The organism is Hamadaea tsunoensis DSM 44101, from assembly GCF_000428945.1.
In the GTDB taxonomy this organism is placed as follows: domain Bacteria; phylum Actinomycetota; class Actinomycetes; order Mycobacteriales; family Micromonosporaceae; genus Hamadaea; species Hamadaea tsunoensis.
The window spans coordinates 114,189-229,531 of record NZ_AUAX01000002.1; the positions used below are offsets into that span (position 1 = coordinate 114,189).

The following is a 115,343-nucleotide window of genomic DNA, read 5'->3' on the forward strand; positions in this document are numbered from 1 at the left end:
GGGAACGCTTCGACGCCCAGGACGTCCCCCTGCGCGGCTTCCTGGCCGAGCCGACGCCCCGCCGGCTGCTCGGCCTGCTGTCCGAGGCCCGCGCCGACGCGCACGCTCCCGACCTCGCCGGCGAGGCGACGTCGAGCGCGCTGTCGTCCGGCCAGGAACGCCTGTGGTTCCTCGAACAGCTGCACCCGTCCCGCTACGTCCAGCTCATCCGGTTGCGCCTGGATCTGCGCGGCGACCTCGACCAGGGCGCCCTGGAGCACGCCCTCGGCGCCGTCGTCGAACGCCACGAACCGCTGCGCACGACGATCGCCAACGACCGCGGCAAGCCGTCCGCCGTCATCGCGCCGCACGCCAAGGTGCACATCGAGGTCGTCGACGGCAGCGACCGGGACCTGTCCGGCCCCGTCGACGCGCAGGGGCTGTCGTCGCGTACGCAGACGCCGCCGCTCATGCGGGTCGAACTCGTCCGGCTGGCCCCCGACCACCACGTTCTCAGCCTGGTCATGCACCATCTCGTCGCGGACGGCTTCTCCATCGGCGTGCTCGCCGCCGAGATCGGGGCGTTCTACCGCGCGTACCGCGAGGGTGGTCCGGACCTGCCCGCGCCCGCCTCGACCTACTCCCGCTACGTCGCCGCCGAACGCCGGTGGCTCGACGGCCCGGAGGCCGCCGCCACCGAGCAGTTCTGGCGCGACACCCTGGCCGGCGCCCCCGAGCTGGCCCTGCCGTTCACTCACCCCCACCCGGCCAGCCCCACCTTCCAGGCAGACCATGTCGTACGCGTCCTGACGCCGACCGAGACCGCGAACGTCCGCGAGGCCGCGCGGGCCGGCCGGGCGACTCCGATCATGGCGGTGACCGCCGCGCTCGCGGCCGTGCTGCGGCAGTTGAGCGGCCGCGACGACCTCGTCCTCGGCCTCGACTCCGCCAACCGGTCCTGGCCCGGCACCGAGGACCTGATCGGCACCTTCGTCAACCAGTTGCCGCTGCGCCTGCGGTGCGAGCCCGGCGAGCAGTCGTTCGCCGGCCTGCTGGACCTCGTACGCCGGCAGAGCTTCGCCGCGTACGCCCAGGACCGGCTGCCCTTCCACAAGATCGTAGCGGCGGTGAACCCGCAGCGGCGCGCGGGCCGGTTCCCGCTGTTCCAGGTGAAGATCACCCACCAGGGCGGGTGGCGGGACACGCTGACGCTGCCGGGGCTGACGGTGACCGCGGACATGCACTCCGAACCGGTCACCGACCTCGACCTGATGCTGGACGTGTCGGGCGAGGCCGACCGGCTGCGGCTGGAGCTGGTCTACCGGCCGGAGGTGCTCGACCGTGCGGTCGCGGACACCTGGCTGGACGCCGTCGTCGACGTACTGCGGACGGGCTGCGCCGATCCGGCCGCCCCGATCGCACCGCAGCCGGCCGGGCCCGGCCACGAGGAAGGGAGACCGCAGTGACGACTCCTGTCACGCCCACCGAGGCGCTCGTCGCGGAGGTGCTGTGCAAGATGCTGGAGGTCGACTCGGTCGATGTCTCCCAGGACTTCTTCGAGCTGGGCGGCCATTCGCTGCTCGCCGTCCAGGTCGTGCACGAGCTGTCCGAGCGGACCCGGCTCGACCTGGACCTGGAGTCGTTCTTCGACCTGGCCACGGTGGACCGCATCGCCGCCGAGATCGACCGGCGGCGCGAGCTCGCCGACGCTGCGCCCGCGTACGCCGACGAGGGGGAGCTGTGACCGGCAGCGAGCTGCTGGCCCGGCTGGACGAGTTGGGTGTCGAGCTGACGCTGGCCGGCGACCGGATCCGGTACCGCAGCCGCGCCGGCACCGTGCCGCCGGAGCTGCTCGCGCAGATCCGGGAGCACCGCGACGAACTCGGCGCGGTGCTGGCGCGCCGCGAGCGTCTCCTGTGGCCGCCGGCCGGAGACCCGGCCAGGAGCGGCGACCGGTCCGGTCCGCTGACCGAGTCCCAGCGCACCCTGTGGGCCACCAACCATCTCGTCGACGACGGCACGTTCAACCTGTGCGGCGCGCTGCGGCTGCGCGGGCCGCTGGACCGGGCCGCGTTCACGGCGGCGCTGGCCGACCTGGTCGAGCGGCACGCGTCCCTGCGGACGGTGTTCCCGGTCGAGCACGGTGAACCACGGCAACGCATCCTCGCCACGGCGGCCACCGCGCCGGTCGATCACGACCTGAGCGACCTGCCGGCCGACGCCGCGTACGCCGAATGCCTGCGGCAGTGCGCCGACCTGGCCGACCGGCTGCTGCCGCTGGACCCCGACCCGCCGGTACGCCTGCACCTGTTCCGCCTCGCCGACGACGATCACGTGTTCTTCGTCGTCCTGCACCACGTCGTCGCCGACGGCGTCTCCTTCGGGATCCTCATCGACGACCTGGCGCGCTGCTACAACGCCCGGCTCGACGGTGCGGCCGCGCCGGCCCGCCCGCACGACACCGACATGATCGACTACGCGGTGTGGGAAGAGGAGTTCCAGCGCTACGGCAACCTCGCGGCACCCCGGCACTACTGGAGCGAAGCGCTGGCCGGCGCCCCGCCGCCGCCCGTGCCGATCCCCGCCCCCGGCGCCGGATCGGCCCGCGCCCGCGGTGCCGCCCGCCAGATCGTCGTCGACCCCGACACCACCGCCGCGGTACGCGCGCTGGCCGCCACCGGACGGGCGAGCGCGTTCCTGGTCGTCGCCGCGGCCGTGGCGACCGTGCTCAGCTCGGTCACCGGACGTGACGACCTCGTCGTCGGCATGCCGGTCGCCCGGCGGGACCAGGACGGCCTGGCCGACCTGGTCGGCCTGCTCCTCGACACCGTCCCCGTACGCCTGGACCTGACGTCGGCGCCGGCCTTCCTCGAACTGGTGCACCAGGCGCGCAGATCGGTCCTCGGCGCCCTGACCCACCGCTTCGCCCCACAGGCCACCGGACCGGGTACGCGCGGCGGCCCGAAACCGGCGGAACGCGGGCTGTTCAACATTCTCGTGACCGACGCCGGGAAGCCCCTGGAGGCCGCCAGCTTCACCGGCCTGGCCGTGTCCGAAGTGGAGGTCCAGCAGATCGGGGCGAAGTTCGACCTGAACTTCCTCGTCCGCGACCTCGGCGGCACGCTGCGCGTCGACGTCGAGTTCGACCGCGAGACGGTCGGCGACCAGGTCATCGCGGCGCTGGCGGCCGGGATCGCGACCGTCCTCGCCCGGGCCTGCGCCGACCCGTCGCTGAGCGTGGCCGCCCTCGCCGCGGAGGTGCGCCCCGAGCAGCCGGCCGCCGCGGCCACGGCGACCGCCGACGCGGCCGGCGCCCAGGAGCCGCCGGCGGATTCCCGTGCCGTCGCGGCACTCCACGACCTCTATCGGGAAGTCCTGCGCGACGGGGCCACGCCGACCGGGCCGGACCCGCTCGACCGCGCCGACGACTCGGTGGACTTCTTCGACCTCGGCGGCGACTCGATGCGGGCCATCAAGCTCGTCAGCCTCGCCCGGGAGCGCGGCCTCGACTTCTCGCTGCGCGACGTCTACGAGCGGCCGGTGCTGCGCGATCTCGCGACACGGGCCGTCCTGCAGGAGGACGCCCCGGACCCCGGTCCTTCGGCGGCGGACCGCTTCGGTCTGCTGCCGCCCGGCAGCGCCGCCTCGTTCGGGCCGCAGGTGCAGGACGCGTACCCGATGACCGCGCTCCAGGTGGGCATGGTGTACCACCAGGAGATCGCTCCGCAGTCGCGCGTCTACCACAACCTGCTCAGCGTCCGGGTCGGCGGCATCATGCGGCCGGCCGCCTTCCGGGCCGCCGTGCAGGCCGTCGTCGCCCGCCACCCGGTGCTGCGGACCAGTTTCGAACTCGGGCACGTCGCCGGCCCGGTGCAGCGCGTCCACACCGCCGTCGAGGTGCCGGTACGGTTCGAGGACCTCACCGGCCTCGACGCCGCGCGGCAGAGCCGCCGGATCGACGAGGTGCTCGCGGCCGAGCGGGCCACCGACTTCGACCTGGAAACCGCTCCCCTGCTGCGTTTCGTCGTGCTGTCCCTGACCGCGGACGAGTACCAGCTCGTCTTCAGCCACCACCACATCCTGCTGGACGGGTGGTCGGTCAACATCCTGTTCGACGACCTGCACCGCGCGTACCGGCAGCAGCTCGACGGCGCGGCCGACACCGGGGAACCGCTGCGCGGGCGGCTGGCCGACTACGTCGCCCGCGAGCAGGCCGCACTGTCCGATCCGGACGAAGAGGCGTACTGGCGGCAGCGGGCCACCACCACCGCTCCCCTGCTGACCCCGCCGACCGCCACGCCACCGGCGATGCGCCGCCTCAGCATCGACTTCGCGCCCGGCACGATCGCCGACCTGCGGCCCGCGGCCACGGCGGCCGGCGTACCGCTGAAGGCCCTGCTGCTCGCCGCGCACGTACGCGTCCTGGCCTGGCTGCTCGGCGCCGACGACATCGTCACCGGCCTCGTGCTCACCTGCCGCCCGGAGGGCCCGGACGCCGACCGGCTGCTCGGCCTGTTCCTCAACGAACTGCCGATGTGCACCCGGCTCGGCGACCCGACCTGGGCGCAGCTGGCCCGCCAGGTGCACGCCGAGGAACTGTCCATGCTGGAGCATCGCTGGTACCCGCACGCCGCCGTGCTCAAGCAGCGGGACCAGGGACCGCTGTTCGACTCGTACTTCAACTTCACCGACTTCCACACCACCAAGCGGATGCTGGAAGAGGACCTGCGGCTGCTCGACGCGCTGGAACTGGAGTTCACGCACTACGCGCTCGGCGTCAACTTCACCGTCGACCTGCGCAGCCACGAACTGCGCCTCATCCTCGAATACGACACGGTCCGCCTGGACTCCTCGACGGCACGGCTGGCCGCCGAGGCGTACCGGCGGGTGGTGGCCGCGATCGTCGCCGACCTGACCGCCCCGGTACGCCGGGCGGCGCTGCCGGGGGTACTGGACCAGGCACGCCTGCTGCACGCCTTCGACGAGGAGGACGACCAGCGCAACGTCGGCGAGGTTCCCGTGGTGGCCGAACCGGCTCCGGTGCCCGCCGTCGACGATTCCGCGGCACCGTCGCCGCTGGAGGACAGCGTCCGGCGGACCTGGATCGAGGTGCTCGGGCCCGGGGAGTACCCGGCCGACCGTGACTTCTTCAGCGCCGGCGGCGACTCGCTGACCGCGATGCGCGTCGTCAGCCGCCTGCGCGCCCAGCACGGCGCCTTCTCGATGCGCACGTTCACCGAGGCGCCGACGATCGCCGCGACCGCCCGGGCGCTCCTCGCCAACGACACCGCCGACGACACCGCCGGCGAGGCCATCACCGCTACCGTCTCCGGTGAAGGCGAAGGCGGCGATACCCGCTGGCCCGTGACGACCGGACAGCACCAGCTGTGGCAGCTCGCCACGCGGCTACCGCAGGTGCCGCTGTTCGGCGTACCGGCGACGTTCCGCATGGACGGTCCGGTCGACCTCGACGTGCTCCGGAAGGCTTTCGCCGCGCTGGTCGCCCGCCACGACGCCCTGCGGACCCGGTTCGTGCCGACACCGACCGGCGTCGAGCAGATCGTCGAGGCCCACGCCGAGCTGCCGATCACCGTCACCGACCTCACCGGCCACGCCGAGCCGCTCGTGGAGAGCGAGCGGCTGATGGTCGAGGCGGCCCGCGTGCCGTTCGCCCTCGACCGCGCGCCGCTCATGCGGGTGGCGGTCTACCGGGTCGCCGACGAGTCGTTCGTCGTCTACCTCAGCCTGCACCACATCATCTGCGACGGCTGGTCGATGGCCCTCATGCAGCGCGAGCTGACCGGCTTCTACCAGCAACTGTCGACCGGCGGACCGGCTGCCCGGCCCACCGTACCGGGCGCCGGCGCCGTCGCGGCCGGCCGGATCGCGTGGTCGCGCAGCCCGGCCGCCGACGAGCAGCGCCGCTACTGGTCCCGGCAGCTGGCCGCGCCGCGACCGGCGCTGTCCGACCCCGCGGTGAGCCGCGTCCGGCCCACCGGGCCGGTGTCCCTCATGGACAGTTTCGCCTTCCGGTACGCCCGCCGCCTCGTCGACGCCGGGCCGGCCGAGGCGCTGCGCAAGGCCGGCACCGCCCGCGGCCACACCGAGTTCATGCTCCTCGTCGCCGCGTACGCCGCCGGCCTGGCGTCGATCAGCGGCCAGCCCGACATACGGATCGCGACGATGGTCGCCAACCGCGGCGAGCCCGGCACCGAGGACGTGCTGGGCCTGCTCGCCAACACCGTCGTCCTGCGGCTGCGGGTGGACCCCGGTGCCGATCCGGTAGCACTGACCCGCCAGGCGCACCAGGTCTGCGCGGAGGCGTACGGCCGCCAGGAACTGCCCTTCGAGGACGTGCTGGAGTCGCTGGCCGCCCCGGACGCCGGACCGCTCTACGAGGTCATGCTGCTGCAACAGGACGAGCTGACCGGCGTGACCGTGGACGGCGTCGAGCTGTCGCCGTTCCGGCCGCGGCACACGATCCTCGCCACCACCCTCGCCCCCTCGACGAACACCATGACGCTGGTCGCGCGTACGGGCCACAGTGGAATCGAGCTCGGCCTGCAGTACAAGCCGGCCGCGGTCGCGCCCGAGGTCGCCGAGGACCTGCTCGACGCCGTCGCGGCCTGGCTGACCGACGTCGCGCGGGCCCTATGAGCACTGGCGGGAGCGTGACGACGGGCCGGCCGCGGTACGAACGGCTGGGCCGTCTGCCGACCCCGCGCACGGTCTCGATCGCCGGCGCCGCCACCGTCGCCGCGGCTGCCGGGCTGGCGCTCGCCGGGCCGGCCTGGTCGGCACCGGTCGCGGTGGTGGCCGGCGGCGCCGCGATCGCCGCCTACCTGCGCCGCCACCGCCACCGGTTCGCCGTCGAACGGCACCTGATCCGGTCCCTCGTCCAGTCCGCGCGGGCCACATCGGCCGCGGGGCCGCGGGCCGGCACGACGGGGACGGCAGACGACGGCGTGACCCGGATCCGCGCGGACTCCTGGCTCGACGCCGTCCGCGCGACCGGATTCGCTATGGCCCGCGATCGCGGCTTCCAGCTGGACCTGCTGCGCCGCCTGGCCGCCGGCCGGCTCGCGGAGGTGCTCGGCAAGGCCGCCGTGCCCAGCGACGAGCACTACCGCACGGCCGGGCTGGCGACGGCGGCGAAGTCGGCCGCGGCCGCGCTGGAGGCACCGGAACGCGACCTGCTGACCGCCTTCGCCGCCGGGGTCAACGCGGCGCTGGCCGAGTTCGGGCCGCCGTTCGAGTGCCGCTTCCTGTCCTACCGGCCGCAGCCGTGGACGGTCGAGGACAGCGTCCTGCTGAGCCTGTTCATGTTCCACACCCTGTCCTTCGACGTACGCCAGAAGCGCGCCGACGCGGTGATCCGCCACGCGTTCCCCGAAGCGGTCGCCCGCTTCCTCCTCACCGCCGACGCGAACGGCGACCCGCCGCAGATTCCCGACGACCTCGCGAAATTCCACACCGCGACCGACGTCGTGGAGGACGTCATCGGGGTCGACCGCCCCATCGCCGGCTCGAACTGCTGGGTGGCGGACGGCCCGGACGGTCCCCTGCTCGCCTGCGACCCGCACCTGGCGCTGACCCTGCCGAACGTCCTGTACGAAGTGGACTTGAGCTGGCCCGGCGGCAGCCTGCGCGGCCTGGCGCCGGCCGGCGTACCGGTCGTGCTCACCGGCACCAACGGCCGCATCGCCTGGGGGGTCACCGATCTGTCGGCGGACGTCGTCGACCTCGTACCCGTGGACGACGACGGTCCGGCGCTCCGTGAGCGTACCGAGCACATCCGCGTACGCGGCGGCGCGGAGCACCAGGTCACCGTCGTCAGCGAGGGCACGGTGCCGGTCGCCCGGCAGACCCTGCTCGGCAAGCGGACCGCCCTGCGGTGGACCGGCTACGACCCCCGGTGCGCCGACCTGAAGTTCCAGCGGCTCGCCCACGCCGCCGACGTCGCCGACGCGATGCGGGTGCTGGACGAGGCGCAGGGAGCGGCCCTCAACGTGCTGGTCACGGACACCGCAGGCCGGATGGCGCACCTGGCGACAGGACTGCTTCCCCGCCGACCGGCCGCCGACGCGGGCCCGCCCGACGGCTTTCTCGACGGCCCGCAACGGCCCCGCATCGTCGACCCGCCGTCGCGCATCCTGGTCTCCGCCAACGACGCGGCGCTGCCGGAGGACGAGTACCGGATCAGCTACGACGCCGACCCCGGCCACCGGGCCCGCCGGATCAGCGAGGTCCTGGCCGCCCTGCCTCCGGGCGAGCGGACGGCCGACGCGATGCGGGCACTCCAGCACGACACGGTGGCCGCGTTGTACGCCCGCTACCGCGATCTCGCCGTAGCGGCGCTCGGCACCCGCGACGACGGCCCGAGCCGGGCTGTCGCTTCGCTGCTGGCGGAGTGGGACGGCACCGCCGCCGTGGACTCCCGCGCTTTCGCCGTCCTGGTGCAGCTGCGCGTACTGCTGGCGCGGCGGGTGCTCGCGCCGCTGCTGACCGTGGGACGCGAGCATGACCCGGAATTCGTCTACGCGCCCAACGCCGTCGACCGGCCGCTGCTGGCGATCGTCGACTCCGGCGACCCGGACCTGCTGCCGCCGGATGCCCGTGACCGCGGTTGGCCGCATTTCGTGGCGGGCTGCGTCGACGACGCCGTCCAGGAGCTCAAGCACCCTCACCTGCCGCGCTGGGGCGACCTCAACGCCGTCGGGCTGACGCATCCGCTGACCCTGCTGGCGCCGTGGGCGGGCCCCCTCCTCGACATCGCGGCTGTGGCCCAGCCGGGCGCGCTGCACAGCGTCCGGGTGTGCGTACCCGGGTTCGGGGCGGCCGGGCGGGCGGTGCTGTCCCCCGACGGCCGCACGGCCGCGTTCGACGTGCCGGGCGGGCAGTCCGGCCACCCGCTCAGCCGCCACTACCGCGACCGGCACACACCATGGACGAGTACGCCGGCCGCGTACCGCACGACCATCCGACGCGACGACAGCCACCAGGACGAACGATGACACCGTGGGACCACACCATTCCGGAGCTGTTCACGCGGCAGGCTCGGCAGGCACCCGACGCGGTGGCCGTCTCCTGCGCCGGTTCGCAGCTCACCTACGCCGAACTCGACGAGCAGTCCGGCCGGATCGCGAGCTGGCTGTGCGCGCACGGCGTCGGCGTCGAGGACGTGGTGGCCGTCCGGCTGCCCCGCGGGATCGACCTGGTGGCGACGGTGCTCGGCATCGTCAAGGCCGGCGCGGTCTACCTCGCGGTCGAGGCGGAGGCGCCCCCGGCCCGCGCGGCCGAACTGATCGCCGCCGCGGGTGCGCGGGCGCTCGTGACCGACACCGAGGCCGACGACTCCCCCCTGCCCGAACTGGTCCTCCCCGGCGGCCTGGCCGAAGCCGCAGCGGTCCCGCTGCCGGACGTCCACCCGGAGAACCTGGCCTACATCGCCTTCACCTCCGGCTCGACCGGCGCGCCCAAAGGGGTCGGCGTACCGCACCGGGCCGTGGCCCGCCTCGTGCTCGGCGACGCGGCGGACTTCGGCCCCGGGCACGTCTTCCTCCTCCTGGCGCCGGTGTCGTTCGACGCGTCCACTCTGGAGATCTGGGGCCCCCTGCTCACCGGCGGCCGGCTCGCCGTCCACCCGCCCGGCCCGGTCGACCTCGACGGCCTCGCCCGGGTCCTCGACCAGGAGGGCGTCACCAGCCTGTGGCTGACGGCCGGCCTCTTCCACCGCATGGTCGACCACCGCCCCGACGCCCTCGGGCGCCTCCATCAACTGCTCGCCGGCGGCGACGTCCTCGACCCCGCCCGCGCCGCCGCCCTCCTCGCGCGCCACCCCCACGTCAGGCTCGTCAACGGCTACGGCCCCACCGAGAACACCACCTTCGCCACCTGCAACACCATCACCTCTCCTGTACGCGACCACGTGCCGATCGGCCGCCCCATCGCCGGTACGCGCCTCTACGTGCTCGACCCCGCCCTGCGCCCGGTCGAACCCGGCGACCGCGGCGAACTGTGGATCGCCGGAGCCGGACTCAGCCGGGGCTACGTGACGGACGCGGCGGCCACCGCCGACCGGTTCCGGCCCGATCCCTTCGCCGCCGAACCGGGCGCCCGGATGTACCGCACCGGCGATCTCGTCCGCGCGGTCGGTGACGGCGAGCTCGAATTCCTCGGCCGGGCCGACCGGCAGGTGAAGATCCGCGGCTTCCGGGTCGAGCCGGGCGAGATCGAACGGACGATGACGTCGCTGCCCGGCGTACGCGAAGCCGTCGTCCTCAGCGCCGGCACCGGCAGCCACGACACGCACCTGGTCGCGTACGTGTGCACACAGGACGGAGCCCCGGCCGAGCACCTGTCGACCTGGATGCGGCGGGAACTGCGCCGGCTCGTGCCGCCCTACCTGATCCCGTCGGCGTTCATCGCGGTGGACGAGCTGCCCCTGACCGCCAACGGAAAGGTCGACCGGGCCCGGCTGGCACCGCCCGAGCGCGCCGAACGCGACAGCGACGCCGATTTCGTCGCCGCGTCCTCGCCCACGGAGCAGCTGGTCTGCGACATGTGGGCCGAAGCGCTGGGGATCGACCGGGTCGGCGTACTGGACGAGTTCTTCGAGCTCGGCGGCAACTCGCTGCTGGCGATGGACCTGGTCAGCCGCACCGAGGCGGTCGCCGGGCTGCCGCTGCCCTACCGCGTGCTGCTGGAGAACCCCACCGTGCACGAGTTCGCCACCGCCGTCGACGCCCTCCTCGGGCAGGGAAGCGAGAAGCAGTGAGGATCACCGCACCGGCGCCGTCGGACCGCGTGGACCCGGCCGGCATCGACCTCTACGACCCGCGCTTGTACGCGTACGGCGATGCTCATCTGGCCTGGCAGACCCTGCGCCGCGAGGAGCCGGTGTTCTGGCAGGACCTGCCGGACGGCCGGGGCTTCTGGTCGGTGACCAAGTACGACGACGTCCGCCGGGTGCTGTCCGACCACGAGGCGTTCACCTCGCAGCGCGGCGCGATCCTGAAGATGCTCGGCACGGAGGACCCGGCCGGCGGCCACCAGATGGCGGTGACGGACCCGCCCCGCCACACGCACGTCCGCCGCCCGCTGGAGGCGATGATGACCCCGGCCGCCCTGCGGCCGTTCGTCCCGCGGATCCGGGCAGGAATCCAGGGGCTGCTGGCCGGGATGTGCGACGGTGAGCCGTGGGACCTCGGCGTCGCGATGACCGCGCTGCCGATGATCGTGTCGGGCGCGCTGATGGGCCTGCCCGAGGAGGACTTCCCCGAACTGGTCCGCCTCGGCCTGATGACCGTCGCCCCCGACGACGAGGAGTTCCAGGTCGGCACCGGCTCCACCACGACGCTGCGGGCGGCCCACACCGGCCTGTTCTCGTACTTCGCCGAGCAGGTCCGCGCCCGCCGCCGCGCCGCGCCGCCCGACCTCGGCGATCGCGACCTCATCGGCCGCCTGATGACGATGGAGGTCGAGGGCTCGCCGATGACCGACGGCGAGATCGTGTCGAACTGCTACTCGATGCTGCTCGGCGCGAACGTCAACACCGGTCACGTGATCTCCGCGGCCGTCCTCGAACTGTTCGACGACTTCGAGCAGTACGACCGCTGGTCCCGCGACGAGGCCGGGCTCAAGACCGGGCTGACCGAGGCGCTGCGCTGGTCGTCGCCGGTCCTGCACTTCCTGCGGTACGCCGTCGACGACGTGGAGATCGGCGGCCGCAAAATCCAGGCCCGGCAGGGCGTCGTGGCGTGGATCGCCTCGGCCAACCGGGACGAGGACGTCTTCGACGACCCGTTCCGCTTCGACACGCGGCGGCGGCCCAACCGGGAGATCTCCTTCGGCTACGGGCCGCACCGGTGCATCGGGACGGCAGCCGCCCGGATCACGCTCGACCTGACCTTGAAGGAGATCTTCGCCCGGGTCGAGCGCTTCGAACCTGCGGGCGAGGTGGAGCACCTGTGCTCGAACTTCACCGGCGGGATCAAGCATCTTCCGGTCCTGGCCCATCCCCGGATCCAGCGCTGACCCGGGCCGGTAAGCAGGCCTGCCGGAGGCGTCAGAGCGTGACGGGCAGCGCCGCGAGCCGGTGCGCCTCCGGATCGTCCACATAGGTCAGATCGGCGGGGTCGGCAGCCAGGGCGAGCTCCGGGAACCTTTGCAGGACGCGCGTCAGAGCCACGTCGATGATCACCCGGCCGAGCGCGTTGCCGGCGCAGCCGTGCGGCCCGTGCGCGAAACCCAGGTGCGGCGGCGAACCCGCCCGCAACGGCCGCGCCAGCCAGAGCCGGTCCGGCTCGGCGAAGACCCGCGGATCCCGGTTGGCGGCCGCGATGCAACCCACCACCGCACTGCCGCGCGGGATGACCACGCCGTGCACTTCGACGTCGGCGACCGCGTACCGCGGGGTGCTCAGCACGTGCAGACCGCACCAGCGGACGAGTTCGTCGATCGCGGTCGCCGCGCCGGCCTCACCTGAGCGCAGGGCCGCGCACTGGTCCGGGTGGGTCAGCAGGGCGAGGAACGCACTGGCCAGCAGCCCGGACACAGTGGACGACGCCATGATGTTGATCCAGACGAAGCCCTCCAGGTCCGCGGCGGCCGGCTTCGGGTCGCCGGCCAGCAGGAGCGAGAGGACGTCCTCGCCCGGATGCGCCTGCCGGTACGCGATCGCCGCCCGCGACCGGTCGAGGATGGCCGGCATGACCTCGGCGAAGCGGCCCGGGACACCGGAGCCGACCGGCTCGGGGAACCCGCGCCACTGAACGTGGTCCGCCTCCGGGATGCCGAGGAAGGCGGCGGTGGCGTCGATCGGCAGCGGGTCCGCGAAATGCCGCAGCAGGTCGACCGCACCACCCTCGGCGCGGTCCGGCAGCTCGTCGAGCAGCGCGTCGACGATCGACTCGATCCGGGGCCGGAACTCCGCGGCCCGCTGCGGGGTGAACGTCCGCGCCATCCCCGACCGCAGCCGTTTGTGACCCTCGTGGTCGACCAGGGTTGCTTGGATCTGCGCGCCGCCCTCCGGCGGGACGTCCGGGGTCACCGCGCTGTCGGCGGTGAACGCGAACCGGGGGTCGGCGAACATCGAGCGGACGTCGGCGAACCTGGTCAGCGCCCACTTGGCGGGCAGACCCAGCGCCAGTACGCGTACCAGCGGGGACTCCTCGCGCAGGCGGCCGTAGACGCCGATCGGGTCGCGGTGGACCTCCGGGTCGTGGACGACGATCCTCGGCACCGAGGCGATCGCGGGCTGCGTCACGGTCAGCTCACATACGTCAGATAGGACTTGTACAAGGGGAAGATGACCTGCGGCGGTACGCGCAGCCCGACGCCGAGCAGCGACAGCAGGTTGTAGTAGCTGTTCTTCCAGGGAGCGCCGCGCGCGACGCTGACCAGCCCGTCCCGGGCGCTGTCGGCCGTGTGCCAGTCGATGTTGAACGCGACCGTCATGCTCAGGTTGGTGACGTGGTGCAGCGTGCCCGACGGCATGTACAGGGTGTCGCCGGGTTCCAGGTCGACCGTCACCGGCGTCACGCCGGAGGCGAGCGGGAACGCCTCAGGGTCCGGCTCGATCGGGTCGTAGCGCATCCACCGCCAGCTCTTGGGGTAGCACAGGGCGCGCTGCTCGGCCGGGATGAGCACGAACCGCTTGTGCCCGGCCAGGTGGAAGAACAGGTTGTGGGTCAGCAGCGTGTCGAAGTGCAGCGGCGTCGAGCTGCCGGTCGGGCCCATGAAGAACTGCGCGTACTCCTGCCACGACTGCCAGTACCACTTCGGGAACAGCGGCAGCGGGAACGGGGACGCTTCCTCGGCCAGTTCGGGGAAGAAGCGGAAGATCGGCACGTCGTGGAGGTAGCCGGGCCCCACCGAGGGTTCGCCCGCCCGCGTACGCGCCTCGTGCTGCTCCAGCGCGTCGGCATAGTCGCCGATCGACATCGAGACGCGGCGCCCGTCGGCGACCGAACCCGTCTTCACCCCGAGCTTGGCCGAGTCGGGCAGCCGGCGGAAGCGTTCCAGGCCCCAGTCGAGGGCCTTCCACTCGGCGGTCAGGCCGCGCAGGACCACCGGTCGGCGGGGCTTGACGAAGTCGCCGTAGAAGCCGGGGCGGTCGATGCCTTCGACGACCGGCACCGAATCCCAGCTACGCATATGACTGTCCTATCGGGGAATGAAGCTGAACCGCCGATTTCGCGATCATGTTAACATGCCTCGATGGCTGACGGAACCGCTATGAACCTGGCCCGGCGCCGCGAGCTCGCGCGACAGCTGCTCGACGGATACGTGCACGGGCCGGCGGCGTCGACCGAGGCCACGGCCCAGGCACTGACCAAAGTAGAGGACGCCGCGACGATCGTGTTCGTCGAGGGCATCAGCGATCAGATCGCGCTGGAGACCGTCGCGCTGCGATTCGAGCGGGACCTGCTCGCGGAAGGCATCGTCGTGCTGCCCATCGGCGGTGCCCACGCGCTCGCCCGCTACGCCCGCCAGTTCGGCCCGCTCGGTGCCGGCGTACGCCTCGCCGGGCTGTGCGACGCCGCCGAGGAAGAGGTCTACCGGCGCGGGCTGACCGAGGCGGAGGTCGGCGCGGCCCGCACGACGGTCGAACTGGAGCAGCTGGGCTTCTTCGTCTGCGTCGAGGACCTCGAAGACGAGTTCGTCCGCGCCATCGGACCGCAGCGCGTCGAGGAGCTGTTCGACTCCCAGGGCGACCTGGGTTCCTTCCGTACGCTGCAGACCCAGCCGGCGTGGCGCGGCCGCGAGGTGGGCGACCAGATGCGGCGCTTCTTCGGCAGCGGGTCGCGCCGCAAGCTGCGGTACGCCCGCCTGCTCGCGGAGTCGGTCGAGATGGACAAGATGCCCTACCCGCTGGAAGGCCTGCTCGACACCCTGGAGCGACCTCCTCGATAGACGGAGGTCGCTCGGCACCCGTCAGGTCGTCACCAGGGGATGGTGCCGTCGTCGTCGAAGAACGAGCCGGTCGGGCCGCCGTCCGGCAGCAGGGCGAGCCGGATCGCGGTGGCCGCGCCCTGCTCGGGGGTACGCGGTCCGTGGAAGCCGGTGAAGTCGGTCGCGACCAGGCCCGGGCACGCGGCGTTGATCAGGATGCCCGTACCGGCGAACTGCCGGGCGTACTGCACGGTGACGGCGTTGAGGTACGTCTTGGTCGGCGCGTACGCCGCCATGACGGGTCCCATCTCGATGTCCGGATCCGCCTGCAGGGTCAGGGAGCCCACGGAGCTGGAGACGTTGACGATGCGCGGTGACGGGGAGCGCCGCAGCAGCGGCAGCATCGCGTTGGTCACCTGGATCACGCCCAGCACGTTCGTCTCCACCACGGCCCGGACCACGTCCAGGTCGAGATCGGTCGGGCCCTGGAGCCATCCCGGCCCCATCGCACCGGAGATCCCGGCGTTGTTGACCAGGATGTCCAGCCCTCCGGCCTGCGACTCGATCAGCTCGGCCGCCTCGGTGACGCTGCGCCGGCTGGTCACGTCCAGCGGTACGCCGAACGCGTCCACCCCGTCCGCGCGCAGCTTCTCGACGGCGGTTTCGAGCCGCGCCTCGTCGCGCGCTCCCACGCCCACGCGGTGTCCCCGTGCGCCGAGACCGGCCGCGATCGCATATCCGATGCCTTTGTTCGCGCCGGTCACCAGCGCGATCTTCACGTTGCTCATGCCGATGATGCTCGCGGCCAGGCGCGCCGAGCGTCCAACACCGAAGCGGTATTCTGCGATACCCGGCAGGTATCACCCCAGGTACGCTACGGCCATGGACACCTTGGAGACCCGCGAGCTGAGGTATTTCGTCGCCGTCGCCGAGGAGCTGCACTTCGGTCGCGCCGCCGACCGGCTGGGCATGGCCCAGCCGCCGCTGTCGCGGGCCATCCAGCAACTCGAGCGGCGCCTCGGCGTCTGCCTGCTGGAGCGCGACCGCCGCGGCGTCCAGCTGACCGGCGCCGGCCAGGTGCTGCTGCGCGAGGGCCGCGTGGCACTGGACGCGACCGCGGCCGCGGCCCGCCGCACCCGTCGAGCCAGCCTCGCGGACAGCGCGGGCAGCCCCCGCGAACGGCTGGTCATCGGGGTGAAGGCCGCCGCGTCCCACGATCTGCTGCAGAGGCTGCTGGCCGCGTACGCCGCCGAGCCCGACGCCGCGGAGATCGAAGTGCTGGCGGGCGGTTTCGCCGAGCAGGAGGAGATGCTCCGCGACGGCCGCGCCGACGTCGCGCTCCTGCTGGTGCCGTTCAATTCCCTGGCCGGGTTCGACAGCGAGGAACTGCAGACCGAGGGACGCATCGCGGTCCTGCCCGCGGCGCATCCCCTCGCGACACGCACAGCGCTCTCGATGGCCGACATCAGCGACATCCCCGATCTTCCGCTGGCCCGCTGGCCACGGCACGGCACGTACGCGCCGGGCCCCGGCCCGGAAGTCCACGACCACACGCAACTGGCCCAGCTGATCGCCCTCGGGCGCACCGTGGCGGTCGTCCCCGCCTCCGCCCGCACCTGGCTATGGCACGACCACGCCGCCGTGCCCCTGACGGACGCGGCGCCGGTCGTCACCCACATCGCCTGGCCGCCGCACAGCCGCTCCCTGGCCCTCGCCGCGCTGATCCGCACGGCCACGCGGCTGACTTCGGCCACCGCGTCGAACCGCTGATTCGTGCTGGTGCTGGTAGCGTCCCGGTCGCACACCCGCGACCGCCGCGACGCCTCACATTACGGACGCGGTTCTCCGATGAGGTCTCGTTCGAACTCGGCGAGCAGGGTCGCCGGACCTTCGAGGAACGTGTGGTGGCCTCCGTCGAGCGTCACCTGACGGCAGTCGGCGGTCGTGTCACGCCAGCCGCTCATCGACGCGACCGGGATCTCGTGGTCGTCGGCCCAGCCGAGGGCGGTGACCCCGCAGGCGAGTGACGGTGTCTGCGCCACCTTGTACTGCCGGTTGGCCTCCAGGTCGGCGATGAGCAGGTCGAGGCCCATCTCGATCAGCTGCGGCGACGGCTGGCCGCCGAGGCTGACCGTCAGCCGCCGCAGTTCTTCGGCGAGGCCCTCGCGGTCGAGGTCCAGGAACCGCCCGGCCGGGCCGTCCTGGGGAGCGACCTGCGAGGAGATGAACAGGCGCCGGGGCATCGGGCGGCCGGCGGCGTGCAGCTGTCGGGCGAGCTCGACCCCGTAGAGCGCGCCGCCGCAGTGGCCGAACAGCCCGAACGGTACGTCGAACACGTCCGTCTCGGTCTCGATGATCGACTGCGCGAACGCCTCGTAGGTCTGAAAGTGCGGATCGCGGATGCGGCTCTCCCGGCCGGGCGGCTGGACGAAGCACACGTCGATCGGCCCGATGCGGCGCGGCCAGCGGTGGTACATGGACGCACCGCAACCGCTGTAGGGGAAGCAGAAGAGCCGGAACTCGGCCGTCGGATCGGGGCGGCGCAACAGCCACCGAGGTTTGGCCGGAGCAGGGCTGGTCGAAGCAGAAGTGGAGGCGGTCACTGTTTCGCAGGCCTCCCACCGTCAACGGGTGAAGGTCGCGCGAATGGTTGGTTCCCCGGCTCTAGCAGGTCGAGAAACCAACCAGACGTCACGCGATGGTGGACTCGGCGTACGGGTCGACGACCTCGCTGGTGCTGAACATGATCTGCTCGTCCAGCTTGAGCACCAGCTCCCGAAGCTCATCGGGGGTCAGGGCGGCGAACTCGTCAGCGTCGATGAGCTGGGACAGGACAGTCCGGTACATGTTGTGTCCCTCCTTTCCACAGTGACAATTGAAGTTGATCCTCACATGGTGAACGACGAACGTCAACCCTTCGATGGCCCGCCTTGGTTTTCCTGTGTTTCCAGTCCATTGCGGAGGATCCACAAAGGACTTTCCGGCCGTCGGAGAGTGATGGGCAGCGACTCCAGCCGCCACGTCCCCGGGTCCTTGATCCGGCGAAGTTCCTGCTGGTCGACACCCAGAGCCAGGTCCGGGAAGCGGCCCAGCAGCCGGGTGAGGGCGACGTCCACCAGCACCCGGGCCAGCGCCGCGCCGATGCAGATGTGCGGCCCGTGCGCGAACGTCAGCGAGCCGGGCGTCCCCGGCGGGCGGTCGAAGTCGAGCCGGTCGGGGTCGGCGAAGACACGCGGGTCGCGGTTGGCGGCGACCAGCACGGAGACCACCGGGTCGCCCGCCCGGATCGGTACGCCCAGCAGCTCGACGTCCGCGCTGGCGTACCGGGGGATGCTGATGACGTTCAGCGAGCACCAGCGCAGCAGTTCCTCGACCGCCCGGGGCATCGGGGTCGCCCCCGAGCGCAGCGACGCCAGCTGGGCCGGGTGGGTCAGCAGCGCGAGCACGGCATTGGCGAGGAAGTCCGCCGTCGTGGACGCGGCCACCATGATGAGCCAGATCAGGCCGGTGATCTCGGTGTCGCTGAGCCGGTCGCCGTCGGCTTCCTGGACGCGTACCAGGTCGGAGATGAGGTCGTCGCCCGGCTCGGCCCGGCGGCCCTCGATCGCCCGCCGGGTGCTGTCGAGCACCCCCGGCATCACCTCGCTCCACCGGTCGCCCTCCCCCACCGACACGGCCGCGCCGTAGGAGCGCCACAGCGGCCGGTCATCGTCGGGGATGCCCATCAGGCCGCAGAGCACGTCCATCGGCAGCGGCCGCGCGAAGTGCTCCAGCATGTCCACCCGCCCGCCGGCCACGCGGGATTCCAGCTCGTCCAGCAACGTGTCGACGATGGCCGTCATCGGCTCGCGCAGCCGGTCGGCGTGGCGCGGCGTGAAGGCCGGCGCGACCAGCCGCCGCAGCCGCCGGTGCACGTCGCCGTCGATGAGCATCGACTCCAGGTACGCCAGGCCGCTGTCGGGCATGTCCGGCCGGATCGTGAGACTGTCCACGGTGAACTGGAACTGCGGCGAGTTCAGCATCGCGCGCGAATCCTGGTAGCGGGTCAGTGCCCACATCGGACGGACGCCGGGCGCGAGCAGCCGGGCGACCGGATGCTGTTCACGGGCGGCGCCGTAGGCGGTGAACGGGTCGCGCAGCACCGCCGGGTCGACCAGGAGCATCCGCGGAACGTCGCTCCCCGGGACAGTGACAGTCATGAACACATCCATCCTGCGATCGGTTCGCCCCACCGTACGCCGAACCCCGCCGGCGGCCAACGCAGTGCTTGCGTACCGCCAGGGCCGCCGCTAGCATCCACGAAGATAGTTGGGTGGTGCAGATGCCGGCGAACAAGACAGTGCCGTGACGGACGCCGTGAACGCACGGAACCGGACGCTGGCGGTCCCCACATCCGCCGACGTCGACGCGGTCAGCCGTGAGATCCTCGACTCCCACTTCGCGATCCATCCGCATGCGGGACGCGAAGTCGGCCGGTACGAGTACGACGGCCGCTTCCCCGACATCGCCCGCCCGGACGCCGGGTACTTCACGGACTACCGGTCCCGCGTCGCCCCGCTGGCCGTCATCGCCGATCCGGCCCGCCGCGCGGACGTCCGTACCAGCCTGGCCTGGCTCGACCGGGAGGCGTTCCGCGTCGGCGTTCTCGGCCAGCAGCTCCGCGACCCCGTCGAATGCCTCAGCGAAACCGATGTGTGGGGCTACGTCCAGCAGCCGTACGCCGACCCTGCCGCGAGAATCGACGCGCTGCGGTCGCATCTGGACGGCGTACCCGCATTCCTGGAACGAGCCGAGCCGGCGATCGCCCCCAGCCTGCCGGTGGGACAACGGCTGCACGCGCTGGACCTGGCCCGGGCGCTCGCCGCGGACCTGCGCGACGTCGGCGGACTGCTCGCCGCCGTGCACCCGGAGATGAGCGCCCCCCACCTCGCCGGTCCCGCGGAGGCGGCGGCGATCGCGGTCGAGAAGTTCGCTGTGGCCGTGGAGAAGTCCGCCCCCATCGGCGGCATGCTGGGACCGGAGCGGCTGCGCGAGTGGATCCGCGTCAGCGAGGGCGTCGACCGGTCGACCGGCGAGCTCATCGACGAGGCGCAGGCCGAGGTCGACGACATCGTGGCGGCGCTGGACGCGCTCGCCGCCCAGCACGGAGTGAGCCGCCGCCGCGACCTCTACGACCTGATGGAGCGCCCCGCGCAGGGGCTCGGCGCGGTCGACTGCGTGGCGGGCCTCGTCGAGCGGCTGCGGGACTTCTGGGCCGGCCGGGGCGTCGTGACCGTAGAGACCGCCAACCCCCTGCGCTACCTGCACCGGCCGCGGATGTTCGCCGCGGCCGAATTCGGCGTCACCGGCCCCTTCGCCGGCAGCGGCCAGCCGCACCACCTGTATCTGCCGCAGTGGACGGACCGGCCGCTGCCGATGATCGAGATGCTCACCGTCCACGAGGCGTACGCCGGCCACTACCTGCACACCGAGGCGGCCTTCCGGCAGACCCACGGCGTACGCAGCAGCCTGCGGCTGTGGGCCGGATTCGTGGAAGGCTGGGCGCACTACACCGAAGAACTCGCGATCGAGCAGGGCCTGGCCGAGGACCGGCCGCTGCTGCGGGCCGCCCAGTTGCTCTCGGCGCTGGAGGCGGCCACCCGGCTGCTGGTCTACCTGCGCGTGCACGCCGGCCGCTGGACCTTCGGGGAAGCGGTGCAGAACACGGCGGTGCTGTGCGAGTGGCCGGTCGCCCAGGCCACCCGCGACGTCCTCAGCACGACCTCCGACTGGCGGGTCGCCCTCTACACGTTCGGCAAGCTGCGCATCCGGGAATGGCGCCGCGATGCCGGCGTCGGCACCGACCGGCAAGCCCTCACCGCGTTCCACGACCGCCTGATCGGCTGCGGCTTCGCGCCGCTGGGCGTCGTCCGGCAGTACTACCTCGACTCGGAGATGGAGGTGGCGGGTCTCGATGTCCACATCGGCGCGGAGTGAGACGCAAACGCACAGCGGCGGTCCGGCCGGCGACTGGGTCACCGTGCCCGGCGGCCCGTTCACGATGGGTGCCGACCGCACCCGGCCCGACGGCCGGCCCCGGTCGTGCTCCCCCGCGCACACCGTGGACGTGGACACCTTCCGCATCGGCCGCCGCCCTGTGTCGGTCGCCGACTTCGCCCGCTTCGTCGAGGCCACGTCCTACGTGACGGTGGCCGAGAAGAACGGCCAGAGCTACGTCTGGACCGGCCGCGAGAAGGAAGACCTCTTCCCCGGCAACGACGCGCTGTGGATCCAGACACCCGGGGCGTCCTGGCGTACGCCGCGGGGGCCGGGCTCCGACGTCACCGGTAAGGAAGACCATCCGGTGACGCACGTGTCCCTGGCCGACTGCGACGCCTACTGCGCCTGGTCCGGCACCCGGCTGTGCACCGAAGCCGAATGGGAGAAGGCCGCCCGCGGCACCGACGGGCGTACTTACCCCTGGGGCGAGGAGCCGCCCACACCGGAGCACTGCAACTACGCGATGAACGTCGGCGACACCACGCCGATCGGCGCGTACCCGGCCGCCCGCAGCCCGTACGGCCTGGAAGACATCACCGGCAACGTCTGGGAGTGGACCAGCACCAACTGGCACCGGTACCCGTACTCGGAGGACAAGTCGCGCGCGATCATCACGCACGGCGGCCGGGTGGAGCTGATCTCGATCCGGGGCGGCTCGTTCTTCAACGACTGCAGCGCGATGGGGCTGTCGGTGTACAGCCGGCTGTATTCACTGCCGCTGTACACCGGCTACGACATCGGCTTCCGCGTCTGCGCCGACGACTGAGCGAGGCCGGCTCGGTGCAGCGTCGGACGTCGCTCAGTGCAGCGTGACCGGAAGCGATTCGAGCCGCCACGTTCCCGGGTCGCGTACGCGGCGCAGCTCCGCCGGGTCGACGGCCAGGGCCAACCGCGGCAGGCGCTGGAACAGCCGGACGAGGGCGACGTCGCTCATCTCCCGGGCCAGCCAGTTCCCCGTGCACACATGCGGTCCGTAGCCGAAGCCCAGGTGCCCCATCGGCTTCAGCGGGCGCGTCACGTCCAGGCGGTCGGCGTGGTCGAACGCCCGCGGATCGCGGTTGGCCGACGCGTGAACGGCCACGACGGCATCCCCGGCCTGGATGACGACGCCGTGCACGTCGACGTTCTCGGTCGCGTACCGTGGATTGCCGATGACGTTCAGGCCGCTCCAGCGGATGAGCTCCTCGACCGCGTTCGGCGCCAGCCTGTCGCCGGCCAGCAGCAGCTCCAATTGGTCCACATTGGTCAGCAGGGCCACGATCGCGTTGGCGAGGAAGTGCTTCACGGGTGAGGAGGCGGCCACCGTGACCCAGATCAGCGCCTCCATCTCCAGATCGCTGAGCCGCTGCGGATCGTCGGCCTGATCGCGGATCAGCATGGAGATCGGGTCGTCGGCGGGGTGCTCGCGATGCTGCGCGATGGCGTCCTTCGTGGCCTGTAGGACGGCGTCGATGGCTCGCGCGTAGTCGTCGCTCACCCCGGAACTCATCGCGTGGGCATGCTCGCGCCAGGGCTGCCGGTCCGACACGGGGAAGCCGAGGAACTCCACGACCACGTCGGCGTTGAACGGCTCGGTGAAGTCCGCCAGCAGGTCGACCGGGCCGTCGGCCGCCGCCGCCTCCAGATCGTCGATCAGGCTGTCGACGATCGCCTCGACCCGCGGCCGGAACGCCACCGAGCGGGCGGCGGTGAAGGCCGGCGCCCAGATCGAACGCAGGCGGTGGTGGCGTTCACCGTCCACATGCATCGCGGCCAGATACGGCTGCGCCACATCGGGGATGTCGGGCCGGATCTCGCTCTCTTCGGTCACGGCGAACCGCCGGTCGGCCAGCATCGCCTTGCAGTCGGCCAGCCGGGTGAAGCCCCAGATCGGTCGTATGCCCGGCGCCAGCAGCCGCACCAGCGGCGCCTCCTCGCGAGCCTGACCGTAGACCGTGAACGGATCGGCCAGCACCCGGGGGTCGACGAGCAGGAGCCGCGGAACGTTCGTCGCCACAGACATTCAGCATTCTCCCCTTGTCGATGATCTGGCGACGGTACCACCGCCCACCAGCGCATGCCACCGATCTTCGGCGGGGCCGGCGGCGGCTATCGGGTCAGCCGCTGCCCGGCCGTGCCGCGACGGGCCAGCCGGTCGACCGCGGTCGCCACGGCGATGTCGTTCACGGCCATGCCGAACGGATTGACGACGACACGCTGCTCCGGCTTCGGAACGATCTCGACCGCGCCCGCGAGGATCCGGCCCAGCTCACCGGCGACCCGCTGCCGCCCGCCCGTCCCGGCGTCCACGCCCGGAGGCAGAACCGCGCCGGCGGCGATGAGCCGCCCCAGCAGCCGGTTCCTGTCATCCGCGACCAGATCCCAGCTGTCCACGACGAGATGATCCGCGCCCAGCAGCAGATCCTCGGCGCAGTCGTCCAGGCCGACGTTGACCACGATCGCCCCCGGGGCGACGTCGCCCAGCCGCAGATAGGCCTCCGTACTGGTCGTCGCCGCGATCACGACGTCGGCCCGCCCCACCACCGAGCGCCAATCCTCGACCGCCACGACACCCTCTACGCGCCCCGCCAGCTCCACCGCCCGGGTGCCGTCCGCGTCATACGACCAGATCGTCCCCAGCGAGGCGACGGCTCGGCCGAGCATCCGGGCATGGGCCTCGCCGATCGGCCCCGCCCCGACCACCAGCGCGCGCTCCACAATCCGCGGCGCCAGCCGCTTCACCGCCGCGACGCTGACCGCCGCGGTCCGCATCGCCGACACCTGCGCGGCCGCCATGATCGTCGTGACCTGCGCGGTCTCGACGTCGAAAAGCAGGATCAGACCACTGGCACGCGGCACACCGCGCCCCGGATTCGCCACGTTCCCATTGATGACCTTGATTCCTGCCGCGTACGCCGGCCGGCCGAGCGCGGCCGGCAGTGTCAGGCTCCGCGCCCAGCCGTCGTCCACGTCCCAGCGGAGGTACGCCTCAGCAGGCAGCACGGTCTCGCCCACGGCGTTCATGCGTAACGCGTCTTCGACCGTCGCCACCACATCGATCTCGTCGAGCAGACCGGCCACGGAGAGGGTGTCGAGGTAGAGCAGATCGGCTGGCGTCGGAGGCTCCCGGAGTCGGTGTGCGGGCGGGGAACGGCTCAGCCGCGATCCTACGGTGGTCCACCCGCGCCGCCAAGCCATCCGCGATCATCCATCAGTCCACGGCGGACGGCGGCGGGACCAAGCCACCGGGCCGGCGCTGCCTCGTCCCGCCGCCGCGATTCGAGGATCAGGCGTCGGCGTACCGGGCGGCGACGTCGAGGATCCACGTAATGCCGAAGCGGTCGGTCAGCATCCCGAACGCCGGCGCCCACCGCACCGGGCCGAACGCCTCGACGACGGTCGCGCCGTCGGCCAGCTTCTCCCACAGCGCGCCCACTTCTTCGGCGGTCTCGCCGCGTACCGACAGGAAGAACGGCTCGCCGGTCAGCGTCATGCCGTTCTCCCGCAGCGTCGGCGACGTGGCGGCGCCGGCTCCGGCCTGGCTGGGCACGTCGTAGGCCATGACGCGGAAGCCGTCGACGGCCGCGACCTGGCCCCAGACGACCTTGCCGGCGTCGGGCAGCTCCTTCGGCATGCCGAAGTCGCCGTACGTGACGACCATGATCTCGCCGCCGAACACCGAGTGGTAGAACTCCAGCGCCTCCCGGGCGTTGCCGCGGAAATTGAGGTGGGCGGTGGTGGTGATGCTCATCGAGACTCCTGGTGAGAGTTGTTCCCGGCCGGTGTCCGGCCGGCGTCACCACCAAGGTTCGAGGACGTAGGTGCCAGGATGTGGCACCTACTGCGGGGCAGAATCAAACCCGTGCCGAAAACGTCAGGTCGACTGCTGGCCCTGTTGTCGCTCCTGCAGACGCGCCGCGACTGGCCGGGCGCGCTGCTGGCCGAGCGCCTGGAGATCAGCCTGCGCACCGTACGCCGGGACGTCGACCGGCTTCGCGAGCTCGGCTACCCCATCGCCGCCGTCAAGGGTCCTGACGGCGGCTACCGGCTCAGCGCCGGCACCGAACTGCCGCCGCTGCTGTTCGACGACGACCAGGCCGTCGCCCTCACCATCGCCCTGCAGACCGCGGCCACCACACTGGGCGACGGACTCGGCGAAGCGGCGGCCCGGGCACTGACCACCATCCGGCAGGTCATGCCGTCCCGGCTCCGGCACCGCATCGGCGCGCTCCAGATCACCGCCGTCGAACGGCCCGCCACCCGACCGGCCGCCGCGATCGACCGCGGCCTGCTCCTGGCAATCAGCGCCGCCGTGCAAACCCACGAGATCCTCCGCTTCGACTACACCCCCGAAGGCCCCGAGAACCCGGACAAACCCCCGCGCCGCGTCGAGCCCCACCACGTCGTCACCTGGGACGGCCGCTGGTACCTCGTCGCCTGGGACCTCGACCGCTCGGACTGGCGTACCTTCCGCGCCGACCGGATCACCCTGCGCATCCCCAACGGACCCCGTTTCACTCCCCGGGACCTCCCCGGCGGCGACGTGACCACCTTCGTCACCGGCAGATTCCGCGGCGCCGACGACGGCACCGCCGGCTGGCCCTGCCAGGGCACCGCGATCCTCCACCTGCCGGCCGCCACCGTGGCCCTCTACACGCGCGACGGGATCGTCGAGGCGCTCGGCGCGGACCGCTGCCGGATCACCCTCGGCTCCTGGTCCTGGACCAGCCTCGCCGCCGCCCTCGCCCGATTCGACGCGGAGATCGAGGTGGCCGAACCCGCCGAGCTCGTCGACGCCTTCGGCCGCCTGGCCCGCCGGCTCGCCCGGACCGCGGCCGGACCAGAACCGGCGGACCGATTTCAGCCTTACCGATATCGTCACTCTGGCAGCGGGATCGCCGACGGGTCTTGACGGCCCGGGCGGATCTCGCTTGCGGATCCTGAGGGTGGGCTCTTGTGCGGGCGAGGTAGGGAGTCACTTGCATGTCCGAGTTCCATGCGCCGACCGGGTTCAGCCCCGAGGATGTCCCGCTGGCGTACGAGGAGCTTCCTCATGCCCAGTTGCTGGATCTCGTGTATGACGCGGTGGTCGCGTTCAGCAGCTTCCCGCCTACCGTGATCGGCATCCACGCGCCGCCGGGTCATCACGGCACATCACTGTTGTATCGCCTGCGTCATCGCCTCGACCCGGAGAGTCCATTCGAACCCGCCACTCACCACCTCGTCGCGTACGAGCCTGTCAGCCCGATGAAGCGGTGGGCACAGGGCGGACAGGTCCGTACCCGGCTCACGAGATTCTGGTTATGGCGTCAGTCGCATCGCCCATTCCTCAATTCGCACGAACTGCCGTACAGGATGGAGCCGCTCACGGGTCGTGAGTCGGCGGCGGCAGTGACGATGATGCTGGATCCGTCGACCTACGAGACGCCGGAGCATCTCTGGGACGGATTGACCACGGAAATCGTCGAAGGAGTCGTCCGCCGGCTCCCCGGCGGGCAGGTGCAACGGCTACGGTTCGACCTCAACCGGCATCGCATCGACCCGCTCGCGCTGCGGCGCCGGATCCTGGCCAGCTTCCTTCCGCGTACGCTCATGGGCGCGCTGGCCTTGTGCACGGCTGTCGCACTGATCGTCATCGGCGTCGTCACCGCCAGCATGACGGCGATTCGCACCGTCAACCTGTCCACTCTCCTCGGACCCACGGCGGTCATCGTCCTGGCGGTCCTGGGATTCCTCGGCCGTTCCGCGATATCACAAGCAGGTACGCTGGGAACCTGGCTCCTCTCGCAACGCGACGGAGTCCTCGGCCCAGGAATCCGCCGACGCGACGCGACGATGCCGGCCGGGCGGGCGGAACGCCTCGAAGACGAAGTCGGCCCGCTGCTGAGTCTCGCCACCCGCGACTCATCCGTGATCATCTTCCTGCGCGGCCTCGACCGCTGCCGGCCCGAGATCGTCGCCGCGACGCTGGACTTCGTCCACGTCTTCATGAACGGCGCGCTGCCGCCATGCACCTTCGTGCTGGCCTACGACGCCCCGACCGTAGCCGCCCAGCTCGAAACCATCCACACCGGCCTGCGCGAACGAGCGCTCGCCGAGCCGCTGTCCTACGGCCACCTGCGCCACAACGGATGGGCCATCCTCGAGGACTACATCGACCTGCCCGTCCGCATCCCCAGCCTGCACGGCCGAGCCGCGGCAGACCACCTCTCCCCCTGGCTGCGCCGGCCCGGCACGAGGTCCGCGGACACGTCGCCCTACGACGTACCGCAGCCACGTCCAGGCGCCACGTCACGCCCACAACCGGAGCCCGAGAGCGATCCCTATGATGGCCCGGCGCCGCGATCGTTCGCACAACCAGAGCTCCTCACCGACGTGCCCGAACAGCCCTGGTCGCGGATCGAGGACCTGGAAAGCGTACGCACGGCGATGAGCCTGGCCGTCCAGGCGATACCGGATCTGTCGCCGCAACGGATCGGTGTCTTCATCAACGTCTGGCGCTTCTACGTACTACTGCAGTACCAGCGCGGGCAGCTGTCCTTCGCTCTTGACGAGGTCGTCAAGCGCGGATGCGAGACCGCCCGGTACGCCGCCATCCTCGTAGGGTGGGCGCCGATTCTCGCCGGCCTGTCCCGACCTGCGGTGGGCAACGGTTCCGAGCTGCATCTGACCCGACTGCTTGCCGCGGCCGGGGACGACCATGCCTGGCAGACGGCCACGACGGAGACGGGCCTCGATCCGCGCGACCCCGCCGCGGCCGCACTACGCGAACTCCTCCGCCAGCCCGACGGCGACGACACGATCCTCGCCGACCTCATCCGCCAATATCTCTGACGCCGCCGAGCCGACCACATGGGACGTGACAGTCGCAGCACGGTCGGCCATCCGTACAGCACGAGGACGCTTTGACACGCTTACAACAGGCGGCATATGACGCCCAGCTGGCGGCCGGACTGCCGATCAGCCCGCTGGCGACGGCGATCCTGGCGTTGGACGCCCGCCTGATCACTGTCGAGCACTGCGCCAGCTACATAGACACGATTCAGCAGATGCCATGGTTCCGGGCTGCGTTCCCGGCACACAGCGTGCTGCTGCACATCATCGGCGGACGCGGGATCAGCCATGCCGACGCGCGGCGCAGCCAGATCAAGGTCGGAGCCACCGACCGACAGTCCCCCGCCCGATGCGAGCATGCGTGTCTGCACGAGCTGGCCCATATCGTCAGTAGCGACTACGCGGATGACGGAGTCCTGCGCGAGCCGAAACTCGGCCGCGCCAGCAGCAAAGGCCACCACGAGGCGTGGCGCGTCAACTTCGTCTTCATCGTGAGAATGGTTCTGGGTGGGCAGGCCGCGGCCCGGCTACGGCGGGAGTTCAACCAATGGGGCCTGCCGACGCGGAAGTGAGCCGTCAGTTCCGCGCGATTCCTGGCGGCTTCAGGTGCCCCTGCGAGGCCAGGTGCATGAAGAGAGCCCGGTTGTACGCGTTCATTTCAGGCAGTTCGAGCGGGTCGTAGAACCCGAGATCCGTCGTCTCGGGGTCAGACGTGTCGAGCTCCCCCGACCACGACTCCGCGCGGTAGGTCAACGAGATCACATGGCACTGGTCGCCGTTGGGGTAGACCAGGAGGCATTCTGGGCCCGATCGTGCCGAGAGCAGGGTCAGCTCTCCGGCGACGAGGCCGGTTTCCTCACGAAGCTCTCGACGGGCCGCGTCCTCGAGACGCTCGCCCGGCTCCACGGCACCGCCGGGAATGCACCAAGTCCGGTCATCGAGGCGCTCCTGGAGCAGGATCCGCTGCCGGTCATCCCAGACGAGCACACCGGCGGCGGCGACCACCAGCGGCTCCTTGCCGACCAGTGCTCGCATACGCTGTGCATAGGACTGCGTACCGTCGTCATCCATGATCGCAGGATAGGCGAGCGGGAGAGGCTCAGGTCCAAACAGCACATGGCTTCCACTTGCGACACTGTGCGCATGGGACGGTTCCTCGCCAAGACGCTCCTGTTCCTCGCGGCCGGCGCCGCAGGGGTTCTGCTGTCGATCTGGCTCTTCCGGGTCTTCAGGGATCCACGCCCCGGGATCGCGATCACCGCCATCTGGGTGCTGTTGTACGTCAGGCTCCTCTGGCGGCAGATCCCCGCCGACGTACGGAACGAGGATCCCGACGTGCCGTTCTTCGAATCACGCAGTGCCCGGCGGGAGCGGCACTGGGCCGAGATCGAGGCGCGAGCCGAGGAGTGGCACCGCAACCGCCGCCATCGTGCTCGGGAGGCCCGCCGCCGCAAGTGACGCACGTGGTACGCCGAGGCTGACTCGTCGACGATCGTCGACTGAATCGTCCGATCACCCCTTCGAGCGCACTATGGGCTCCGCGAGACTGAGCCGATCGGCCGGGTTCGCCGAGAGCCAGGTCTCTGCCCGCTGCCTTTCCACTCGTGGTAGCCGTATCCAGCCGCCACTCGCCTGACGTGGGTACTGCGGGAAACTCGCCAGCCTGGAAACGGAGGCGATCAGGCCGCACACGACGAGCACAAGGATCACAGCGGCCAGCGAAAGAAGGGAATCCGGCCAGGTCGACGGCCCGAAAACACCGATCGCGCAGGCCGCGATCACGGTCAACGGCAGCAACACCCAGCAGTTGAACGCGAGCAGGCGGCTGGCCAGCACGATACGGGTGCGGACGTCCCCGCCGACCAGGACCGTGACGCGGGATGCACGTCCAGGCCAGTGCCCGGCCGCGAACACGGTGACAAGCGCGGACCCCTCGACTGCCCCGTGTATGGGTACCGAGGCGAAGTCCAGATCGTTGCGCGCGGTCGGCGAGACGAGAACGTCGACGAGGTCCGCTCCGGTAGCCGAGTCTTGGCGGCGTGGTGTGTTGGACACCGATGTCTGCCCTTTCCTGCGTTGTGCCTCAACGTCCTGCGGAATGCGGGCGCTGAGACGCGGACTTAACGCGTTGCGGGAACGGTGCTTCATCGCATAGCTTACGGCGGTTGAAAGGGGAACGGTGCCCAAGCTGAACCAGATCATCGCCGTCGAAAAGGGTGTCAAGAGCCGGTCGCTGCAGGAGCTGACCGACGCGCACCGCGACGTGCAGAAGCCCGCGCTGCTGTCCGGCATCGCGCGGACGTATCAGGCCAAGGACGAGGAAGGCGAGCAGTTGCCGCCCGAGTCCACGAAGGTCCAGATCCGTACCGAGGAAGTGCTGCGGGGCGTGGCGGTCACGCTGACCCGGCTGTTCGACGTGACCGCGACCAAGGACGCGACGAACTGCGTCGCGCGCGCGGACGTCGTCGTGGACGACGACACGCTGCTGTCCGATGTGCCGGTCAGCTACCTGCTGTTCCTGGAGAAGCAGCTGACCGACCTGCACACGTTCGTCAAGAAGCTGCCGATCCTGGACGCGGCCGAGTCGTGGCAGTACAACGACTCCGCGGACAGCTGGTCGACCGAGCCGGTGCGTACGCTGCGGACGAAGAAGGTTCCGCGTAACCACGTCAAGGCCGAGGCGACCGAGAAGCATCCGGCGCAGGTCGAGGTGTACTACGAGGATGTCACGATCGGGTACTGGACGACCGTGAAGTTCTCCGGTGCGCTGCCGGCCAAGCGGGTCTCCGAGCTGCTGGAGCGTGTCGAGAAGCTGCAGAGCGCGGTGAAGTTCGCCCGCGAGGAGGCGAACGGCACGCAGGCGGTCGACCGCAAGGTCGGCGACAAGGTCTTCGGCTACCTGTTCCGATGACCCACAGACTCCCTCGCAACACGCAAGCGCGAGGGTGCGCATGAGCGCAAGCTGAAGCTGAGGCTCAAGCTGACCAACCGCGGCCACAGTGCGGGTTCGAGCCCCGCCCCCCGCATTTCCTGTGGGGGTAGCCCAACTGGCAGAGGCAACCGCGGATCAAGTTCAGACTCTTGCTCCAGACTCAGCATTCGCCATTGATCGCCGGATCGACCGCCGGCGGGCATCAGCACCAGGTTGCGGGTTCAACTCCCGTCCGCCGCTCTTCATGCGGCGGTGGCTCAACGGCAGAGCATGGTGCCCTCAGCCCGACCCGCCAGCTTAAACGCCATCGGCGAGTGCAATTCAGTGGCACACCGAGGCCCGGGACAGGACATGTTCCCGGGCCTCACCAATTCTTCGCGCGCCCCCACTCCGTTTCGGGGCGAAACATCGATGAGTGGCGCCGGCGTGGGACGCTGTGCGCATGGCGCGATGGCGGACGGCCACCCTGGCGATGCTGGTGCTCCTCGCCGGCTGCTCCTTCGGCGACGACGGCTTCGAACACCGGTACGCGGCGCCGGGAACAGGCTGTGGCGACCTGGCCGATTCCGACAGCGGCAAGTCCGACATCTGGTCGCGTTCCAGTGGGGTTCTGGTCAGCTGCGCGAAGGACCACAGCGTCCTCGCACCTCCGAAAATGCCCGGCGCGCGGGTCTACTGGACGGAGTCCGATGTGGATTACATCGATCCGCCCGACTTGAAGAAGCACGGCTACGCCGGCACCGCGATCGAGGTGACCGCCGAGGTGCTGACGGGCGGTCCGGAGGCACGCGGCGGCATCGTCGTCGACCCTGTCCCGGCCTTGCAGCAGTATGACGCCGACCTTCCGGTCTTCTTCTTCGCCGTCGACTCCGCCGGGCGCTGGTTCATCGACCGTCACGACCACAGCGCGCAGTTCGCCGCCGATGTGGCGTCCGGCGCCGTCGCTCCCGGCCCGCACCGGATACGCGTACGCACCGATGCGTCGAAGTCGACCTCGGTCTTCGCCGTGGACGGGACCGACGTCGCGACGCAGATCCTGCCACCGGCCAAGTGGTACACGGTCGGGGTGGGGGTCGCGTGCTCGCGTACGGAGTTGAACGAGGAGTCGTGCACGGCGTCGATGAAGGACTACCAGAGCGTCTGGTGGAAGTAGAACGTACGCCACGGCCGACGAATCGGGCCGTGGCGTACGTGTCGCGCAGGAATCTCAGTGCGACGATCCGATCAGGTCCGCCGCGGTTGCCGGCTCGACGACGGTCGGCCCGGCCAACGACGGCCGCGGCCGCAGCCCGATCCAGACGAGGACGACGCTGGCCAGCGTGACCACGACGTTCACGCTCAGCGCCAGCCGCATCCCGTGCAGTGCCAGGGTCTGCGTGGCGGCGACCGCGCTGAGGATCGGGATCCCGATGGTGATCGCGACCTGCTGCGTCATCGACGCGAGACCCGTCGCCAGCCCCTGTTCGTGGTCCGGCAGCCCGGACGTCGCCGTCACCGTGTACGCGACCAGCGAGGTCACGTGCCCGAAGAAGCCGATGAACAGGGCCGGAAGCAGGATCGCCAGGCCGACGCGCTCGGTACCGAGCAGGACCAGCGGCAGCGTCATCACACCCTGGACCGCCATGCCGGCGGCGAGGACCTTGCGGTTGCCGTACCTGCCGAGGAAGCGGCCGGCGATGATCCCGGCGGGCACGGAGGCGAGCCCCGGTACGCCGAACACCAGCCCGGTCACGAGCGGCGAGAAACCGAGGGTGTTCTGCAGGTACAACGTGACGAGGAAGATCATCGCGGTTTCCATCGTGGACACGATGAGCCCGGCGTAGTTGCCCCATTTGACGGTGGGCCGGGTGAGGATGCGTACCGGGGCCAGGGGTGCGGGTGCGCGCAGCTCGATCCGCCAGAACGCGGCCAGCAGCAGCGCCCCTACCACCCCGGCGACGATGTTCTTCTCGATGATCGCGTAGATCACCGCGAGCAGGCCGCCGGTGACGGTGACCGCGCCCGGGAGGTCGAGCCGGACCCGGTCGGGTGAGCGGCCTTCGGCGATGACGAACGGGGTGACGATCAGGACGATCAGCGCCACGGGCACGTTGATGAAGAACGCGGACCGCCAGCCGAGCAGGCTGACGAGCGTACCGCCGACAAGTGCGCCCACGGTGAACCCGCCGGCCAGCAGCGCGCCGTTGAGGCCGAGGACCCTGGCTCGCAGGGAGCCTTCGCTGAAGGTCGTGGTCAGCAGCGAGAGTGATGCGGGCATGGCCATGGCGGTCGCGAAGCCCTGCAGTACGCGGGCGGTGAGCAGCATCTGCGGGTTGGTGGCGAAGCCGCCGAGCAGGGACGCGCCGACGAGCAGGAGCATGCCGCCGAGGAAGATCTTGCGCCGGCCGAAGAGGTCGGCGGTGCGTCCGAACAGGAGCGCGAAGCCGGCGGCGGGCAGGGCGTAGGCGGAGGCGATCCACGGCAGGCCGGTGACGCCGAGCCCGACGCCTTCGCCCACCCTGGGCAGGGCGACGTTGAGGATGGAGAAGTCGACGGACATGGTGAATCCGGCGCCGAGCAGCACGAACAGGATCATCCGCTGCCGGCCGGTCATGCGTTGCGAGGGCGTGCTGTCACTGGACACGGTGCATTACTTCCTTCGAAGGGCGTGACGAAGCGGGGTGCCACGGACACGTGCGTCCGTGACACCCCAGCGGAGAAAGGGCGGTGTTTTAGCGAGAGTCGCGTTCGGCCGCTTCGGCGATGCGCTTGACCGCGGCCAGGCGCCGGTCCCATTCGGTCGCCAGCGCCGTCATCCATCGGGCGGTCGCGTTCAACGCGTCGGGCCGCACGGCGTAGAGCACCTCCCGGCCTGACTTGCGGGAGGTGGCCAGCCCCGCGGCCTCGAGGACCGCGAGGTGCTTCACGATCGCCTGCCGCGACACCGGCACCTGCTCGGCGAGAGTCGTCGCGGTCACCTCGCCGTGGGTGGCGAGGAGGTCGAGCAGGTGCCGGCGGGTCGGGTCGGCCAGCGCGCCGATGACCCCGTCGACGGTGTCGCGAATGTCGTCGGTCACGACGACTATTGTTCGGCGCGCTTGGTGAACCCGTCGAGGACTTCGACCCAGCCGCCGGAGTTGTCCTTGTGCGCCTGGGCGCCCGCGCCCGCCGGCAGCGCGGTGAAGCCGCTCTCCACGACCCGCAGACGCGTACTGCGCTCGCCCTCCGGGATCAGGGTGAACTCGATCAGCGTCGTGTTGTCGTCGGTCAGCGGCTGCCCCGCGAACGCGCTGGCCCATCGGTACGCCACGTAGGTCTGCGGCCGCACCTTCTCCACGAGTACCGGGAAGTCGCCGTACTGCGCGTTGCTCGCCACCGTGGACTCCCCCTCGACGGCGACGCCGCCGGGCTTGTCGGCGACCCAGAAGCCCGGTTCGGTCACCAGTGACCAGACCCGTTCCAGGGATGCCTGGATCAGGGTCTCGCGTTCGATCCGGTCCTCGCTCATCGGTTGCTCCTCACCTCACGAAACTTCATGTGCAACTCAAGGATTGCACATCGGGCAGCAAGCCGCAACTCCAGGGTTGCACATTTCATCTGCCGGCAGCGGCGTTCTGGCGGGCCTCACCGCTGATGAATCCGACACTATGGTGTGGGGATGACGAACACGCCCAGGGAGGCAGAGACGCGCATCGGCCCGGTCGGCGCGCTGCTGTGCCGGGTGATGTTCACCGCCGTCTGCCTACCCGGACCGGTCCTGCTGCTCGTCGCCGTAGCGCAGCGCCAGAGCCTGTCCACAGCGGACTTCTGGGGCCTGCTCGGCGGCGGCCTCCTGACGACGATCGCCGGCGGCGGCTTCGGAGTGTGGGGCCTGCGCCTGGTCACGCGCTCGCGCCGCGACATGCGGCGGCTCGCCACCAACGGCGTCGCCGCTACGGCGGAGATTCTCGCGGTCGCCGATCACACGGACGGGGAGGAGTCCGGCCGGAAACTCCGCCTGCGGATCAGCGCGGCCGGGTTCGCCGCCTTCGAGACCGAGGCGGTCCGCGCCGACGACCCGGCCCTCGTGCCCGGCGCGTTCCTGGCCGCGGTCGTGGAGCCGGAGGAACGCGTCTTCTCCTTCGTGTAGCCGCCCGTCCCCCGTCGGGTCGACAGACAGGGACGCCGCCCCGAGACGTCAGGAGGTCTTGGCGTCCAGATACTGCAGCAGATCGTGGGCGGCCAGCTCGATGTCCTTGTGGTGGAACTCCGAAGCCCGGTAGACACAGGCGATCAGGCCGCTGCGGTGGACACGGCGCAGGTCGCCGAAGACGAACGCGTACCGGGCCTTGGTCTCGTCGGACGCTCCGACCGTGAGGCCCAGGTGCCAGGCGGCGTACTCGGCCCAGCTGTGCTTGTCCAGGTACGCGTTCTGCGCTTCGGCCTTCGGCTGGGCGTCGCCCCAGTCGCTGTCGAGGACGTACTGCCGCTTGTCGACCAGCTGCCGCGCGTACGCCACGGCCGCCTCGTTGAGCTCGTACTTGTTCGGCATACCAGCCGAGTACCCTGCGTGAGGCCGCCTAACCGCAGGTTCGAGATCCTCGGCCGCCTGGCGTCAGTCGGCGAGCCAGCCCAGCACGGTCATGCCGACGGAGGAGAAGCCGACGACGACCACGATCACCGACAACAGCATCCCGGCCACCATCGGGCGGCTCATCGGCCGGCGGCGGAAGAGGCGCTCGAAGCCGACGGGCATCAGCACCACCGCGACGAACGGCGCGAACGCCATCACGATCAGCAGCACCCAGCACAGCGTACGCACATGGCCGACGTCCGATGGCCGCAACGTCCGTCGATGTCGTCACGTGGGCAGCCTACCCGGCGCGACGTCCGGCCGTGGGTGAGCGCACCGCCCGGCGCAGACCGATATCGAGGGTCTGCGAACCGTCGCCACATGACGCCTCGACCAAGCGCCATAGGGCCTGGCGGCGCGCAAGATCATATCCAGCCTGACATGGTCAGACGGGATCTTGTAGGTCCCAGCGGACGCGGACGGCGGTCTGCAGCGTCAGTTCAGATGGCGATGAATCCCAGGTGGGTGTACCAGTGTCCGCCGTCGCGCAGGTGGTCGCCGATGACTCGTTCCAGCGCGGTGGTCCGCGGCAGGTCGTCCCAGTCTGCTGGTTGTTCGGTGAGGCCGAAGATGTAGCGCAGCACCGGTTTGTCGCAGAGTTCCGGCAGGTCGACGCGACCGGTGATCGGGAAGCGGTGTTGGAAGGCCGTGATATTGCTGTGGGCGGGAAGGCGTTCGGCCAGCTGAGGGTCGAGTAGCCAGGAGGTGCAGGTCATCGCGACCGGCTTCGTGTCGGGGAAATGCCGGGGAAAGAAGTCGCGGGCCGAGGCGAACGACGCGTCGCAGGCGGCGGGGCTGAGCGGGCCGAGCAGGTCGGGGATGTGGATCTCCAGAATCGGGTCGCCGGGCGAGCATGGCAGGCCGGCGCCGGTGAGCCCGGCGGCCGTGGGCTCCAGCAGGCTCGATCGTTCGAATTGCAGGCGTCCGAGCTGGTAGAGCTGGCCGCGCCAGTGCCGCCACAGCCAGTGGGCGAGGTTGAGGCCGCCGACGCCGTGGCGTTTGCGGTGCAGGGCCATGCTGCGGCCGAGGTCGGCGAGGGTCAGGCGGGAGACGTCGTCAGAGATGCCGTGGGCGGCGTGCAGCCTGCGGGCGTGGCCCAGGGCGGCGACGAAGACGTACACGTAGAAGTATCGGCCGAGTTCGCCCAGTTCCGGGTACTGTCGGCGGAAGTCGGGCGGCGGCCCGGCGTGGCAGAGTTCGCGTACCGCGTTGTGCAGGAGCCGCCACACGTCGGCGTTCTCCGGCGAGGGCATCAGGCGTACGAGGTCGGCGATGTCGTCGTGCGGCACCGCGAGTCCGATGAGGATCGCCGGTAGGTCCTCGCGGGACGGCAGTTGCATGTCACACCTCCGTGGCTTCGGCGTGCCGTGACGACGGGCCGTTCGATCATCATCGACGGTGGGACGGGAGCGGCCGACGTCGGCCCCTCCCTGCCGTTCCGCTCCAGCTATGCGATTCGGAGCTTGTCGAGGTCGGCGGCCGGAGGTGGTCGTCGGCGGCTTGGCGGTCGCCTGTGGACAGTTCGACCTCGGCGCGGGACGGCAGAGCCACGAAGCCCGATGGTCTCCGTGCGGTCCGGCGCGGCGTCGACGTCGCAGGCGCGTGGTTTCCTCCCGGCCGCACACCGGCCGGGAGGAAACACCTCAGCGGATCTCGAGGACGAGCTTCCCCGTCACTCGGCCCGACTCCCCCACCTCGTGGGCCTGCGCCGCCTGGTCCAGCGGGAACGACGCCTGGACGACCGGGCGCAGCGCGCCGCTACGCAGCAGGTCGGCCACGGCGAGCATCCCCGCCTGGTCGGCCTCGACAAGCATCAGCCGATGGCGTACGCCGAGTGCCGCGGCCTCCTCCCGCAACGGTGTGGTCTGGGAGAGGACGAGCGAGACGAGCGTGCCGCCGGGCCGCAGCGTCCGCAGGGAGCGGGCCGTGTAGTCGCCACCGATCAGGTCCAGGACCACGTCCACCTCGCCGGCCGCCTTCTCGAAGTCCTCGGTGTGGTAGTCGATGAGCTCGTCGGCGCCGAGCTCGCGCAGCAGTTCGTGCTTGGCCGCGCTGGCCGTGCCGATCACCGTGGCGCCCAGCGACTTGGCGATCTGCACGGCGAAGTGCCCGACGCCGCCCGCGGCCGCGTGGACCAGGACCCGCTGGCCGGGCCGGATGTGGGCGGTGTCCACCAGCGCCTGGTACGCCGTCAGCGCGGCCAGCGGCACCGAAGCGGCCTCGACGTGGCCGATCCCGGCGGGTTTCGCGACGAATGTCCGGGCCGGGGCCGTCACGTACTCAGCGAAGGAACCGTGGCCGTGGGGATAGGGAAGCATGCCGAAGACCTCGTCGCCCGGCTCGTGGATCGTCACGCCCACGCCGACGGCCTCGACCACTCCGGACACGTCCCAGCCCAGGATCAGCGGCAGCTGGTCGAGGAACCCGGGCAGCCGCCGGTGCACCCAGTCGGTCGGGCTGATACCCGCCGCGTGTACGCGTACCAGCACCTCGGAGGGGCCGGGCACGGGCCGCTCGACCTCCACCACCTGCAGCACATCGGGGTCGCCCAGCCGGTCCTGGCTGACCGCTCGCATCGTCGCACTCGTCATGAGTCGAGCCTGCCGAACGCGGGCCGGGCCGGACAGTGGCCCGAAAGCCAATACAGGCAAGAATCGGGCCACGCGCCGTCGCCTCGGCCGATCACCGCAGAGCCTCCCGGAGCGCCTCGGTGATGTCTCCGACAGCGTTCTTCGCGTCGTCGAAGGGGTGCCGCAGGAACTCGTGGATCATCCCGTCGTATCGGCGTACCGTCGCGGGCACCCCCGCGTCCGCGAGTCGCCGCCCGTACGCCTCGCCCTCGTCGCGCAGCGCGTCATATTCGGCGGTGACGATGAAAGCGGGCGGCAATCCGGCCAGGTCGGGCTCCAGCAGCGGCGACACCCTCGGATCGAGGCGCTGCTCGGCGGTCGTCAGATAATGGTCCATGAACCACTCCTGAGCCTCCCGGCTGACGTTGCCGTACTTCCCGGCGTACTCGGTGATCGTGAAGTTGGTGCGGCGGAAGTCGAGATCCGGGTAGATGAGCAACTGGAAGGCGATGGCCGGGCCACCGGCGTCCCGCGCCTTCAGCGCGAGCACCGCGGCCAGGTTGCCGCCCGCGCTGTCACCCGCGACGGCCAGCCGGCCTGCGTCGACGCCGAGATCGGCCGCGTTGTCCACGACCCAGCTCGTCGCGGCGAAACCCGCGTCGACGGCCGCCGGATACTTGGCCTCGGGTGAGAGCGGGTAGTCCACCGACACGACCACGCTGCCTGCGCCGTTGGCCAACGCCCTGGCCAACGCGTCGTGGGAGTCCAGGTCGCCGAGCACGAAACCGCCGCCGTGGAAGAAGACCACGACCCCAGGCACTTCCTCCCGTACGCCGAGCGGCCGGTATATGCGTACGGCCAACGGGCCCACGGCGGTTTCCGCGATCCGGTCGGTGACCTCTTCCACCCTCTCCGGTACGCCGACCGAAGCCGCCGTCAACCGGCGGGCCCCGGCCCGGGCCTGCTCGGGCGAGACGGTGTGCAGTCCGGCGAAATTGACGGCGGCGAGGCGCTCCAGGTGCGCCTGAACCTGTGGATGCAGTGCCATGCGGGTTGTTCTCCTTCATCGGATCCATCGGAACGGAGGTACGCTTCCAGCCTGCGACTTGAACCGTGCTTCAAGTCAAGGCACGGAATCCGCCCGCCGTGAAGGTCCGCGGCGAAGGTCTGCTGAAGGTCTGCTGTTGAGGAGGATGTGGCATGCCGCGCACCAGGGAGCTGGACATCGCCGAGGTCGCCCGACGCACCGGGCTGACCGCCTCCGCGCTGCGCTTCTACGAGCGGCGCGGGCTGATCGAGTCCAGCGGCCGCAACGGTCTGCGCCGCACGTTCGCCGCCCGGACCGTCGACCGGCTGACGCTCATCGCATGCGCGCAGGCCGCCGGTTTCACCCTCGCGCAGATCGCCCGGTTCCTCGTCGCGAGCCCGCACGACTCGGAACTGCGCGAGCAGATGGCGCGCAAGGCGCAGGAGTTGGAGGCGGACATCGCCCGGCTGAGCCGTATGCGTGACAGCCTCCGGCACGCGGCCACCTGTGACCACACGCCACTGGTCGAATGCCCCGAGTTCAAAGCACGCATGCAAGAGCGTTAGACGGGATCCTCAGCGGCGCGGGTCGAGCACGACCTTCCCCGTCGTGCGCCGGCCGCGGAGCGCGGCGTGGACGTCGCGGACGTCCGACATCGGGAAGTCCCCGCCCTCGACGATCCGCAGGCGGCCGTCGACGACCTGATCGGCCAGTTCCGCGTACGCGTGGGCGAGGAGGTCCGGCCGGGCGAAGGCGTGCATGAGCCAGAAGCCGCTGACCGTGGCCGACTGCCGTTGCAGTGCGCGCGGCGGGACCGGGTCGGGTTCGACGAGACTGGCCATGCCGTAGAAGGCCAGCCGCCCGAACGGGGCCAGGGCGTCGATGCTCTGGCCGGTCACCCGCCCGCCGACCATCTCCAGGACGACGTCGACCGGCTTGCCGTCGTTCGCCGCCCGCAACGCGGCCGTGAGGTCCTCGGTGGACGGATCGACCGCCGCGTCGGCTCCGATGGACCGCACCAGCTCTCTTTTCTCCGGCGTACTGGCGGTGGCGATGACGCGGCCGGCTCCGGCGTTCTTCGCCAGTTGCACGGCGAGCGAGCCGACGCCACCCGCCCCGGCATGGACGACGACGCTGTCGCCGGGCGCCACTCTCGCGGTCTGGTGCACGAGCCACCACGCGGTCAGACCTTGCGCCAGCAGGGCGACGGCGGCCACGTCGCCGAGTTCGTCCGGCACGGCGAACGCGTGCTGCTGCGGGACCAGGGCCTTCTCGGCGTACCCGCCGGAGGTGAGCATCGCCGCGATCCGGCGGCCGTCGGCGGTCCGGCCGACCACCTCGCCGCCGGGAATGACCGGCAGCGCCGTGGCGCCGAGGTACGCGTTCTCGCGCAGCAGCGAGTCGGCGTAGTTGACCCCGGCCCGGCTGACGTCGACGAGAAGGTGGCCTGGCGCGGGCGACGGGTCCGGCACGTCGCGGACGACGACGACCTCGGGACCGCCGAATTCGGTGAGCTGGACAGCGCGCATGAGAAGCTCCTGATACTGAGAACCAAGTGGTACTGCGTACCATAACGGATCGCGTACCACTCCGCTAGACTGGGCCGGTGTCCGAGCCGAACCTGCGCGCCCGCAAACAGCAACGCGCCCGCGACGAGATCATCGAGGCCGCGTACGCGCTGTTCGGCGAGCGCGGCTATCCGGTGGTCACGGTGGCCGACATCGCCGACCGCGCGGAGGTCGGGCGCACCACGTTCTTCCGGTACTTCGGCGACAAGCAGGAAGTCGTCTTCGCCAACGAGCAGGACTGGCTCGACGACGTGACCCGGCGGTACCGGGACGCGAGCGCCGGCCGGGCGCCCACACTCGCGCAGGCGCTCGGCTCGCTCCGGGCGGTCGCCGAGGCGGTGTGCGCGTCGGCGACTCGGGACCCCCGGCGCTATCGTGTCCGCGAGCAGCTGATCGCCGACAACCCCGAACTGACCGACCGGGCCGCCCGTAAACACCGCCGGTTCGCCGAGCTGCTCACCGCTTCCCTGCGCGAGCAGGGCGCGGACCCGCAGACGGCCGTACTGGCTCCGCAGATCACGTTGGCCTGCTTCAACGCCGGGCACCAGATCGCCGGCGCGGATCCCCGCAAACTGTGGCCGTCGGTCGCCGCCGCCTTCGACGCGCTCGACATCGCCTGATCCCGCCCACCGCCACGCGGGTCAGACTCCTTCGAGGGCCTCCAGGCGCCCGGCGCGGATCGCCTTGACGAACTCGTCGTAGTCGCGTTCGTTCTGGTCGGCGTACCGGGCGGCGAAGTTCGCGATCGCCTTGTCGAACGCGTCGGAGTCGCCGAGGTACGCGGCGATCGCGACCGGGTCCCCGGACCGCGCGTGCGCCCGGGCGAGGGTCCAGCCGCAGATGCCGGCGTAATACGTCATTCCCGCGGGAACCATCGCCTCGACGACCGCCGACCCCTTCATGTCGCGTAGCTGCCGCCAGTAGAAGTGGTTGCGCCCGCGCGGTCCCTTCGTCCAGCCGAGGAAGATGTCGCTCGCCGCCTGCATCATCCGCTGGCCGCGCACGACACGCTCGCCGTGCGACCGGTAGCGGCTGGCGCCCACGTGCGGCTCCAGGACCGACGACATGGCCTGCTTGACCTGGAGGAACAGCGGATCCTGCGCGTCGCGGCCCTGCAGCAGGACGATGAACGCCCACGTGCCGACGCTGCCGACCCCGACGACCTTGCGGGCGACGTCGACGACCTCGAAGCGCTCCAGCAGATGGCGCCGGTCGTCCTCCAGTGTGGAGCGGTAGGTGCGGAACTGTTCGCGGATCAGGTGCTCGACCTCGTCCGCGGACAGGCCGTGAAAGGCGGCCAGATCCCGCAGCGGAACCACGATCGGGGGCTTGCTCGCGATCCGGTACCGCCCGTCGGCCAGCTCGCCGAGCTGCGACAGCGCCTGCAGGCTGTCTCGGGTACGCGCCTTGCGGATCGCCTTCAACGCCTGCTTCTCCTGGCGTTGCAGAAGTTTCCCCTCCGTACGCGCGCCGGCGGAGGCGGCGCTGCGGATGCCGGCGAGCAACTCGTCCTCGTCGAGGCGGGCGTACCAGATATCCATCGTGCCCATCCGCGCGAAGTCCGCCATGGCCGCCCGGTACGCCGCCACGCCGGCCCGCGTCACCGCACGGGCGTCGGAAGCGGCGAAGCCGTTGTTGCGGGCCGCGATCATGAAGCTCGCCGCCATCCGCTTGACGTCGTACTCGAACGGTCCCGGGAGGGTCTCGTCGAAGTCGTTCAGATCGAACAGGAGCCGCCGGTCGGGCGCCGCGAACGCGCCGAAGTTCGACAGGTGCGCGTCCCCGCACAGCTGGACGTTCAGCCCGGCGACCGGTGTCGGGGCCAGATCGGCGGCCATGATCCCGGCGCCGCCGCGGTAGAACGTGAACGGCGACACCATCATCCGGCCGTGGCGTACCGGCACGAGGTCCTTCTCGCGGACGGCGTCCTGCTCCTCCAGCACGGTGAGCGGATCCGGGCGGTCGGCGGCGGGCTGCCACTTCTTGTGAGCCGATGCGGGCGTCCGGTCGCGCGCGGCCGTGCCCATCGCCTTGCGGTCGTCCACGCTCGCAGTCATTCGGCAGTCTCCCGCGAGGACAGGGCGCGGCCGTCCCCCATCGCGAACTTACCGCACCCGGCCGCGACGGGCCGCCGGATCGCGAATGATTCGGCGACGATATCCAGGTGGCCTTCGACGACGACTTCATCCTCGCCGGTTTCGTGGCGGCACCCCGCTGGCACATACCGCCCGAGTCGCGGGCCGGCCTGCTTCCTGCGACCGTCGCGACCGTGAGCGACTGCCTGGTCGACTGCGTGCCGGCGAGCGAGGAACCCCTGACCGAGCCCTGGCATCACGACCTCGCGACCGCGCACGCCGCCGCCCGCGCCGCAGGCGTGTACGCGTTGTCGATGAACCTGGCTCCGCCCGAGACGGCGGTCCTGCTCGACCGGTTCGGCGGCTGGGGTCCCGCGGATTTCCATCCCCTCTGGCGACGGCTCACCCACCCGGTCGCGGCGCCGCCCGGAATGCCGCTGGGCTTCGAGGTGGTCGGGTTCGAGGCCGGAGACCTGCACAGCTGGCTGTGCAACGACCTGCAACGCGATGCCTGGGAACAGCTCGGCATCACCGTGAACGAACTCGGTCTCCTCGACGACCTCGATCAGGCACGGGCCGTCGCCGTGATGGCCGACCGCGATCCGGGCACCGAGGAGGTCGACTGGATCGCGGCCCTCGTCATCGAACACCAGGTGCCTGGCGCGGCGACCGAGTCTCAGCCGACGTCGTAGATCCCGCCCTCACTCATCGTTCTCCAGCCCAGCTGTCTCCGCGTACGCGTCGATCAAGAAGCCGGAGGCCGATGAGGGTGAGCGCGATGATCAGAACGAGCCCGACGCGGTCCACGCGGGTGTGGGCCATGATGACCAGCCCGCCCACGCTGTGCGCGACGAGCGCCCCGCCGATCAGGGCGAGGGTGTGGCGCTCGCTCCAGCGGGCGGAGCGGGTGAGCCGGGACAGGACCCGATATCCCCACGCGATCCCGGCCGCGGCGACGAGGAGCGGGACCACGACGAGCATGCCGCGGGTGAACGCCGGCTGCGCGGCCCCGAACATCGGGAACGTCAGAGCGAAGAACACCAGGGTCGCGAGGGCTGCGCCGAGGAACAGCACCGCGGGCCGGGGCACCCGCGCATCCGTGGCCTGTACGCGAGGCACCGGCACCACGGTCAACGCCAGCACCCCGAGAAGGAGGATCACCGCGAGACAGCCGGCCACGAACGGCAGCGGCGCCTGATATCCGGGATCTTCGACCGGCGGAACCGAGACCCGCAGCAGCAGTACGCCGAACATCATCACCACCGCGGTGACCCCCAGCCCGAACCGCCCCACATAGGTCCGCCGCCGGTACGCCGGGAACAGCATGTCCGTCAACACGATGGGGATCGCCACGGTGAAGACCGCGTGGTAGGCCGTGTTGGCGAACCAGTACGGCAGGTTGAAGCCGAGGATCCGGGCGCCCCAGTCGGCCGCGCCGTAGAGGTGCGGGCTGGTCAGCGCCTGCAACCCGAGGCCGTCCTCGAGCAGCTCGTAGCAGACCGCGAGCAGCAGGATGCTCGGCCAGCCGCGGTGCCGCCGCACGACCAGCTCGCGGATCAGCAGGACGCCCGCGCCGTAGATCGGCACCCACAGCAGTACCAGCCACGCCATTCTGATCGGCGTGGAGCCGAGGGCGAGTTCGGCGATCAGCGGGGTCAGGACGACGAGTGTCAGCGCCGCCCCGCGGTGGCGGGACCTGGCGGGGCCGGCGCCCATGTCGCGGGCCGGCGCCGCCAGCTGCGAGCCGGGCGCGGTCATGCCCGCCGCGGGTCGGCGCCCGCCTCCTTGACCAGGCGGTCACCGACTTCCAGGTCCTTCCACAGCGCCCGCGGCACCCGCACCTTCGACGTGGTCCCGTCCGCCAGCCGGATCGTCACGTTCCGGTAGAGGTTCGCCCCGTCGAACGCCGCCCGCGACTTCTCCTCGACGATGCCGTCCCAGGTTTCCTTGGCTGTCATCACTCACCTCGCGAGGTCCCCGGGCACCCGGCCTGGCGCCCGACTCGCCCTGAAGCTTATCATCGATAAACTACGAGTACACTTGAGCCAGAAAACCGCGCGCGCCGGAAACGAGGTCGACGGATGCCCCACCCACGGCGGCTGGAACGCGCCACGATCGTCGCCGCGACGATCGACGTCCTCAACGAACGGGGCCTGGACGAGCTCTCACTGCACACGATCGCCCAGCGTCTCGGCGTACGGCAGCCGGCGCTCTACCACCACTTCCCGAGCAAGTCCGCGCTGCTGGACGCCACCGCCGCCGAAGTCCTCGACCGCTGGCACACCGAACGCCTCCCCCAACCCGGCGAGGCGTGGCGCGAGTTCCTCGCCCGCAACGCGTACAGCCTGCGCCGCGCGCTGCTCACCGTCCGCGACGGCGCCCGGCTCGTCGCCGCCACCGGCCCCCGCGCGCCCGAACCCGCCAGCGCCCTCGCCCGGATCGAATTCCTGGAACACCACGGATTCACCGCCGCCGGCGCCGTCCTGGCATCCATCGCGGTCAGCCGGTATGTCCTGGGCTGCGTCCTCGAACAACAGCTCGCACCGACTCAGGCCATCACCCCTTCCGCGTACGCCGAGCAGCCGCCCGATCGCCTGCAGCGCATCTCCGAGGAGATCGTCCGGCTCGGACCGGACCACGAGTTCGATGTGGGTCTGCAGGCGCTCCTGCGAGGTCTGCTGTGAGGACGGCCGCGACCGAGATGTTCGAGACCGCCGCCGACGCCCGCTGGGTACGCCTCGCGCGTACCCAGCCGGCGCAGGGCTGAAGACGGTCCGGGACAGGTTGGGGACGCCCCCGCCGACGACGGTGCAGGTCGCCGCCTTACCCCCCGAGTTGTTCCTGGATCGCCCGCTCCATGATCGCGCCGAACTGGCCGGATCGATCATGGTCCAGTCCGGGCACGACGTGGAGCTGCGTCGTGAATCCGTTGGCCCGGTACCACGCTTCACCGGCCTTGACGCCGTACGAGTCCGTCCAGGCCGGGTCTTGATCGCCGACGTCCCACACGAACGGCACGGCGGCCTTGTACGCGGCGGTGAACGTCGGTGTGGCGATGCAACGGCCACCGTAGGAGATCGCGACGCCCACGCCGTCGGTCATCGTCCGCACACCGTAGGCGGGTGCGAAATACTCCGTGAGCCACTGCGCCCCCGAGGAGTATCCGCCCAGCGCGACCCGTGCCGTGTCGATGTCGTAGTGGCTCTTCACGTACTCCACCAGGTTGTGCGACCAGGCCGCCTTCTGCGTCGGGGTGTAGCCCGACGACGTCTCGTACCAGCAGGTGCCGTCACCGTCGGGGCAGCCTGTGCCGGGCGCCAGGGGAGTCAGGAGGACCATGTTCCGCCGCTTCGCGACGGCGATCATGCCGTTGGTGCCCGAGAGCAGGTAGGTGGACGACGGGTTCTTCAATCCGTATTCGCCCGACCCGTCGGCGTAGACCAGCAGGCCGACCGGCTTGGTCCAGTTCAGCCCCGCCGCGTACAGGTGATACGAGGACGTGACGCCGCCGGCGCTGTACGACAGGTTGGTCCGATCCGTGCGTGGACCGCCCGATCCGCCGGTGGAAGGAGCCGGAACCGGTGACACCCGGGCTGTCGGGGCCGCCGAGGAGGTGGCCGTCCTCGGTGACGCCGGAGCCGTCGGGGTTGCTGAGGGAGTCGGGGTCGGCGCGCTCGTGGTCCGGCCGGCGGATCGGGATGTCTCCCCCTCCGCCGCGATCACGCGGTGCTCGCTGATGTCACTCAGCGTGGTCTCACCGGCACGGTCCGGCAAGGCCGGCGTTCCCCCCACCATGCCGAGCGAGATGACCCCTGCCAGCCCGCCGACCGCGAGGAGCCGGCGGAGGGTGACCGGCCGCCCGCTCGCCGCACGGTGGCGGGGTGCGGGCCGGGTTCCCGGCCCGGGTATCGCCGATCGATGGTGATCACCAGCAGCTTCATGGGGGGCTTCGGTGCGGCGCATGGGCCGATGCTAGGCAGCGCATCCCGCGTCGCCCACCCCTCAGCAGGGAAACCCGGCCTTTTTCTCGGGCCTGTTTCGCCTGGTGGGGGCCACATTTGGGGCAGCAGTCCGGCCGCGGCCCGAGGTGACCACCAAGCTGGCAAATCACGTGATTTCAGGCATTACCAGAAATCGGTGACGCCGAGATCCACGAGACGCTGCTCAGGTGAGCTCCTCGGCCAGTCCGACGATGATGCCGTCCGGCCCGCGCAGGTAGCAGAGCAGATAGCTGTCCTCGTAGCGGGTCACCTCGCCCACCAGCTCGCCGCCGTAGGGCCGCAGCCGGGCGACGGTGTCCTCGATGTCCTCGACGGTGAACATGACCCGGTGCAGGCCGAGCGTGTTCGGCGGGATGACCGCCGGCTCCGTGACGATCGCCTTCGGGTTGTGGTACGTCGCCAGTTCGAGCCTGCCCGGGGCGCCGGGGATCCGCATCATCGCGATCTCGGTACGCATGTCGTCGAGGCCGACGACCCTGCCCGCCCAGGCTCCCTCGATCGGGGCCCGGCCTTCCAGCTCCATGCCGAGTTCGGCGAAGAAGGCCACGGCGGCGTCCAGGTCGTCGACGACGATGCCGACGTTGTCCATACGCTTGATCGTCATGTACCCGAGCATAGGGTCCAGATCCGACATTGTCGGCTCGGACCGCCGCCGCGCTGGTCAGCGCCCGGTCACGCCGTCGATGAGCTCCCGCAGGATGTCCGCGTGCCCCGCGTGGCGGACCGTCTCGCCGGTCATGTGGGCGAGCACCCACCGCAGCGTACGCGGCTCGTCGCCGACCGGCTGGGCGGTACGCGCGTCCGGCCCCGCCGCCGCCCGGATGTGCGCGTCGCTCTCGTCGATGGCCGCCCGGTACGCGGCCACGATCTCGTCCGCGGACCGGTCCGGGGAGACCACCATGTCGAAGTCGACGTCGGCGTACCGGGGGTCGCCGCCGAGGGTGTAGGCGAACCAGTAGTGCTCGGCTGCGGTCAGGTGCTGGACCAGGCCCAGCAGCGTCGTGTCGGAGACGACCAGGCGGCGGCGCAGCTGCTCCTCGTCGAGCCCGGCGACCTTCTTCAGGACGCACGCGCGGCCGAAGGACAGGAAGGCGAGGCCGGTGTCCAGTTCGCCGCCGTCGTCGAGGGGTACGCGTTCGCGTTGGGTCTCCAGCATGATCACAACCCTAACGCGTTGATCAGGAACCGTCTCGGTCATTAAGCGGGCCCGGGGGCGAGCCGTCCACCCGACTGCCGCGTGCCCTCCGGCCGGGCGCCCGCGATGATCCGGCGTACGCCGGACGCCGAGCGCGTGAAACACGTCCCCGATCCGGTGCGGACTCCGGCAACCTAGTCCGTCCTGGGTGGACGGACGAACAGAATCACCCCGGATCCATGGAACGCGGAGTCCCCGCCCGGTTACGTTCCGCGCACAGCGGCATCCTGTCGCGTCCGAACCGTGGGGGTAGATCGCACGTGCGTTCCCGACCATTGATCATCGGGCTGATCGCGGCGTTGTGCGCCATGATCGGCATCACCGTCCTGCCGCCGTCGGCGTACGCCGATCCGCTGCCGGAGTACCTCGGCTACGGCTGGGGTCACGAGACCGGCGACGGCTCCGGCCTCCTGCGTACGGCGCCCGCCGCGCTGAGCCTGCCGGGCGGGGCGTCGTTCGCGGCCGTCTCCGGCGGGACCCATTCCAGCCTCGCCCTCGGGTCCGACGGCCAGGTGTACGGCTGGGGCGACAACTCGTACGGCGGTCTCGGCGACGCCACCGGGCTGCCGCATCACACGCCGGTCGCCATCCCGCTGCCCGGCGGGGTCTCCGCCGTCGCGGTCGCCGCCGGGAACGAGTCCTCGTACGCGATCGGCGACGACGGCCACCTGTACGCCTGGGGCTACAACAGCCAGGGCGACCTCGGCGACGGCACGACGACCGACCGCTCGACACCGGGGGTGGTGCCGCTGCCCGCCGGCGTACGCGCGGTCGCGGTGACCGCCTCCGGCGCGCACACCGCCTTCGCGATCGGTGACGACGGCCACCTGTACGGCTGGGGCTTCAACACCTCGGGCCAGGTCGGCGACGGCAGCACGATGAACCGGACGACGCCGGTCCCGGTGACCCTGCCGGGTGGCGTGGCCGTCAAGAAGGTCTCGGCGGCCAACGACGCGACGGCGGCCCTGGGCACCGACGGCCACATCTACACGTGGGGCCTGAACTTCAACGGGATCCTCGGCAACGGCACCGGCGAGACGTTCTACACACCACACCGGATCAGCCTGCCCGACGACATCGGCGCCACCGACATCGCGATGAACTTCATCGCCGGCTTCGCGGTCGGCAGCGACGCCCACGTGTACGGCTGGGGCAGCAACGGCTACCGGCAGCTCGGCAACGACCGGCCGGGCAACTTCTTCGCCCAGTCCCCCGTCCCGGTGGACCTGCCGGGCGGGGCCCTGGCCGCCGCGGTGTCGACCGGCGAGTCCAACACCCACGCGATCGGCGTCGACGGCAGCCTCTACGGCTGGGGCGAGAACTCCGGCGGCCTGGTCGGCGACGGCACGACGACCCAGCGCACCAGCGCGGTACGCGTACCGCTGCCGGACGACGCGGCCGTCGCGGCGGTCTCCGACGGCTCGTTCGCGACGCTCGCCGTCGCCAGCGTCCAGCCGCGCCCGCCCCGCTTCGTCTCCGTCGCGCCGGACCTCGTGGTGCCGGCCGGTGCGCATTTCACCTCGACGTTCCTCGCGACCGGGCACCCGGCGCCGGTGATGAGCCTCGCCGCGGGCGCGCCCTCGTGGCTGTCCGTGGACGCGCACTCGGGCGTCGTGTCGGGCACCGTACCGGCCGGCGTCACCGGGTTCACGTTCGCGGTGACCGCCGTCAACAGCCTCGGCAGCGTCACGACCCTGCCGTCGACCGTCGCGGTAGGACAGACGGTCGCCGTCACCGGTCACGTCACCGCCGACGGCGGCCCGGTCGCCGACGCCGCCGTCGAGGCGTGCGGCGGCGGCATCTGCACGACCGCCACCACCGACGCCGCCGGGGCGTACTCGGTCGGTGCGCTCGCCGGCGCCTCGATCCGGCTGACCGCCGCGCCGCCGCCCGCGCAGGGCCGGTTCCCGCGTACGCTCGGGCCGCTGACCGTGCCGCCGCTCGGCCTGTCCGGACAGCACATCAGCCTGCACGACCTCTATCCGATCGCCGACGGGGTCGCCTTCCCGGACCTGCCGACGAACCCGACCGCGCAGCCGTGGATCAACTGGAGCCGGCCCACCACCGTCTCGGTGCAGGGCTGCGCCCACGGCGTCGCGATCGCGGCCGTCGTGGGCGCCGACACGTCCTCCCAGCTCGCCTTCACCCCCACCATGCTCACCGAGTCCCCCGCCGGTTCGGGCACCTACACCGGCGTCCTGCCCGCGCTCTACCCGATGCACGGCGCGGCCCGCATCCGCAGCCGCGTGATCTGCCTGCCGGACGAGGCTCTCGAACCCTCGACCGGTCCGGCCACCGGCGGCGGCGCGGTGACGCTCGGCGGCACCGGGTTCACCGGGGCCACCGCGGTCCGCTTCGGCGGCACGCCGGCGTCGTTCTCCGTGGCCGACGACAGCCTCATCCAGGCGACGGCACCGGCCGGCACCGGGACGGTCAGTGTGACGGTGACCCCCGCCGGCGGCGGCACGGACATCGTCGTCGGCAACTACACCTACGAGGCGGTGACGGCGGTCAGCCCGGCGAGCGGGGCGGGTGCCGGCGGCACCGTCGTCACGATCACGGGAACCGGTCTCGCCAACACCACCGGCGTCACGTTCGGCGGCGTACCGGCCGACTACACCCAGCTCGACGCCGAGCACGTACAGGCCGTCAGCCCGCCCGGCAGCGGAACGCAGGACATCCAGGTGGAGACGCTGGCAGGGCGTACACCGGTGACGGCGGGCGACCGGTTCGCGTACACCGGAGGCGGCGCGACGGCCCTGTCCGGCCGGCGTCCGGCACTCACCGCCGTGACCCGACCGGCCGGGAAGGCCCCGGCCGTCACGTCGGCCGCGACCCGGGCGGTGGTCCGGGCCACCGCGCTGCCGCCGCCGCTGACCCCCGGCGACAACCTCGTCAAGTACGGCCGGGGTGCGGTCTTCCTGCTCGCCGGCAAGATCATCGATATGATCTCGCAGGCGAAACTCGACGCCGTCAAGCGCGACCTGGCGGCGAACAACAACTGCGAGACACGGCTCGCGGTGAAGAAGGCCGAGACCGAGCAGTCGTACGACACGGTCACCAAGCTTGCCGCCGCGGGCCTGTCCGCCGTCATCTACACCGCGGTCACCGCGACCCTGGTGGCCGGGCCGCTCGCCCTGCTGGCCATCGCCGCCCTGATCGCGGCGGTGGTCTTCGGCGTCGGCAAGGGCATCGCCAACGCGATCGCGGACTTCGTCGCCGAGGCCCTCGCCGAGAAGTGCAAGGGCACCGTCACACCGGCGGACAGCAACCTGTTCATCGACCCGAGCGGCACCGTGCAGGACACGAACGGCAACCCGGTCGCCGGGGCGAGCGTGACCCTGCTCCGCGCGAGCGAGCAGACCGGTCCGTTCACGGCCGTCCCGGCGGGCGACCCCGGCATCCAGCCCGGCACCAACCCGCAGACGACGGCCGCCGACGGCGTCTTCCACTGGGACGTCCTGTCCGGCTTCTACGAGATCCGCGCGGCCGCGCCCGGCTGCACGGATCCCGCCGATCCGGCGAACGCGTCGGTGACGATCGGCCCGTTCGCCGTACCGCCGCCCCGGGTGGGGCTCAGCATCGTGCTCGCCTGCGCCGGCGAACCACCGGCCGCGGTGCCGGCGGTGACCGCGCTCAGCTCCGGCACGGGCACGACCGCGGGCGGCGACACGGTGACCGTCACCGGCACCGGCTTCACCCCCGCCGCCACGGTGGCCTTCGGCGGCACCCCGGCCGCATCCGTCACCTACCTGTCACCGCAGCTGCTGTCGGTCGTCACCCCGGCCGGAAGCGGGCCGGTCGACATCACCGTCCACACCGCCGGCGGCACCAGCCCGACCGGCGACGCCGACCGCTACTTCTTCGGCACGGCACCGGTCGTGGCCGGGCTGAGCAGTAGCCAGGGCATCGCCACCGGCGGCGTACCGCTGACGGTGACCGGGTCCGGCTTCACCGGCACGACCGCGGTCACGTTCGGCGGGCAGCCCGCCACGGGTCTCGCGGTCGTCTCCGACACCGAGCTGCACGTGACCGTCCCGCCGGGCGTACCGGGCACAGTGGACGTGACGGTGACCAACCCGGCGGGCAGCAGCGCACCGACAGCCGCTGACCGGTACGCCTACACGGGCAGCGCGCCCGTGTTCACGTCCGGATCGTCGGCCGCCTTCACGGCCGGGACCGGCGGCTCGTTCACCCCGACGGCGAGCGGGACGCCGACACCGGCCGTCACCGTGACCGGCACCCTCCCCAGTGGAGTGACCTTCACCGGCGGGGTGCTCACCGTCGGGCCTTCGGCGGTGGCGGGCACGGCGCACTTCACGTTCGTGGCCGCCAACGGGGTCGGCGGCCAGGTCGCCCAGCCGTTCACGCTGACGGTCAACCCGGCCCCGACCGGCACCGCGCCGTCGATCGACACGAAGGTCACCGGCACCGGCATGAACGTCGCCACCGCCAAGATCACACCGACCGTCGCCGGGGAGCTGCTCGTCGCGTACGTGGCGGCGGACGGGCCCAGCGCCAACAACCAGCCCCAGTCCGCGACCGTCACCAGCAACCGGGGCATCACCTGGACGCTGGTCCGGCGGACCAACACCCAGCACGGGACGGCGGAGATCTGGACGGCCCGCGCGCCGGCCACGCTCAACCAGATCACCGTCACCAGTACGCTCGGCCGGACCGTCTACAACCAGCAGGTCACGGTCGTCGCGTACACGAATGCCGGTGGAGTCGGCGCGAGTGCCGGCGCCAACGCGACCACGGGTGCGCCCACGGTCGGCCTGACCACGACGGCGGCCAAGTCGTGGGTGTTCGCGGTGGGCAACGACTGGGACCGGTCGGTCAACCGCACCCCGGCCGCCGGCCAGACCATCCAGGCCCAGGGCACCGACTCCGCCGGTGACACCTACTGGGTCCAGTCGACGGCGGCCGCCACGGCCGCCGCGGGCACGGTGGTCACCATCGGCGACACCGCACCGGCCGACGACCGCTGGAACCTCAGCGCGGTCGAGATCCTCGGCCTGCCCTGACCGCGACCGGCCCGGGTGTCCGCGTACGCGCAGGCACCCGGGCCGGACCGGTTTCGAGCGGACCGCCGGGTCAGTCGGAGGCGAGGCCGGCGAGGCCCGTACGGGCGCGCTCGCCGACGGGGTCGTCGCCCGCGGCCGCGAGGGCGAACCAGTACGCCGCCTCCTCCGCCTGCCCCTCGGCGGCCGAGACCTCCCCGAGCAGGACGCTCAGCAGCGGCGGAAGCGAAAACTCCGACCTGGGCTCGACCGGCTGCGCCGGGAGCGGCACAGGCTTCGGCGGGAGTTGGGCCACCGGTTCGGTGATGGACGCCAGCAGCTCGATCGCCCGGGCCCGGCTCGCGCCCGCCCCGGCCGCCAGCTCCGACAGCAGCTGCAGCCCGTCGGCGAACTGCGCGGTACGCACATAGTGCTCGCCCAGCGCCAGGCTCGCGCTGACGTACGTGTCGGGATCGGTGCCGCGGGCCGCCTCGCGGGCTCTGGTCAGCCACGCGACGGCCGCGTCGGGCTGGTGCTCGTCGAGGCTCATCTTCCCGAGCAGCAGCGCGGCTTCCGCCTTCTGATCGGTGTCGGCGGCGGCGACCTCGGCGAGGATCTCCCGCGCGGCGGCGGGCTCGCCCAGCCGGGACAGGGCGCTGCCGAGATAGCGCCCGGCCCGGGGGCGTACCCCGGCGTCGCCGTTCGCGTAGGCGTAGTCGAGTTCGGTCCGGGCGCCGGCCAGATCCTCGGTCACCAGCAGGGCGATCCCGATCTCCGTGCGGACGGCGGCCAGCCGCGGCGGGTCGCCCTCGGCGTGCTCCGCGGCGACCCGCAGGAACGGCAGCGCGTCGGCGCAGCGGTCGGCGGTGATCAGATCCACGCCCTGGTCGAGGAAGACCTCGACGATCTCCGCCGGGGTGTCCTGATCGACCGAGGCGCGCAGCAGCTCGATCGCGGCCGCCGCGTCGCCGCGGTCGAGCAGCATCGCCGCCAGCTCGCCGGTGATGACCCGCTCGAAGCCGTAGTCCCGCGTACGCGGATCGGCGGCGAGCTGCCGCAGGAGCCCCTCGGCCCGGGGCAGGTCGCCGATCTGGATCACCAGACCGATCCGGAACAGCTCCCCCACGTACGCCACGGCCTCGTCGTCGTCGCCCGCGAGCCGCTCGAAGATCGCCTCCGCCTGTTCGGTGCGGTCCTCGTTGGCGTGGACGAACGCCTGCACGATCTCGGCGTACGCGGCGACCTTGTGCTCCGATGTGGACACGGCGTCGTCGAGCATCGCCATGGCGCGGGCCGGATCGTCGGGGTAGATGATGCCGGCGTTGTTGATCCGGGCGAGGCCGGAGTACTCCGGGTGCCCGGCGGCGATCACCTCCTGGTACGCCGACTGCGCGCCCAGGTCGTCGTCGGCCGCTTCGAGCAGCTGGCCGAGCATGTAGCCGGCGCGCGGGGACAGCTGGGCGTGCCCCAGCCGGCTGACCTCGCGCAGCAGCTGGAGCGCGGCCTCGGTGTCGCCGTGCCGGGCGTCGAGGGCGGCGAGGTCGATCATCGCCATCGGCGCCCAGTCCCGGTGGCCGTCGCGGATGGCCCGCTCGTACGCCTCCCGCGCGCCGCGGATGTCCCCGCGGCCCGACAGCACGTCGCCGAGCAGGTCGGCGGCCCGGGCGGACTGCTCGGCATCACCGGCGTCGGCGGCCTCGGACAGCAGGTCGGCGGCCTCGTCCAGGTCGCCGGCCTGGCCGAGGAACCAGGCGAGGTTGACCTTCGCCAGGGCCACGGCGTGGCTGTCGTCGCTGGCGGCGGCCGCTTCCAGCAGTTCCCGGCCGGCCGTGAGGTCGCCTTCGTAGCTCAGCAGCGTGCCGAGGTTGGCCTGGGCGAGCGGGACGACCTCGGCGACCCCGGCGGCCAGGGACTGCTCCAGCAGCTGCCGGGCGTCGCGCAGCTCGCCGCGGTCGAGCAGGATGCCGCCGAGGGCGAGCTGGCCCAGCGGCCGCATGACGTCCTGCTGGCGGCGCAGGACCGTGCCGCGGACCAGGTCCTCGGGGTCCTCCGCGGTCAGCGGCTGCTCGCCGCGGTCGGTGGAGAGCATGGCGCGCTGCTGCTGCGGGCTGGAGATCTTCAGGTTCGCCAGGTGCGCCTGCGCGACCGAGGTGACCGTGGTGTCGTCGGCGAGCAGCGCGTCGCGCAGCAGCTGCTCGGCCCGGTCCGGCGCGTCGAGGTTGATCAGGGTCAGGCCGAAGTCCAGCCGGGCGAGTTCGGCCACCTCGGGGACCGGGGACCGCAGGGCCTCCTCGAACAGGGGGCTCGCCGCCGCGAAAGCGCCGTCGGCGAACTCCAGCTCGGCCAGGAACAGCGTCGCCCAGGCGGTGACGGCCGGGTCGGCGTCGTCGGCGGCGCGTACGCGCCCGACCGCGGCCCGGGCGGTCCCGCCGTCCCCGCGCGCCGCGGCGGCGTACGCGACGGCGAGCAGTTCCCGCGGGGCGGCGGCGTCCAGCGCGATCGGCCACGCCCGGGCCGGGATGTCGACGGCCTCCACGCCGTCCCCGCCGTCGGCCATCGAGCGGACGTAGTTGTGGACCTGGTACGCGTCGTCCCCGGCCGCCGCCAGCAGAGCCGGTGCCTCGGCCGCCTGGAGCAGCGCCGACCGCCACCGCTGCTCGTCACCGGTCCCGGGCAGGTACGCCTCGAACAGCGTACGCAGTTGGGCGACGGGCACGGAACCGTTGAGGCCCATGCGATTCCAGTCGGCGGCGGCCCGCACGAGCGCCCAGGCCGGACCGTCCTCGGCGCGGATCTCGGCGTACCTGCGGGCGAGCAGGTCGGCGGCGCGCTCCTGCTCCTCCAGCCGCTCGTTGAGCATGATCGGCTTGACCCGGGCCAGGACGCCGCGGGCGTAGCTGCGCAGGACGCCGGCGTTGCCGTGGATCTCGCGGTACATGTCGGCGTCCATCGTGGCCACGACGGTCACCGGCGGATCGTGGCGGGCGAGGCGGTCCAGCGCCTTGACGTTGAGGCCGAGCGGGCCGAGGAACAGCTGGAGCTCGTCGAGCCAGACGACCGCCGGACCGTCGCCGTAGGACAGTGCGAGCCGGGTCGCCTCCTCGACGCTGGCGTCGGAGACGAGCGGGGCGATCAGGCGCGCGTCCGCCATGTGCCGGCGCAGGTTCTCGATCAGGGTACGCGACTTGCCGGCCCCGCTGCCGCCGACGAGGAGCACGAACGGCTCGGCCGACAGCGCCGCGGCGAGCAGGCCGTCGACCTCGGGACGGGGCCGGTACTCCCCGGCGGGACCGGCCTGCACGCCGATGTCGTACATGTCGGCGTCGCGTACGCGCGGCAGCGAACCGTCGTCGGCCAGCGAGATCTGCAGCAGCTTCTGCAGGCGTTCCCGGTCGGCGCGGGTCAGCACCCGTTCGACGAGCCCGGCCAGCGGCGGCCAGTAGCCGGCGAGCACGTCGGCCGGGATCGCGTACGCGGTGCGCTGGTCGACCTTGCCGGGCCGGTCCTTGCGCACGGTCATGGCGACGACGCCTTCGAGCTCCTCGTCCCAGACCGGGCCGCCGGAGAAGCCCTCCTCGATGCCCTGGCCGACGACGTCGCGGGACTGCAACGCCAGCCACTCCGCCTCGGCGGCGCCGACCAGGGTCACCAGCGCCGGGACGGCGTCGACCGGATGGGCGAGCGGGTAGCCGAGGGCCACCGCGCGATGGCCCACCACGTCGTCGGAACGGCGCAGCGGGGCCGGGACCGCGCCCGGCGGAGCGTCGGCGAGCAGTTCGAGGACGGCGATGTCGCCGCGCAGCGACGGCCCGGGCGGCTCGGGATGCCAGCCGTCGGCCGTCACGCGTGCCTCGATGGGCTCGTGCGCGTCCGCGTACTGGAATTCGAGCCAGACCGGTTGCGGCTCGGCGCCGGGGGAGACGACGTGGACGCACGTGACGACGTGCGTGCGGGTGACGAGGAAGCCCGCGCCGACGACGGGCCCGCCGGGGCTGCGGCGGACCTTCACCAGCCAGCCGGGCCGGACCGGGGTGGTCATCGACCGGCGCCGCGTTCCCACTGCATGCGGACCACGAAGTGGCATTCCGCCGTGGAGCGGGCGACGACCGCGCCGACCTCGCCGGACAGCTTGAGCCCGAACTCGATCTCGTGCGAGGTCGGCGCCATGGCGGCGATCGACTCCATGACCGCCGCGAGCGACGGGCGCAGCGAGTCCAGTGCCTGCTCCAGGCGCTGGCCGGCCTCGGCGATCGCGGTGCCGTTGCGCGCGACGCGCTGCAACCCGACCGACGGCTCGTCGACCTCGACGATCAGCGCGTCGCCGTTCTCGGTGCGGAACTGCACAAGGTCTGCCACCGTGCCCACCTGACTGTCCGAGTTGGAGGGGCGCTGCCGCGCGTGGCCCGAGCGTAGCCAGCCGGGCCCCCCGGCGGCTGGCCGAAAGCCGACATCCACCCGTCCGTACAGGGAGATCCGGCCGTCCGCATTCTTCGGTACGCTCGCCGCAGGAGCCGACCGCCGCCAGGCCACAGGGTCTGTTTCAGAATTGCGGTCGAGGCACGGCGTGGTCCAGGCGGTGATCCGGCAAGGCTTGATCTTCGTCGGGATACCGGTGTTGTATCTCGGCGGAGATCAAACGCCGCCGGGCGCCGGCTGGGCCCGGCGTGACCGAACGGAATGCTGAAACAGACCCTAGTCCCAGGGATGGTTGCCCGTGCATGTCGGGTTGGACCTGAGCACGCGCCAGGCCGTGGTCCGCGACGCCGCCGGCGTGATCGTCGTCGGCGAAGGACCGCCGCCGGGCGTGTCCACTGTGGTCGCCGCTGTTCCCGACGCGTGGCTGGCCGGCGATCCGGCCGGGGCCGCCGAAGGTGAACGGGCCCGCGACCGGCTGGACCGGGTCTGGCCCGTGCCCGTCGCCCAGATGGTCGGCCGGGCCGCGGCCGCCCTGGCGAGCGTGGAGCCGGCCGTCGACGGCGTACACACCCTCTGCGACGTGTCCGCCGAGTCGGTCAGCGTGGTCGGCTGCCGGCGGTCCGGTACGCGGATCGAGGTGGTCGGCGCGTGGACCCGGCCGGTCGGCCGGCCGGGTTCCCTCGACCGGTTCCTCGCGGCGATCGACCGTGGCGGCCCCGACGATCACCGGCGCGCCCTCGCGGTCCTGGCCGCCGCCGCGCGCGCCGACCGGTACGCCGGGACGCCGGTCTACGACGGCATTGCGGCCGGCGAACTCCTGGCCGCCTTCGCACCGCTGCGCTCGGCGCTGCACGGTCTGCCGCGGCCCGGTCTCGTCTTCGGTCCGGCGGCCGGCGCGCTGCCCGCCGGACTGCTCGACACCGCCACCGCCGACGCCGTCCTGCTGCCCGCCGACGCCGCCGCCCGGGGCGCACTGCTCATCGCCGAGGGGGCGGTACGCGTACCGCAGCCGGCGCCGGGCCGCCTGGCGCTGCCGGTGCACCGCGTGCTCGGCGGCGAACTCGTCGACGAGACGCTGACCCTGGTCGAGGCGGGACAGCCGTACCCGGCCTGGGTGGTGGCGCCGGACGGCCCGCTCACCGTCGAGGTACGCCCCGGCGATCCCCTGCGCCTGCGATGGCAGGACGAGTCGGTCACCGCCTCGGTGCCGGCCGCCGGGCTGTACCGGTTCGGATTCTGGCCGGCCCACACCGGGCCCGGCTTCGTCGTCCTGCGACCGGTCCCGGCGGGCGAACCGGTCCTCGTCGCCCTGCCCGCGATCCCCGATCCGCGGCAGCCCCAGCCCACGGCACCCCTGCCGTAGACGCCCCCGGAGGCAGAGCATGACCGAACAGGTGCGGGCGGACCTCGCGGCGGCCCTCGCGGACGATGCCGCCGACGCACCGCTGCGCGTCCTGCGGCTGGCCTTCGAGCTGGCCGCGCCGACGCTGTCGGCGGCCGGATCCGACGGCGGCGTCACCGCCATCGAGGCGGTCATCGCCCTCGACGAGGCGTTCTCCGCCGCCGCGCCGGTACTGGCGGCCGCACCGGCTCTGCTCGACGCGGCGGCCGCCGGGTCCGCGGTCGACGACTACGTGCGCGGCACCGCGACGGACGTGGCGACGCTGGCCGGGCGGCTGGCCGCGACCCGCTCGGAGTGGGAGGACGTACGCCGGTCGGAGGAGGATCTGCGCGCCCGCGCGGCCGAGCACGAGGAGCTGCTGGTACGCGTACACGAGCTGCGCCGCCTGGCCCGGCTGGTGACCGCGCTCGACGAACTGGCCGCCCAGCGGGCCCTGGTGGACGAGCGGCTGGAACTGTTGCGCGGCACGGCCGGCGTGGCCGTCGAGGGCCTCAGCGCGGCGGCCGGCGACCTGGTGACGCTGACCGGCGAGCGGCTGGATCTGCTCGCCGCGCCCGCCCGGGAGGCGCTGGCCGAGGCCGCCGAGCGGCAGGCGCGGCTGGCCGAGCTGGAAGCGCGCCTGACCACGGCGCGGGCCGGCCTGGCCGCGGCGACCGCCCGGCAGGCGGCGCTGACCGCCGAGCATGACCAGACGGTCGCGGCCCTGCGCGAGCACGAGGCCGCCGACCGGGCCGTCGCGGCGGCGCTGGCCGCGTTCGGGCCGGCCGCGGAGACCGACGCGCTGGCCCGCCTGACCACCGTCCTCGACGAGGTACGCGGCCGGCTGACCGAAGTGGACGGTGCGCTCGGCGCCCACCTCGCGGCCGCGGCGGCCCGGCACGACGGGACCGCCGCCGGCCGGGCCCTTTCCGCCTGAACCCACGGCAAGGCAGGGCCACTCAAGAAGAGGCGGGCCACTCAAGAAACGAGCAGCCCGCCTGAACCCTCAGCCGGCGGCGCTCAGGAGATGAGCAGCTCGGCCTCGCGGGCCTGCGCCTCCAGGCGCAGCGCGAGGTCGGCCGCGATCTTGGCGCCCAGGTTCGGGCCCTCCTTCTCCAGGAACTCGTTGGCGAGTTGGAGGGCCAGCCGGCCCTCCTCGACCGAGGCGGACGACTTGAGCCGCTGCACCAGGCCCTCCTCGCTCTTCAGCTGGCGCATCCAGAGCGGCAGGTTCGAGGTCTGCGCCTTCTCCAGGGCCGCCTCCCGCCCGATCACCAGCGTCACCATCGCGGCGACGAACGCGACGACGGCGCCGACCGGCCCCATCGCCAGCACGATCGCGCCGGTGCTGGTCAGCAGCCAGGTACCGAGGATGCCGAGGACGACGGTGTTGATCGCGGTGGCCATCGTCCCGATCGCCTCCGTGCCGGGGGTGATGTTCGGGGCCAGGTCGACCTCCGTGGAACCGCTCACCTTCTGCCGCTGCAAGGCCATCGCCGCCGGCGGGATCCGCCAGCGGTTGCAGATCGGCCGGGTCAACGCCTCCAGCGCCGGCTGCATCTCGTCCTGCCAGTCGGAGATGATCCTGTTGACCTTCGGGTTGTTGGGCCGGGTGATGTCGGCGCGCATCTCGCTGGCGACCTGGGCGGCCATGTCCCGCAGCGTCTTGATCCGGCCCGAGCGCCACTGCTGGAACGCGGGGATGACGTACCGCTCGGTCATGCCCTCGGTCAGCCCGGCCCCCAGCCGCTGCGCGAGGTCCGGCAGCCGGTCGGCCACGAGCAGGCTGATGCCGGTGCCGGTGGTCAGGCTCGTGATGTCGGACCGGAACCCGCCGGCGCGTACGCCGATCCGGCCCGCCAGCGCCAGGCCGCGCGCGATGGCCACCTCGGGTTCCGAGCCGAGCAGGGTCCGGTCCGGGCCGAAGACGGTCCGGGTGATCTCCTGCACGAACGTCATCCGGGAGGCGCCGCCGGTCAGCAGCACCGAGTCCGGCGGGTCGGCCAGCCCGGCGGCGACGGTCATCAGGTCGTCGCGGAACGCCTCCGGCCACGACCGCCCGCCGAGCGCCGGCTGCGGGGTGGCCAGGATCGCGGTCATCTCCTCCTCGCCGACCTCGATCGGGAAGTAGACGGCGCCGGTCCGCGTGATCAGCTTGTAGGTCTTGATGATGACCGAGTTGGGGCTGGACAGGTCGGCCGGGTCGATGAGGAAGTACTCCTCCTTGATCCGGCGGCAGAACACCTCCAGCCGCAGCCGCTGGAACGGGCTCTCCCCGAGCGCGTCCTCGATCTCCGCCCGCTGCGGGCTGGCCTCGATCGCCCGGCGCAGCATGGTCTGCTCGATCAGGCCCGCGCCCAGCGCCGTGCCGCGGTCGCTCGGCGCCATCCGCCGCTTCACCACGCTGGTGAAGTCCGTTGTGGACGATCCGACGTCGACGATGAGCACCGAGCCCGACAGCTGGCCGGCCGTCACCGGCACCTCGCCGGAATCCCGCGCGTAGAGCAGGGCCGCCCGCGACTCCGGCACCACCTCGACCGTCGTATAGGGATCGTCGAGGCCGGGCACGGCCAGCAGCTTCGCGTACTCCTTCAGCAGTTCCTTGTCCCAGCCGGACGGCGCGCCGAAGACCCAGCGGCGGGCGCCGTCGCGGCGCACCGAGCCTTTGCCGGTGACGTCGGCGACGATCGTCTCGACCAGCAGCCGGGTCGGCACGTGCATCGCCGGATCGTCCAGGTGCGGGGACTTGAACGCCAGGTACAGCTGCGTCGTGCCGTCGGTGATGGCACTCTCCCCCACCAGCACGCCACGCGTGGGATGCACCGCGACGGCGGTGATGTGCTGGCGTCCCTTGCCCTGCGCGCCGGTCAGCGACAGCGCCCGCGGCGCCGCGTCCTCACGCGCCTGCACGACCGTCAGCGCCGTCTCGCCGTGCCCGAGATCGAACCCGATGACCTGGGTGTCCATGGTGTCGCTCATCAGTGCTCCTCCTCCGCGGTCCGGGTCGGCTCCAGCGCCTCGCCGCGCAACAACACCGGGTGTACGCCGACGATGGCCGGCCGCGTCGTCTGCGGCCCGGACCGGTCGGGGTCGGGATGCGGGCCGACGTTGAACAGGTCGCGGTCGGCCCCGTCGAAGTCTTTGACCTGTATGCCTTTGCGTTCGAGCTTGGCCCGGACTTCTTTGATCTTGGTGAGGGCCATCGTGTCGTCGGCGGTGAACAGCTCCTGGAAGACGCGCAGCAGCTCGACGTCGGCGCCCCACGGCAGCGGGGCGGCGGGGCGCGGGGCCGGGGTGGACAGCTCCATCAGCCGGTCGATCGCATGGAAGGCCGCGCCGAGCTGGCCGAAGTACGCCCCGCCGTCGACCCGGTCGCGGCGGTCGGTGGTGTCGCGCAGCTTTCCCTGCGGCTCCGGATCCGGCGAGGACCCGCCGATGCGCACGCCCATGATCGTGATCCCGGACCGGCCGCTCTCCTCGGTCCGCTCGGTGCGGGCCCGGACCGGCGCTTCCCGCAGGGTCATCAGCACACCGGTCAGCGTGCCGAGCAGGGTGCGCACCTGCTCGGCCCGAGCGTCGCTGGTGGCGCCGAACGCTTCCCCGAGGACATGGTCGATGGCCAACGCACTCCAGCCTTCGACAGTCCCACGCGGCACTCTCGACCAGTTCTGCCCTTTCGCCACGCGCTCGGCGTCCCAGCGGTCGAAGATCGGCCCGAGGGCCGGCATCTGTCGTTCACCCACAGCCCACTCCAAACCCCTTATCCGGCAACGTTTTGCTGAGATGGATCGGCTTGCCAGGCGCGGATCAGGCCGTCGCCGCCGACGCCGATGAGCCGGCCGGCCGCGTCGTGGCCGAGCGCCCGCACCGGGCCGGCGTGCTGCCCGAGCACCACCGCCTGCTCCCCCGGGCGCCGCCCCGGCCACCAGGCCACCGTTCCGCGGTCGTCCCCGGCGGCGACCGCACCGCGGCGGGGCAGGACCACCGCCCGCACGGCCGCGGTCAAGGCCCGCAACACCGCCAGTTCGGCCTGGTCGGCGGTACGCCAGAGGCGTACCGAGCCGTCGGCGCAGCCGGCCGCGACGACGGTGCCGTCCCGGTCGAAGGCCGCGCACCGGACCGGCGCGCCGGTCGGCATGGCCCCCACGACCACCCCCGTACGCGCGTCGCGCAGTTGCAGGAGGGCGTCGTCCCCGCCGACGGCGATCAGGTTCCCGCCCCGGCCCGTCGCCAGGGCGGCCGCGGCGAGCCGGCCGACGGTGATCCGCTCGGCGTACTCCTCGGCGGCGGCCGGCTGCCACGGCGCCTGCAGGATCACTCCGTCGTCGCCGACGCTGACCGCCGTCCCACCGCGTACGCACACCCCGGCGACCCAGCCGCCGTGCCGGGCGATGATCCGGGGCGGCCGGCCGGGGACGATGACGCGTACGGTGCCGTCGATGTCCCCGGTGAGGATCGTGCCGTCGGCGGTGACCGCGAGCGCCGAGATCCGGGCGTCGGCCGCCGCAGGCCCCCGGTACGCCGACCGGCCCGACGGCAGCCGCCACACCTCGATCGCCCCGGCCCGGTCCCCGGCCACGACGGCGTCCGGCGCGACGGCCGCGGCGGTGAGCGGGCGGCCGGCCGGGATCGCCAGCGCCCACCGGCGACCGCGGCGCGTACGCACGATCCGGCTGCCCGGCCGGCGTTCGGCGAGCAGGTCGAGCGCGAGGTCGGGCACGAGCCAGCCGGGCACGTGGCAGACGAGCACGGGCTCATCCGCCACCGGGAAGGCGGCCAGTGCGTCCGTCAGAGCCGCCCGGACACGTTCGGTGGACAGCGGCCGCGTACCGGTGCCGCCGGCGAGCTGGAAACGGCGGACGTCCTCGTCTGCGTCGAGCTCCGCGATCGCCTCCGGCCAGGTGACGCTCTGACCGCCGGCGTGCACGCCGTCCTCGTCGACCTCGATGGCCTGCGGCGGGACGGCGTACTCGTCGTCGTAGTCGTGGGCGCCCAGCCGGCGCAGGCGTTCCGCGCGCCGGTCCGCGGCGACCGGGCCGCCGCGCAGCAGCGGCGCCAGGCGGTCGAACAGGGCCTCGTCGACGCGGCCGGGATGGCCCGCGGCGCGCAGGGCGGCGTCGATGTCCACCTCGGCGCGGGCCCGGGCCAGCTGGTCGGCGAACTCCCGGCGCGCCGCCGCGTCCGCGTGGCCGGCCCGGTAGCCGGTCCGCAGCGTCCATCCACACCGGACACACGTGTCGGCGGTCCCGGCGTCGCGGCAGACCGGGCAGGCGGTCCGGGGCGCCGTGGTCTCAGTAGAGGTCATCGGGCACGTCCTCGGCCGTGAACGTGAACGGGTCGTCGCCGTCGTCCAGCCGCGCGGACATCCGCGCCTCCATGCGTTCCAGCAGCCGCCGCACGGCCCGGGCGTTGCCGAAGTCGTCGCGGTGCGCCGCCTGCGCCCGGGCCAGGCAGGCGGTGGCACGCGCGGCCGCCGCGTCGGTCACCGTGCAGCCGGCCGCCGCGGCCATCCGCCGCAGGATCTCCACCAGCTCCGCCACCGTGTACGCGCTGAACTCGACCCGTTCGGTGAACCGGCTGCGCAGCCCCGGATTGCGGGCGACGAACTCGGCCATCAGATCGGGATAGCCGGCCGCGATGACGACGAGCCGCCCGCGCAGCCGCTCCATCTCGGAGTTGAGGACGCCGATCACCTCCTGCCCGAAGTCCCAGCCGGCCCCCTGCGACAGCGTGTACGCCTCGTCGATGAACAGCACGCCGTCCAGCGCCCGCTCCACCGCCGCTTTCGTACGCTCGGTCGACCCGCCGACGTGCCCGGCCACGAGTTCGGCCCGGCTGACCTCGACGACGTGACCGCGGCGCAGCAGCCCGAGCGCGCGGAACGTCTCGCCGCACAGCCGCGCGACCGTGGTCTTGCCGGTGCCGGGCGGGCCGAGGAACAGCAGGTGCGGCGCGACCACGCCGGCGGCCTGCTGGCGCTGCTTGAGCTGCAGGCGGCCGACCAGTTCGGTGAAGACCCGGCGCACCGCGGCCAGCCCGACGAACGAGTCGAACCGGGCGAGCAGCTCCCGCGGCGACGGCACCGGCGCGGAGGCGTACGCGTCGAAGGCCGCCGGGATGTCGGCCGCGGTGACCGGCAGCGTCACGTCGCCGCCGATGCGCAGCGCCCAGGCGATCTCGATGTCGTCGGCCGCTTTCCGGGCGGTACGCGCGTTGCTGAACCCCGGGGCCTGCGCGACGTACATGCCTTGCATGACCTCGCCCAGGCGGGCCTCGAAGGCGGCGTCCCAGGTGAGCCGGCGCCCGGCGAGGACGTCCACCGCGATGGACAGCAGCTGCGGCCCGCTGAAGTCGGGGAAGTCGACGACCGCGCCGAACCGGCCGGCGAGTCCCTGGTTGGAGGCGAGGAAGGCGGCCATCTGCTCTCGGTAGCCGGCCACGACCACGACCAGGTCGCCGCGGTCGCGTTCCATCCGCTCGACCAGCTCGTCGGTCGCCTGGTTGCCGAAGCTGCCCTGCTCCAGCAGGTCGTACGCCTCGTCGATGAACAGCACGCCGCCGAGCGCCCGGTCGATGACCTCCCCGGTACGCTGCGACGTCTGCCCCAGGAAGCCGGCGACGAGATCCTTGGCGGTGGTCGCCACCAGGTGCCCCTTGCGCAGCAGGCCGAGCTCCCGGTAGATCTCGCCGATCAGCTGGGCGACCGTCGTCTTGCCGGTGCCCGGGTTGCCCTGGAACACCATGTGCAGCGACGACGCCGTGCCCAGGGTGCCGCCGTCGACGGCGGCACCGTCGCGGGCGGCCAGCTGGCGGCGGGCCAGGACCATCGCGCGCAGGCCGGCGATGTGCTCCTTGATCGGTTCGAGCCCCGGCATCGCCGACAGCCGCGCCCAGGCGCCCGGTCCGCCCGGCAGGGCCGCCGTGAGCCAGCCGCGGCGCATGAGTTCGCCGGTGCTCAGCGGTACGCCTTCGCGCGCCAGCACCCGCAGGCAGTGGTGCCAGTCGCGCAGCCGCATGTCGTCGGCCCCGGCCAGGCTCCGCACGGTCGGCTCGACGTCGCGCCAGTCGCCGATGCGCAGCCCTTCCCGCAGCCGGACGACGTCCAGCAGCCTGCGTACCTCGCCGGCGTCGGGGGCGCCGATCCGCAGGGCGAGCGGAACGCCCCGGCGGCGCTCGGCGTCGCGCAGGAACCGCTCCAGCCGGGGCAGGCGGCGCTGACCGGCGACGAAGTCGCGCACGTCGGCCAGCCGCTCCTGGCGGAACATGAGGATGCACACGTTCTGCCCGGAGACCCGGCCGGGTTCCAGCCACTCGGCGAAGACCCCGGCGAGGTCGCGGTTGGACTCCAGGTAGGTCAGCTGCTCTTCCGCGTGCGTCACGACCACCGCGGTACGCGTACGCGACTGGCGCATCGCGTGGTCGATCATCATGATCCAATGTGGATCGGAGAGCCCCGCGTCGGGTTCCGCGGGGGCGGCGACCGGCGACGGCGCGCCGTCCGGGGCGGTGGCGAGGATCAGGTCGCCGAACGGCCCAGCGAATCCGCCGAGCATCCGGTCGGCCGGGACCGGCTCCGGCTCCCCGGCCGGGTAGAACGCGGCCCGCGAGGCGTCGTCGCGGAAGTAGATCGGCTCGCGGGCCGCCGTGAACACCACGCACTCGAAACCGGCCGCCCGCAGCAGTTCCAGGGTGACCTGCTGGATGTCGCGCAGGACGTAGTCCCGGCCGGCGAAGGTGTCGTCCAGGCCGGGCCCGAACAGCACGAGCAGCGGCTCGGTGCCGGCGGCGGGCAGGCCGGGCAGGCGTTCGACTCCGGCGGCCGGCGGGGTGACCGGGGCGGGCGCGGTCACTCCGATCAGCGCCCCGGCGACTGCACCGGGGGCGGCGGCACCGGCTGGCCGGCCGGCTCACCGGGAACCGCGGCCGAAGCCTTGTGCCGCAACGCCTGCAGGTCGCGTACGGCGGGGTTCGCGACATCCGCCTCGGTCTGGGGCGCCTCGGCCAGGATGCCCGCGCCGCGCAGCTCCCGCGCGATCGCGTCCGCCCGGTCCCGCAGCACGTACTCGGCGGTGGTCCGGCTGTCGTACGAGTGCAGGCGCACCACGCACGCGCCGCTGTCGTCCGGGGTCGCGGCGACGTCCACGACGATCTCGCTGCCGTCGGGGTGCCGCAGCTTCGCGAAGTACGCCTCCCGGTAGTCGTCGCCGGCGTACACCCGGTCCACCACGACGTATCCGGCCCGCTGCTGCAGGCTGCGGGCGACCGCGTCGGCGTAGTTGGCCCGCAGCTGCGAGGCCAGCACCCGCAACCCGGAACGCTGCACGACCTCCGAGAGGCGCTGCTCCAGGGCACCGATCTCCTGCTGCACGATCCGGGTCAGGTCCGCGGCCGGCATCGGCGCCTGCTCGTCGGACGCCCGCTCGATCAGCCCGGCGACCTCGGCCTCCAGCTCGCTGAGCTGGCCGCGGGTCCAGTGGTCCACGTCGACGGTCACCGACACGGTCCGGCCGTGCGCGTCGGACGCCTCCACGGCCTGCCGCTTGTGCTCGTCCACCAGGGCCGCGACCAGGTACAGCCCGCGCAGTGCGGCCTTCCGCGCCGCCAGCCGGTCCCGGTCGGCCACCTCGATCCGCACCCGCAGATCACTGAGATCGGCGTACGCGGCCTGGGCGGTGCTGAGCGCCGGACCGTGCAGGCCCTGCTCGACGTTGGCCTCGGCCATCGCGATCCGGGTCGTGAGCCGGTCGACCTCGCCGGGCTGGAGCCGTTGATGCGGAAGTGTGGTGCGGATGAGCTCGCCGAGCGTCTTCGCGTCGGCGATCCAGTCACGGGCGACCGCCTCGACGTCGGCGACCGGCGCGGCGGCCAGCGCCTCGGTCGCGGCCGCGCGGGCCTGCTCCACCCCGGCCGCCCGTTCCCCGTCGGCGCCCGCGGTCCGCCGCAACTCCTGCGTCGTGCGTTCTTCCAGTTCCCGCGTACGCGCGCTCAGCCGGCTCGCGGCGGCGTCGGCGGCGGCCAGCCGGGCGTCGGCCTCCTCGACGGCCAGCCGCAACTGCTCCTGCACCCGCTCATTGATCGCCGTGTAGTACTCGGGGGCGTTGCGCCGCACATCGCTGAGCAGCTCGGCCCGCCGGCGGATGTCGAAGAACGAGGACTCCGCCACCGGAATCCGTTTCTGGCCGCTCACGCAGTCTCCTCCTGCGAACCGATCTCCGCGCCGGTGACGGTGCCGGTGACGTCGTCGAGGGCGGGCAGCAGCCCCCGCGGCGGTACGCCGACCATCAGCACCTCGCCACCGGAGATGTGCAGCTCCGCCTGCCGGTGCGCACCCTCGAAGTCGAACCCGGACAGCCGCCCGGTCAGGCGGTGGATCCGCTGATTCGTGCTGCCGCGCAGGCCCCGACCGTCGTCGCGGGCGGCCACGTAGACGCCGTCGATCAGCACATCCACCTCCCCGAGCAAGTCGGCCACCCCGGGGCTCGGCGGCCGCGTACGCAGGCGTTCGAGCGTGAACCCGGTGAAGCACACGACGTCGACGTCACGCGTACGCCGAGCATGCCGCGCCACCGCCGCGAGCGCCTCGGCCTGAAGCATCGGCTCTCCGCCCGAGAAGGTGAGCCCGGTGACGTCCGGATCGGACAGCAACTCAGCCGCAAGGTCGCAGCTGTCCGCCAGACGGGCGGTCCGTTGTGGAATCCATTCCGGGGCGACGCAACCTGTGCAGTCGAAGGGGCAGCCCTGCACCCACACGACCGAGCGCCGGCCGGGGCCGAGGGCGTGGGTGCCGACACAGGTGGCGGCCACGTTGAGAAGCGGGGTGGGCACGCTTTCATGGGATCACGCACAGGACGTCGCCGCGGTGGCGCCGTCGCGTTGCCGACTGCCGCACCACCCGTCCCGGCGAGCGGCGGTCCTCAGAAGTGGTCGGGGATGATCTCGGCGAGCCCCGCCACGATCTTCGCGTTCTCCTTCTCCCCCGCCTTGTAGTGCAGGACCGCCTCGTACAGGGCCTGACCGGCGTTCTCCAGCTGGTTCATGGTCTTCTGGAGGATGTTCTCGAGCATCTGGGCCGCCTCGTTGAACAGGGGCACGGAGCGCGGGAACATCGAGGACACCGACCCGGGCACCTGCGCACCGTGGACCGCGGACACGGCGTCGTAGTACTCCCGGGCGGCGCGCGGCAGGTTGAAGTAGCCGGCCCGCGCGAGGTCCTGCAACGCGACGACCAGCTGGTCCGGCGGCTTGCCGTCGCCGTCCTGGATGTCGAGGTGGCCGAGCTCGTGCGGCGACAGGTCCACGGTCTCCAGCGTCAGGTTCTTGCTGCCGAACCGGTCCCCGCTGGTGATGTCGGTGTCGAGGCCGCGGGCGATGGCGCCGTCCACGTTGGCAATCCACTCACGCAGGTTGTTGATGGCGTACATCGTGTTGACGATGATCTGCTGCGGGGCGTCGTTGTAGTCCACCTCGATGTAGGGCTTGTCGTCCGAGGCCAGCTTGAAGGACGAGACCACGCCGCTCACGAGCGAGGCCACACCGACGACGATCGCCGCCGCGCTCGCCGGCAGCGCGAGGCCGAACGCCGCCAGGGCGGTGGAGATGGTGCCGAGGTCCGTACGCCAGTCGCCGTCGCCCGACGCGTACATCTGATGGAAGCGCAGGGCGCTCAGGCAGCTCTTCGCGATGAACAGGATCGCGTGCTCGATGGTCTCGACCACCTTGGCGAGGATCACCGCCGCGAGCGCCATCTCCTTGATGTACGCGCCCTGCCAGTCGGCCGCGACATGGAACGGGTACAGGAAGTGGCTGTAGAACGTGAGCGCGGCGGGGCCCGACCACTGCTTGGCGTAGATCATCCCCAGGACGGGCCGGACGTAGGTCTCGTCGGCGACGGCGACGTCGCCGAAGGCCGTTCCCGCCGAGACGGTGCTCACCAGCGGCCCCGTGCTCCCGAACGTCGGCCCGGGAACCGAGTCGCTCTGGGTCGGATTCCAGGTGTTGGGCTTGGCCTCGGACGGCGTGGACAACGCGTTCGCCGTCGTCATGAAGTCGAACGCGTCCAGCACGTAGAACTCGCGGAACCGCGTCTGGAGTTCGGCGACCGAGAAGGAGTACTCGTGGTGGGCGTCCTCCCACGCGCCGGCCTCCTGCGCGAGATCCAGATCGGGAATCGACGACAGGAGATACTGCCAGCGCTTCTCGGCTTCGACGGCGATCGCGATCACGATGGGCTCAAGGTCGTCTTGCAGGGCCACGGTCGTTCCTCTCGGTACCCCGCCCACCGGCACTCGATGGGTGTGGCCGCGACCGTTCGCCGTCCAGACGCGTACACCAACAGTCGAACATGTCCATCGCGGATTCGGCAACCCTCGGCCATGACGTTCCACAGAGGATTGAAGTGCGACTTCCGGTGACTCGGGGCTGTTTCATCCTTGAGGAGGAGACGCGCGTACCGCGCTGGTTGGAGACGTGTCATCCCTTGCCGTCCAGCCATTGCCAGCGCGGGCAAACGGCGACGGAAAGGCGCGGATCTACTTGCGACGGTCCGAGCCCGGCCGTGCCACAATCGTCGCCATGTCCGAAGTCACCTGTCCCGTGTGCGGCCATTCCGAGCACGGCGACAGCGCGTACTGCGTGAATCCGGCCTGCGGCGCACTCTTGCCGGCGCCGCCCCGCCCGGCGCCCCCGGAACCTGCCGCGGCGGCGCCCACCCCCGTGCCGCCGCCGCGCCGCGCCACCCCGCGCTGGGTGATCGCGGGCGCGCTGGTGGTCCTGGCCGGCGGCCTGGCGGTGGCCTTCATCCTGGGCAAGGCGCCGGCCCGCGCGCCGTCCGCGACCCCGGCCGCTTCGGCCGGCGGGAAGATCGCACCCCAGATCACGGGTGTACGCGACGAGCGCGTCACGGTGACGTTGACCTTCGCCGACCACAGCGGCGGCAAGGCCGCGTTCACCGTCGTCGGGGGACCGGCCGGCGCGGGCGTGACGACGCTGGCCACCGCGCCACGCGGGGCGACCGACGTACGCGTCAACGCCGTGAACCCGGATGTCGAATACTGCTTCACCATCGTGGCGATCCTGTCGGTGGACGTGTACGACCAGTCGCCGCAGGTGTGCACGACCCGGTTCGGAACGCCGAAGCCATGAGCCGCACCCTGCTCGTCTCCGCGGTCCAGAGCGGCGGTTATCCCACGGTGGCCGACGCGCTCGCCGAGGCCGCCGACGGCGACCGGATCCTCATCGGCCCCGGCGAGTACGCCGAGAACCTCGTCCTCGACGCCGGATCGGTGACGCTGGCGGCGGCCGAGCCCGGCACCGTGACCCTGTACGCCGGTGATCCGCAGCAGCCGGTCATCCGCTGCGGATCGGCGGAGGTCCACCTGCGACAGCTGCGCGTACGCGGAGCCGAGAGTGCCGCCCTGCTCGCCGTCGGCACCCGGTTGACGGCCGCCGACTGCGAACTGTCGACGGGGCCGGCCGCGGCCGTGCACCTCGGTTCCGGCTGCGAGTTCGAGCTGGACCGGTGCCGGATCACCGGCGGGCAGTCGGGCGTGCAGCTGGACGGCTGCGCGGGCACGCTGTCGAGCTGCTCGATCACGCGGATCGTGGCGGACGGCGTCCTCATCCGGTCGGCCGACCCGGTCCTGCGCAACTGCGAGATCAGCGACGCCGGCTACCGCGGGATCTACATCTACGACTACGCCCGGCCCACGCTGGAAAACTGCACGGTCGCGCGTACGGGGGACGTGGGAGTGGCGGTCGCCCAGCACAGCAGCCCGGTCCTGCGCCGCTGCCGGGTCAGCGAGACGGGCGGGTCCGGGATCAGCATCGGCGCCGGCTGCGGCGGGGAGATCGTGGGCTGTACGACGGAGCAGACCGCCGCCCCCGGGATCCTGCTGGCCCCGGGCAGCACCGCCGAACTCGTCGACACCGGACGGGCGGTCGCGGCGCGTACGGAGCCGGTGGCCTCGGCCGGGCTGCTCGACACGGCCCGCTCGGAGGAGCTGCTCGGCCGGCTCGACCGCCTCGTGGGCCTGCCCGGCGTCAAGGCCGAGGTACGCGGCATCATCGACGAGTTGCAGGTCAACGAGTGGCGGCGCAGCGGCGGCCTGACGGTCGCCTCGTCCACCCACCATCTGATCTTCGCCGGCTCGCCCGGCACCGGGAAGACGACCGTGGCCCGCATCTACGGTCAGCTCCTCGCGTCGCTGGGCATCCTGCCGAAGGGCGCCTTCACCGAGGTCGCCCGCCGGGACCTGGTCGGCCAGTACCTGGGGCACACCGCGGAGAAGACCGCCGCGGCGTTCGAGGCGGCCCTGGGCGGGGTGCTGTTCATCGACGAGGCGTACACGCTGTCGCGGTCGTTCGGATCCGGTTCGGACTTCGGCCAGGAGGCCATCGACACCCTCGTCAAGCTCATGGAGGACCACCGGCACGAGGTCGCCGTCATCGCCGCCGGATACACCGGCGAGATGCGGGAGTTCCTCGACGCGAACCCGGGTCTCGCATCGCGGTTCAACAAGACGATCGTGTTCGAGGACTACACGCCCGACGAGCTGGTCGGCATCCTCGCGACGCTGGCCGAGCAGCATGAATACCACCTGGACGGCGAGCTGTACGCGGCTCTGGGCGGCTACTTCGCGGCGATCTCCGGCGACCGCAACTTCGGCAACGCGCGGGAGGCCCGCAAGCTGTTCGACGGCGCCCGCAAGGCCCAGGCGCAGCGGCTGCGGCAGTTGCGCCGGATGCCGACCGCCGAGGAGCTCCAGCTGCTGGTCCTGGAGGACCTGACCGGCCTGCTGCCCTGAGCCGCCGCGGCCGCTTGCCGCCGGGCGGACGACCGGTCAGCCGGCGGTCCCGGCGTGGACCGCGGCGCCCGCGATGACCACGTCCAGGCATTCGCGGAACAGGTCGTCGACGGTGCGGCCGGGGCCGAAGTACTCGGAGATCGCGGCCACGACGGTCGGGTGCCGCTCGGCGAACGCGGTCATGTCGAAGTCTTTCAGCGCCTCCGCGTCCGGGCGGGGGGCCTGTTCTTCGAGGACGTGGCCGACCGTGAAGCGTTCGACGGTCAGCACGATCACGCGGGCCTGCCGCAACGGGACGCCCCGCGCCACCAGGGCGCTCATCGCCAGTTCCGAGAGCGCGGCCATCGCCCGGGAGAGCTGAGCGGCGGAGACGACCCGGGCGCCGTCCGGATGGGCGAGCAGCGCCCGGCGCAGCCGCTCGGCCAGCCCGCGCAACCAGTCCTGCCAGTGCTGATCCGGCTCGGGCGGGCCGACGTCGGCGAACTGCTGGTCGAGGATCGCGTCGGCGATCGCGGTGACCAGCGCCGCCTTGTTGGGCACGTGCCAGTAGAGGGTCGGCGACTGCACGCCGAGCCGCGCCGCGAGTTTGCGGGTCGTGACCCCGTCGAGCCCTTCGGCGTCCAGCAGGGCGACGGCCTCGGCGACGATCCGCTGTCGGTCCAACGTCACATCGACACCTCCCCACCGGACTCTATCAGTGATAGGTTCTCTCTATCACTGATAGAGAGAAGGGGATAACCATGACAATCAAGTCCTCGCTGCGCAACCTGCTGCACCAGGCGACGCATCGCCTTCCCGGCGTCCCCGTGCACGTCGACCAGCCACCCGCCCACCAGGGCACGACGGCCCACGGCCGGGCCCGGCACGGCAGCACCCCGCACACTTCGCCGAACCACGGCTGGAACCACTCGCCCGCGCGCCCGCCCCGGTTCCTGCCGGCCTGGCAGCGGCGGGTCGCGGCCCTCTTCGGCCGGGAGCTGTGATGAAGGCGGCGGTGCTGCACGAGATCGGCGGCATCCCCGCTACGAGGACTTCCCCGATCCCGTGGCGGTGACGACGAACTGGTCATCGACGTGAAGGCGGTCGCGGTCGAGAACGTCGACAAGCGCATCGCCCAGCACGCTCGCTGAGATGACCGTGGTGCCGTAGCGGCTATGCGCTTCGCCGCTCCCCCAGCGGCCGGTCCCCGCGAAGCGGGTGGTCGCCGTCGGCCGCGGCCGCGGGTGGCGTCTCGACGGTCGCGGCGACCGGCTCCGGGGCGTCGGCCGGGCGGTCGCCGCGCCGGACGGCCCGGGACCGCAGCACGTCACGGTCGGTCGGCCGGCGCGCTGCCGCCTCCGCCGCGCGGGCGACGGCGGATCCGGCCGGTGGGCGGCCGGTGATCGGCCCTGCTTCCCCGAGCGGCGGAACCGCCAGGTCCCGCAGCGGATCGTCATCCTGTGCCGTCACACCGGTTCTGCGGGCCGACCGGCCGCCGACGAGACCGCCCTCGATCAGCGTGCCCCCGGCCGCCGCACGTCGCGTGCCGCCGCGTCCGCGTCCGCGCGTACCGGGGCCGCCTACGCCGCCCGCGCCGCCCAGTCCGGGCAGGAACGGCACCGTGCCGGCCGCCTCCTGGGCGGCCGCCGCCTCGACCGGACCGACCGGCGGCTCCGCGGGCACCGCGCCGCCGCCCGCCGGTAGGGCAGGCAGCCGGAACCGGCCCGGCAGCGCCGGTCCGGAACCCCGGGGGAACCTGCCCGGCGAGCCGCCGAAGTACCCCGGCACCCGGCCACGCGCCGGCCCACCAGGAAGCCCCGGCAGTCCGGGCAGCCCCGGGAGGCCGGGCAGCCCGGCGCCGCCGGAACCCTGGCCGGCACCGGGCAGGCCCGGCAGGCCCGAGCCCGGGGGCAGCTCCCCGCCTGGGAAGTCGCCGCCGGGGAACGGTGGAACGGTCACCACGCCGGGAGGTCCCGAGCCGGGACCGCCCGCCTGGCCGGGAAAGGCCGGAATCGGCGTACTGCCGGGAATGGCAGGGAGCACGGGCGGGGGGACGGCGGACGGGCCGTCGCCGGGCGCGGTCTGACCCGGAACCACGTCGCCGGGACCGCCCGGAGCGCCGTTGCCCGGCCCGTTGCCGCCCGGTCCGTTGTTGCCGGGCCCGTTGTTGCCAGGTCCGTCGTCTTTCGGTCCGTTGTCGCTCGGTCCGTTGTCGCCGGGGCCGGGGCCGGGGACGTTGCCCGGACCGGGCGGGAGTTTCGGTCCGCTGCCCGGACCCGGGCCGCCGGGACCGCCGGGGCCGTTCGGGCCCTGACCGCCCGGATTCACCGGGTCGGCGAGGCCGAGCAGGCCGTGGTAGCGCTCGACCGGCGCCCAGTCGTTGGCGGCCGCGACCAGGTCGGCGCCCAGCTGCGCGGCGAGCGTACGCGCATGGGCGAGCGCGCCGGAGCGGGCCAATTCGGCTTCGGTCAGCAGTCCACGCAGGGTCTGGTCGCCGGGCGGCAGCGCGTCGATCCGCTTCTGCAGATCGTCCACAGTGCTCCGCAGGTCGCCGGTGAGGCGCCGGATCTCGGCCTGGGCGTCGCGCAGCAGGCCCGCCGCCTTCGTATAGCCGCGAACACGGTCCGGCACGGTGTCGTGCCAGCGCTGCGCGGAGTCCAGCGCGTCGTCGACCGCGCCGTGGAAGGCGCGCCCGCCGGTGCCGAGCCATTTCAGGCCGTGCCGGGAGTCCGCGACCGACCGGCGGGCGGCGGAGATGTCGGCGGCCACCGCGGTCCAGCCGGTGCTGAGATCGTCCGCCAGCGCGGGGTGGGCGGCGAGCAGCAGCCCGGCGATGTCGTCGAGATCGAGATCCTGCCACCGCGTCCAGGTGACCGGCGGCCGGTGCAGGGTGTAGTCGCCGCCGGGAACGGGCTTCGGGACGGCGCCGGGACGGTCGCCGCCGTACGCCGGGCCGGGCTCCTTGCCGTCGACGACGGCCTCCTGGAGCCGGTCGAGGTGGCCGGCGTTGCGCCGCTCGGCCTGCTCGTACCAGTCGGCGGCGAGGTCGGCCGCGTACCCGGTGCTGGCCACGCCGCCGCCGAGATCGGTGACGAACGCGTCGAGCACGCCGAGATCGGCCCGCGCGGCTCCGGCGAAGTAACGCAGCTCGGCGAAGCCGGCCGGCTGGCCCAGCCCGCGCGCGGCGGCGTCGACCCCGCTCAGCGCACCGGCGGAGTCCCCGGCGAACGTGGCCGCCGCGGAATCGGCCGCGGCCCCGAAGGTACGCAGCCCGGTCAGCTCCGCGTGCAGAAGGTCGCCGTCTCCCACGGGGTTCAGCGTACCGGCGGACTATCCATCGAGACCAGTCCCTTGCGGACCCTCCAACCACGACAGTTGGATCAACCGAGCCCCTTCCCGCCGGGTCACCAGGAATCCCCGGCCGGGCGGCTGGGGTCCCGGGCGTACGGTGCCGAGGAGCGCGCCCTCCGACCGGTCGCCCGCCATCACTATGCCGGGGCTGTTCAGGTCGCGCAGCCGCATGATCACCGGGTCGTACGCCGTCCGGGCCGCGCCGCCGCTGCGCCGGGCGATCACCACGTGCAGGCCGATCTCGCGCGACTGCGGCAGCAGGTCCTGCAGCGCCAGCAGCGGATTGCGCTCCCCGGCCACCAGGTCGTAGTCGTCGACCAGGACGAACAGCTCCGGCCCCGACCACCAGTCCCGGGAGCGCAACTGCTCGGGCGTCACGTCCGGCCCGGGCAGCCGCCCCCTCAGCGACGCCGCCGCCTCGCGGATCATCGTGGCCGCCTGCTCCGCGCCGGTCGCGTACGCGAGCAGGTGGCTGTCCGGCAACGCGCCGAGCAGGCTGCGCCGGTAGTCGACGGCGAGGATCCGGGCCTGGGCGGGCGTACGCCGGTCGGCGACGGTCCGGGCCAGCATCCGCAGGAACGCCGACTTGCCGCATTCGTTGTCGCCGAACACGAGGAAATGCGGATCGGCGTCGACGTCCACGCCGACCGGGCGCAGGTCGGACTCGGCCAGCCCGAGCGGGAGCCCCGGTCCGGCGTACGCCGCGGCGACCTCCGCGTAGGGGGCGGCCGTCGGGAGCAGGCGTACCGGCGGGGCGACCGGGCCCGGCCACGCCGACCGGATCGCCTCCACCGTCGCCGTCACCGCGGTGTCGCCGCCGCCGACCGTGCTCAACCGCGGCAGCGCCGCCAGGAACTGGTACCCGTCCGCGGTGATCCCCCGCCCCGGCGACTGCTGCGGAACGTTGGCGGCCGCCCGCCGGCCGATGCTGGAGTCCGACGGGTCGCCGAGGCGCAGCTCCAGTTTGGAGCCGAACAGGTCGCGCAGCGACGGCCGCAGGTCGAACCAGCGGGCCGCCGAGACGACGACGTGCACCCCGAAGGCGAGCCCCCGGTTGGCCACGTCCAGCACCAGCGGTTCGAGGTCCTCGAACTCGTTGCGCAGGGTCAGGAAGCCGTCGATGACGAGGAAGACGTCGGCGCAGCGTACGCCCGGGAACTCGCCGGCGGCGGCCCGGCGGCGGAGCCCGGCGACCGAGTCGCTCCGGTGCTCGACGAAGAACTGCTCCCGCTCGGCCAGCAGCACGACGGTCTCGGCCACCGCCCGACGTACGCGGTCGGGCTCCTGCCGGGTGGCGACGCTGCTCAGGTGCGGCAGGCCGGCCAGCGCCGTCAGACCGCCGCCGCCGAAGTCGAGGCAGCTGAACTGCGCCTGCGCCGGGGTGTTCGTCAGGGCGAGGCTGAGGATCAGCGTACGCAGCAGCGAGCTCTTGCCCGACTGCGGCGCCCCGATGACCACCACGTGCCCGGCCGCGCCGGAAAGCTGACACTGCAACGCTTCCCGGCGCTGCTCGAACGGCCGGTCGACGACGCCCGCGGTGGCCACGAGCGCACCGCGCAGGTCCGGGTCGGCCGCGGTCAGGCCGAGCGGGCCGTCGGCGAGCACTCCACCGAGGACGGTGTCGACGGGCTCGGCCACGCTCAGCGGCGGCAGCCACACCTGGTGCGCCGGTACGCCGTGGCCCGCCAGCCGGTCGGTGAGGATGTCGAGCAGCGTCTCGCCGGCCGCGTCGTCGCCGGGCTCGTCCGGGACCGCGACGACGTTGGCCGCCCGCGCCACGTACGCCGACACGAACGTGGCCACCGTCGCCTCGGCCGGACCGGTCGCGGCGGAGGCGCGGCGGTGCGCCCCGGAGACGTAGGCCGCCCGGAACCGGGTCAGCTGCTCGCTGCCGTACTTGAGGTAGCCGTGGCCGGGGGCTCGGGGCAGCGAGTAGCCGTCGGTGACCCCGAGCACCGCCCGGCTCTCCATCGGCGAGAACGTCCGCAGCCCGATCCGGTAGGACAGGTGGGTGTCCAGGCCCCGCAGCCGGCCCTCCTCCAACCGCTGGCTGGCCAGCAGCAGGTGCACGCCCAGGGACCGGCCCAGCCGTCCGATCTGGACGAACATGTCGATGAAGTCGGGCTTGGCCGTCAGCAGCTCGCTGAACTCGTCGCAGATGATCAGCAGGCTCGGTACGGCGGCCAGCGGCGCACCGGCGGCGCGGGCCCGCTCGTAGTCGCGCAGCGACGCGTAGTTGCCCGCCCGGCGCAGCAGTTCCTGGCGGCGGACGAGTTCGCCGTTGATCGCGTCGGCCATCCGGTCCACGAGGGGCAGCTCGTCGGACAGGTTCGTGATGACCGCGCTGGTATGCGGCAGCGCGTCCAGCTTGGTGAAGGTCGCGCCGCCCTTGAAGTCGACGAGGACGAAGTTGAGGATCTCCGGCGCATGGGTGACGGCCAGCGCCAGCACGAGCGTCCGCAGCAGCTCGGACTTGCCCGAACCGGTGGCGCCGACGAGCAGCCCGTGCGGGCCCATGCCGTCCTGGGCGGACTCCTTGAGATCGAGTTCGATGCGCTCCCCGGCCGGCCCCACCCCGATCGGTACGCGCAACCGGTGCCGGTTGGGCCGCGCCCGCCAGGTGACGGCCGGGTCGAGGTGCTGCGGATCGGTCAGTTCGAGCAGCTCGGTGAGGTCGTGGGTGACGGTCATCGCCTGGTCGGCCCCGGCGGCCTGGGCCAGCCGCAGCGGCGCCAGCTGGTGCGCCAGCCCCTCGGCGACCGCGGGCGGCGTCTCGTCGGCCCGGCCGAGGACCTGCTCGCCCGACTGCGTCCGGGCCGTCATCGTGCCGTCGGCGGCCACGTGCAGGACCAGCTGCGTACTGTCCGGGTGACGGGGCGGCTCGCCGCCGACGAACACCATGGTGGCGCCCTCGATGCCGGCGTCGACGCCGAGATGGTCGGCCCCGGCCGTGTCGCCGCCGTCGATGACCGCGATCAGGTGCGGCCCGGTGTGACCGACCTCCGTCGCGGCCGGGTTGAACCGCGGCCGGGCGACGAGCAGGTCCTCCAGCATCGCCTCCAGGCCCGCCACCGTACCGCTGACCAGGCGCAGCGGCCCGAGCGCGTCGGTCTGGCGGGGATGGGCGCCGTGCGGCAGCCATTTGACCCACTCCCAGCCGAAGCGCTCCTGCTCCCCGGCGCAGACCGCGATCATCATGTCGTCGGGTGCGTGGAAGAACGCGGCCTGCGCCAGCAGCGAGCGCACCGCCGAACGCGCCTGCCCCAGGTCGCCGTGCAGGTGGATCGTGGCGAACCCGTCCAGGGCCACGACGATCGGCAGCTCGCCGACCTGCTGGTAGGTCGCCATGAACCGGCGCAGGGCACCGGCGCTGACCGGCTCGGCCCGCTCCACCGGCACGGACGGCGGCGGTATCAGGGCGGTGGCCAGCTCGCGCGGGCCGAGGCCGAGGCGCAGCTGGGCGAAGTCGGGGTCCGCCGGGCGGCGCTCCCACAGCCGGGAACTGTCCACCAGCGACCACAGCAGGCCCGGGGCGGGATGCCGGTAGTACTCGCCCGCCCGCTGCGCCCGGATCGTGCCGCGCACGGTCCGGCGCCTGGCCGCCAGGTCGAACAGGTACGACCGGCGCTGGCGGTTCATCTCGGCCTTGCCGCCGCCGCTGCCGAAGCGCGAGAACTGCGAGCCGACCATGCCCAGCATGGCGACGCCGAGCAGGCCGCCGGTGACCATCCGCAGGGCTCCGCCGGATCCGCCGGCGAACAGCACCGTCATCGCGACCGCGCCGGCCGCCATCGGCAGCACCATGATCAGCCGTCCGGCCCAGCCGCCCTCGGGTTCGGGCACCTCCGCCGGCGGCTCCAGGACAAGGTCGCCGGCCGGCAGCACGGGAGCGGTCAGGCGCGGCCGCCGCCGGCGGATCAAGGTGGCCATCGGGCCATGATAGTGACGATCGACGGCTCTTTGTCTATGGTGGACGCGATCTGTCGTGGACGGCGGCCGGTCGCGTCCCCCAGCCGGGCGCGCATCGGCGGCGACCGCGGTTCGCGCGGCGGATCCGGCCGCCCGGCGCCTTCGGGCGGTCGCGACGATCTGTCGACCGTGGGACCGCGGGGCCGCCGTGCGGCCGTCCGTGCCCGCGGTACGGCCCGCGGGCGGGAGAGGCTGGATGACACTGGAGCAGACCGGGCTGGCGCGGATCATCGTGATCGCGCCGCACCGGCGGGTCGAGATGACCGTCCCCGAACACGTTCCGCTCGCCGGCATCCTGCCGTCGCTGCTGCGCCACGCCGGCCCGACCCTGGCCGAGGACGGGATCGCGCACGGCGGCTGGGTACTGCGCCGGGTGGACGGCGTACCGCTGGATCCGGCCCGGTCCCTGGCGATGCTCGGCGTGCTCGACGGGGAGACGCTCGTCCTGGCCCCGCACGACCGGCACTGGCCCGAACCGGCCTTCGACGACGTCGCCGAGGCGATCGCCGACGGGGCCGCCCGGCTCGGCGCGGCCTGGAGCGGCCGGGCCTCGCTGCGTACCGGCCGGGCCGTCGCGGCACTGGCCCTCACCGCCGGCCTCGTGCTCACGCTCACGGCCGCGCCCGGCGCGCTCACCGGCGGACTCGCCGTCGCCGCCGCGGCACTGCTGCTCGGCGCCGCCGTCGTCGTCGACCGGGCGGGCCGCGACGCCGAAGGGGCCCGGCTCCTCGGCACGTTCGCGATGCTCGGCGCCGCCGCCGGTGCGGCCCTGCTCGGCGCCCGGGGCGGACACGCGCTCCTCGAACCGTGGCCGCTCGCCGGAGCCCTCGCCGCCCTGCTCGCCACCGCGCTGCTCGGCGAGGTCCTGATGCCGGCCCCCGTCTTCGCCGCCGGTGCCACCCTCGCCACGGGGCTCGGCGCCGGCGCCGTCCTGGCCGCCACGACCGGCGTACCGGTGGCGGCCGCGGGCGCGCTCGTCGCCGCGCTCGGCACCGCCGTCCTGTTCGCCCTGCCCCGGTGGGCCATGTCCCTCGGCGGGCTGACCGCGCCGGGCGTACCGACGCTGACCGGCGAAGCCGAGGACCCCGCGCCGCCGGCCACCGACCTCGCCGCCGCCGTGCGCCGCTCGGACACGCTGCTCACCGGCCTGCTCTGGGGCACCGCCGGCGCGGTCGCCGTCGGCGAGGCACTCGCCCCGAACCGGTCCGGCGCGGGCGGCCTGCTGCTGACCGCCGCCGTCGCCCTCGTCTGCGCGCTGCGCTCCCGAGCCTTCGCCGCCGTGCGCCATCGCGTACCGCTGATCGCCGCCGGCTGCGTCGGCCTGCTGTCCCTTCTCGTGTACGCGACGCGGGGCGCACCGCGTACCCCGGCATTCGCCTGTGCGGTGGTGGCCGCGGCGCTGCTCGTGGCGCTCGTGGCGCTCGGGACCGGGCGGCGGCTCGCCGGCCGGCCGGCGGCACCGCAGTTGGGCCGGCTGGCCGACGTCGTGTGCCTGCTGGCCGCGACCTCGGTGCCGATCCTGGCGGCCCTGGTGCTGGGCCTGTTCGGGGCGATGTACGGCCTGGGCGGCTGACCGGGATGCTGAGCCGCCGCGACCTGATCCAGTCCCGCCAGTACCTGCGCCAGCGCCAGGTACGCGCCCTCGTCGCCCACCGCCCCGATCCGCTGGACTGGGCCGGGCGGCACAGCGGCGCGACCGTGTTCGCGGGAGTCATGCTGCTCGTCATCGGGCTGGCCGGCGCGGCCGTCGCCGGGCTGCTGTTCCCCGGCGGCGCCACCGGCTGGCAGAGCTGCACCGCGATCGTCATCGAACGCGAGACCGGCACCGCGTACGCGTGCGACGCGACCCGGCCGGTGCTCTTCCCGACCGCCAACTTCGCCTCCGCTGCGCTGCTCATGCGGACCACGGCGACCGTACAGGTGTCGCGGGCCGCCCTGACCTGGCCACGCGGGGAACTCCTCGGGCTGCCCGGCGCGCCCGGCGACCTGCCGCCCGCGGCGAACTACCTCGACGGCGCCTGGAGCGTGTGCGCACTGTCGTCCATGGACGGCGGCCGGCCGGCCCGGGTCACCGTCGTCCTGCCCGGCGCGACCCCGGACGGCGCCACCGCCCTGCAGAAGCGGGCCGTTCTCGTCAGCGGCCCCGACGGCACCCGGTACGTGATCTGGAGCGGCCGCCGCTACCGCGTGCGCGACCCCGGCTTCGTGCTGCCCGTCCTCGGCTTCTCGGCGCAGGACGGCGTACCGGTCGGGGACGCGTGGATCGCCTCGGTCCCGGGCGGCACCGACCTGGCGCCGATCGACGTTCCCGGAGCCGGGGGCCACCGCGCCGGATTCGCCCCCGCCCCGGTCGGCCGGATCGTCACCGCCGGCGGGCGGCTGTACGTCGTGCGTACCGACGGGCTGCAGGAGGTGACCCCGCTGCAGAGCCTCCTCGTCCGCGGGCTCGCCCCGGCCGCGCCCGCGGTGCCCGTCGCCGCCGCCGATCTGGCCGCCGGTGGCATCCTGCCGCCCCTGGCCACCGGCGGCACCGCGCCCGCCCCCGCCGAGGTGCCCGACTTCGCCCGGCCGGCCGGCGGTCCAATCTGCGCGGAAATGATCGCCGACCAGGTCACCCTCGTCCTCGATGGACGGTTGCCGGCCCGGGCCGACGCCGTCGCCCCCCAGCACGCGCAAGGGCCGGGCGGCATACCGCTGGCCGACGCCGTCCTCGTCGAACCCGGCCACGCCGTGTACGCCAGGTCGCTGTCCAGCCCGCAGGCGACCGGCGGCGCCCTCGTACTCGTGACCGACCGCGGCGTACGCCACGCGCTGCCCTCCGCCGCGGTCGCGACGACGCTCGGCTGCCCGGCCGACCGGCCGCCGGTGGGCGTACCCGCCGCCCTGCTGGAGCGGCTGCCGGCCGGCGTGGCCCTCGATCCCGACGCCGCGAAGTCCCCTGTGGACGAGAACTTCCCCACGACACCTTCTCGATGAGGCGCACTGCCGATATCGTGGAGCACGGCGGCGAACCACAACTTCCCATCCCGATTCACTCCGTGGGAGGAGTTGCTGGTGCAACCGAACAATCTTCTGCACGCCAGTCCGGCCGAGTTGCAGGCCGCCGCACACGAGATCGGCCTGGCGTACCAGACCCTCAACTCGATCCAGACCAAGCTGACCGGCGAGCTCGACCCGCTGCTGCTCGGCAAGGCCTGGGAGGGCCCGGCCGGCCGCGAGTTCAAGTCGCTCTACCACCGCTACGCCACCCAGGTGAACCGCATCCACCGGTCCCTGGAGCTGCTCGGTGAGCTGATCCGCAAGTCGGGCGGCCACTACGACGCCGGCGAAGTCGACGCCCACCACAAGGTGAGCACCGTCGACGTGCCCACCAACATCACGTCCGTGCTCTCGCCGGCGAACTGAGGAGGACGACATGGGTTCACCCGACACCATCCGCTATGAATTCCTCCAGCTCGAGCACGGCGCGCTGGCGCTGCAACAGGCCGTGGCCGGAGCCGAGGGCGAGCTGTCCGACCTGCGCGGCAAACTCGCGACCATCCTCGCCGAATGGGAGGGCAGCGGTGACGAGACCTACAAGGAGGTGAAGCGCATCTGGGACGGCGCGGCCAACGAGTTCCAGGCCATCGGCGGCCAGATCGGCCGGGTCGTCACCGAGGTCGGCACCGAGATGCGCGAGACCGAGGCGCTCGTCGTCAAGACGGTCGGGTCACACCACATCTGACCATCATCCGGATCCGCAACCGGGGCCGGGTCGTCTTCGCGACGTCCGGCCCCCACGCGACTTTCCTCTCCCGACATCCGTCAAGACCGAGTCCACTCCGGCCTGCACCAACCCGGCGACGACGTCGAAGCCGGGCACCGACGCCCTCCGCTGACGCCCGCGTCCGCGATGCGGGAAGGATCTTCCGGCAGGTGAACTGCGGTCGCCGATTTTCTGATCGTTTACGGTTTGGGTGTCATTTCCGGCCCACGTTGCATGATCGTTTACGCGTCTGGTGCGGCCAAAGGTCGTATATGCACCCCGGAACCGTAAACGATCATGCAGTCGTCGGCCGATTTCACACCTCACCCGTAAACGATCAACCCTCTGGTACGCAGGCGTCCACCGGGCTGATAATCCAGCCTAGGCCGGAGGAGTCCGGGTCCACTGGGTCCGCCACTTCGCGCCGATCTCAGCGGGCCGCTGATGGCCGCATTCGATGACACGACCTTCGCCGTCGACGACCTCTGGATAGACATCGCCCTCGTCGATCCAGACAGTCACGTTCTCGATCCCGCCGGCACGGTCAACGGCATTCACCCAGTACTGGACGGTGAACGCCGACTCGTTGCCGGAATAGTCGGATCGGACAACGAATCTCTCGCCCGGTCGAAGCCAGCGGTCCTCGCCGAGCGGCTCGATCCACAGCGTGAGCCACCCTTCCGAGTCATTGTTCACGGTGATAGCGGCCATGCCTCACCGTAACGTGCCATGAATCGCTGGCGTCGCCATGCGCATCGTGCCCGCTGACCGGGTTCTTCAACGGGCACTTACCTCCTTGATGCTGCGCCGGGAGATCAGACCGCCCGCGGCAGCAGCAGCCGATGACTCGCCACACGCTGCAACGCGTGCTCCTAGATGTGAGAAGGATGCTCATCGGCGTGCGAGCCGGCGGCGGCGTTCGAGGAATCCGAGCCCCAGCGCGGCCCCGGCGAGCACGAGGAAGACCAGTGTCACGCGGACGCCAGGACCGCCACCGGGCGCGGGCGGCGCGGGGCCGACGGCGACCGGCGATGCCGCCCGCCGCACACCTGGGGACAGCGGTTCGCTCAACGCCCGGACCGGGTTCACGATCCCCGCCCCGTACGCCCACCCCCGCGTCGCCGGGAACGGGTCAGCGGTCGCCGTCAGCCGCGCGGCGAGTCGGGTTCCGGTTGGCGTGGTTCCCGGCGCGGACGATGCGAGCAGCAGTGCCGCGACCCCGCCGGCGACGGCCGACGCCATGTCGCTGCCGGAGTAGGCTGCCTGGCCGTGGCCGGGTGCCGCCGTGACGACGTCCAGTCCCGGGGCGGCCAGGTCGACGTGCCGGCCGGGCCAGGTGGACGGGTCGACCGTCCCGTTGCCGTCGATCGCGCTGACCCCGAGCACCCCGTCGTACGCGGCGGGGAACGGTCCCGCGCCGGCCGGCCGGGTCGGGTCGGCGGCGGTCGTACGCGGATCGGGATCGGTTCCCGCGGCGGCCACGACGAGAATGCCGCGCGCGACCGCCCGGGCGACCGCGGCCCGCATCGTCGGGGCGTCCGTGGGCAGGGCGAACGCCAGCACGATGATGCGCGCTCCGTGACCGGCGGCCCAGTCGATCCCCGTCGCGGCCAGGTTCGGCTGGACGTCCTCGATCCGCTCCGCGACGCGTACAGGAAGGATGTGGGCCTGGGGAGCGACCCCCGCGAAGCCGGTGTCGGCGGCGGGCCGGGCCGCGATGAGGGCCGCGATGCCCGTGCCGTGACCGGTGCAGTCGGTCCGCCCGTCGCCGCTCGCGATCAGGTCGGTGCCCGGCAGGACCGCGCCGGCGAGCTGGGGTTGGCGCGTGTCGACGCCGGTGTCGACGACGGCGACGGTGACGCCCGCGCCGCCGGAGCCGAGCGGCCAGGCGTCGCCGAGCGCGAGCCAGCGCTGCGCCCACGGGGTCTGGGCCGTCGGGGCGGTGCCGCCCGTCACGCACTGCTCCGCCCACGCCGCGGCGGGGCCGGCGACCGGCAGGGCCGCGATCGGCAGGATGGCGGCCAGCGCGGCCAGCCGGGTGACGATGCGTCGCATGTGGACCATCAGCGCCTCCTCACCACCACAACGGTCGAGGGTCGATCCACCACAGGGCGCGCCGGCGCGCGCCGGCGGCCCGGCGCAAGGCGCGGATGAGGACCAGGAGCCGGTCCGTCACCGCCTCCGCCGTCCCGTCGCCGCTCTCGTCGGCGAACTGCGCCCGGTTCACCGCCGCGGCCAGGTCGGTGTCCGGCTCGGCCCGCACCGCCGCGCTCACCGCCGCGATCACCTCGGTCACCGTCCACGAGGCGGGCAGGCGTACGCCGCCCAGCCGCGCGGCGTCGAGCAGTTCCGCCCAGGCGGCGCGTACGCGGGCCACGTCGCCGGGGACCGCCAGCCGGCGCCGGGTACGCCGTCGGCGCAGCACCAGCACCACGCCCAGCCCGATCGGGACGAGGAGGGCCAGCAGCGCCAACCGGCCGCCGTCGACGTGACCGGGTTGCGGGCCGCCGTCGTCCTCTGCTCCGGCGACCGGGAGGTCCGCCGGAGTTTCGTCCGGTGTGGACTGTGGCGACGGCGGCGTACCGGTGCGGGACGGGCGGGGCGCGGCACTGGCCGACGCGGCGACCCCGGCCGGCGTCGGTTCCAGGTCGATCGGCAGCCAGCCGCCCGGTTCGAGGTACACCTCCGGCCACGCGCGCGCATCGCCCGCCGTGACGACACCGGAGTGCATCGCGAAGCCGACCACGACCCGGGCGGGGATGCCGAGGGACCGGGCCAGCACGGCGTACGCGGCCGCGAACTGCTCGGCGGTGCCCCGGCCGCCGCCCGTCGCGGGGTCGCCGCCGAGGAACCGGTTGATGCTCGGGTATCCGCTGCCGCCGGGCGCCCGCGCGTCGTACCGGTATCGGCGGACCAGCCAGCCGGCGAGGGCGGTGGACTGCGCGTACGGCAGCCCGTCGCCGGCCGCGGTCCGGGCCAGCTGGGCGAGCCGTCCGGAGTCCCCGGCCGGCAGTTCCCGGTACCGGTCGAACGCCGCCGACCGGGGCAGCTGAGCGTTCGCCAGCTGGGCGGGATCGGGGCTGGGGACGTCCGCCCGCACCGCGTACGCGAGCCCGGCGCGCAGGCCGCCCTCGACCGCGACCCCGCCGGACTCCGCGTCGATGTAGATCGGAACGCCGCCGACCCGGGTCAGTCCACTGGGGACGGGCAGCCACACGCCGCCGAGGCCGGTGACGGTGATGCGTGCGCTGACCGCGACGGTGGGGACGCCGGTCGGCGTACCGGCCGGGCCGCGGTCGCCGCCTGCCGCGCGGAACGTGCCCGACGGCAGCCACGCGGTGCCGTCGAAGTCGCCGAGGATCGCCCAGCGCAGCAGGGCCGGCCGGTCGGTGGACACGGTCAGCAGCGGCTGTTCGGGATGGGCGCTCCACCGGTCGAGCAGGCTGAACGGGTGCACCTGGCCGGCGGTGTCCAGCGGCGGCAGCACGACCGACCGCGGATCGGCCGGCTCGGCGCCGTAACCGGCGAGCACGACGGGCGCGAGGGTAGCCGCGACCACCGCCAGCAGGGCGCTGAGACCGGCCGCGAACAGCAGCCGCGTACGCGAGTCCCGCCTGCGGCGGCGCCCGGCCACGAAGACCGCTCCGCCGCTCTGAGGGGAGAGAGCGGACAACGTCGGCGGGCGGGCGCAGCCGAGCACCACGCCGAGCGCGCCGACGAGGACGGCCGTGGTCGCGTACGCCGGACCGGGCAGCGGACCCGCGAGGACGAGCATGCAGACGGCCAGCACGATCGGCGGCAGGATCGCGGTCCCGGGTCGCCGCCCGCGCAGGGCCGCAGCGCCCGCCGCGACCGCGAGCCACGTCGCCGCCACCGGCAGGGCCAGGGTGTCGAGCCGGGGCGGGGTCGGCGTCGCGCTGGTGAGCAGCCGCGCTCCGGTGTGGACGATCGCGTCCCGCCAGCCGTCCGACGCGGGCAGCAGCCGGCCGATCCCGGCCAGCAGACCGGCCAGGCCGAGCGTGCCCGCCGGCAGATGCCAGCGCAGCCGGGCGCGGGTCACCAGGGCGATCGCGGCGGCGGCGACGGCCGCGGCACCCATCGCCGCGAGCGCCTGCGGTCCTGAGTAGACGGTCGCGAGCAGCGCGCCGGCCGCCCCGCCGGCCACGGCGACCGCCGCCGTCCCCACGACAAGCGGACCCGCGGAAAGGGAACCCCCTGTCGGGCCGGCGGAGGAACCCACCGGCGAATCGTCCGCTGCCATGACGCCCCCTACCGCGCCGGGGCCGTGTTCCAGGCCCGTTCCTGCAATTGGGCGACCAGCCCGGCCGCACCCGGCGCGATCACGGCCGTCCCACCGGTGCGCGGACCGGCGGCGGGCTCCGGACCGACGACCGCCGCCGCGATCGTGCGGTACCTCGCGCGTACCTCGGCGAGCAGGTCGAGCGAGGCCTTCTCCCCGGTGACGTACAGCAGCGCGTCGCCGCCCTCCCGCAACCGCAAACGCGTACGCGCGTCCAGCCCCGCCTCGTCGCGCAGCCGGACGGCGGCCAGCCGGTCGAGCCCCGCCTCGACGGACGGCACCGGCAGCTCCTCGCCCGGGTCGCCGGCGACCAGCAGGACGATCCGGTGTCCACTGTCGACCGTCGCGACCAGGAGGGAGGCGGTCACCTCGACCGCCTCCTCGAACGCGTCGGGCGTCGCGTAGGAGCCGGCCCGATCGTCGAGGACCACGACCTGGCGGGCCAGGGCGGCGTCCACGTGCGTACGCACCATCAGCTCCCCGATCCGCGCCGACGTGCGCCAGTGCACGTGCCGCAGGTCGTCGCCGGGCACATACCCGCGCAGGCCGTGGAACGTGATGCTGCCGGCGTCGACGAGATCCCGGTCGCCTTCCAGTTCGGCGGAGCGGCCGGCCGGCAGCCGGGTCACGGGGTGCCAGCGCGGCCACACCGTGAACCGGTCGGCGCCCCCGGTGCGGCGGCGTACGGACCACAGCCCGAAGGGATCGCTCCGCTCCGCCAGCAGCGGCCCGACCGTGAAGATCCCCCGGCGACCGGTCGGCAGCGCGGCGGTGACCCGCGCCGGGACCCCGGCCCGGACGGGCAGCTCGACCGGATCGTGCAACGCCAGCAGCGGGCCGCCGGGCTCGCCGATCAGCTCGGTGAGCCGCAGCAGCCGCCGCGACCGGTCGAGGCCCAGCACGTCGGTCGCCACGGCGGCCGGTTCGCCCCGGCGTACGCGACGCGGCGTGATCAGCCGCTGCACGGCGACCGGCGGCGGGGCCGCGCTCCAGGCGGCCGCGATCGCCACGACGAGGACGCCCGCCCCGCCGAGGACCGCCATCTCGCGGTACGCCAGGAGCAGCCCCGCGGCCAGCAGCACGACCGCGCCGGCCAGAACCCCCGCACCCCGCCCGGTCAGCCTGCTCAACAGTCCGGGATCGCCTTCTCGTTGTTGCCGTTGTCGAACGTCAGCCAGACATAGGAGATCCAGCTGCCGTTCGGCAGTTTCATGAAGTGGTCGCCTTCCTTGTTGTTGTTGTACGGCCCGGCCTGCTGGTTGTCGCCGTGCACCTTGCAGACCACCCCCAGATGCGTACCGGCCGAGACGTGGCCGACGACCGAGTACCAGCTGCCGCCCCCGCTGTATTCCGGCAGGCCCTTCGAGCAGAACTGTGGATCGGGGTTGGTCGGCGCGTCGTTGCAGGTCACCACCGCCCCGTAGGTCACCGGGTCGGTCTTGGCGCTGCCGGTGTCGCTCGCCGCCCCCGCGAACGTGCTCACGTCGACGCGGACCGCGTACTGGGTGGCGGGGTCGAGGCCACCGACCGTCACCGGCGAGCCGCACGACGGACTCGTCCGGCCGCCCACGGTCACCTTGCAGGTCGCGGGCGCACCGCCGGCGGCCACGGTGAACGTCACGGTGACGTCGTTGGAACCGGCGCTCGTGCCGGTGATCGTCACCTTGGGGGCCGGTACCGCCGCGATCGTCGCCGTCCCCGCCGGGCCGTCCCCGGCCGCGTTGGTCGCCACGACGCGTACGCCGGTGAGCCTGGTGCCGGTCAGGGTCGCCGAGCGGGCGTTGCCGCCGAGGTCGGCGAGGTCCGCGCCGCCGTCGCTGTAGACCGTGTACCTGGTGACCGCGCTGCCGTGCGAGTCGGCCTCGCCCCACGTGACGGCGTAGGTGTCGGCACCGGTCTGCCGGGCCGCGACATCCGGCGGCGCGGCCGGGGACTTGATCGGAACGACGGTGTTCCCGGCCGGGCTCGGGTCGCTCGCCGTGCCTTCCTTGTTGCGCGCCACCACCGTGAACGAGTACGCCCTGCCCAGGGTGAGCCCGGCGAACAGCACCTTGGTGCCGGTCACCGTCTGCGGCGGGTTGGCTCCGGCCTCCCCGTCCAGCAGCGGGGTCACCACGTAGTCCGCCGCGGTGGCCACGGCCGGCCAGCTGACCGAGACCGCTCCGCTGTAGGCGCCGCTGCCGTCGCGCTCCAGGTCCGCCCGGGGAGCCTGCGGGATGTCCGGGGCCGGGGCCGGAGCGGGGGTCACCGGTTCGGACAGCGCCGGCGGCCCGTCGCCGACCGCGTTCGTGGCGAACACCCGGAACCGGTACGCCGTCCCGTTGGTCAGCCCGGTGATCGTGGTACGCAGCGTCGAGCCGTCGACGGGAACCCGGCCGCCGCCGTTCTCCTCCCACGTCACGGTGTACGCCGTCACAGCCGACGTGCCGCCGTTGGCCCGCCCCCAGGACAGGCGTACCCGGCCGTCGCCGGCGAGGGCGGTCACCGGCACCGGCGGACCCGGGCGGCGCGGCGTCACCCGGCCCGGCGACGGTTTCGGCTGCCGGGGCGAGGGACGCTGCTCCGGCGTACGCGACGGGGCCGCGGTCGGCACGTCCGACGGGGGCACGTCGGGCTGGCTCCCCGCGGTCGGAGACGTCACCGGGTCCGGATCGTATTTGTCCACAGTCGACGTCGAGCCGTCCGGGTCGACGAGGACCGCCTTCGTCGTGTCCGGCGCGTTGATGAACAGGTGCTCCTCGCGTACCTCCAGCTCGACGGAGGTCCCGGGGGTGCCGACGGTGATCGTGGCGGTGGCCGCGCCCGCGGCCGAGTACACCTTCACCGTGCCCTGGCCGGGATCCGGGACGTACACCCGGTCGGCGAAGCTGACGGCGGGCTGCGCGGCCACGCCCGTCGCCGGTACCGCGGCCGGCAGCGGCAGGCTCGTCATGGTGGTGGACCTGGCCGTGTCGGCGATCGCGAGCACCTTGCCCGCGGCGGGCAGCGTGATGGCCGCGCCCCGGCCGACGGTACGCGCCGGGAGTACCGCACCGGTGAGCGCGACCGGCGCCGTCAGCCGGCGTACGCCCGCCGCCGGCCCGACCACGGCCACCTGGTCGCCGCCCTGGTCCACGACGAGCGCGCCCTGATCGAGGACGGTCTGCGCGAGCGGGTGCCCCGGTACGCCGACCGCCTCGGTCCGCTCGATCGCCAGCGCGCCGGCGTGCACTCCCAGCGCCACAACGGTTCCCTGGCTCGGTACGCTCAGCCACAGCCGGCCGGACGCGTCGAACGCCCCGCCGGAAAGCGGCGCCGGCAGCTGGACCGCGTCCCCGGTGGCCTGCAACGTCGCCGGGTCGACCGGGCGGACCAGGCCGCGCGTACGGTTCACGACGACCGCCGACGCGCCGCTGAGCAGGGCGGTCACATCGTCGCCCGTGCCCATGTCGAGCGAGCCCGAGAAGCCTAGGCGGGTCAGGTCGATCGAGGTGACCCGGCCGGTGGTGAGGTCGGTGAGGATCACGTAGCGGTCGTTCTGGCTGATCGAGACCGGATGGCCCAGCGAGTCGACGACCGGCTGGCGCAGCGACACCCCGCCCGACACCGCGTTGACCTGCTCCGTCTCGCCCGCGTGCCGGCTCCACAGCCACGACGCGCCGTCGGCGACCGCGGGCTGCTGGCCGGTGATGCCCAGGGCGAACACCGTCGCGCCCAGCGCCACCACGACCGCCGCGACCACGCCGATCGGCACCGCGGACCGCAGATGCCGCAACCTCATCCTCATCGCCGGTCGCCTCCGTCGCGTGTGCTTCCCCTAGGCGGGCCGTCACGCATGACGGGCCGCGATCGCCAGCAGAGCGCGGCACGTGCCGGTGCGTGCGCGTTCCAGAAGTTCGGCGTCGAGCCGGCTGAACGCCGGATCCGCCGGCAGTCCCGCCTGGCCGTCACCGTCGCGCCCGTCGCGGACGACCACCGTGACCAGCGCGCCCGGCCGGGCGACCGCCGCCACCCGGTCCAGTGCCCGCTGCCGGCCCGCTCCCGCCGCACCGGCCACGACGATGTGGCCGTCCGCCCCGGTCAGGACCGCGCGGGCGGCGGCGCCGGTCTGCGTACCGACGTCGAAGAAGGTGAAGGCATGCGTCCCGCGCAGCCGGGCGGGCAGGTCCGGATCCACGTCGTCGCTCCACAAGGGAGCCTCGTCGCGGTCCACCCCGGGCAGCTCCGGCAACTCGTCGAAGCCTGTCACCGCGACCTGCCCCGGCCACAGCGCCGCGAGGGTGGCGGCCAGCCCGACGCACACCGAGGTCGCCCCCGCGCCCCCGGCCGCGCCGCTCACCGCCACCATCCGGGGGTACGCCGGCAGCCGCCGCAGGGCAGCGGCGGCGGCCTGGTCGGCGGCGATCTCGCCGGGATCGGCGAACCAGCGCGGCCTCACGACGCCACCAGTCCCGCCAGCGCGCTGGGAAGTCCACATGCGACCGTGAACGACACCAGCCCCGCGACGGCCAGAACCCGTTCACCGGTACGCGTACCCCGCCGCGGCAGCGACGACAGCCGGCCGCCGCCCAGGACGAGCAGCGGAAGCAGGACCAGGACGACGGCCGGCAGCAAGGGATCGCCGTCCAGCAGCAGCCGGGCGGTGCCGGTGGCGAGGACCGCCGACCCGGCCAGCCAGGGCGGCACGGTCAACGGCGGCCGGTCGAACAACCGCGACCGGGTCAGCAGCAGCACCCCGCCGCACACCGCGTACGCGACCTCGGCCGCGCCGCCGGTGGCGACCAGCACCGCTGCGGCGATCCCGGCGACGGCGGACAGCCCGGCGACCGCGCCCGCCAGCACCGAACGACTCGACGCGACGAGAGCGTCCACAGCGGACGGATCCGTCCGGCGCGCTTCCCGGACGCGTACGGCGAGTTCGGCCAGGCCGTTGCCGCCGGCAGAGAACTGGGGCAGCAGGCCGAGCCCGAAGACGCCCAGCAGTGGCAGCAAGCGCAGCGGTGCAAGCACGCTCCCGGCCGCCGCCGTCCAGGCCGCCACGAGGACCGCGGCCGCCGCGAGCACGCCCAGCCCGATCGGCAGGCCCGGTCCCGTGGCGGCGATCCGGCTGCCCGCGACGACCACGGCCGCCGCGCACACGGCCGCGCCCGCCACCGCGACGACGGCGATCCGGCCCAGCAGCGCCATGCCCGTCCAGCCGCCCACGCCGGCCCACACCCCGGCAGCCGCCAGGTACGCGATCGCGGCCGGCCGGTCGGCCCGGCTCCACCTGGCCAGGCAGAGGCCGGCGAGGACGCCGGTGGTCGCGTACACCAGAGTGGAAAGAGCGCGGGCATGCGCGACCGGGAACAGCGCCACGGCCGCGAGCCCGACGGCGGCCCAGTGCGGCGGGGAGAACCGCGCGTCGCGGCCAAGCGGCGAACCTGCCGCGACGCGCGGTGTCCTGGTGGGCGGACGGAGGGTCGGGCCCATCCCGCCGCCGGTCCTCCCCACGACCGGGTCGGGGTCGGTGCCCGGACCGCCTGAACGTGCCGTGATCATGGCCATCGACGACCGGCTCCCGGTGTTCTCGACAGATCAGCAGGTCACGGCAGGAAGTATGGCAAGGTGATCGAGAACGCTGGCACCTCTTGGACGACCCTGGACAACCCTGGACGCCTTCTCCAGACCCCGGCCCCACCCCGGCCCCACGATCCCGTTTGGATCAGGGAAATCACCCGAATTCATGGGCCAAGATCTTTTTTATGGCCCGGGTTCGTCGATCTCACTTCCGTTCCTCACGCGGGAGACCGTTCCGGCGCGGGGCGCCTCCACTGCCAGGTGAGCGGGGCGAAGCATCGTCCGCCGCGGTTCGGTCACCGTTTTCGCCCGCCCGGGCGTCGGAGATCGTGGCCGGGTATCAGTTGTGGGGGCTGGTTCGAGTAGGTCAGGGTTTGGCTGGGGTGATCGAGTGCCCGGACGCTGTAGAAGTTGATCTCCATGGCTTGATCAAGTACCCGGGAGCTGCAGTATCGGCCCGTTTTCTGCAGCATCTGGGAACTTGATCACACTGACGCTTCATGATCGGGATGACCGCCGGCGAGCTGCTCACACATACGACCGGAGGGCCGAATCTTGGGTCATGATTACGTGCGAAAACCTGATCCAAACGGGATCTTGGCGACGAGCGTCCCGCCCAGGACGACGGATCCCGGGCGCTCTTACTTGTTCGCCCGCACACCGAGATCTCCTCGGACACCGTCGGCGCCGCAACGCGTACACGTGAATGGGAGAAAGACGAGACGGCGCGCAAGCATCCCGGTTGCGGCACAATCCCGGGGTGGACCTGTGGCATGAGCTGACACCTCAGCAGTACGCGGTCATGGTGAACGCGGTGGAAGAGGCATGCCTCAACCAGGTGATCTACGAGTTCCACGCTCGGAGGTTCTGGCGCGCGAACGGCGGCGTCACCTCGGTGGCACCCCCTCCGATGACGGAGGAGGAGCTCCGTTCGCTCATCCCCCAGTTCGCCGAGGTGGTCGCGGACCTGATCGCACGAGGCTGGATAGAGATCCGGGAACCGTGGATGCCGTGGGACGATTCACCGACCATGACAGCGCAGGAGATCGCCCAGACGCTGGGTGATCCCGACACCTGGATCTGCGACGAGCAGGGCGGCCGCCGGATGGTCGGCTTGATGACCACCGTGCGGTGGGACAGCCTGGTGGCGAACCGGTGAAGCCCTCTCAGCTGAGGGGTGCCGGGACGCCGAGTTCTCTATACAGGCCGCGCGCACGCTCCCGATGACCCTCTGCTTCCGGGCCTGATCCCCCGCCGAGCCCCGCCCATGCGCGGGCGAGCTGGTAGCGGGCACCCGTACGCCCGGCGATCCACGCGGCGGCCCCGAAGTGCTCGTCGGCTTCCAGGTCGTGGCCCAGCGCCCGCCGGGTTTCGCCGAGATCGTTGTGGATCTGGCTCTCCAGCCACGGATCCGCCAGCCGGTACGCCTGCTGCAGCGCTTCCTCCCGGCACGTGCGCGCCTCGTCGTGGCGGCCTTCGGCGGCGTGCGCGGCGCCTAGTTCGGTGAGCGCGGTGGCGACCGTCGCGCCGTCGGCGTTGTCCCGGGCGATGGCGAGGGCCTCGGTCACCATGGCGAAGCCGGCCGGGCCGTCGAGCCGGCCGAGGAACACCATCGACAGCGCGATGAGCTGCCGGTCCTGGATGCGCTCGGCCAGTTCCCGCGCCTCCTTCAGGCTGACGGCCGCCTCGCCGGGCGCGCCGAGGCGCAGTTGCAGCTGACCGAGGTTGCACAGCGTACGCGACGCCAGCCGGAACTCGCCCACCTCGCGGTGCAGGTCGAGCGCGGCCCGCATCCGGCGCTGGGCGAGCTCGTACCGGCCGAGGAAGTCGTCGATGGAGGCGAGGTTGGTCAGGGTGATCGACTCGCCCCGGCGGTTGCCCTGCTCCCGGCAGATCTCCATGGCCTCGGTGAACCGGTCGGCGGACTCGGCCGCCCGGCCGATCTGGAAGAGCCCGATGCCGAGGTTGCCGAGGGCCGCCGCCTCGCCGCGGCGGTCGCCGAGCGCGCGGAAATACTCCAGGGCGTGCGCGTGGTGCTCGGTCATCAGTTCGTAGCGGCCGGTCCGGTAGGCGTAGCTGCCGTAGGCGCCGTGGATGTGCGCCCGCGCCTCGGCGTCGTCCAGCAACGTCGCCGCCGACAGGCCGTCCTCCAGGCAGGCCGCCCAGTCGTCGAGGTGGCCGCGCAGGTTGAAGTACAGCGACAGCGCCGCCGTCAGCTTCCAGGCATGCCGCGGCCGGTCCTCGGTCGCGGCCAGCCGCACGGCCGCGGTCAGGTTCGCCCGCTCCGCGTCCAGCCACGCCATCGCGTCGTCGCGGTCCGCGAACTCCGGCAGCGGCAGCGCCGCCCCCTCCCCCGGCGACCGGTGCGGCTGCACCCGCATCATGGCCGCCGCGGTCCGGTCCAGGTACCAGTCCAGCAGCGCCGTCATCGCCCGGTCCCGGCCGTCGTCGGTCGTGCTCAACTCCTGCGCGTACGCCTTGAGCAGGTCGTGCGCCTGGTAGCGGCCGGAGCCGACCGGCTGCAGCAGATGCGCCCGGCACAACGCCTCGATCTGCCGGCGCGCCTGCGGCAGGTCGCCGTCGAGCAGGTTGGCGGCCGCGTACGCGTCGACATCCGGACCGGGCACGATCCCGAGCAGGCGGAACAGCCGGGCCGCCGGGTCCGGCAGCGTCCGGTAGGACCAGTCGAAGACGCGGCGCAGGTCCGCCTGCGGATCGTCCTCGATGGACAACAGCCCGAGGCCGCGCTCGGCCAGCTGCTCGGCCACCTCGTCGAGTCCACTATGGATGCCGGCCGCCAGCCGCTCGGCGACCAGCCGCAACGCCAGCGGCAGCCCACCGCACCAGCGCAGCACCCGCCCCGTGCCCGGCTGTTCGAGATCCACGGCGAGCCGGCCCAGCAGCGTACGCGCCTCGGCGTCGTCGAGCGGCGGCAACGGCAGACGCTGCGCGCCGTCCCGCGCGACCAGGCCCGCGAGCGTGTCCCGGCTGGTGACGAGGACACGTACGGACTTGTCGCCGGGCAGCAGCGGCCGGACCTGCTCGGCGCTGCGCGCGTTGTCGAGCACGATGAGCGCGGCCTGCCCGGCGAGCCGTGAGCGCAGCTGCGCCGAGCGCTCCTCCAGATCCTCCGCGATGTCGACGACGTCCAGCGCCCGCAGCAGCCGCTCGGCGGCCTGCCCGGCGGACATCGGCTCGCGCAGGTCGTAGCCGCGCAGGTTCACGTAGAACCGGCCGTCCGGGAACCTGTGCGCCGACCGGTGCGCCCACCGCAGCACCAGCGACGTCTTGCCGACACCCGCCAGCCCCGTGACGATCACCAGCGGCCCGGCGTCGTCCAGCTGATCCAGCGCCGCCGCCCGCCCGACGAAGTCGCCGAGATCGGGCAGCAGCTGGTCGCGTACCGTCCGCGGCCCCGACGAACGCAACGCCGCCGCGGTGGCCCGCTCCCACGCCTCGGCCCACTGCCGGGCCTCCTGCGGCGTCGCGCCCAGCGCCAGCACCAGCGAGTCCAGGACGTCGCCGGGAATGAGAGTGGTCCCGTTCAGATAGTTCGACAGGCTGCTGCGCGCTATCCCGGTCGCCGCACTCAGATCCTGCAGCGAGAGCCGCGCCTTGCCGGTGCCGCGGGCCGCGCGTACGCGCCACCGGTTCAGCTCGGTGAGCACGTCCGCAACGGAGGAGATCTCGTCTGGCGACATGGGAAGCCCGTCCATACCCTCAGCGTCCCAGATGGACCGTCACACCGAGACCCCGGCGTACGCGGTGCGGTCAGGCGCTGGCGAATCCGGCGATCACCACGAAGAGAACCGCGAGCGGGCAGCGGTTAGACGACCGCCGTGTGCGCGGGTGGTTCGCCGCCGGCGGGCTCAGGATCGCCCGCCCGCGGCACGGGCGGCGGCAGTAGAGCCTGGCGGCGAGGACTGAGTAACGCGAGCGCGGTGGCACCCAGTGGAAGCAACGCCACCACGAACAGCGGCCTTGCCAGCCCCATGGGTGCGATCAGGGCCGCGGTCAGCGCGGATGCGGCGGCGCCGCCGACGAAGCAGGCCAGGTTGAACAGGCCGAGGCCGGAGCCGCGCATCGACGGCGGAAGGTGCGCGGACATCTGGCCGGTGAGCACGACCTGCGTGACGGCGAAGGTGGCGAGGGCGCAGGACGCGGCGGTCACCGCCAGCCAGGCAGCGCCGGTGGCGGCGGCTGCCGCGAGGGCCAGGGCCGTCGCGGCCGTGCTGGCGGCGAGCAGGCGACGTTGGGCGGAGGGACCGAAGCGTCCGGCCGCCCGCGAGAGCACCGCGCCTACGGCGGCGCCCGGCAGCAGCGCCGCGCCGATGCTCATCGTGTCCCAGCCGTGCCGGCGCGCCAGCAGTTGCGGGACGGCGTACAGGGTGGCGAACAGTGCGCCGAAGACGCCGACGCCGACCGCCGTGTCGGTCAGGAACCTGCCGTTGGCCACGATGACGCGGGGCAGTACGCCGTCACGCCGGCGCGCCGTCCACCACGCCAGCGCGGCCGAGGCGCCGATCAGCACGGCGGCCAGGGCCAGCACCTGCGGCGTACGAAGGTTCAGCGAATGCGCCTGGATCAGCACGACGAGCGCGCTCGCCGCGATGGTGAGCAGCGCGGCACCGGGCGCGTCGAACGGGTGGCGCGAGCCGGGACGGCGGGCCAGCGGCAGGCAGAAGGGTACGGCGGCCACGGACAGCACCGGCAGGATCAGGGTGACGCGCCACGACCACCAGGTGGTGGTGAGCGCGCCGACGAGCGTGGCGGTGGCGGCGAAAGCGGCGACGACCATGCCATAGGCGGCCAGCGTGCGTACGCGCCGCGCAGGTTCGCCGCCGGCCAGTACGGCGACCGCGCCGGCGGTCACGGCGGCCGAGCCGGCGGCCAGCAGCAGGCGTCCGCCGATGACCACGCCGAGTCCCGTGGCGGTGACGCAGACCAGCGCGCCGACGGTCAGCAGGAGCGCCCCGGCGAGCAGGACCGGGCGGACGCCGCGACCGTCCGCGACCCGGCCGGCGACTGCCGTGCCGACGCCGAGGGCGAGCGCGTGCGCGGTCAGCACCCACACGACGGCGCTCGGCGTGACCTCCAGCGCGCCGGCGACGTCGGGCAGCGCCACAGCCGCGGCCGTGACACCGAACACGGCCGGTCCGAACAGCGCGCCGACGCGCAGCCCGACCCCGGTGGCCCCCGGCGCCGTCACGCCCGCTCCCGCAGCGTGTCGCCGGCCCGGACCGCGTTCCAGGCCGTCGGATCCTGGAAGTACACGTCGTAGTGCTCCTGCAGGGCCAGCAGCGGCTCGAACGGCTCGAGCCCGCGCTGCACCCGACTCAGCGTGCGGAAGTACTCGAAGCGGTTCACCCCGGGCGTGACCGCGATCAGCAGGTCGACCGGCGATCGCGGCGCGGCGCCGAAGGCGTGGACCAAGCCGGGAGGGACGAGCACGACGCCGCCCGCTTCGACCCGGACCGGCACCTCGGCACCCAACTGGAACTCGGCGACGCCGTCGATGACGTAGAAGAGCTCGGCCGATACCGCGTGATGGTGCGGGCGGGCCCCGTCGGCGCCCGTCCCCAGCGTGAGACGGTTCACCCCGAACACGCCCGAGGTCTGATCAGCGTCGGCGATCAGGCCGAACCGGCCGCCGTGCGGCAACGGGGCCTGCTCCGCCTCGCCGGGGCGTACGACCAGTGCTTCGTGGGGATACGGCATGACAGCTCCTTCGTCGGTGACGTCTCCATTCGACGACCGCGCCGGCATCCGAACCAGGACCAGCTACCGTCGGCAGTGATCACCCAACGCGATGAATCGAAGGAGGTCGGTGCGGTGGAGCTGCGGCAGCTGCAGTACTTCGTCGCTGTCGCCGAGGAGGGCGGGTTCGGCCGCGCGGCGGAACGGCTCAGCATCGTGCAGTCGGCGGTCAGCCAGCAGGTCCGCACCCTGGAACGGACGCTCGGCGTGCAGCTGTTCGACCGGTCGACCCGTCATGTCCGGCTCACCGGAGCCGGGGAGCGGCTGCTGCCCGAGGCACGGGCGGTACTCGCGGCCGTCGAGCGGACCCGCCGCGTCGCCACCGGCATCGCCGCCGGTGATGACGGAGTGCTGCGTCTGGGTACCATCCACGGCCCCGGCGACCGGATCTACCGGCTCCTCGCGGAACTGGCCCAACTCGCCCCGGGACTCTCCGTACGCCCCCGCCGGCTCCCGGTGGCCGAGCGCCTGGCCGCCGTCCGCGCCGGCGAGCTCGACGCCGCACTGGTGCGTGCCGCCTCGACCGCACCAGGGTTGAACCTTCGGTCCGTGTGGAGCGATCCGCTCTTCGTGGCGGTCACCGCCGGCCATCCGCTGCCATCCGGTTCCGCGGTACGCCTCGCGCAGTTCGCCGCGCTACCCCTGCATCTCGCCCCGCGTGAGGCGAACGAGCCCTTCCACGACCTCGTCACCGACGCCCTCCGGTCGTCCGGCATCCAGCCACCTCGGGCGACGCCGTTCACCGGCCTGCAGGAGGCGCTGTCCTCGATCGCCGCCGAACCGCCGTCGTGGACGGTGCTCTACAACGTCACCGGCCTGCCCGCCATGCCGAACGTCGCCTTCCACCGCCTGATCGAGCCCACGGTCACCACCGCGCTCGCCGTGCCGCCCGGGCCACCGAATCCTGCGGTACGCCATTTGCTACGGGCGCTGGCGCGTACGGCACCCCGACCGACTGTCGAGGGAGCCGAGACGACGACCGGGTATCCATCCCGTTTGGACGTTGCGCCTAGCTGACCCGCCCGGTCTTGCCCGTGGGTCACCGGAAGAACCGCGGTTGCAGCGGATCGGGTGATGTCAGGTCCGGGCACTCGGCGGCGAACCCTTCCGATACCGGTCGCCACGCACCCTGATCCGGACGCCCGCTCAGTCGATCCGCCTCCTTGATGGCTTTGACGAGCTGCTCCGTGGTGAGTGGGATCGCCGCAATGTAGATCCGACCGACGTGGTGGCAGTGCATTTCCCATCTCGGGCGGTCCGTGAGCGGCTCGTCCGCGACGGCGATCAGGTCCTGGAACCGCCAACCCAAAGGCCCCGCCAGCTTGCTCAGCGTCGGCCAGCGGTGTTCATCGTGCCGGTCGCGCGTCAGCCTTCCCCTGATGGTGCTGAGCGACAGCACCACGAACGGAAGCTCTCTGAGCCCGAAACCTCTGTTGCGCAACAAGCCTCTGAGTATGGTCGAAAACCTGCCGGCGTCTGGATGCAGATCCCCCATGCCGAGTGGCTCCGCAAGCGTGGCAGTGTGTGGCCCCGCGGTCGGCAGCGTGTGGATGAACGCCTTCAGCGCCGCCATCTGAGAGTGATCGCAGAACGTGACGCGGTAGGCGAACTCCCGCACCACCTGGCGGTCTCGCTCCGGCGGGAGAAGTTCCGCCGGCACCGGATGCCCGGCGATCATCAGTAGGTCCGAGGTGAGCATATCGAGCGTGCCCGCGAGTTCCACGCATCGATTCGGATCTGTGTCAGCTCCGTGAGCTACCAGGTCCCTGAGAAGATCGGCCCGCCGCACCTCGCCACTGTAGGCCTACTGTCGCGGCATCGGGCGGCGGATGGCCGCGAACAAGCCGGCCAGGGCTTGTGAGCGGCCACCAGCCGCGTCGATACCGGCAATCGCGGCTACGCCTTCGATGACCCACTCGTTCCACATAGGGCGATCACGGGCATCGAGGCGACCGCTGGAAACGGCGAGCCGAAGAACGGCGGCGGCGATTTCGCTGCCCATCGCGGGCTTGTGCCGGAACCGGCTGGCGATGACACCGAGGTGCTGGACCGCGCACGTGCCACCGGCCGTGGCGACGGTGATGTTGATGTGCGCCTCGACGCCGAAGTCGTTGGGCAGCACCGAGTTCAGATAGCGGCGGCGGACAGCCCGGTACCCGGTCAGCGAATTGGCGCCGAGCCGGCCGGCGACTTCCGGAAAGAACCTGCTGACCAGCGGCTCGTACAGGGTGAAGGTATTACTCAGGATGGTGCCGGGATCGGCGTACTCCCAGTCACCGGCGATGTGGTCGGCGGTGCCGTTGACAGCCGCGGCACGCAAGAGGGCGGGCACGTTCTCGGGGGAAGAACCCAGATCCGCGTCAAGGAAGCACACCCACTGGGTGTCGATGACTCGCAGAGCCGCGTTCATCGCAGCGCCCTTGCCGATGGGGCCGGCGAGGACCTCGGCGCCGGCCGCGGCCGCCTTTCCGGCAGTGCCGTCGGTGGATGCGCTGTCGACGACCATCACCCGGTCACCTTGGTGAGCCGCTTGCAATGCCTGAGAGACAACGGTCGCCACGGTGTCCTGCTCGTTGTGGGCCGGGATGACAAAGGTGAACAAGAGGTGGGACCTTCCGTTGTGAGCCGTCTGTGCGGCGATACCGCGGCAGTCCGGCGTGGACTGCCGCATATACGGTTGTGCCCCGGTTCCACGGCCGACTTCGGCCGGTCCCGAATCGTACGGCACCGGCGAAAAGGCGTGACGACAGGAATTCCATGTGCCGATGGACGGCGCAATGGAAGAGTGGCAATGGGCAGGTTCCGCGGACGCGTAGCAATTGCCCGTTTCGATGCAGCCCGTTTCAGTGCAGCCCGCTGCACGGCGAGCTGATGGGGACGCGCAGCCGTCGGGCGCGCGCCGCGCCCATCAAACCGACGCCGATCAGAGCGGTCAGAACGGGGCCAGATCCTCGCCCATCAGGGCCAGGACGGTGTTCTTCGATCCACCCTTGAGGCCCTGCACGACGACCTTGCCGGACCGACCGTCCGGCATTTCCAGCGTCAATGTCTTGCCGACCGGGCTGTTGATGCGGGCGGAACCGGCCGCGAGGCGGAAATCGCCCGCCCACGGCGAAATGCCACCCTTACGCGCCGGTTCGGTGAAAAGGGCGGCGGTGCCGGACATTCGCGTACCGTCTGCGGACAGCAGAACTGCGGGACTTCGATAAGTTGCCATATTCCACCACCTTATACGACGGCGCCGTGTCCTGGTGGACCGACCTCATTTGTCCCGGCTCGGGCGCGCCGCCGAGCGCAGCATCATCTCGAACCGGACGGCGATGTATCCGAGGAAGACCGCGAACGCTATCGCGCCGACCCGCAACACCGGGTCGCCGTCCGGCAGACCCCAGCCGCCGATGGCGCACGCCAGGACCGTCAACACCAGCAGCCAGACGAGCGCTCGCCAGAGAACCGACATGACGAGGGCCCGCCGGCCGGCGTTCCGGGGTGGTCGCATGGCCTCATGATGTCGCAGCACCGCCGCCGACGACAGGGTCCGGGTCGCCGCACGGTCCGTCGGCGACCGCGGCTTCGTACGCCGCCTGCAGCTCGGCGAAGACCGACGGCGTACCCGGCGGGCGGGCGATTCCCAGGTGCTGTTCGCGCAGCTCGTCCATGAACCGGTCCCACAGTTCGGGGCCGCCTCGTTCGAGCAGTTCCGCGCGTACCGACAGCTCGTGGGTCACGGGCATGTGCCGCCGCCCCCAGGAGCCGAGCGCCGCCATCACCGGCACCAGCTGTACGCCCGCTTCGGTGAGGCTGTAGCGGATCTTCTGCCGGTGGGACTTGTCGTCGGCCCGCCACAGCAGCCCGTGGCCGACCAGCCGCCGCAGCCGGTCGGCCAGGATGTTGGAGGCGATGCCCTCCTGGGACCCGGTCAGCAGTTCGCGGAAGTAGTGGCGGTCGCCGAACATCACGTCGCGCAAGATCACCAGCGACCACCGGTCGCCCAGCACCTCGACCGCGAGGTTGATCGGGCAGCCGGACCGGTGGGGATCGGGTAGGTCAGTCATCGGGACTGATGGTACTTCGCAATCGGTTGTGTTAGCGTCACGCCCGACTACTCTCGTTCTGCAATCAGTTTCGGGGGCGTGATGGAACCGATCAGCGAACACATCGACCGCCGCTACAGCGACGAGGACGCCGCGAGCCTCGCGTGGACCGCCGCGCTGGCGCGACTGGCAGCGGCGCAGGTCGCCTGGATCGTGACGGTGCGGCCGGACGGCCGACCGCACGCGACACCGATGGTCCCGGTGGTCGACGACGGCAGGGTCTACTTCCACACCGGCAGCACCGAGGTGAAGTACGCCAACCTGCAGGCCAATCCCCAGGTGCTGGTGCTGGCCGGCGACACCGGCTGGGAGCGCGGTCTCGACGTGGTCGCCGAGGGCGTCGCCGAGCCGGTCACCGACGAGTCCGTGCTGCGGCGCCTCGCGGAGCTGTTTCGCGAGCGCTGGGACGGCCGCTGGCAGCTGGACATCCGCGACGGCGAGCTGGCCGCAGTGACACCGGGTACGCGGCTCGTCGCCTTCGCGGTCACCCCGGCCAAGGCGTACGCCTTCACCAAGGGCGAGCCGTTCAGCCAGACCACCTACCGCTTCCCCGCGTACGCCGACGGCGGCCCGCAAGGGGCGTAACCTTCCGCACCGGCCGGGGCCGGCATCCACTGGAACCGCCGGGCGACGACACGGATCAGAAAGGCCGATTGATGAAGCTTCTGCTCACCTCCGCCGGAGTGAAGAACAAGAGCATCGAGAACGCGCTCGTCGAACTCCTGGGCAAACCGATCGCGGAGTCCACCGCCCTGTGCATCCCCACCGGCGGCTACGGCGCCAGCTACAGCCGGCCGGCCGGCCCCTGGCGATTCCTCGCCGGCAAGTCCGACCAGCCCATGACCGAGCTGGGCTGGAAGTCGCTGGGCGTGCTCGAACTGACCGCGCTGCCGACGATGGACCGCGACCGCTGGATCCCCTGGGTACGCGAGACCGACGCCCTGCTGGTCAACGGCGGGGACGCCGTCTACCTGGCGCACTGGATGCGCGAGTCGGGGCTCGCCGACCTCCTGCCGTCGCTGACCGAGACGGTCTGGTTGAGTTTCAGCGCCGGAAGCATGGTGCTGACCCCGCGCATCGGACCGGAGTTCGTCGACTGGAAGGCGCCCACCGGCGACAAGACGCTCGGTGTCGTGGACTTCTCGATCTTCCCGCACGTCGACCACCCGGCCCTGCCCGAGAACACGATGGCCGAGGCGGAGAAGTGGGCCGCCGGGCTGGACAACCCGGCGTACGCGATCGACGACGACACCGCGATCAAGGTGGTCGACGGCGACGTCGAGATCGTGTCCGAGGGCCACTGGAGACTTCTGTAGGCATGTCACACGGCGGCCGGCTCCGCTTCCGTGAGCCGGCCCTCGGCTACGTGCAGGTGCCGGGTGACTCCGACGTTCTCGGCGAACCGGCGGTCGTGCGTGACCATGATCAGCGTGCCGGGGTACGCGCGCAGCGCCTCCTCCGCGACGTCGAGCGAGTCGAAGTCGAGGTAGTTGGTGGGCTCGTCGAGCAGCAGCACCCGCGCCTGGCTGTTCACCATGACCGCGAGCAGCAGCCGGCGCAGCTGCCCGGCGCTGAGGGACCGCATCGGCAGGGCCAGTTCGTCCAAGGTGAACAGATAGCCCTGCAGCAGCTGCTCGGCGTCGTCGAGGTACATCGGCACCCGCGACCGGAAGAAGTCGATCGCCGCCTGCCCGGTACGCAGCTCGTCGTGGGTCTGCGGGAGCAACGCGACAGGCGCGCCCAGGTGCACGGTCCCGCCGAGCGGCGCCGCCTGCCCCACCAGCGTACGCAGCAGGGTCGTCTTGCCCGCGCCGTTGCGTCCGCTCAGCACGATCCGGTCGCCGCCGCGGACGACGAGATCAGCGTCGCGGATGAGCGGTACGCCGTCCACCCCGGCCGACAGCCCTTCCGCGTGCAGCACGACCTCCTCGGCCGACGGTGCGCCGTCGAACGCCAGCACGAGTCGCGGCCGGGTCTCCGGGCGTACCAGCCACTCGGCGGAGCGCATCTGCCGGTCGAGCCGCCGTTCCCGCATGATCGCCTTGCGCGCGATCATCTTCGCGTGGCGCCGGGTCCGGTCGTTGGTCGAGGACAGCTCCTTGGTCAGCGCCCGCTGCTTGATCTCGGCGATGCCGTCCACCATCTGGCGCCGGTACTTCTCCTGCGCCTCGAACTCCAGCAGCGCCGCCTCCCACCGCCGCGCCCGCTCCACGCGGTACTCCGAGTAGCCGCCGGTGTAGGTCTGCAACTGCTCGCGTACGCCGTCGAGCTCGAAGACGCGGTGGACGGTCCGGTCGAGGAACGCCCGGTCGTGGGTGACGACGAGGACCGCGCCGTCGAAGCGCTCCAGGTAGTCGCCGAGCCACCGGATGCCCTCCTCGTCAAGGTGGTTGGTGGGCTCGTCCAGGATGAGCACGGTCGGCCGCGCGAGCAGGATCGCGGCCAGGAGTACGCGGGCCTGCTCGCCGCCGCTGAGGTGGATCATCGGCTGGTCGTCGGCGAGGTGGTCGATGTCGAGGCGGCCGCGTACCTCGGCGAGCCGGCTGTCGGCCATCCAGCCGCGCAGGTCGGTCCAGCGCTCCTGGGCCTCGGCGAGGTCGGCCAGGGCGTCGGTGTCCCCGGCCGCGACCTGGTCGGCGAGTTCCCGCATCCGCGCGGCGGCGGCGTTGATCTCGGCCAGTCCCTCGGCGAGCACGTCCCCCACCGTGGACCCGGGCTCGACGACCTGCTGCGGCAGGAATCCGATGGTGGTACCGGGGGCGGTCTCCACCCGGCCGGACGTCGGTGCCTCGGCGCCGACGAGCAGGCGCAGCAGCGTCGACTTGCCGGCCCCGTTGGGACCCACGAGACCGATGCGCTCGCCCTTGCCGAGGATGAACGACACGTCGGAGAACAGCGGCCGGCTGTGGAAGCTCTTACTGAGATGGTGTGCGCGCAGCAAAGTGTGTCCCTTCCCAAGGGCAGGGCCCCGCGTCCGGCACGGCGACGGCCGGGTCCGGTGGGGCGAGATCGCTGAGGAGGCGTACCAGCGCGAAAGCGCGACGCCGGTGGGCACGCGGAGGTGCGTCCGGGAGGTTCGGCTCAGCGATCTGTCACAGCACTGCTCGCAGCCCCCAAGGTCGGGAACAGGGTCGCCGACGATGGTAGCGGTCGCGGCCGCCGCGCGTACACGCGTTTTCGGCGGCCGTGGCACTCTTGGGGCGTGTCCTTCCTGGGGTTCGGCCGGCGCCGGGCCGATGCCGACTACGTCGCGTACTACGAGGCGCGGGCGGCCGCGGTCCGCAAGACGGCCTACGTGCTGTGCGGCGACTGGCATCTGGCCGAGGACCTCACCCAGATCGCGTTCACGAAGCTCTACCGGGCGTGGCCCCGGCTCGAACGGCACGAGGCGCTGGACGGATATGTCCGCCAGACCCTGCTGCGCGCGTTCCTCGACGACCGCCGCCGGCCGTGGCACCGCGAACACGCCACGGGTCCCGGCAGCGGCGTCTTCGACGTCCCGGTCGCCGCGGCGGCGTACTCCGCGGACAGGGAGATCCTGCTCGCGGCGCTGAACCGGATCCCCAAGCGGCGGCGCGCGGTGCTGGTCCTGCGGTACTGGGAGGACCTGTCCGTCGAGCAGGTCGCCGACCTGCTCGACTGCTCCGCGGGCACGGTGCGCAGCCAGGCGTCGCGCGGGCTGGCCGACCTGCGGGCGGCGCTCGGCGACGACCTCGTGGAGCTGATGCTGCGATGAAGGACGTCTTCGAGCCCCTGCGCGAGATGCCCGAGCCGCCGCTGCGGCCCAGCGCCCTGGTGCTGCGCGCGGCGAAACGCTCGGCCCGCCGGCGCGCGGCCACGACGGCGCTCGTGGTGCTGGCGCTGGCCGGCGGCGGCTCGCTGGTCGCGCGCGAGCTTCCCCGGCATCCGGTACGCGAGACGCCGGCCGCCCAGTCCGCCACGGTCACGCCGACGCCCGCCGCGCAGGCACCCTCCCTGACGGTGCTGGCCAGCCGATCGGGGCCGATCGCCGGGGCGCTGATCCGCGCCGTGCCGCCGGGATACCGGGCCGCGCCGATGTCCCTCGAAGGCCTGGAGATCCCGGCCGCGGCGGCGTACACGGTGCGCACGGACGCCCGCGGCGGATTCCGTGCCGTCGTTGCCGTACGCGTTCGCGACCAGAACCGGGTCGGCGTCGTCGGCGTCCTCTACGGCACCGATCTGGCGGCCCCGAAGGACCCGTGCGCGACCGATCTCGGCCTCGGCATCGAGGGCTCGACGATCTCCGGCTGCCGGATGGTGACCGTCGGCGGCGTACCGGTCCGTGTGGTCACCGCGGCCGGCCCCGGCACGGGCGCGGTCCTGTCGGCGACCCGGTACCTGAGCGGCGGCTACCTGGTCGTGACGGCGAGCCAGGGCATCCGCGCGTACCAGGTCGCGGCCGACGGCGGCGACGCGAACACGTGGTACGTGGCGACGAACCCGCACAACGAACCGCCGCTGACGGGCCTGCCGTTCACGGCCGAGAGTCTGGCGGGCCTGGCCGCCGGGCCCACCCTGATCCCCTGAGAGAAATCTTCCCACGCCGAGCAGCGTCCCGGCTCGCGGCTGCGTGTGTACCGGTAGACCACAGACTGAAGGAGTCGACCGGTGTACCGCCCTTGTGTGTTCGTCCTGTGCGCGGCCGTGGCGCTGGCCGCGGTCGCCGGCTGCTCCAGCGCGCCGCAGCAGCCGCGGGTGGCCACGGCCGCCCAGCCGACCGCCACGGCGGCCGGCGTCCCCTCCCCCACCCCTTCGAAGGCCGAGACCGACTACGACAAGGCGCTGCGCTTCACCCGCTGCATGAACGCGCTCGGCGAGACCATCCCCGACCCGGTGGAGGGCAGGCCTTTGCAGCTGTCCTCGCAGCGCCAGGGCGACTGGTACATCCCGTCGGCGAACCTGCCGAAGTGCAAGCAGTACCTGCCGACGACGTGGCCGGTGAAGATGGACCCGAAGGACCTGGCCAAGGAGGCCAAGTTCGACGACTGCCTGCGCAAGCGCGGCATCGTCGTACCCGAGCCCGACGCGCACGGCATGGTGCACTACGCGACCGATCCGGATGCCTGGTACACACCCGAGTACCGTGCGGCCGAGGACGCCTGCCGCTACCTCTACGACGATCCGGCCAACGGCGGAAGCAACCGGTGAGGACGCGTATCACCGTCGGGGCCGTGGTTCTCGCCGCCGCCCTGGCCGTCACGATCGCCGTCCTGTGGCGACCCGGCACCGGCACGCCCGCCGCCCAGCGCGAGCCGATCGCCACCACGACCATCACCCGGGAGACCCTGACCGACGTCGTCACCGTGAACGGGAAGCTGGCGTACGGGCCGCCGACCGGGGCCGAGAGCCGTTTGCCCGGCACGATCACGGCCCTGGCCCCGATCGGATCGACCGTCCAGCGTGGACAGACCGTGTTCCGCGTCGACGACACCCCGGTCGTGCTGATGTACGGCGACGTTCCGGCGTACCGGGAGCTGAACGCGGGAAAGGCGGCCGTGCCGGGTCCACCCGCGACACCCGCAGTCACCCCGTCCCAGGGCCGCGACGTACGCCAGTTCGAGCAGAACCTGAAAGCGCTCGGCTACAACGGTTTCAGCGCGGACGACACGTTCACCGTCCAGACCGCCGCGGCGGTACGCCACTGGCAGCACGATCTCGGCGTACCCGAGACGGGCGTGGTGGACCTCGGCCGGGTCTTCTACGCGCACGGCCCGATCCGCGTCGACGCGCAACTGCTGCACCCCGGGCAGACCGCGGCCGGTCCGGTGCTGACCTACACCGGCACGACGCGGCTCGTGACGGCCGAGGTCCCGGCGCGCGAGGAGGCGCTCGCGAAGGCGGGCACGAACGTGACCGTCGCCCTGCCCGGCGGCGCCGAGATCGGCGGCGTGGTGCAGTCGGTGCGCACGCCCGCCGACCAGGGCGGTCAGGAGCCGATCGTCGAAGCCGTCGTGGCCTTCGACGCGGCCGACGCGCAGGAAGGTCCCGTCCGGGTACGCCTCGTCGCCGCCCGCCGCGACGACGTGCTGGCGGTCCCCGTCGGCGCCCTACTGGCGCTGGCCGAAGGCGGCTACGGGCTGGAGATCGTCGACGGGACGACCAGCCGCGTCGTCGCCGTCCGCACCGGGCTCTTCGCGGGCGGAAAAGTCGAGGTGAACGGGCCGATCTCCGAAGGCCAGACGGTGGGGATGGCCCAATGACCCTCGTCGAACTGAGCGACGTCACCAAGACCTATCCCGGCGGTGTGACGGCGCTGCGCCACGCCGACCTGACGCTGCACGAGGGCGAACTGGCCGCCATCGTCGGCCCGAGCGGCTCGGGCAAATCGACACTCCTGCACCTGATCGGCACGCTCGACCGCCCCACCAGCGGCCGCGTCACCGTCGCCGGGCACCACGTGGCCGACCTGCCCGACCGGAAGCTGTCGGATCTGCGGGCCACGACGATCGGGTTCGTCTTCCAGCAGTTCCACCTCGCGCCCGGCGTACGCGCCGTCGACAACGTCGCCGACGGGCTGCTCTACCGGGGCGTACCCCTCAGGGAGCGAAGGAGGTGGGCGGCGGCGGCACTGGACCGGGTGGGCCTGGCCCACCGCGTCGATCACCGGCCCGACCAGCTGTCGGGCGGCGAGAAGCAGCGTGTCGCGATCGCCCGCGCGATCGTGGGACGGCCCCCGCTGGTGCTGGCCGACGAGCCGACCGGCAACCTGGACTCGGCCGCGGGCGCCGCGATCGTGGCGCTGCTGCGGGAGCTGAACGCGGCCGGAACCGCCGTGCTGATCATCACCCACGACCGGGAACTGGCCGCCCGGCTGCCGCGCCGCATCGAGGTACGCGACGGCGAGGTGACCGCATGAGCCCCGCGGACCTGTTGCGGGTAGGCGTTTCCGGCCTGCGTACGCGCCCGCTGCGAGCGGTGCTGTCGGCCCTGGGCATCGCCATCGGGATCGCCGCGATGCTGTCGGTCGTCGGCATCTCCGCGTCCGGCCAGGCACACGTGCAGAAGACGCTGGACTCCCTGGGCACCAACCTGCTGACCGTCGAGGGCGACCAGCTGCCGGACACCGCGACGGCGATGATCCGCCGCATCGGCCCGGTGACGCTCGCGGCCGCCGTCTCGAAGCTGCCCGACAGCGTCCACGTCTACCGCAACGACCACGTGCCGGCCGAGCAGACCAACGGGATCATCGCGTACGCGGCCGACCTCACCCTGCCGCAGGTCACCGGCGCTCGCATCGCCCAGGGCAGCTGGCTCAACGCGGCCACCGCCGCCTATCCGGCCGTCGTCCTCGGCGCCGACGCCGCCCGGCGCCTCGGCATCACCGCCCCGTCACCCGCCGTCCTGCTCGTCCTGGGCGGCCGGTCGTTCGCCGTGGTCGGCGTACTGCGACCGGTCCCGCTCACGCCCGAACTCGACAGCGCCGCGCTGATCGGCGTACCGGCCGCGCGACAGTACCTGGGCAGCGGCCGGCATCCGTCCAAAGTGTACCTGCGCGCGACCGATCAGCAGGTGGTCGCCGTCCGCGACGTTCTCGCCGCCACCGCCGACCCGGTCACCCCGTACGAGACCATCGTCTCGCGCCCCTCCGACGCGCTCGTCGCCAAGCTCGCCACCGAACACGCCTTCAACGCCCTCCTGCTCGGCCTCGGCGCCGTCGCCCTGCTCGTCGGCGGCATCGGCGTCGCCAACACGATGCTCATCTCCGTCCTCGAACGCCGCGCGGAGATCGGCCTGCGCCGGTCGCTCGGTGCCCGCCGCGGGCACATCCGCCTGCAGTTCCTCACCGAGTCCCTGCTGCTCACCCTCCTCGGCGGCGCCGCCGGCACCGCCCTGGGCACGCTGGTCATCCACGGGTACGCCGCGCTCCAGTCCTGGCCGGCCACCGTGCCGTGGTGGGCGGTGTCGGCGGGGCTGGCCGCCACGGTCTGCGTCGGCGGGATCGCCGGAATCCACCCGGCCATCCGAGCCGCGCGCCTGTCGCCCACCACCGCCCTGGCCGCATGAGGAGGCGTCTTTCAGCCTGCGCGCCTCGTGCGTCCCAGCCAGCCGGCGGTTCGCCGGGCCACCAGGGGCAGCGACGGATCCGTGCGGATCTCCTCGGTCAGGCCGTGGTAGTCGTCTGTGCCGATGCCGTAAGCGATCCCGTGCAGTACGCGGCCCAGATGATCCGACGGCGTACGGCGCCACGCACCGCCGTAGGCCGCCAGCAGTCCTCGCCAGGTGGTCTCCGCATAGCGCCCGGCGCAGTGCGGCAATGCCCAGGCGGCCGCCTCGCGTACGCCGGCGTTGAACCCGGGCGTCGTCAGGATGCGCAGGATCAGCGGCCGGTGGACGTCGACCGCGAGCGTCGTCAGCGTACGCAGCGCCCGGCGGGGGAAGTCCTCGTCGCGCCCGACCAGCCCGGCCTGGATCTCGGCCAGCAACGCCGTTCCGACGTGCGCCCGGTACGGCGTCGCCGCCAGGCACATCGCCGCGACCATCCGGGCGTCGGACTCGATCCCGAACAGCGCCTCGTCGATCATCTCCACCAGCAGCGGATCCTCCCGCTCGGCGGCCATCGCGCCGTGCACCTGCAACGCGACGCGCGTACTGATCTCCGCCACGTGGGTTCTCGGCGGCGGTTCGCGTACGCCCTGGACGAGCAGTCGCAGGCTGGTCAGCGTGTCACCGGCGGCACCCTCCTTCATCCGCTGCGCGGCGGCGGCCAGGAGGCCGCGCACCTGGGCGGCGTCGAAATGCCCGCGCAACAGCTTCTGCCGGGCGGCGACCGCGGCGCCGTACAGGACCCGCTGATCGTCCGGCTTCGCCAACTGTCCCAGGATGTACGCGTTCGCGGACGGGCTCGCCGAGACGTCCAGCAGCGACATGGGTTCCAGCACGGCGGCCGAGGCCCGGTCCTCGACCAGGCTGATGCAGCTCTGGACGGCGTGGACACCGGCGTACGGATGCTCCAGGAGCTTGCTCATGGCCTCCTGCCGCAGCAGCCATTCGGCATGATCGGAGACGACCAGTTCCTCCAGCAGGCGGCCGGTCAGCAACGCCCAGTTCTCCGTCGGGAACAGGAACAGCCCCGGGGTCGACCGGACGATCTCCGCCATCGACGACCAGTCGAGCCCCGTCATGACGGCACCGGACAGCGCGCGGTCCAGCAGTTCCTTGAGGTCCCTTTCGCGCTCTTCTCCGGTACGCGGGTCGGCGCTCTCCTCGCGTACGACCTCCGTGCGGGCGACCGCGTCGCAGACGGTCACCAGCGACTCGGGACGCAGATCGAGCAGCCGTTCGTACCGCCGGACGGTCGCCCGGCTCACCGCGATACCGCCCTGCTCCCAACGGGTGATGTGCGAAGGCGCCAGGGCGGATTCGCCGTCGGCCCGAAACAGCCGGGCGAATTCCTTGCCCGACCTCAGCTTGTGATGCACATCGGTCAGCGTCCTGTTCGCCCGCAGGAGCCAGCCGATCTTGCCTCTGGCACCGATCTTCACCGTTCGCTACCTCGGTAGTTGCACCCGCAGCCCCGCCCTGCAATCGATCAACATCGAACTCCGGCCTCATCATAGCGTGACGGGACACCGAGCGAGCCGGCCTTCTCCCAGCCGGGAAGGCGGCGCTCGACGAGCAAAGGGGGTTCTCCATGCGAGGCAAGAGACTCGGCGTACTCGTGGCGGCGGTGGCTCTGGCGAGCGCGCTCCTGCCGGCGGCTCCCGCCGCGGCGTCCGTCACCGTCTCCGGCGACGTGGTCTGCAATCAGGGCGGAGCCGTGGTCGGCGTCTGGATCCAGGCGGCCGGCGGATCGGGCTGGGCGTCGGGTACGAGCGTCTTCAGCAAGTCGGGGGTGACCGCGCCGTGGACGGTCCACGTCGGCTGCGGCGGTACGCCGTCGAACTGGGCGTACTCCGTCTACGGCGTGAAGAGCATCTACTCGACGTTCGCGAACTGGGGCTGCTACCCGTTCGGCAACTACCCCAACGGCCCCGGCTGCTACACGACCGTCAACTGAGCGGCTTCCCGCCGACCAGGCGGTCAGCGCCGTCGTCCCTGGCCCCGGTTCACGCTCCCGGGGCCAGGGACAGGTAGCTGGGCGCCGCGCTGCACCAGGCGGGCGCGGGTCGCATGGGCCGGAGACCGGGGACCGGTCGAATCCGCCGCCGTACGTGATCGTTCCAGTGTGGACGGTAGCACGCGGATCTTGTTCCGCCCAGGACGGTCGGCGGACGTCGATCAGGTCGGCCGCCGGCATCGTGAACCGGCGCTTAACAATGGGTCGCGCAGGTTCACCTTGATCAACCACGGGCGGTGGCGGAGAGTGGCGGAGCCCGCCACACCGTCCCAGGGGAGGTCTCATGCCCGTCGGCTACATGTTCACCGTGGGGTGCGTCGCGATAGGCACCCTGTTCGCCCTCATGCCGGTACGCCGTCCGCGGCCGATCTCGACGGTGAGCTACTTCTTCGGTCTGGCCGTCAACGAGCTGCCGTTCTTCGCCGCGATCTGGTGGCTGGGGGTCTCGACGGCGTTGGCGTTCGGCGAGGGCGACATCGATACGCCGATCGCCTGGGCGACCGTCGCGCTGGCCGCGGCGGCAGCGCAGGGGCTGGCCGTCGTCGCCGGTCGCGGTTGGCGTGATCGCGGCCGCATCGAGTCCGCCGTGGACGAAGGCCTGGGCGCGGGTTGGCGCGACGCCCTCGACCCCGATCTGGCGGCCGGCCTGCGCCGCCGCTTTCCGCTGGCCCGCGTCCTGTTCCTGCCCTTCTTCCGGCGCCGTCCGGACGTCCGCCGTGTGGCCGGCCTCTCGTACGGCGACGCGGGAAGGCGCAACCTGCTCGACGTCTACCACCATCGCTCGCGGCCGGCCGGCGCGCCGATCATGATCCACATGCACGGCGGCCACTACTCCGGCGGGCACAAGAACAGCCAGTCGCTTCCGCTGCTCTACCGGCTCGCGGGCCACGGCTGGGTGTGCATCAGCGCCAACTACCGCCTGCAACCCCAGGTCCGCCATCCCGACCACCTCATCGACCTCAAGAAGGTCATCGCCTGGGCACGCGAGCACGCCCACGAGTACGGGGCCGATCCGTCGACGGTGTTCGTCGCCGGCAGTTCCGCGGGCGGGCACATGGCGGCACTGGCCGCGCTCACCCCGAACGACCCCGCGTACCAGCCGGGGTTCGAGCACGCCGACACCTCGGTCAGCGCCGCCGTCCTGCTCAACGCCTGGTACGGCACGTACTTCGACGGGTCGCCCGAGTCCGCGCCGGCGTGGCACGTCACGGCCGACGCGCCCCCGTTCCTCCTGGCCCACGGGGACAAGGACACGCTGGTACCGCAGGCGGACGCCCGGACCTTCGCCGAGCACCTGCGCCGGGTGTCGAGCGCTCCCGTCGTGTACGCCGAGATGAAGGGCGCGCACCACGCCTTCGACCTGTACCACTCGCCGCGTTTCGAAGCCGTGGTCGACGCGGTCGAGGCGTTCGCGGCGGCGGTCAGATCACGCGATCGGCGGCGAACGCCGAACCGCTGAGCGGCGGGCCCTCAGCCCTGCCAGCGCCGCAGGAATTCCAGTGCCTGGTCGGCCGGGAACGGCATCGCGTACAGGAATCCCTGCCCGTAGCCGCAGTCCAGGCCGAGCAGCCGGTCGCGCTGATCGGCCGTCTCGACTCCCTCGGCGATGATCTGCAGGCCGAGCTTGCGTCCCATCAGGACCATCGAGCCGACGAGGTCGTCACTCTTGGTGTCCGACCCCAGCCGCGACACGAACGAGCGGTCGATCTTGAGCGCGTCGATGGGCAGCCGGTGCAACGCCTCCAGGGACGAGTACCCGGTGCCGAAGTCGTCGATGTAGACCTCGCAGCCGAGCTCGTGGATCTCGGTCAGGATCGTGCGGGCCTGCGTGACGTCGCGCATGACGACGCTCTCGGTCAGCTCCAGCGCCAGGCAGCGACCGTCCAGCCGGGACTCGCGCAGGCAGTCGGCGAGGAGGCCCACCAGCGTCCGGGTCCACAGCTGGCTGTGCGACACGTTGACGCTGATGCGCAGGTCCCGGCCGGTCGCCGCGCGCCAGGACGCGAGCCGGCGGCCGGACTCGGTGAGGATCTGACGGCCGATCTCGGTGATCATGCCGGTCTCCTCGGCCACCGGCAGGAAGTCGTTCGGGCTGATCAGGCCGCGCGCGGGATGCCGCCACCGGGCCAGCGCCTCGAACGCGGTGACCTCGCCCGTCGCCATGTGGACGATCGGCTGCACGTAGGTCTCGATCTCGCCGTGCTCGATCGCCCAGCGCAGTTCCGTCTCGATCTGCAGCCGCTTG

The 115,343-nt window shown here is 72.4% G+C and carries 99 protein-coding genes (2 of these 99 cut by a window edge); 43 read left to right on the top strand and 56 right to left on the bottom strand.

The features are described 5' to 3' along the window. The 6 genes in view from G401_RS0103155 to G401_RS0103180 are tightly spaced (each overlapping or abutting the next) and all read left to right on the top strand, a layout consistent with a single transcriptional unit that may run on beyond the window. Positions 1 to 1,445: the 3' portion of a non-ribosomal peptide synthetase gene (locus G401_RS0103155; protein WP_027341359.1), read on the top strand. 1,684 nt of this gene lie to the left of the window's left edge; only the last 1,445 of its 3,129 coding nucleotides appear in the window; its start codon lies off the left edge, out of view; the stop codon is at positions 1,443 to 1,445. Further along, complete coding sequence (locus G401_RS0103160; RefSeq protein WP_027341360.1) at positions 1,442 to 1,723, top strand: phosphopantetheine-binding protein; 282 nt, start codon at positions 1,442 to 1,444, stop codon at positions 1,721 to 1,723. Before G401_RS0103155 ends, G401_RS0103160 begins: the two co-directional genes overlap by 4 nt. Continuing rightward, entirely contained in the window at positions 1,720 to 6,636 is a 4,917-nt protein-coding gene (locus G401_RS0103165; RefSeq protein WP_027341361.1) for a condensation domain-containing protein, read from the top strand. The genes G401_RS0103160 and G401_RS0103165 overlap by 4 nt, the downstream gene beginning before the upstream one ends. After that, entirely contained in the window at positions 6,633 to 8,993 is a 2,361-nt protein-coding gene (locus G401_RS0103170; protein WP_084556772.1) for a penicillin acylase family protein, read from the top strand. The genes G401_RS0103165 and G401_RS0103170 overlap by 4 nt, the downstream gene beginning before the upstream one ends. Continuing rightward, the gene (locus G401_RS0103175) at positions 8,990 to 10,756 is read left to right on the top strand and encodes a non-ribosomal peptide synthetase (protein ID WP_027341363.1); all 1,767 of its coding nucleotides are present in this window, start codon (positions 8,990 to 8,992) and stop codon (positions 10,754 to 10,756) included. The genes G401_RS0103170 and G401_RS0103175 overlap by 4 nt, the downstream gene beginning before the upstream one ends. Beyond that, entirely contained in the window at positions 10,753 to 12,015 is a 1,263-nt protein-coding gene (locus G401_RS0103180) for a cytochrome P450 (RefSeq protein WP_027341364.1), read from the top strand. Before G401_RS0103175 ends, G401_RS0103180 begins: the two co-directional genes overlap by 4 nt. A gap of 31 nt (positions 12,016 to 12,046) precedes the next feature. Here G401_RS0103180 and G401_RS0103185 read toward each other — a convergent pair whose 3' ends face one another. Next, positions 12,047 to 13,246, bottom strand: coding sequence for a cytochrome P450 (locus tag G401_RS0103185; protein WP_051366067.1), 1,200 nt, complete (start codon positions 13,244 to 13,246; stop codon positions 12,047 to 12,049). A gap of 2 nt (positions 13,247 to 13,248) precedes the next feature. Then, on the bottom strand, positions 13,249 to 14,136 hold the full coding sequence (locus G401_RS0103190; protein WP_051366068.1) for a cupin-like domain-containing protein: 888 nt from the start codon (positions 14,134 to 14,136) through the stop codon (positions 13,249 to 13,251). Between the two features lie 63 nt (positions 14,137 to 14,199). On the opposite strand from G401_RS0103190, the gene G401_RS0103195 reads away from it, so the two are divergent. Next, positions 14,200 to 14,895 carry a TOPRIM nucleotidyl transferase/hydrolase domain-containing protein gene (locus tag G401_RS0103195; protein ID WP_157545253.1) on the top strand — a complete coding sequence of 232 codons (696 nt, stop codon included), beginning with the start codon at positions 14,200 to 14,202 and terminating at the stop codon, positions 14,893 to 14,895. Positions 14,896 to 14,924: 29 nt separating this feature from the next. Here the strand turns inward: G401_RS0103195 and G401_RS0103200 are convergent, their stop codons facing one another. Next, positions 14,925 to 15,662, bottom strand: coding sequence for an SDR family oxidoreductase (locus G401_RS0103200; protein ID WP_027341368.1), 738 nt, complete (start codon positions 15,660 to 15,662; stop codon positions 14,925 to 14,927). 103 nt (positions 15,663 to 15,765) lie between these two features. On the opposite strand from G401_RS0103200, the gene G401_RS0103205 reads away from it, so the two are divergent. Next, on the top strand, positions 15,766 to 16,644 hold the full coding sequence (locus G401_RS0103205) for a LysR family transcriptional regulator (protein WP_281174135.1): 879 nt from the start codon (positions 15,766 to 15,768) through the stop codon (positions 16,642 to 16,644). Between the two features lie 59 nt (positions 16,645 to 16,703). Here the strand turns inward: G401_RS0103205 and G401_RS0103210 are convergent, their stop codons facing one another. The 3 genes from G401_RS0103210 to G401_RS43120 form a co-directional block, all read right to left on the bottom strand. Beyond that, positions 16,704 to 17,477, bottom strand: coding sequence for a thioesterase II family protein (locus tag G401_RS0103210; protein ID WP_051366069.1), 774 nt, complete (start codon positions 17,475 to 17,477; stop codon positions 16,704 to 16,706). 88 nt (positions 17,478 to 17,565) lie between these two features. Further along, positions 17,566 to 17,721 (bottom strand): hypothetical protein, encoded by a 156-nt coding sequence (locus G401_RS55560; protein ID WP_157545255.1) that lies wholly within the window; start codon positions 17,719 to 17,721, stop codon positions 17,566 to 17,568. A gap of 62 nt (positions 17,722 to 17,783) precedes the next feature. Beyond that, entirely contained in the window at positions 17,784 to 19,073 is a 1,290-nt protein-coding gene (locus G401_RS43120; protein WP_084556823.1) for a cytochrome P450 family protein, read from the bottom strand. Between the two features lie 145 nt (positions 19,074 to 19,218). On the opposite strand from G401_RS43120, the gene G401_RS0103225 reads away from it, so the two are divergent. Beyond that, positions 19,219 to 20,850 (top strand): DUF885 family protein, encoded by a 1,632-nt coding sequence (locus G401_RS0103225; RefSeq protein ID WP_027341371.1) that lies wholly within the window; start codon positions 19,219 to 19,221, stop codon positions 20,848 to 20,850. Beyond that, complete coding sequence (locus G401_RS43125; protein WP_051366070.1) at positions 20,828 to 21,679, top strand: formylglycine-generating enzyme family protein; 852 nt, start codon at positions 20,828 to 20,830, stop codon at positions 21,677 to 21,679. Before G401_RS0103225 ends, G401_RS43125 begins: the two co-directional genes overlap by 23 nt. 33 nt (positions 21,680 to 21,712) lie before the next feature. On the opposite strand, the gene G401_RS0103235 is transcribed toward G401_RS43125, so the two are convergent. The 3 genes from G401_RS0103235 to G401_RS0103245 all read right to left on the bottom strand — a co-directional run bounded on the left by G401_RS0103235 (position 21,713) and on the right by G401_RS0103245 (position 24,643). Then, on the bottom strand, positions 21,713 to 22,915 hold the full coding sequence (locus G401_RS0103235; protein WP_027341372.1) for a cytochrome P450: 1,203 nt from the start codon (positions 22,913 to 22,915) through the stop codon (positions 21,713 to 21,715). An 86-nt stretch (positions 22,916 to 23,001) separates the two neighbouring features. Beyond that, positions 23,002 to 23,973 carry an ornithine cyclodeaminase family protein gene (locus G401_RS0103240; RefSeq protein WP_051366071.1) on the bottom strand — a complete coding sequence of 324 codons (972 nt, stop codon included), beginning with the start codon at positions 23,971 to 23,973 and terminating at the stop codon, positions 23,002 to 23,004. A 205-nt stretch (positions 23,974 to 24,178) separates the two neighbouring features. Then, positions 24,179 to 24,643, bottom strand: coding sequence for a VOC family protein (locus tag G401_RS0103245; protein ID WP_027341374.1), 465 nt, complete (start codon positions 24,641 to 24,643; stop codon positions 24,179 to 24,181). Positions 24,644 to 24,721: 78 nt separating this feature from the next. On the opposite strand from G401_RS0103245, the gene G401_RS43130 reads away from it, so the two are divergent. The 3 genes from G401_RS43130 (at position 24,722) to G401_RS0103260 (ending at position 28,298) form a co-directional block, all read left to right on the top strand. Continuing rightward, positions 24,722 to 25,804 (top strand): helix-turn-helix transcriptional regulator, encoded by a 1,083-nt coding sequence (locus G401_RS43130; RefSeq protein WP_456064516.1) that lies wholly within the window; start codon positions 24,722 to 24,724, stop codon positions 25,802 to 25,804. 485 nt (positions 25,805 to 26,289) lie between these two features. Next, the gene (locus G401_RS0103255; protein WP_169734137.1) at positions 26,290 to 27,726 is read left to right on the top strand and encodes a P-loop NTPase fold protein; all 1,437 of its coding nucleotides are present in this window, start codon (positions 26,290 to 26,292) and stop codon (positions 27,724 to 27,726) included. Positions 27,727 to 27,797: 71 nt separating this feature from the next. Continuing rightward, positions 27,798 to 28,298 carry a hypothetical protein gene (locus tag G401_RS0103260; RefSeq protein ID WP_027341376.1) on the top strand — a complete coding sequence of 167 codons (501 nt, stop codon included), beginning with the start codon at positions 27,798 to 27,800 and terminating at the stop codon, positions 28,296 to 28,298. Between the two features lie 4 nt (positions 28,299 to 28,302). On the opposite strand, the gene G401_RS43135 is transcribed toward G401_RS0103260, so the two are convergent. Beyond that, entirely contained in the window at positions 28,303 to 28,797 is a 495-nt protein-coding gene (locus tag G401_RS43135) for an NUDIX hydrolase (RefSeq protein ID WP_064741689.1), read from the bottom strand. Between the two features lie 72 nt (positions 28,798 to 28,869). On the opposite strand from G401_RS43135, the gene G401_RS0103270 reads away from it, so the two are divergent. Then, positions 28,870 to 29,184: a hypothetical protein gene (locus tag G401_RS0103270; protein WP_027341377.1), complete on the top strand. Its 315-nt coding sequence runs from the start codon at positions 28,870 to 28,872 to the stop codon at positions 29,182 to 29,184. Positions 29,185 to 29,238: 54 nt separating this feature from the next. Here the strand turns inward: G401_RS0103270 and G401_RS0103275 are convergent, their stop codons facing one another. Further along, complete coding sequence (locus tag G401_RS0103275) at positions 29,239 to 29,874, bottom strand: hypothetical protein (RefSeq protein WP_157545261.1); 636 nt, start codon at positions 29,872 to 29,874, stop codon at positions 29,239 to 29,241. 31 nt (positions 29,875 to 29,905) lie between these two features. Here G401_RS0103275 and G401_RS0103280 point away from each other — a divergent pair, with 31 nt between their 5' ends. Next, entirely contained in the window at positions 29,906 to 30,637 is a 732-nt protein-coding gene (locus tag G401_RS0103280; protein ID WP_027341379.1) for a DUF7873 family protein, read from the top strand. Positions 30,638 to 31,100: 463 nt separating this feature from the next. Beyond that, complete coding sequence (locus G401_RS0103285; protein ID WP_027341380.1) at positions 31,101 to 31,811, top strand: hypothetical protein; 711 nt, start codon at positions 31,101 to 31,103, stop codon at positions 31,809 to 31,811. Positions 31,812 to 31,865: 54 nt separating this feature from the next. Here the strand turns inward: G401_RS0103285 and G401_RS0103290 are convergent, their stop codons facing one another. The 3 genes from G401_RS0103290 to G401_RS0103300 form a co-directional block, all read right to left on the bottom strand. Further along, a complete protein-coding gene (locus G401_RS0103290; protein ID WP_245601593.1) occupies positions 31,866 to 33,281 on the bottom strand; it encodes an MFS transporter in 1,416 nt (471 codons plus the stop codon). A gap of 88 nt (positions 33,282 to 33,369) precedes the next feature. Then, positions 33,370 to 33,714 carry an ArsR/SmtB family transcription factor gene (locus G401_RS0103295; RefSeq protein WP_027341382.1) on the bottom strand — a complete coding sequence of 115 codons (345 nt, stop codon included), beginning with the start codon at positions 33,712 to 33,714 and terminating at the stop codon, positions 33,370 to 33,372. A 5-nt stretch (positions 33,715 to 33,719) separates the two neighbouring features. Then, on the bottom strand, positions 33,720 to 34,145 hold the full coding sequence (locus G401_RS0103300; RefSeq protein ID WP_027341383.1) for an SRPBCC domain-containing protein: 426 nt from the start codon (positions 34,143 to 34,145) through the stop codon (positions 33,720 to 33,722). Between the two features lie 150 nt (positions 34,146 to 34,295). On the opposite strand from G401_RS0103300, the gene G401_RS0103305 reads away from it, so the two are divergent. Continuing rightward, positions 34,296 to 34,766 (top strand): hypothetical protein, encoded by a 471-nt coding sequence (locus G401_RS0103305; protein WP_027341384.1) that lies wholly within the window; start codon positions 34,296 to 34,298, stop codon positions 34,764 to 34,766. Between the two features lie 48 nt (positions 34,767 to 34,814). Here G401_RS0103305 and G401_RS0103310 read toward each other — a convergent pair whose 3' ends face one another. From G401_RS0103310 to G401_RS0103330, 5 genes are all read right to left on the bottom strand, one after another. Continuing rightward, positions 34,815 to 35,168 (bottom strand): hypothetical protein, encoded by a 354-nt coding sequence (locus tag G401_RS0103310; protein ID WP_027341385.1) that lies wholly within the window; start codon positions 35,166 to 35,168, stop codon positions 34,815 to 34,817. Between the two features lie 63 nt (positions 35,169 to 35,231). Further along, the gene (locus G401_RS0103315; RefSeq protein WP_157545263.1) at positions 35,232 to 35,420 is read right to left on the bottom strand and encodes a hypothetical protein; all 189 of its coding nucleotides are present in this window, start codon (positions 35,418 to 35,420) and stop codon (positions 35,232 to 35,234) included. Between the two features lie 269 nt (positions 35,421 to 35,689). Continuing rightward, positions 35,690 to 36,589 (bottom strand): acyltransferase domain-containing protein, encoded by a 900-nt coding sequence (locus G401_RS0103320; protein ID WP_027341387.1) that lies wholly within the window; start codon positions 36,587 to 36,589, stop codon positions 35,690 to 35,692. 303 nt (positions 36,590 to 36,892) lie between these two features. Then, a complete protein-coding gene (locus G401_RS0103325) occupies positions 36,893 to 37,840 on the bottom strand; it encodes an NADP-dependent oxidoreductase (RefSeq protein ID WP_245601594.1) in 948 nt (315 codons plus the stop codon). Between the two features lie 91 nt (positions 37,841 to 37,931). Continuing rightward, on the bottom strand, positions 37,932 to 38,867 hold the full coding sequence (locus G401_RS0103330) for an alpha/beta hydrolase (protein WP_027341389.1): 936 nt from the start codon (positions 38,865 to 38,867) through the stop codon (positions 37,932 to 37,934). 152 nt (positions 38,868 to 39,019) lie between these two features. Here G401_RS0103330 and G401_RS0103335 point away from each other — a divergent pair, with 152 nt between their 5' ends. Further along, positions 39,020 to 39,412, top strand: a complete 393-nt coding sequence (locus G401_RS0103335; RefSeq protein WP_027341390.1) for a MerR family transcriptional regulator — start codon at positions 39,020 to 39,022, stop codon at positions 39,410 to 39,412. Between the two features lie 9 nt (positions 39,413 to 39,421). On the opposite strand, the gene G401_RS0103340 is transcribed toward G401_RS0103335, so the two are convergent. Beyond that, positions 39,422 to 40,375: a quinone oxidoreductase family protein gene (locus G401_RS0103340; protein ID WP_027341391.1), complete on the bottom strand. Its 954-nt coding sequence runs from the start codon at positions 40,373 to 40,375 to the stop codon at positions 39,422 to 39,424. 77 nt (positions 40,376 to 40,452) lie between these two features. On the opposite strand from G401_RS0103340, the gene G401_RS43140 reads away from it, so the two are divergent. Further along, positions 40,453 to 41,034 (top strand): TetR/AcrR family transcriptional regulator, encoded by a 582-nt coding sequence (locus G401_RS43140; protein ID WP_034590630.1) that lies wholly within the window; start codon positions 40,453 to 40,455, stop codon positions 41,032 to 41,034. 21 nt (positions 41,035 to 41,055) lie between these two features. On the opposite strand, the gene G401_RS0103350 is transcribed toward G401_RS43140, so the two are convergent. Further along, positions 41,056 to 42,471, bottom strand: coding sequence for a DUF2252 domain-containing protein (locus G401_RS0103350; RefSeq protein ID WP_027341392.1), 1,416 nt, complete (start codon positions 42,469 to 42,471; stop codon positions 41,056 to 41,058). 107 nt (positions 42,472 to 42,578) lie between these two features. Here G401_RS0103350 and G401_RS0103355 point away from each other — a divergent pair, with 107 nt between their 5' ends. Next, the gene (locus G401_RS0103355) at positions 42,579 to 43,181 is read left to right on the top strand and encodes a hypothetical protein (protein WP_027341393.1); all 603 of its coding nucleotides are present in this window, start codon (positions 42,579 to 42,581) and stop codon (positions 43,179 to 43,181) included. A gap of 13 nt (positions 43,182 to 43,194) precedes the next feature. Here the strand turns inward: G401_RS0103355 and G401_RS0103360 are convergent, their stop codons facing one another. Then, positions 43,195 to 44,247, bottom strand: a complete 1,053-nt coding sequence (locus G401_RS0103360) for a hypothetical protein (RefSeq protein WP_051366074.1) — start codon at positions 44,245 to 44,247, stop codon at positions 43,195 to 43,197. Continuing rightward, complete coding sequence (locus G401_RS0103365) at positions 44,244 to 44,447, bottom strand: DUF7489 domain-containing protein (protein WP_027341395.1); 204 nt, start codon at positions 44,445 to 44,447, stop codon at positions 44,244 to 44,246. Before G401_RS0103365 ends, G401_RS0103360 begins: the two co-directional genes overlap by 4 nt. 123 nt (positions 44,448 to 44,570) lie before the next feature. On the opposite strand from G401_RS0103365, the gene G401_RS0103370 reads away from it, so the two are divergent. Further along, the gene (locus tag G401_RS0103370) at positions 44,571 to 45,173 is read left to right on the top strand and encodes a TetR/AcrR family transcriptional regulator C-terminal domain-containing protein (protein WP_027341396.1); all 603 of its coding nucleotides are present in this window, start codon (positions 44,571 to 44,573) and stop codon (positions 45,171 to 45,173) included. A gap of 139 nt (positions 45,174 to 45,312) precedes the next feature. Here the strand turns inward: G401_RS0103370 and G401_RS0103380 are convergent, their stop codons facing one another. The 3 genes from G401_RS0103380 to G401_RS0103390 form a co-directional block, all read right to left on the bottom strand. Further along, positions 45,313 to 46,077, bottom strand: a complete 765-nt coding sequence (locus tag G401_RS0103380; RefSeq protein WP_027341397.1) for a hypothetical protein — start codon at positions 46,075 to 46,077, stop codon at positions 45,313 to 45,315. Between the two features lie 576 nt (positions 46,078 to 46,653). Next, positions 46,654 to 47,094, bottom strand: a complete 441-nt coding sequence (locus tag G401_RS0103385) for a VOC family protein (protein WP_027341398.1) — start codon at positions 47,092 to 47,094, stop codon at positions 46,654 to 46,656. 57 nt (positions 47,095 to 47,151) lie between these two features. Beyond that, complete coding sequence (locus G401_RS0103390) at positions 47,152 to 47,646, bottom strand: DinB family protein (protein ID WP_027341399.1); 495 nt, start codon at positions 47,644 to 47,646, stop codon at positions 47,152 to 47,154. 299 nt (positions 47,647 to 47,945) lie between these two features. On the opposite strand from G401_RS0103390, the gene G401_RS52290 reads away from it, so the two are divergent. After that, positions 47,946 to 52,712 (top strand): IPT/TIG domain-containing protein, encoded by a 4,767-nt coding sequence (locus tag G401_RS52290; protein ID WP_169734138.1) that lies wholly within the window; start codon positions 47,946 to 47,948, stop codon positions 52,710 to 52,712. Positions 52,713 to 52,782: 70 nt separating this feature from the next. Here the strand turns inward: G401_RS52290 and G401_RS0103400 are convergent, their stop codons facing one another. Both G401_RS0103400 and G401_RS0103405 read right to left on the bottom strand, forming a co-directional pair. Further along, complete coding sequence (locus tag G401_RS0103400; RefSeq protein ID WP_169734139.1) at positions 52,783 to 56,727, bottom strand: tetratricopeptide repeat protein; 3,945 nt, start codon at positions 56,725 to 56,727, stop codon at positions 52,783 to 52,785. Beyond that, a complete protein-coding gene (locus G401_RS0103405) occupies positions 56,724 to 57,044 on the bottom strand; it encodes a CU044_2847 family protein (RefSeq protein ID WP_027341401.1) in 321 nt (106 codons plus the stop codon). The genes G401_RS0103400 and G401_RS0103405 overlap by 4 nt, the downstream gene beginning before the upstream one ends. A gap of 358 nt (positions 57,045 to 57,402) precedes the next feature. Here G401_RS0103405 and G401_RS0103410 point away from each other — a divergent pair, with 358 nt between their 5' ends. Then, positions 57,403 to 58,467, top strand: coding sequence for a hypothetical protein (locus G401_RS0103410; RefSeq protein ID WP_157545265.1), 1,065 nt, complete (start codon positions 57,403 to 57,405; stop codon positions 58,465 to 58,467). Positions 58,468 to 58,486: 19 nt separating this feature from the next. Beyond that, positions 58,487 to 59,422 carry a hypothetical protein gene (locus G401_RS0103415; protein WP_027341403.1) on the top strand — a complete coding sequence of 312 codons (936 nt, stop codon included), beginning with the start codon at positions 58,487 to 58,489 and terminating at the stop codon, positions 59,420 to 59,422. Between the two features lie 83 nt (positions 59,423 to 59,505). Here G401_RS0103415 and G401_RS0103420 read toward each other — a convergent pair whose 3' ends face one another. The 7 genes from G401_RS0103420 to G401_RS0103450 all read right to left on the bottom strand — a co-directional run bounded on the left by G401_RS0103420 (position 59,506) and on the right by G401_RS0103450 (position 69,737). Then, positions 59,506 to 61,464 carry an Hsp70 family protein gene (locus G401_RS0103420; protein WP_027341404.1) on the bottom strand — a complete coding sequence of 653 codons (1,959 nt, stop codon included), beginning with the start codon at positions 61,462 to 61,464 and terminating at the stop codon, positions 59,506 to 59,508. Then, entirely contained in the window at positions 61,464 to 62,228 is a 765-nt protein-coding gene (locus G401_RS0103425) for a hypothetical protein (RefSeq protein WP_157545267.1), read from the bottom strand. Before G401_RS0103425 ends, G401_RS0103420 begins: the two co-directional genes overlap by 1 nt. 17 nt (positions 62,229 to 62,245) lie before the next feature. Continuing rightward, a complete protein-coding gene (locus tag G401_RS0103430) occupies positions 62,246 to 63,790 on the bottom strand; it encodes a WD40 repeat domain-containing protein (RefSeq protein WP_027341406.1) in 1,545 nt (514 codons plus the stop codon). Then, complete coding sequence (locus tag G401_RS43150) at positions 63,777 to 66,335, bottom strand: AAA family ATPase (protein WP_084556780.1); 2,559 nt, start codon at positions 66,333 to 66,335, stop codon at positions 63,777 to 63,779. The genes G401_RS0103430 and G401_RS43150 overlap by 14 nt, the downstream gene beginning before the upstream one ends. Positions 66,336 to 66,340: 5 nt before the next feature. Next, positions 66,341 to 67,672 (bottom strand): hypothetical protein, encoded by a 1,332-nt coding sequence (locus G401_RS0103440; RefSeq protein WP_027341407.1) that lies wholly within the window; start codon positions 67,670 to 67,672, stop codon positions 66,341 to 66,343. After that, positions 67,669 to 68,310: a 4Fe-4S single cluster domain-containing protein gene (locus tag G401_RS43155; protein ID WP_051366077.1), complete on the bottom strand. Its 642-nt coding sequence runs from the start codon at positions 68,308 to 68,310 to the stop codon at positions 67,669 to 67,671. Before G401_RS43155 ends, G401_RS0103440 begins: the two co-directional genes overlap by 4 nt. Positions 68,311 to 68,399: 89 nt before the next feature. After that, on the bottom strand, positions 68,400 to 69,737 hold the full coding sequence (locus tag G401_RS0103450; RefSeq protein ID WP_027341408.1) for a hypothetical protein: 1,338 nt from the start codon (positions 69,735 to 69,737) through the stop codon (positions 68,400 to 68,402). Between the two features lie 319 nt (positions 69,738 to 70,056). Between G401_RS0103450 and G401_RS0103460 the strand changes: the two genes are divergently transcribed. Continuing rightward, positions 70,057 to 70,626, top strand: a complete 570-nt coding sequence (locus tag G401_RS0103460) for a hypothetical protein (protein WP_157545269.1) — start codon at positions 70,057 to 70,059, stop codon at positions 70,624 to 70,626. Next, positions 70,623 to 72,287 (top strand): right-handed parallel beta-helix repeat-containing protein, encoded by a 1,665-nt coding sequence (locus G401_RS0103465; RefSeq protein ID WP_027341411.1) that lies wholly within the window; start codon positions 70,623 to 70,625, stop codon positions 72,285 to 72,287. The genes G401_RS0103460 and G401_RS0103465 overlap by 4 nt, the downstream gene beginning before the upstream one ends. A gap of 36 nt (positions 72,288 to 72,323) precedes the next feature. On the opposite strand, the gene G401_RS43160 is transcribed toward G401_RS0103465, so the two are convergent. Next, positions 72,324 to 72,956, bottom strand: a complete 633-nt coding sequence (locus G401_RS43160) for a TetR/AcrR family transcriptional regulator C-terminal domain-containing protein (RefSeq protein WP_034590633.1) — start codon at positions 72,954 to 72,956, stop codon at positions 72,324 to 72,326. A gap of 71 nt (positions 72,957 to 73,027) precedes the next feature. Here G401_RS43160 and G401_RS0103475 point away from each other — a divergent pair, with 71 nt between their 5' ends. After that, complete coding sequence (locus G401_RS0103475; protein WP_027341412.1) at positions 73,028 to 73,270, top strand: hypothetical protein; 243 nt, start codon at positions 73,028 to 73,030, stop codon at positions 73,268 to 73,270. A gap of 169 nt (positions 73,271 to 73,439) precedes the next feature. Here G401_RS0103475 and G401_RS58230 read toward each other — a convergent pair whose 3' ends face one another. Both G401_RS58230 and G401_RS0103490 read right to left on the bottom strand, forming a co-directional pair. Next, positions 73,440 to 75,575, bottom strand: a complete 2,136-nt coding sequence (locus G401_RS58230) for a hypothetical protein (protein WP_027341413.1) — start codon at positions 75,573 to 75,575, stop codon at positions 73,440 to 73,442. A gap of 21 nt (positions 75,576 to 75,596) precedes the next feature. Next, complete coding sequence (locus G401_RS0103490; protein WP_027341414.1) at positions 75,597 to 79,547, bottom strand: type VII secretion protein EccC; 3,951 nt, start codon at positions 79,545 to 79,547, stop codon at positions 75,597 to 75,599. A gap of 235 nt (positions 79,548 to 79,782) precedes the next feature. Between G401_RS0103490 and eccD the strand changes: the two genes are divergently transcribed. The 4 genes from eccD to G401_RS43165 all read left to right on the top strand — a co-directional run bounded on the left by eccD (position 79,783) and on the right by G401_RS43165 (position 83,310). Continuing rightward, the gene (gene eccD / locus G401_RS0103495) at positions 79,783 to 81,159 is read left to right on the top strand and encodes a type VII secretion integral membrane protein EccD (RefSeq protein WP_027341415.1); all 1,377 of its coding nucleotides are present in this window, start codon (positions 79,783 to 79,785) and stop codon (positions 81,157 to 81,159) included. Between the two features lie 5 nt (positions 81,160 to 81,164). Next, the gene (gene eccB / locus G401_RS0103500) at positions 81,165 to 82,562 is read left to right on the top strand and encodes a type VII secretion protein EccB (RefSeq protein ID WP_027341416.1); all 1,398 of its coding nucleotides are present in this window, start codon (positions 81,165 to 81,167) and stop codon (positions 82,560 to 82,562) included. Between the two features lie 78 nt (positions 82,563 to 82,640). After that, positions 82,641 to 82,991 carry a WXG100 family type VII secretion target gene (locus G401_RS0103505; RefSeq protein ID WP_027341417.1) on the top strand — a complete coding sequence of 117 codons (351 nt, stop codon included), beginning with the start codon at positions 82,641 to 82,643 and terminating at the stop codon, positions 82,989 to 82,991. Between the two features lie 10 nt (positions 82,992 to 83,001). Next, entirely contained in the window at positions 83,002 to 83,310 is a 309-nt protein-coding gene (locus tag G401_RS43165; RefSeq protein WP_034590636.1) for a WXG100 family type VII secretion target, read from the top strand. A gap of 402 nt (positions 83,311 to 83,712) precedes the next feature. Here the strand turns inward: G401_RS43165 and G401_RS43170 are convergent, their stop codons facing one another. The 7 genes from G401_RS43170 to G401_RS0103545 all read right to left on the bottom strand — a co-directional run bounded on the left by G401_RS43170 (position 83,713) and on the right by G401_RS0103545 (position 93,151). Next, complete coding sequence (locus tag G401_RS43170; protein WP_051366078.1) at positions 83,713 to 84,042, bottom strand: hypothetical protein; 330 nt, start codon at positions 84,040 to 84,042, stop codon at positions 83,713 to 83,715. Positions 84,043 to 84,222: 180 nt separating this feature from the next. After that, a complete protein-coding gene (locus G401_RS43175; RefSeq protein ID WP_157545271.1) occupies positions 84,223 to 85,386 on the bottom strand; it encodes a S8 family serine peptidase in 1,164 nt (387 codons plus the stop codon). A gap of 19 nt (positions 85,387 to 85,405) precedes the next feature. Continuing rightward, positions 85,406 to 87,592, bottom strand: coding sequence for a transglutaminase domain-containing protein (locus tag G401_RS0103525; RefSeq protein WP_157545273.1), 2,187 nt, complete (start codon positions 87,590 to 87,592; stop codon positions 85,406 to 85,408). A gap of 8 nt (positions 87,593 to 87,600) precedes the next feature. Next, positions 87,601 to 88,761, bottom strand: a complete 1,161-nt coding sequence (locus G401_RS43180) for a DUF58 domain-containing protein (RefSeq protein ID WP_051366080.1) — start codon at positions 88,759 to 88,761, stop codon at positions 87,601 to 87,603. Next, the gene (locus tag G401_RS0103535) at positions 88,758 to 91,397 is read right to left on the bottom strand and encodes a fibronectin type III domain-containing protein (protein WP_084556784.1); all 2,640 of its coding nucleotides are present in this window, start codon (positions 91,395 to 91,397) and stop codon (positions 88,758 to 88,760) included. Before G401_RS0103535 ends, G401_RS43180 begins: the two co-directional genes overlap by 4 nt. Before the next feature lie 42 nt (positions 91,398 to 91,439). Then, entirely contained in the window at positions 91,440 to 92,048 is a 609-nt protein-coding gene (locus tag G401_RS0103540) for a hypothetical protein (RefSeq protein ID WP_027341420.1), read from the bottom strand. Beyond that, on the bottom strand, positions 92,045 to 93,151 hold the full coding sequence (locus G401_RS0103545) for a hypothetical protein (RefSeq protein WP_157545275.1): 1,107 nt from the start codon (positions 93,149 to 93,151) through the stop codon (positions 92,045 to 92,047). The genes G401_RS0103540 and G401_RS0103545 overlap by 4 nt, the downstream gene beginning before the upstream one ends. Positions 93,152 to 93,929: 778 nt before the next feature. Here G401_RS0103545 and G401_RS0103550 point away from each other — a divergent pair. Continuing rightward, positions 93,930 to 94,328, top strand: a complete 399-nt coding sequence (locus G401_RS0103550; RefSeq protein ID WP_027341422.1) for a hypothetical protein — start codon at positions 93,930 to 93,932, stop codon at positions 94,326 to 94,328. 7 nt (positions 94,329 to 94,335) lie between these two features. Here G401_RS0103550 and G401_RS52295 read toward each other — a convergent pair whose 3' ends face one another. The 3 genes from G401_RS52295 to G401_RS0103565 all read right to left on the bottom strand — a co-directional run bounded on the left by G401_RS52295 (position 94,336) and on the right by G401_RS0103565 (position 98,887). Then, on the bottom strand, positions 94,336 to 96,885 hold the full coding sequence (locus tag G401_RS52295; protein WP_051366081.1) for an ATP-binding protein: 2,550 nt from the start codon (positions 96,883 to 96,885) through the stop codon (positions 94,336 to 94,338). A gap of 110 nt (positions 96,886 to 96,995) precedes the next feature. Beyond that, positions 96,996 to 98,378 carry an MFS transporter gene (locus G401_RS43190; RefSeq protein ID WP_064741672.1) on the bottom strand — a complete coding sequence of 461 codons (1,383 nt, stop codon included), beginning with the start codon at positions 98,376 to 98,378 and terminating at the stop codon, positions 96,996 to 96,998. Continuing rightward, a complete protein-coding gene (locus tag G401_RS0103565) occupies positions 98,375 to 98,887 on the bottom strand; it encodes a cupin domain-containing protein (protein WP_027341423.1) in 513 nt (170 codons plus the stop codon). The genes G401_RS43190 and G401_RS0103565 overlap by 4 nt, the downstream gene beginning before the upstream one ends. A 75-nt stretch (positions 98,888 to 98,962) precedes the next feature. Between G401_RS0103565 and G401_RS43195 the strand changes: the two genes are divergently transcribed. Then, entirely contained in the window at positions 98,963 to 99,943 is a 981-nt protein-coding gene (locus G401_RS43195) for a LysR family transcriptional regulator (protein WP_064741673.1), read from the top strand. A 22-nt stretch (positions 99,944 to 99,965) separates the two neighbouring features. Here G401_RS43195 and G401_RS0103575 read toward each other — a convergent pair whose 3' ends face one another. The 5 genes from G401_RS0103575 to G401_RS43205 form a co-directional block, all read right to left on the bottom strand. Beyond that, on the bottom strand, positions 99,966 to 100,649 hold the full coding sequence (locus G401_RS0103575) for a hypothetical protein (protein ID WP_027341424.1): 684 nt from the start codon (positions 100,647 to 100,649) through the stop codon (positions 99,966 to 99,968). Positions 100,650 to 100,730: 81 nt separating this feature from the next. After that, complete coding sequence (locus G401_RS52300; protein WP_169734141.1) at positions 100,731 to 101,528, bottom strand: glycosyltransferase family 2 protein; 798 nt, start codon at positions 101,526 to 101,528, stop codon at positions 100,731 to 100,733. A gap of 330 nt (positions 101,529 to 101,858) precedes the next feature. Continuing rightward, on the bottom strand, positions 101,859 to 102,092 hold the full coding sequence (locus G401_RS0103585) for a hypothetical protein (RefSeq protein WP_245601595.1): 234 nt from the start codon (positions 102,090 to 102,092) through the stop codon (positions 101,859 to 101,861). Positions 102,093 to 102,188: 96 nt separating this feature from the next. Then, positions 102,189 to 102,425, bottom strand: a complete 237-nt coding sequence (locus tag G401_RS0103590; protein WP_027341427.1) for a hypothetical protein — start codon at positions 102,423 to 102,425, stop codon at positions 102,189 to 102,191. Positions 102,426 to 102,429: 4 nt separating this feature from the next. Next, on the bottom strand, positions 102,430 to 102,981 hold the full coding sequence (locus G401_RS43205) for a winged helix-turn-helix transcriptional regulator (RefSeq protein ID WP_051366082.1): 552 nt from the start codon (positions 102,979 to 102,981) through the stop codon (positions 102,430 to 102,432). An 81-nt stretch (positions 102,982 to 103,062) separates the two neighbouring features. Between G401_RS43205 and G401_RS43210 the strand changes: the two genes are divergently transcribed. Continuing rightward, entirely contained in the window at positions 103,063 to 103,605 is a 543-nt protein-coding gene (locus G401_RS43210; RefSeq protein WP_051366083.1) for a pyridoxamine 5'-phosphate oxidase family protein, read from the top strand. 71 nt (positions 103,606 to 103,676) lie between these two features. Next, the gene (locus tag G401_RS0103605) at positions 103,677 to 104,336 is read left to right on the top strand and encodes a Type 1 glutamine amidotransferase-like domain-containing protein (RefSeq protein WP_027341428.1); all 660 of its coding nucleotides are present in this window, start codon (positions 103,677 to 103,679) and stop codon (positions 104,334 to 104,336) included. 5 nt (positions 104,337 to 104,341) lie between these two features. Here the strand turns inward: G401_RS0103605 and G401_RS43215 are convergent, their stop codons facing one another. After that, positions 104,342 to 105,961 (bottom strand): ABC-F family ATP-binding cassette domain-containing protein, encoded by a 1,620-nt coding sequence (locus tag G401_RS43215; RefSeq protein WP_034590638.1) that lies wholly within the window; start codon positions 105,959 to 105,961, stop codon positions 104,342 to 104,344. Positions 105,962 to 106,222: 261 nt separating this feature from the next. Between G401_RS43215 and G401_RS0103615 the strand changes: the two genes are divergently transcribed. From G401_RS0103615 to G401_RS0103640, 6 genes are all read left to right on the top strand, one after another. Further along, complete coding sequence (locus G401_RS0103615) at positions 106,223 to 106,756, top strand: SigE family RNA polymerase sigma factor (RefSeq protein WP_064741674.1); 534 nt, start codon at positions 106,223 to 106,225, stop codon at positions 106,754 to 106,756. Further along, entirely contained in the window at positions 106,753 to 107,568 is an 816-nt protein-coding gene (locus tag G401_RS0103620) for a hypothetical protein (protein WP_027341430.1), read from the top strand. The genes G401_RS0103615 and G401_RS0103620 overlap by 4 nt, the downstream gene beginning before the upstream one ends. An 81-nt stretch (positions 107,569 to 107,649) precedes the next feature. Then, positions 107,650 to 108,189: a hypothetical protein gene (locus G401_RS0103625; protein ID WP_157545277.1), complete on the top strand. Its 540-nt coding sequence runs from the start codon at positions 107,650 to 107,652 to the stop codon at positions 108,187 to 108,189. Next, the gene (locus tag G401_RS0103630; RefSeq protein ID WP_027341432.1) at positions 108,186 to 109,241 is read left to right on the top strand and encodes a peptidoglycan-binding protein; all 1,056 of its coding nucleotides are present in this window, start codon (positions 108,186 to 108,188) and stop codon (positions 109,239 to 109,241) included. The genes G401_RS0103625 and G401_RS0103630 overlap by 4 nt, the downstream gene beginning before the upstream one ends. After that, on the top strand, positions 109,238 to 109,897 hold the full coding sequence (locus tag G401_RS0103635) for an ABC transporter ATP-binding protein (RefSeq protein ID WP_027341433.1): 660 nt from the start codon (positions 109,238 to 109,240) through the stop codon (positions 109,895 to 109,897). Before G401_RS0103630 ends, G401_RS0103635 begins: the two co-directional genes overlap by 4 nt. Beyond that, on the top strand, positions 109,894 to 111,045 hold the full coding sequence (locus tag G401_RS0103640) for an ABC transporter permease (RefSeq protein WP_027341434.1): 1,152 nt from the start codon (positions 109,894 to 109,896) through the stop codon (positions 111,043 to 111,045). The genes G401_RS0103635 and G401_RS0103640 overlap by 4 nt, the downstream gene beginning before the upstream one ends. An 11-nt stretch (positions 111,046 to 111,056) precedes the next feature. Here the strand turns inward: G401_RS0103640 and G401_RS0103645 are convergent, their stop codons facing one another. Beyond that, the gene (locus G401_RS0103645; RefSeq protein WP_027341435.1) at positions 111,057 to 112,523 is read right to left on the bottom strand and encodes a hypothetical protein; all 1,467 of its coding nucleotides are present in this window, start codon (positions 112,521 to 112,523) and stop codon (positions 111,057 to 111,059) included. A gap of 149 nt (positions 112,524 to 112,672) precedes the next feature. Here G401_RS0103645 and G401_RS0103650 point away from each other — a divergent pair, with 149 nt between their 5' ends. Then, positions 112,673 to 113,038, top strand: a complete 366-nt coding sequence (locus G401_RS0103650) for a hypothetical protein (protein WP_027341436.1) — start codon at positions 112,673 to 112,675, stop codon at positions 113,036 to 113,038. Between the two features lie 343 nt (positions 113,039 to 113,381). Continuing rightward, positions 113,382 to 114,557: an alpha/beta hydrolase gene (locus G401_RS0103655; protein WP_027341437.1), complete on the top strand. Its 1,176-nt coding sequence runs from the start codon at positions 113,382 to 113,384 to the stop codon at positions 114,555 to 114,557. An 11-nt stretch (positions 114,558 to 114,568) separates the two neighbouring features. Here the strand turns inward: G401_RS0103655 and G401_RS52305 are convergent, their stop codons facing one another. After that, a protein-coding gene (locus G401_RS52305; protein WP_169734142.1) for an EAL domain-containing protein crosses the window boundary here: on the bottom strand, positions 114,569 to 115,343 show its end. Its footprint extends 2,192 nt past the window's final position; 775 of the gene's 2,967 nt are visible here — the last part of the coding sequence; its start codon lies beyond the right edge, outside the window; its stop codon occupies positions 114,569 to 114,571.

Coding starts and splice junctions, on each gene's coding strand:
- G401_RS0103170 (WP_084556772.1), top strand. CDS start 6,633: ATGAGCACTGGCGGGAGCGTGACGACGGGCCGGCCGCGGTACGAACGG.
- G401_RS0103175 (WP_027341363.1), top strand. CDS start 8,990: ATGACACCGTGGGACCACACCATTCCGGAGCTGTTCACGCGGCAGGCT.
- G401_RS0103190 (WP_051366068.1), bottom strand. CDS start 14,136: ATGCGTAGCTGGGATTCGGTGCCGGTCGTCGAAGGCATCGACCGCCCC.
- G401_RS0103195 (WP_157545253.1), top strand. CDS start 14,200: ATGGCTGACGGAACCGCTATGAACCTGGCCCGGCGCCGCGAGCTCGCG.
- G401_RS0103200 (WP_027341368.1), bottom strand. CDS start 15,662: ATGAGCAACGTGAAGATCGCGCTGGTGACCGGCGCGAACAAAGGCATC.
- G401_RS55560 (WP_157545255.1), bottom strand. CDS start 17,721: ATGTACCGGACTGTCCTGTCCCAGCTCATCGACGCTGACGAGTTCGCC.
- G401_RS43120 (WP_084556823.1), bottom strand. CDS start 19,073: ATGACTGTCACTGTCCCGGGGAGCGACGTTCCGCGGATGCTCCTGGTC.
- G401_RS43125 (WP_051366070.1), top strand. CDS start 20,828: ATGTCCACATCGGCGCGGAGTGAGACGCAAACGCACAGCGGCGGTCCG.
- G401_RS0103235 (WP_027341372.1), bottom strand. CDS start 22,915: ATGTCTGTGGCGACGAACGTTCCGCGGCTCCTGCTCGTCGACCCCCGG.
- G401_RS0103245 (WP_027341374.1), bottom strand. CDS start 24,643: ATGAGCATCACCACCACCGCCCACCTCAATTTCCGCGGCAACGCCCGG.
- G401_RS43130 (WP_456064516.1), top strand. CDS start 24,722: ATGTGGCACCTACTGCGGGGCAGAATCAAACCCGTGCCGAAAACGTCA.
- G401_RS0103255 (WP_169734137.1), top strand. CDS start 26,290: ATGATGCTGGATCCGTCGACCTACGAGACGCCGGAGCATCTCTGGGAC.
- G401_RS43135 (WP_064741689.1), bottom strand. CDS start 28,797: ATGGATGACGACGGTACGCAGTCCTATGCACAGCGTATGCGAGCACTG.
- G401_RS0103270 (WP_027341377.1), top strand. CDS start 28,870: ATGGGACGGTTCCTCGCCAAGACGCTCCTGTTCCTCGCGGCCGGCGCC.
- G401_RS0103275 (WP_157545261.1), bottom strand. CDS start 29,874: ATGAAGCACCGTTCCCGCAACGCGTTAAGTCCGCGTCTCAGCGCCCGC.
- G401_RS0103285 (WP_027341380.1), top strand. CDS start 31,101: ATGGCGCGATGGCGGACGGCCACCCTGGCGATGCTGGTGCTCCTCGCC.
- G401_RS0103300 (WP_027341383.1), bottom strand. CDS start 34,145: ATGAGCGAGGACCGGATCGAACGCGAGACCCTGATCCAGGCATCCCTG.
- G401_RS0103305 (WP_027341384.1), top strand. CDS start 34,296: ATGACGAACACGCCCAGGGAGGCAGAGACGCGCATCGGCCCGGTCGGC.
- G401_RS0103310 (WP_027341385.1), bottom strand. CDS start 35,168: ATGCCGAACAAGTACGAGCTCAACGAGGCGGCCGTGGCGTACGCGCGG.
- G401_RS0103320 (WP_027341387.1), bottom strand. CDS start 36,589: ATGCAACTGCCGTCCCGCGAGGACCTACCGGCGATCCTCATCGGACTC.
- G401_RS0103325 (WP_245601594.1), bottom strand. CDS start 37,840: ATGACGAGTGCGACGATGCGAGCGGTCAGCCAGGACCGGCTGGGCGAC.
- G401_RS0103330 (WP_027341389.1), bottom strand. CDS start 38,867: ATGGCACTGCATCCACAGGTTCAGGCGCACCTGGAGCGCCTCGCCGCC.
- G401_RS0103335 (WP_027341390.1), top strand. CDS start 39,020: ATGCCGCGCACCAGGGAGCTGGACATCGCCGAGGTCGCCCGACGCACC.
- G401_RS0103340 (WP_027341391.1), bottom strand. CDS start 40,375: ATGCGCGCTGTCCAGCTCACCGAATTCGGCGGTCCCGAGGTCGTCGTC.
- G401_RS0103350 (WP_027341392.1), bottom strand. CDS start 42,471: ATGACTGCGAGCGTGGACGACCGCAAGGCGATGGGCACGGCCGCGCGC.
- G401_RS0103360 (WP_051366074.1), bottom strand. CDS start 44,247: ATGACCGCGCCCGGCTCGCAGCTGGCGGCGCCGGCCCGCGACATGGGC.
- G401_RS0103365 (WP_027341395.1), bottom strand. CDS start 44,447: ATGACAGCCAAGGAAACCTGGGACGGCATCGTCGAGGAGAAGTCGCGG.
- G401_RS0103370 (WP_027341396.1), top strand. CDS start 44,571: ATGCCCCACCCACGGCGGCTGGAACGCGCCACGATCGTCGCCGCGACG.
- G401_RS0103385 (WP_027341398.1), bottom strand. CDS start 47,094: ATGACGATCAAGCGTATGGACAACGTCGGCATCGTCGTCGACGACCTG.
- G401_RS0103390 (WP_027341399.1), bottom strand. CDS start 47,646: ATGCTGGAGACCCAACGCGAACGCGTACCCCTCGACGACGGCGGCGAA.
- G401_RS0103400 (WP_169734139.1), bottom strand. CDS start 56,727: ATGACCACCCCGGTCCGGCCCGGCTGGCTGGTGAAGGTCCGCCGCAGC.
- G401_RS0103415 (WP_027341403.1), top strand. CDS start 58,487: ATGACCGAACAGGTGCGGGCGGACCTCGCGGCGGCCCTCGCGGACGAT.
- G401_RS0103420 (WP_027341404.1), bottom strand. CDS start 61,464: ATGAGCGACACCATGGACACCCAGGTCATCGGGTTCGATCTCGGGCAC.
- G401_RS0103430 (WP_027341406.1), bottom strand. CDS start 63,790: ATGACCTCTACTGAGACCACGGCGCCCCGGACCGCCTGCCCGGTCTGC.
- G401_RS0103460 (WP_157545269.1), top strand. CDS start 70,057: ATGTCCGAAGTCACCTGTCCCGTGTGCGGCCATTCCGAGCACGGCGAC.
- G401_RS0103465 (WP_027341411.1), top strand. CDS start 70,623: ATGAGCCGCACCCTGCTCGTCTCCGCGGTCCAGAGCGGCGGTTATCCC.
- G401_RS0103475 (WP_027341412.1), top strand. CDS start 73,028: ATGACAATCAAGTCCTCGCTGCGCAACCTGCTGCACCAGGCGACGCAT.
- G401_RS0103490 (WP_027341414.1), bottom strand. CDS start 79,547: ATGGCCACCTTGATCCGCCGGCGGCGGCCGCGCCTGACCGCTCCCGTG.
- eccD (WP_027341415.1), top strand. CDS start 79,783: ATGACACTGGAGCAGACCGGGCTGGCGCGGATCATCGTGATCGCGCCG.
- eccB (WP_027341416.1), top strand. CDS start 81,165: ATGCTGAGCCGCCGCGACCTGATCCAGTCCCGCCAGTACCTGCGCCAG.
- G401_RS43165 (WP_034590636.1), top strand. CDS start 83,002: ATGGGTTCACCCGACACCATCCGCTATGAATTCCTCCAGCTCGAGCAC.
- G401_RS43170 (WP_051366078.1), bottom strand. CDS start 84,042: ATGGCCGCTATCACCGTGAACAATGACTCGGAAGGGTGGCTCACGCTG.
- G401_RS43175 (WP_157545271.1), bottom strand. CDS start 85,386: ATGCGACGCATCGTCACCCGGCTGGCCGCGCTGGCCGCCATCCTGCCG.
- G401_RS0103525 (WP_157545273.1), bottom strand. CDS start 87,592: ATGGCAGCGGACGATTCGCCGGTGGGTTCCTCCGCCGGCCCGACAGGG.
- G401_RS0103535 (WP_084556784.1), bottom strand. CDS start 91,397: ATGAGGATGAGGTTGCGGCATCTGCGGTCCGCGGTGCCGATCGGCGTG.
- G401_RS0103545 (WP_157545275.1), bottom strand. CDS start 93,151: ATGATCACGGCACGTTCAGGCGGTCCGGGCACCGACCCCGACCCGGTC.
- G401_RS52295 (WP_051366081.1), bottom strand. CDS start 96,885: ATGGACGGGCTTCCCATGTCGCCAGACGAGATCTCCTCCGTTGCGGAC.
- G401_RS0103565 (WP_027341423.1), bottom strand. CDS start 98,887: ATGCCGTATCCCCACGAAGCACTGGTCGTACGCCCCGGCGAGGCGGAG.
- G401_RS0103585 (WP_245601595.1), bottom strand. CDS start 102,092: ATGTCCGGCACCGCCGCCCTTTTCACCGAACCGGCGCGTAAGGGTGGC.
- G401_RS0103590 (WP_027341427.1), bottom strand. CDS start 102,425: ATGCGACCACCCCGGAACGCCGGCCGGCGGGCCCTCGTCATGTCGGTT.
- G401_RS43205 (WP_051366082.1), bottom strand. CDS start 102,981: ATGACTGACCTACCCGATCCCCACCGGTCCGGCTGCCCGATCAACCTC.
- G401_RS43210 (WP_051366083.1), top strand. CDS start 103,063: ATGGAACCGATCAGCGAACACATCGACCGCCGCTACAGCGACGAGGAC.
- G401_RS0103605 (WP_027341428.1), top strand. CDS start 103,677: ATGAAGCTTCTGCTCACCTCCGCCGGAGTGAAGAACAAGAGCATCGAG.
- G401_RS0103620 (WP_027341430.1), top strand. CDS start 106,753: ATGAAGGACGTCTTCGAGCCCCTGCGCGAGATGCCCGAGCCGCCGCTG.
- G401_RS0103635 (WP_027341433.1), top strand. CDS start 109,238: ATGACCCTCGTCGAACTGAGCGACGTCACCAAGACCTATCCCGGCGGT.
- G401_RS0103640 (WP_027341434.1), top strand. CDS start 109,894: ATGAGCCCCGCGGACCTGTTGCGGGTAGGCGTTTCCGGCCTGCGTACG.
- G401_RS0103650 (WP_027341436.1), top strand. CDS start 112,673: ATGCGAGGCAAGAGACTCGGCGTACTCGTGGCGGCGGTGGCTCTGGCG.
- G401_RS0103655 (WP_027341437.1), top strand. CDS start 113,382: ATGCCCGTCGGCTACATGTTCACCGTGGGGTGCGTCGCGATAGGCACC.